78 protein-coding genes (1 of these 78 only partly in view) are annotated in these 83,167 nt (G+C 60.2%); 61 read left to right on the top strand and 17 right to left on the bottom strand.

What is annotated here, in order from left to right; genetic code table 11:
* Nucleotides 1-379 precede the first annotated feature (379 nt).
* The 4 genes from recQ to J4E42_RS13105 all read left to right on the top strand — a co-directional run bounded on the left by recQ (nucleotide 380) and on the right by J4E42_RS13105 (nucleotide 5,221).
* Nucleotides 380-2,506, top strand: a complete 2,127-nt coding sequence (gene recQ / locus J4E42_RS13120) for a DNA helicase RecQ (protein WP_207285393.1) — start codon at nucleotides 380-382, stop codon at nucleotides 2,504-2,506.
* 130 nt (nucleotides 2,507-2,636) lie between these two features.
* On the top strand, nucleotides 2,637-3,071 hold the full coding sequence (locus J4E42_RS13115) for a MarR family transcriptional regulator (RefSeq protein WP_008030423.1): 435 nt from the start codon (nucleotides 2,637-2,639) through the stop codon (nucleotides 3,069-3,071).
* Between the two features lie 128 nt (nucleotides 3,072-3,199).
* The gene (locus J4E42_RS13110) at nucleotides 3,200-4,888 is read left to right on the top strand and encodes a FimV/HubP family polar landmark protein (protein WP_207285392.1); all 1,689 of its coding nucleotides are present in this window, start codon (nucleotides 3,200-3,202) and stop codon (nucleotides 4,886-4,888) included.
* A gap of 45 nt (nucleotides 4,889-4,933) precedes the next feature.
* The gene (locus J4E42_RS13105) at nucleotides 4,934-5,221 is read left to right on the top strand and encodes a SelT/SelW/SelH family protein (protein WP_207285391.1); all 288 of its coding nucleotides are present in this window, start codon (nucleotides 4,934-4,936) and stop codon (nucleotides 5,219-5,221) included.
* Here J4E42_RS13105 and J4E42_RS13100 read toward each other — a convergent pair.
* Together J4E42_RS13100 and J4E42_RS13095 are read right to left on the bottom strand one after the other, a co-directional pair.
* Complete coding sequence (locus J4E42_RS13100; RefSeq protein WP_207285390.1) at nucleotides 5,215-6,108, bottom strand: DMT family transporter; 894 nt, start codon at nucleotides 6,106-6,108, stop codon at nucleotides 5,215-5,217. The genes J4E42_RS13105 and J4E42_RS13100 overlap by 7 nt on opposite strands.
* Before the next feature lie 78 nt (nucleotides 6,109-6,186).
* Nucleotides 6,187-6,945: an AraC family transcriptional regulator gene (locus J4E42_RS13095; protein WP_207285389.1), complete on the bottom strand. Its 759-nt coding sequence runs from the start codon at nucleotides 6,943-6,945 to the stop codon at nucleotides 6,187-6,189.
* Nucleotides 6,946-7,080: 135 nt separating this feature from the next.
* Here J4E42_RS13095 and J4E42_RS13090 point away from each other — a divergent pair, with 135 nt between their 5' ends.
* Nucleotides 7,081-7,896: a UDP-2,3-diacylglucosamine diphosphatase gene (locus J4E42_RS13090; RefSeq protein ID WP_008030433.1), complete on the top strand. Its 816-nt coding sequence runs from the start codon at nucleotides 7,081-7,083 to the stop codon at nucleotides 7,894-7,896.
* A 106-nt stretch (nucleotides 7,897-8,002) separates the two neighbouring features.
* Here J4E42_RS13090 and J4E42_RS13085 read toward each other — a convergent pair whose 3' ends face one another.
* Together J4E42_RS13085 and J4E42_RS13080 are read right to left on the bottom strand one after the other, a co-directional pair.
* Entirely contained in the window at nucleotides 8,003-8,593 is a 591-nt protein-coding gene (locus tag J4E42_RS13085; protein ID WP_008030435.1) for an HD domain-containing protein, read from the bottom strand.
* A 37-nt stretch (nucleotides 8,594-8,630) separates the two neighbouring features.
* Nucleotides 8,631-8,942, bottom strand: coding sequence for a DUF962 domain-containing protein (locus tag J4E42_RS13080; RefSeq protein ID WP_207285395.1), 312 nt, complete (start codon nucleotides 8,940-8,942; stop codon nucleotides 8,631-8,633).
* A 160-nt stretch (nucleotides 8,943-9,102) separates the two neighbouring features.
* Between J4E42_RS13080 and J4E42_RS13075 the strand changes: the two genes are divergently transcribed.
* Complete coding sequence (locus J4E42_RS13075) at nucleotides 9,103-10,164, top strand: AraC family transcriptional regulator (RefSeq protein WP_202949139.1); 1,062 nt, start codon at nucleotides 9,103-9,105, stop codon at nucleotides 10,162-10,164.
* Here the strand turns inward: J4E42_RS13075 and J4E42_RS13070 are convergent.
* Nucleotides 10,121-11,575, bottom strand: coding sequence for a TrkH family potassium uptake protein (locus tag J4E42_RS13070; protein ID WP_008030441.1), 1,455 nt, complete (start codon nucleotides 11,573-11,575; stop codon nucleotides 10,121-10,123). The two genes, J4E42_RS13075 and J4E42_RS13070, sit on opposite strands and share 44 nt — an antisense overlap.
* A gap of 122 nt (nucleotides 11,576-11,697) precedes the next feature.
* Here J4E42_RS13070 and J4E42_RS13065 point away from each other — a divergent pair, with 122 nt between their 5' ends.
* Nucleotides 11,698-12,264: an NAD(P)H nitroreductase gene (locus J4E42_RS13065; RefSeq protein WP_207285388.1), complete on the top strand. Its 567-nt coding sequence runs from the start codon at nucleotides 11,698-11,700 to the stop codon at nucleotides 12,262-12,264.
* A gap of 109 nt (nucleotides 12,265-12,373) precedes the next feature.
* On the opposite strand, the gene J4E42_RS13060 is transcribed toward J4E42_RS13065, so the two are convergent.
* The 6 genes from J4E42_RS13060 to J4E42_RS13035 all read right to left on the bottom strand — a co-directional run bounded on the left by J4E42_RS13060 (nucleotide 12,374) and on the right by J4E42_RS13035 (nucleotide 16,728).
* Nucleotides 12,374-13,714 (bottom strand): cell wall metabolism sensor histidine kinase WalK, encoded by a 1,341-nt coding sequence (locus J4E42_RS13060; protein ID WP_207285387.1) that lies wholly within the window; start codon nucleotides 13,712-13,714, stop codon nucleotides 12,374-12,376.
* Nucleotides 13,715-13,889: 175 nt separating this feature from the next.
* Complete coding sequence (locus J4E42_RS13055) at nucleotides 13,890-14,339, bottom strand: hypothetical protein (protein ID WP_008030449.1); 450 nt, start codon at nucleotides 14,337-14,339, stop codon at nucleotides 13,890-13,892.
* 283 nt (nucleotides 14,340-14,622) lie between these two features.
* Nucleotides 14,623-15,300: a response regulator transcription factor gene (locus tag J4E42_RS13050; RefSeq protein ID WP_008030451.1), complete on the bottom strand. Its 678-nt coding sequence runs from the start codon at nucleotides 15,298-15,300 to the stop codon at nucleotides 14,623-14,625.
* Between the two features lie 7 nt (nucleotides 15,301-15,307).
* A complete protein-coding gene (locus tag J4E42_RS13045) occupies nucleotides 15,308-15,721 on the bottom strand; it encodes a hypothetical protein (protein WP_008042694.1) in 414 nt (137 codons plus the stop codon).
* 109 nt (nucleotides 15,722-15,830) lie between these two features.
* Nucleotides 15,831-16,130, bottom strand: a complete 300-nt coding sequence (locus tag J4E42_RS13040) for a YciI family protein (protein ID WP_007984134.1) — start codon at nucleotides 16,128-16,130, stop codon at nucleotides 15,831-15,833.
* 1 nt (nucleotide 16,131) lies between these two features.
* Nucleotides 16,132-16,728 carry a septation protein A gene (locus J4E42_RS13035; RefSeq protein WP_008042693.1) on the bottom strand — a complete coding sequence of 199 codons (597 nt, stop codon included), beginning with the start codon at nucleotides 16,726-16,728 and terminating at the stop codon, nucleotides 16,132-16,134.
* A gap of 87 nt (nucleotides 16,729-16,815) precedes the next feature.
* Between J4E42_RS13035 and J4E42_RS13030 the strand changes: the two genes are divergently transcribed.
* The 7 genes from J4E42_RS13030 (at nucleotide 16,816) to arfB (ending at nucleotide 24,632) form a co-directional block, all read left to right on the top strand.
* Nucleotides 16,816-17,679, top strand: a complete 864-nt coding sequence (locus tag J4E42_RS13030) for a PHP domain-containing protein (protein ID WP_008030458.1) — start codon at nucleotides 16,816-16,818, stop codon at nucleotides 17,677-17,679.
* Nucleotides 17,680-17,692: 13 nt separating this feature from the next.
* Nucleotides 17,693-18,322 carry an L-threonylcarbamoyladenylate synthase gene (locus tag J4E42_RS13025; RefSeq protein WP_032832737.1) on the top strand — a complete coding sequence of 210 codons (630 nt, stop codon included), beginning with the start codon at nucleotides 17,693-17,695 and terminating at the stop codon, nucleotides 18,320-18,322.
* A 63-nt stretch (nucleotides 18,323-18,385) separates the two neighbouring features.
* Complete coding sequence (locus J4E42_RS13020; RefSeq protein ID WP_404943248.1) at nucleotides 18,386-19,144, top strand: segregation and condensation protein A; 759 nt, start codon at nucleotides 18,386-18,388, stop codon at nucleotides 19,142-19,144.
* An 11-nt stretch (nucleotides 19,145-19,155) separates the two neighbouring features.
* Complete coding sequence (gene scpB / locus J4E42_RS13015) at nucleotides 19,156-20,136, top strand: SMC-Scp complex subunit ScpB (RefSeq protein WP_207285386.1); 981 nt, start codon at nucleotides 19,156-19,158, stop codon at nucleotides 20,134-20,136.
* A 350-nt stretch (nucleotides 20,137-20,486) separates the two neighbouring features.
* Nucleotides 20,487-21,740 carry a 23S rRNA pseudouridine(2605) synthase RluB gene (gene rluB / locus J4E42_RS13010; protein WP_008030465.1) on the top strand — a complete coding sequence of 418 codons (1,254 nt, stop codon included), beginning with the start codon at nucleotides 20,487-20,489 and terminating at the stop codon, nucleotides 21,738-21,740.
* An 853-nt stretch (nucleotides 21,741-22,593) separates the two neighbouring features.
* Nucleotides 22,594-24,006 carry an amino acid permease gene (locus tag J4E42_RS13005; protein ID WP_207285385.1) on the top strand — a complete coding sequence of 471 codons (1,413 nt, stop codon included), beginning with the start codon at nucleotides 22,594-22,596 and terminating at the stop codon, nucleotides 24,004-24,006.
* A gap of 212 nt (nucleotides 24,007-24,218) precedes the next feature.
* Entirely contained in the window at nucleotides 24,219-24,632 is a 414-nt protein-coding gene (gene arfB / locus J4E42_RS13000; RefSeq protein ID WP_003222786.1) for an alternative ribosome rescue aminoacyl-tRNA hydrolase ArfB, read from the top strand.
* Here arfB and J4E42_RS12995 read toward each other — a convergent pair.
* The 6 genes from J4E42_RS12995 to phhA form a co-directional block, all read right to left on the bottom strand.
* The gene (locus tag J4E42_RS12995; RefSeq protein WP_207285384.1) at nucleotides 24,629-25,828 is read right to left on the bottom strand and encodes an MFS transporter; all 1,200 of its coding nucleotides are present in this window, start codon (nucleotides 25,826-25,828) and stop codon (nucleotides 24,629-24,631) included. The genes arfB and J4E42_RS12995 overlap by 4 nt on opposite strands.
* 104 nt (nucleotides 25,829-25,932) lie before the next feature.
* Nucleotides 25,933-26,115 (bottom strand): hypothetical protein, encoded by a 183-nt coding sequence (locus tag J4E42_RS12990; RefSeq protein ID WP_207285383.1) that lies wholly within the window; start codon nucleotides 26,113-26,115, stop codon nucleotides 25,933-25,935.
* A gap of 77 nt (nucleotides 26,116-26,192) precedes the next feature.
* The gene (locus tag J4E42_RS29460) at nucleotides 26,193-26,324 is read right to left on the bottom strand and encodes a hypothetical protein (protein WP_008030474.1); all 132 of its coding nucleotides are present in this window, start codon (nucleotides 26,322-26,324) and stop codon (nucleotides 26,193-26,195) included.
* A gap of 279 nt (nucleotides 26,325-26,603) precedes the next feature.
* A complete protein-coding gene (locus J4E42_RS12985; protein WP_008042685.1) occupies nucleotides 26,604-27,797 on the bottom strand; it encodes an amino acid aminotransferase in 1,194 nt (397 codons plus the stop codon).
* The gene (locus J4E42_RS12980; RefSeq protein ID WP_008030478.1) at nucleotides 27,797-28,153 is read right to left on the bottom strand and encodes a 4a-hydroxytetrahydrobiopterin dehydratase; all 357 of its coding nucleotides are present in this window, start codon (nucleotides 28,151-28,153) and stop codon (nucleotides 27,797-27,799) included. The genes J4E42_RS12985 and J4E42_RS12980 overlap by 1 nt, the downstream gene beginning before the upstream one ends.
* A 104-nt stretch (nucleotides 28,154-28,257) precedes the next feature.
* Complete coding sequence (gene phhA, locus J4E42_RS12975; RefSeq protein ID WP_207285382.1) at nucleotides 28,258-29,043, bottom strand: phenylalanine 4-monooxygenase; 786 nt, start codon at nucleotides 29,041-29,043, stop codon at nucleotides 28,258-28,260.
* Between the two features lie 381 nt (nucleotides 29,044-29,424).
* On the opposite strand from phhA, the gene J4E42_RS12970 reads away from it, so the two are divergent.
* The 47 genes from J4E42_RS12970 to fliO all read left to right on the top strand — a co-directional run.
* Nucleotides 29,425-30,984 (top strand): sigma-54-dependent phenylalanine hydroxylase transcriptional regulator PhhR, encoded by a 1,560-nt coding sequence (locus J4E42_RS12970; protein WP_008030481.1) that lies wholly within the window; start codon nucleotides 29,425-29,427, stop codon nucleotides 30,982-30,984.
* A gap of 313 nt (nucleotides 30,985-31,297) precedes the next feature.
* On the top strand, nucleotides 31,298-32,038 hold the full coding sequence (locus J4E42_RS12965) for a flagellar basal body rod protein FlgF (RefSeq protein ID WP_008030482.1): 741 nt from the start codon (nucleotides 31,298-31,300) through the stop codon (nucleotides 32,036-32,038).
* Between the two features lie 45 nt (nucleotides 32,039-32,083).
* A complete protein-coding gene (flgG, locus tag J4E42_RS12960; RefSeq protein WP_008042682.1) occupies nucleotides 32,084-32,869 on the top strand; it encodes a flagellar basal-body rod protein FlgG in 786 nt (261 codons plus the stop codon).
* Between the two features lie 52 nt (nucleotides 32,870-32,921).
* Nucleotides 32,922-33,617, top strand: a complete 696-nt coding sequence (gene flgH / locus J4E42_RS12955; RefSeq protein WP_008042681.1) for a flagellar basal body L-ring protein FlgH — start codon at nucleotides 32,922-32,924, stop codon at nucleotides 33,615-33,617.
* A gap of 27 nt (nucleotides 33,618-33,644) precedes the next feature.
* A complete protein-coding gene (locus tag J4E42_RS12950) occupies nucleotides 33,645-34,733 on the top strand; it encodes a flagellar basal body P-ring protein FlgI (protein WP_032832736.1) in 1,089 nt (362 codons plus the stop codon).
* An 11-nt stretch (nucleotides 34,734-34,744) separates the two neighbouring features.
* Entirely contained in the window at nucleotides 34,745-36,031 is a 1,287-nt protein-coding gene (gene flgJ / locus J4E42_RS12945; RefSeq protein WP_207285381.1) for a flagellar assembly peptidoglycan hydrolase FlgJ, read from the top strand.
* Nucleotides 36,032-36,053: 22 nt separating this feature from the next.
* Entirely contained in the window at nucleotides 36,054-38,120 is a 2,067-nt protein-coding gene (flgK, locus tag J4E42_RS12940) for a flagellar hook-associated protein FlgK (protein WP_008042677.1), read from the top strand.
* A gap of 13 nt (nucleotides 38,121-38,133) precedes the next feature.
* Nucleotides 38,134-39,732 carry a flagellar hook-associated protein 3 gene (locus tag J4E42_RS12935; protein ID WP_207285380.1) on the top strand — a complete coding sequence of 533 codons (1,599 nt, stop codon included), beginning with the start codon at nucleotides 38,134-38,136 and terminating at the stop codon, nucleotides 39,730-39,732.
* 126 nt (nucleotides 39,733-39,858) lie between these two features.
* Nucleotides 39,859-43,434: a glycosyltransferase gene (locus J4E42_RS12930; protein WP_207285379.1), complete on the top strand. Its 3,576-nt coding sequence runs from the start codon at nucleotides 39,859-39,861 to the stop codon at nucleotides 43,432-43,434.
* Between the two features lie 1,389 nt (nucleotides 43,435-44,823).
* Nucleotides 44,824-45,597 carry a glucose-1-phosphate cytidylyltransferase gene (gene rfbF / locus J4E42_RS12925; protein ID WP_008044636.1) on the top strand — a complete coding sequence of 258 codons (774 nt, stop codon included), beginning with the start codon at nucleotides 44,824-44,826 and terminating at the stop codon, nucleotides 45,595-45,597.
* On the top strand, nucleotides 45,579-46,661 hold the full coding sequence (gene rfbG / locus J4E42_RS12920) for a CDP-glucose 4,6-dehydratase (protein WP_207285378.1): 1,083 nt from the start codon (nucleotides 45,579-45,581) through the stop codon (nucleotides 46,659-46,661). Before rfbF ends, rfbG begins: the two co-directional genes overlap by 19 nt.
* A complete protein-coding gene (locus tag J4E42_RS12915) occupies nucleotides 46,658-47,218 on the top strand; it encodes a dTDP-4-dehydrorhamnose 3,5-epimerase family protein (protein ID WP_192226012.1) in 561 nt (186 codons plus the stop codon). Before rfbG ends, J4E42_RS12915 begins: the two co-directional genes overlap by 4 nt.
* Nucleotides 47,215-48,441 carry a class I SAM-dependent methyltransferase gene (locus J4E42_RS12910; RefSeq protein WP_207285377.1) on the top strand — a complete coding sequence of 409 codons (1,227 nt, stop codon included), beginning with the start codon at nucleotides 47,215-47,217 and terminating at the stop codon, nucleotides 48,439-48,441. The genes J4E42_RS12915 and J4E42_RS12910 overlap by 4 nt, the downstream gene beginning before the upstream one ends.
* Nucleotides 48,438-49,559: a DegT/DnrJ/EryC1/StrS aminotransferase family protein gene (locus J4E42_RS12905; RefSeq protein ID WP_192419585.1), complete on the top strand. Its 1,122-nt coding sequence runs from the start codon at nucleotides 48,438-48,440 to the stop codon at nucleotides 49,557-49,559. Before J4E42_RS12910 ends, J4E42_RS12905 begins: the two co-directional genes overlap by 4 nt.
* Entirely contained in the window at nucleotides 49,556-50,221 is a 666-nt protein-coding gene (locus J4E42_RS12900; RefSeq protein ID WP_192226018.1) for an acetyltransferase, read from the top strand. The genes J4E42_RS12905 and J4E42_RS12900 overlap by 4 nt, the downstream gene beginning before the upstream one ends.
* Before the next feature lie 31 nt (nucleotides 50,222-50,252).
* Entirely contained in the window at nucleotides 50,253-50,981 is a 729-nt protein-coding gene (locus tag J4E42_RS12895) for a cephalosporin hydroxylase family protein (RefSeq protein WP_008044623.1), read from the top strand.
* Nucleotides 50,982-51,035: 54 nt separating this feature from the next.
* Nucleotides 51,036-53,969, top strand: a complete 2,934-nt coding sequence (locus tag J4E42_RS12890; protein ID WP_207285376.1) for a TIGR00180 family glycosyltransferase — start codon at nucleotides 51,036-51,038, stop codon at nucleotides 53,967-53,969.
* Nucleotides 53,970-53,999: 30 nt separating this feature from the next.
* Entirely contained in the window at nucleotides 54,000-55,001 is a 1,002-nt protein-coding gene (pseB, locus tag J4E42_RS12885; RefSeq protein ID WP_207285375.1) for a UDP-N-acetylglucosamine 4,6-dehydratase (inverting), read from the top strand.
* Nucleotides 54,998-56,161 (top strand): UDP-4-amino-4,6-dideoxy-N-acetyl-beta-L-altrosamine transaminase, encoded by a 1,164-nt coding sequence (pseC, locus tag J4E42_RS12880; RefSeq protein ID WP_008044617.1) that lies wholly within the window; start codon nucleotides 54,998-55,000, stop codon nucleotides 56,159-56,161. Before pseB ends, pseC begins: the two co-directional genes overlap by 4 nt.
* Before the next feature lie 4 nt (nucleotides 56,162-56,165).
* Nucleotides 56,166-56,861, top strand: a complete 696-nt coding sequence (pseF, locus tag J4E42_RS12875) for a pseudaminic acid cytidylyltransferase (protein ID WP_207285374.1) — start codon at nucleotides 56,166-56,168, stop codon at nucleotides 56,859-56,861.
* Nucleotides 56,858-58,363 carry a UDP-2,4-diacetamido-2,4,6-trideoxy-beta-L-altropyranose hydrolase gene (gene pseG / locus J4E42_RS12870; protein WP_207285373.1) on the top strand — a complete coding sequence of 502 codons (1,506 nt, stop codon included), beginning with the start codon at nucleotides 56,858-56,860 and terminating at the stop codon, nucleotides 58,361-58,363. Before pseF ends, pseG begins: the two co-directional genes overlap by 4 nt.
* Nucleotides 58,356-59,408 (top strand): pseudaminic acid synthase, encoded by a 1,053-nt coding sequence (gene pseI / locus J4E42_RS12865; protein WP_008044612.1) that lies wholly within the window; start codon nucleotides 58,356-58,358, stop codon nucleotides 59,406-59,408. Before pseG ends, pseI begins: the two co-directional genes overlap by 8 nt.
* Nucleotides 59,409-59,636: 228 nt before the next feature.
* On the top strand, nucleotides 59,637-60,563 hold the full coding sequence (locus J4E42_RS12860; RefSeq protein ID WP_008035244.1) for a ketoacyl-ACP synthase III: 927 nt from the start codon (nucleotides 59,637-59,639) through the stop codon (nucleotides 60,561-60,563).
* 86 nt (nucleotides 60,564-60,649) lie between these two features.
* Entirely contained in the window at nucleotides 60,650-61,942 is a 1,293-nt protein-coding gene (locus J4E42_RS12855; protein WP_008044609.1) for a motility associated factor glycosyltransferase family protein, read from the top strand.
* A complete protein-coding gene (locus J4E42_RS12850) occupies nucleotides 61,939-62,214 on the top strand; it encodes a hypothetical protein (RefSeq protein WP_207285372.1) in 276 nt (91 codons plus the stop codon). Before J4E42_RS12855 ends, J4E42_RS12850 begins: the two co-directional genes overlap by 4 nt.
* 244 nt (nucleotides 62,215-62,458) lie before the next feature.
* On the top strand, nucleotides 62,459-63,304 hold the full coding sequence (locus J4E42_RS12845; protein ID WP_008044606.1) for a flagellin domain-containing protein: 846 nt from the start codon (nucleotides 62,459-62,461) through the stop codon (nucleotides 63,302-63,304).
* Between the two features lie 72 nt (nucleotides 63,305-63,376).
* Nucleotides 63,377-63,742 carry a flagellar protein FlaG gene (locus J4E42_RS12840; RefSeq protein WP_008044605.1) on the top strand — a complete coding sequence of 122 codons (366 nt, stop codon included), beginning with the start codon at nucleotides 63,377-63,379 and terminating at the stop codon, nucleotides 63,740-63,742.
* A gap of 82 nt (nucleotides 63,743-63,824) precedes the next feature.
* Entirely contained in the window at nucleotides 63,825-65,258 is a 1,434-nt protein-coding gene (gene fliD / locus J4E42_RS12835; protein WP_207285371.1) for a flagellar filament capping protein FliD, read from the top strand.
* Nucleotides 65,259-65,387: 129 nt separating this feature from the next.
* Complete coding sequence (gene fliS, locus J4E42_RS12830) at nucleotides 65,388-65,783, top strand: flagellar export chaperone FliS (protein WP_008044602.1); 396 nt, start codon at nucleotides 65,388-65,390, stop codon at nucleotides 65,781-65,783.
* A gap of 10 nt (nucleotides 65,784-65,793) precedes the next feature.
* Nucleotides 65,794-66,090: a hypothetical protein gene (locus J4E42_RS12825; RefSeq protein ID WP_008044601.1), complete on the top strand. Its 297-nt coding sequence runs from the start codon at nucleotides 65,794-65,796 to the stop codon at nucleotides 66,088-66,090.
* A 173-nt stretch (nucleotides 66,091-66,263) separates the two neighbouring features.
* Nucleotides 66,264-67,739: a sigma-54 dependent transcriptional regulator gene (locus tag J4E42_RS12820; protein WP_008044600.1), complete on the top strand. Its 1,476-nt coding sequence runs from the start codon at nucleotides 66,264-66,266 to the stop codon at nucleotides 67,737-67,739.
* Between the two features lie 110 nt (nucleotides 67,740-67,849).
* Nucleotides 67,850-69,073, top strand: a complete 1,224-nt coding sequence (locus J4E42_RS12815) for a sensor histidine kinase (RefSeq protein WP_404943246.1) — start codon at nucleotides 67,850-67,852, stop codon at nucleotides 69,071-69,073.
* Between the two features lie 5 nt (nucleotides 69,074-69,078).
* A complete protein-coding gene (locus tag J4E42_RS12810; RefSeq protein ID WP_207285370.1) occupies nucleotides 69,079-70,464 on the top strand; it encodes a sigma-54 dependent transcriptional regulator in 1,386 nt (461 codons plus the stop codon).
* A gap of 214 nt (nucleotides 70,465-70,678) precedes the next feature.
* Nucleotides 70,679-71,008, top strand: a complete 330-nt coding sequence (gene fliE, locus J4E42_RS12805; RefSeq protein WP_008044594.1) for a flagellar hook-basal body complex protein FliE — start codon at nucleotides 70,679-70,681, stop codon at nucleotides 71,006-71,008.
* A 15-nt stretch (nucleotides 71,009-71,023) separates the two neighbouring features.
* Nucleotides 71,024-72,811: a flagellar basal-body MS-ring/collar protein FliF gene (gene fliF / locus J4E42_RS12800; protein WP_008044586.1), complete on the top strand. Its 1,788-nt coding sequence runs from the start codon at nucleotides 71,024-71,026 to the stop codon at nucleotides 72,809-72,811.
* On the top strand, nucleotides 72,804-73,823 hold the full coding sequence (fliG, locus tag J4E42_RS12795; protein ID WP_003184041.1) for a flagellar motor switch protein FliG: 1,020 nt from the start codon (nucleotides 72,804-72,806) through the stop codon (nucleotides 73,821-73,823). The genes fliF and fliG overlap by 8 nt, the downstream gene beginning before the upstream one ends.
* Nucleotides 73,824-73,830: 7 nt before the next feature.
* Nucleotides 73,831-74,631: a flagellar assembly protein FliH gene (gene fliH, locus J4E42_RS12790; protein WP_192226040.1), complete on the top strand. Its 801-nt coding sequence runs from the start codon at nucleotides 73,831-73,833 to the stop codon at nucleotides 74,629-74,631.
* Entirely contained in the window at nucleotides 74,621-75,979 is a 1,359-nt protein-coding gene (gene fliI, locus J4E42_RS12785; protein WP_192226042.1) for a flagellar protein export ATPase FliI, read from the top strand. Before fliH ends, fliI begins: the two co-directional genes overlap by 11 nt.
* A 6-nt stretch (nucleotides 75,980-75,985) precedes the next feature.
* Nucleotides 75,986-76,435: a flagellar export protein FliJ gene (gene fliJ, locus J4E42_RS12780; protein ID WP_008024572.1), complete on the top strand. Its 450-nt coding sequence runs from the start codon at nucleotides 75,986-75,988 to the stop codon at nucleotides 76,433-76,435.
* A gap of 214 nt (nucleotides 76,436-76,649) precedes the next feature.
* On the top strand, nucleotides 76,650-76,949 hold the full coding sequence (locus J4E42_RS12775) for an STAS domain-containing protein (RefSeq protein ID WP_008024574.1): 300 nt from the start codon (nucleotides 76,650-76,652) through the stop codon (nucleotides 76,947-76,949).
* 5 nt (nucleotides 76,950-76,954) lie between these two features.
* Nucleotides 76,955-78,658, top strand: coding sequence for a fused response regulator/phosphatase (locus J4E42_RS12770; RefSeq protein ID WP_032828562.1), 1,704 nt, complete (start codon nucleotides 76,955-76,957; stop codon nucleotides 78,656-78,658).
* Nucleotides 78,659-78,688: 30 nt separating this feature from the next.
* Entirely contained in the window at nucleotides 78,689-79,057 is a 369-nt protein-coding gene (locus J4E42_RS12765) for an Hpt domain-containing protein (protein WP_008039803.1), read from the top strand.
* 82 nt (nucleotides 79,058-79,139) lie between these two features.
* A complete protein-coding gene (locus J4E42_RS12760) occupies nucleotides 79,140-80,519 on the top strand; it encodes a flagellar hook-length control protein FliK (RefSeq protein WP_008024581.1) in 1,380 nt (459 codons plus the stop codon).
* A gap of 232 nt (nucleotides 80,520-80,751) precedes the next feature.
* Nucleotides 80,752-81,252: a flagellar basal body-associated protein FliL gene (gene fliL, locus J4E42_RS12755; RefSeq protein ID WP_207285369.1), complete on the top strand. Its 501-nt coding sequence runs from the start codon at nucleotides 80,752-80,754 to the stop codon at nucleotides 81,250-81,252.
* A 9-nt stretch (nucleotides 81,253-81,261) separates the two neighbouring features.
* On the top strand, nucleotides 81,262-82,230 hold the full coding sequence (gene fliM / locus J4E42_RS12750; protein ID WP_008024584.1) for a flagellar motor switch protein FliM: 969 nt from the start codon (nucleotides 81,262-81,264) through the stop codon (nucleotides 82,228-82,230).
* Nucleotides 82,231-82,299: 69 nt separating this feature from the next.
* Entirely contained in the window at nucleotides 82,300-82,758 is a 459-nt protein-coding gene (gene fliN, locus J4E42_RS12745) for a flagellar motor switch protein FliN (protein ID WP_008039811.1), read from the top strand.
* Nucleotides 82,759-83,167, top strand: partial view of a flagellar biosynthetic protein FliO gene (gene fliO, locus J4E42_RS12740; protein ID WP_008039812.1) — the 5' portion only. The gene runs 35 nt beyond the window's last position; the window shows 409 of its 444 coding nt (coding positions 1-409); the start codon lies at nucleotides 82,759-82,761; its stop codon lies off the right edge, out of view.

The raw sequence follows: 83,167 nt of genomic DNA, 5'->3' as shown, positions 1-83,167 counted from the left end.
TAGCCGCCCCCGGCCATGGATGGCCGATGGCGGCGGGCCCACGGAGCAGGACCGGAGCGAGGGGACCCTGAGCCTTGGCGAAGGGCCGAACGAAAGGGGCAAGAGCGCTTGGTTACTTGGCGCTTTTCCAAGTAACTCGCCGTAAGGGCGAAACCAATAGCAGCCGTTACCGCAGAAACGGATATGTACACAGCATCCTCTTCTAAGCGGCGCCCTTTGCAAGGAAACCCTCGGGTATACTCCCGCGCTTTGTGATGCCCTGCTGGCGTCACGGCTGAAATGTGAAGCGTCATGCAATGCGCACTTACGATTTGTCAGTGCAGCCCGCGTGGTTCTGAACCAGCCTTGCAGGGATGTTTCGGTGATTTTTGGAGTTTTTATGCTCGAACAGGCTCAACGCGTCCTCAAGGACATCTTCGGCTACGACAGTTTCCGTGGCCGTCAGGGTGCAATCATTGAGCGCGTGGCCAGTGGCGGCGACGCCCTGGTGCTGATGCCTACCGGTGGCGGTAAATCCCTGTGCTTCCAGGTGCCGGCGCTGCTGCGCGAAGGGCTGGCGGTGGTGGTGTCGCCGCTGATCGCGCTGATGGACGACCAGGTCGCGACCCTCGAAGAATTGGGCGTCGCTGCCGCTGCGTTGAACTCCACGCTGAGCGCCGAGCAGCAGCGCGATCTCGCCGCGCGAATCAAGCGCGGTGAAGTGAAGATGCTCTACCTCGCGCCGGAACGTCTGGTCCAGCCACGCATGCTGGCCTTCCTGCAAAGCCTTGAAATTGCCCTGTTCGCCATCGACGAAGCCCACTGCGTGTCCCAATGGGGCCACGACTTCCGCCGCGAGTATCTGCAACTGGGCCAGTTGGCGGAACTGTTTCCCAATGTTCCACGCATCGCCCTGACCGCGACGGCGGACAAGCGGACTCGCGAAGAAATCGTCGATCGTTTGCACCTGCAGGATGCCGAGCGCTTCCTCTCCAGTTTCGACCGCCCGAACATTTTTTACCGCATCGTGCCCAAGGAGCAGCCGCGCAAACAGTTGTTGGCGTTCCTCGCGGAGCGGCGCAGCGATGCCGGCATTGTCTACTGCCTGTCGCGCAAGAAAGTCGATGAAGTGGCGGTGTTCCTCAGCGAGCAGGGTTTCCCGGCGCTGCCGTACCACGCCGGCCTGCCCAACGAAACACGAGCGCTGCACCAGAAGCGCTTCCTCAACGAGGAAGGCCTGATCATGGTTGCCACCGTGGCGTTCGGCATGGGCATCGACAAACCCAACGTACGTTTTGTTGCTCACCTCGATTTGCCGAAATCCCTCGAGGCTTACTACCAGGAAACCGGTCGCGGCGGCCGTGATGGTCTGCCGGCGGATGCCTGGATGGCTTACGGCCTGCAAGACGTGGTGATGCTCAAGCAGATGTTGCAGAACTCCGAAGGTGACGAGCGCCACAAGCGTCTGGAGCATCACAAGCTCGACGCCATGCTCTCGCTCTGCGAAGAAACCCGCTGCCGTCGTCAAACCTTGCTGGCCTACTTCGACGAAGACATGCCCGAGCCGTGCGGTCACTGCGACAACTGCGTTGACGGCGTGCAGACCTGGGACGCTACCGAACCGGCCCGTCAGGCGCTCTCGGCGATTTATCGCACCGGCCAGCGTTATGGCGTCGGGCATCTGGTGGATGTGTTGCTGGGCAAGGACAACGAAAAGGTCCGCAGCTTTGGCCATCAGCACCTGTCGGTATACGGTGTCGGCAAGTCGATGGGCGAGAGTGAGTGGCGCTCGCTGTTTCGCCAATTGGTGGCGCGCGGTCTGGCCGACATCGATCTCGAAGGCTATGGCGGCCTGCGCCTGAGTGACACCTGCCGACCGCTGCTCAAGGGTGAAGTGACCCTGGAACTGCGTCGCGACCTCAAGCCGCAAACCACGGCGAAAAGCAGCAAGAGCCAGGCAAGCCAACTGGTTCGCGGCGAAGAACGCGAACAGTGGGAAGCCTTGCGCGTCTTGCGCCGCAAGCTCGCCGAGGAACATGGGGTGCCGCCGTACGTCATCTTCCCCGACTCGACCTTGCTGGAAATGCTCCGCAGCCAGCCGACCTCTCTATCGGAAATGGCCACGGTCAGCGGTGTCGGTGCGCGCAAACTGGAGCGTTACGGCGAGGCCTTCCTCGAAGTCCTCGGCGGTCAGGTCGAGGCACCAAAAGTGGTGGCCGACGTGCGCCACGAATTGATAACGCTCGCGCGGGCCGGCATGACGCCGCTGCAAATCGCCGGTCAGCTGCAATGTTCGGAAAAGAATGTCTACACCATGCTCGCCGAGGCCATTGGCAAGCAGCAGTTGTCGCTGGAACAGGCGCTTGATCTGCCCGAAGACTTGATGGGGGAAGTGCAGGACGCGTTCCTCGACGGCGAGGGTGAGTTGCCGCCGGTGGCGGAGATTGCTGCGCTGTTCGCCGGTCGTGTGCCGGAAGGTGTTTTGTACTGCGTACGTGCCGCACTGCAATCGGAATTCGAGATCTGACGCTCAAATCCTGAAACGGTTGTATTGATGTAACGATTCAGTACAGAGCAAACCTTGCCTCAAGCCAAGGGTCATGCTTAGCTGACTAATAATTAGTTTTTCTCTATTTCAGTCTAACCATGAGTGTTTTATGCCGTTAACCGATCAACACCGCTTTGGCATGCAACTGGCCCAGATGTCGCGCGGCTGGCGTGCCGAACTGGACCGCCGTCTGGCCGGCCTGGGTTTGTCTCAGGCGCGCTGGCTGGTGCTGCTGCACCTCGCGCGTTTTGACGACGCCCCGACCCAACGTGAATTGGCGCAAAGCGTCGGCGTCGAAGGGCCCACCCTGGCACGACTGCTCGACAGCCTGGAAAGCCAGGGCCTGGTTCAGCGCCAGGCAGTACTGGAAGATCGCCGGGCGAAAAAAATCGTCCTCTGTGCGCCGGCCCTTCCCCTGATCGAACAAATTGAAACCATTGCCACTCAACTGCGCCACGAGCTGTTCGACGGCGTCGATGAGGCGGATTTGAAGGTCTGCATGCGAGTCCACGGGCACATACTGGCCAACCTGGAAAAATCTTGAGGCATAAGCAAGCGCCGGCTTTTTGAGATACCCCGTTGAGCAGACTATAAAGAACTACCAGGCAATATCGTGTTCGTAACGGATGTGCGAACACGCACTGGTTGGTTCTGGTTATCTAAGGGATGCTCATGCTCGAGAGTTGGCACGTTGTATTGCGGTGTTGCGCCAGGCTGCTGCTGGCCGGTGGGTTTGTCAGCTACTCGGCATTGGCGCCTGCACTGGGCCTGGGTGAAATCACCCTGCATTCGGCACTCAATCAACCGTTGCGTGCCGACATCGCCCTGGTGGATGCCGCCGGTCTGGAGGAGGGCGAGTTGTCGGTCAGCCTGGCGACGGCAGACGAGTTCAGCCGTGCTGGTGTCGAACGGCTTTTCTTTCTCAATGACCTGAAGTTCACACCGATCCTGCGGGGCAATCGCAGCCTGATCCGGGTGAGCTCCAACAAAGCGGTCAACGAACCCTTCCTGAATTTTCTCGTGCAACTGAATCAGCCGAACGGCCGTGTACTGCGCGAGTACACCGTGCTGATCGATCCTCCGGGAACGCCGGGCATTACTCCGGTCACTGACGAACCCGCCGCCAGTTCACCGAACTCTCCATTCCCGAGCGTTACACCTGCCGTTGCGCCTCCACCCGTGGCGAAGAAAACCGCCCAGGCGAAGGTTGAGCCACCGGCCGCTGTACCGGTGATTGATCCCGTCGCAGAACAGCTGGCTGCCAGCGTGCTGCAAAATCAGCAACTGCAAAAAACCGTCGATGAGTTGAATGCGAAACTGCAGGCTCAAGACGAACAGATCGCCGGCCAGAAAAAACAGATCATCGAATTGCAAACCCGCCTGGCGGAGGTCCAGCAAGCACCGCCGGTCACGCCGCAAGCCGTGGAGCCCGCCCCGGTCGTGGCACAAGAGCCCGAGGCGTTCAACTGGCCGTTGATTATCGGGTTGCTGGTGCTGCTGGGGCTGGTGGTGGGGCTGATTGTTCGTCGGCAACGACAGCAGATTCAGGCATTGCCCGAAGATCTCCCGGTTTTACCGTCGCGGCATGAACCGGTGCTTGATCGACCCGTAGCGCCGGTTGTGAAGGCCGCCCCTGTCCATCACGAGGAGACGCCGTCTGGCGATGTACTGGAGGGTGTGGGCATCTACCTGACGTATGGGCGTTTTTCCGAAGCGGCGGCATTGTTGCGAGAAGCCCTGGTCAAGGAACCACAGCGCACGGATCTGGCGGTGCAACTGCTGGAAGTCCTCGGTAAACAAGGGGATGTGCCAGCCTATGATGCGCAGGAGAGCAGCTTGCGAGGCGCCGGGTTCGATTCCCGGCAACTTCAGGAAATCCGTGCCCGCTACCCGAAGCTGACCAGCGCGGTGCCCGAGGCTGCGACCACCGTTATCACGACACCGGTAAAATCCGAAGCAGCGCCGGGCGATGAGTTCCAGTTGAACCTGGAGGACCTGTCGATGGATTCGAGTTGGGACCTGGTCAGTCCATTCGAAAACCCTAAACCCTCGGACGAATCGCCCAAACCCGAAGAACCGACCCTGGGCGAGCCCGAGCTGGAATGGATCGCCGAGCCGGACTCACAGTCTCTGGACGACGATTTTCTCAACGAATTCGCCGATGCAGGTCAATCGCTTGAGCTTGAACCGCTGAGACCGGAACCGGTGGAACCGACCAACGCAGGCAAACTGGAACAGGCTCAGACCTGCATCGATGACGGCGATCTGGACAGCGCCATCGAACTGCTGAACGAGTTGCTCAAGGACGGTGATGAGCCACTCAAACAGACTGCGCGGACGTTGTTGGCCGGTATCCGCTGACGCTCTATCATGGCGGTGCCCCTTGGCTCAGGAGTTTCACCCGTCATGACCGCGCATAAACCGGAAATCGTCATCACTTACTGCACGCAATGCCAATGGCTGTTGCGTGCGGCGTGGTTGGCGCAAGAACTGCTCAGTACCTTTGGCGACGATTTGGGCAAGGTGTCGCTGGTGCCTGGCACCGGTGGCGTGTTTCACATTTTCTGTAACGATGTGCAGATCTGGGAGCGCAAGGCTGACGGCGGTTTTCCGGAGGCCAAGGTACTCAAGCAGCGGGTCCGCGATCAGATTGATCCGGACCGCGACCTGGGACACAACGACCGCATTCAGTGAGACGCGGCTTCGGCAGCGACCACTTTCTTGCTTGAACCGCCGGAGAGCCTGCTGGACACGACAATCGCGACGATGATCAATGCGCCGCCGATCAGCATGCGCAGCGTCGGATTTTCATCGAACAGCAACCACGCCATGGTGATGCCGTACACCGGCTCCAGCGCAAACACCACGGCGGCGGTTCGTGCCTTGATCACCGCGAGGCTGGCGACGAACAGACTGTGAGCGACGCCGGTACAGAAAATTCCCAGCAGGCCGATCCACAGCCAGTCAATGGTGCGTACTTCGCTCAGTTGCGGTGCCGCCACCGGCAGCAAACACAACGCGACCACTACGTTCTGACACAGCGCAGCCTGTACCGGCGGAATTCTCCCGGAACTGGCGCGGTTGGTCAGCGACAGCAACGCGAACAGCAAGCCAGAACCTACCGCCCACAACAGGCCTGTGGTGGCGCCGCTGGCCAGATCGAAGTCTGGCGTGACCAACACCAGCCCGACACTCACCAGTACCACCAGCAGGATCTCGTTGGCGCGAATCCGCTCGCGGAAGATCAACCCTTCCAGGATCACGGTGAACGCCGGGAAACTGGCGAAACCGAGGGTCGCGATCGCCACGCCCGCCACCTTTACCGCAATGAAGAAACTCACCCAGTGTCCGGCCAGCAACAAACCGCTGAGCAGCAATCGGCGCCAGTCCACGGCGTCGAGTTTTTGCCAGCGGGTGTGGCTGGCGAACCGTGCGAAAAGGGCCAGGGCGAGTACGGCAAAGGCCGCGCGACCGAAGACAATAACGGCGGGGGAGGCGGCGGCGAGTTTGCCGAACACACCGGTCAGGCCAAACATCAATGCGCCGATATGCAGTGCGCCCAGGGCGGTACGGGGAGTCATTGCGATCCTTGATAAACATAACCAACAGAGGTGCAGTCTAGAGGGCTGTCGGTATGCCTGTCTGTCGTCAGGCTCGCATCATTTGTCGCCAGCCTCGCGCCGCAATTTGCCGGGTGAGACACCAAACTCCCGCAGCACCGCCGCTGAAAATGCACTTTGAGAGCTGTAGCCGACCCGACTCGCAATCTCGCCAACGGGCAATGCTGAATCGCGCAACATACTCACGGCCATGTGCAAGCGACGGCTGCGGATGTAGTCCATCGGCGTCTGTCCGCATTCAGCGACAAATCGCGCATGCAGCCGAGCACTGGACAGCCCGGCAATGCGCGCCAGATCGGCCACTTGCAACGGATAGGCCGCGTATTGATCGATGTGCGCATTCAATGCGGCGTACGGCAGACGCCGACCGCCCACCCCTTCGCTTTTGGCGTTGTTGAGGCTGGCCAGCAACAGCACCGCGCCTTGTTGCGCGATCAGCGGGTCGCTGACCTGACTGCCCGCCAACCAACTGACCAATTGGCTTTGCCCGGTATCCAGCGGCAGGCGCCCGGCGTTGTCGAGCAAGCGGCGGCTGGCATCGGCGTGCTCGCCAAGGGACTGAACCACCCATTGATCGCTCGGCACATCCAGCACCAGGCAGCGGCTGCCATTGGCGCTGCCGCACGCATGATGGAAGCCGGACGGGACGACCACGAAACTCTGCTGAACCACCTGGCTGCCATGCCCGTCGACCTCGAAATCCAGCGCACCCGACAACCCGAACACCAGTTGCGCGTGGTCGTGGCTGTGGACGATCAGGTCGTGAGTGTATTGGCGCAGCGTGAGGATCGGTCTCATCGCAGGTCTCCCGATTAAGGCCGTCAGTCTACACCGCGGGCACTCATGTGCGTTGTCACAGGACTGACTTGTCCCTGTCATGGGCAATTAACCCGACCGGCGCAAGCTTGCGCAAACAATCGCAGAGGGTTGCCCATGACCAGCGCCGAGCTCGCCAAACCCAGTCGTAAGCAACGTGTGCGGACCTTGTGGATTTCCGATGTGCATCTGGGCACCCGGGATTGCCAGGCCGAGCACTTGTCGCAGTTTCTCAAGGGCTACCACGCGGACAAGATCTACCTGGTCGGCGACATCATCGATGGCTGGAAGCTGCGCGGCGGCATGTACTGGCCCCAGGCGCACACCAACGTGATCCGTCGTCTGTTGACCATGAGCAAGCGCGGCACCGAGGTGATTTATGTCACTGGCAACCACGACGAATTCCTGCGCCGTTACTCGAAGCTGATTCTGGGCAACATCCAGTTGGTGGATGAGGCCGTGCACGTGACCGCCGACGGCCGTCATTTGCTGGTGATTCACGGCGACCAGTTTGACGTGATTACCCGCTATCACCGCTGGCTGGCGTTCCTCGGCGACTCGGCTTACGAATTCACCCTGACCCTCAACCGCTGGCTCAACCATTGGCGTGCCCGGTATGGCTACGGTTACTGGTCGCTGTCGGCGTACCTCAAGCACAAAGTGAAAACCGCGGTCAGCTTCATCAGCGACTTCGAAGAAGCCATCGCCCACGAATGCGTCAAACGCGAATTGCACGGCGTGGTGTGCGGGCACATTCACCATGCCGAGATTCGCAAGGTCGGCGAGGTGGATTACCTCAATTGCGGGGATTGGGTGGAGTCGTGTACGGCGCTGATCGAGCATTGGGATGGATCGATCGAGTTGTACCGGTTGGCGGATGCCCAGGCGCGGGAGGCGGAGTTGAAGGCCATCAAAGTCGCCGAACCGGCGTAGTCAGGTCAGACGCCTTCGCGGGCAAGCCTCGCTCCTACAGGGCCAGCGCAAGCCTGTAGGAGCGAGGCTTGCCCGCGATGAGGCCAGTCCTGACACCGCAAATCTGTCAGGCCGGCGCGTGTTCTTGCATCGCCGCCCTGTAAATCGAGTTCTTCGGATGAGCAAACAACCGCTCCATCATCGGCTCGAAGAAGCTCAGCGGTAACGTTTCATACTCGGGATCAAACGCCGCCGCATCATACTTCGCGCAAAACTCGATGGTCGCCTGATACTGCGGATGCCCGCTGAATTGCTCGCGTAAATGCCGGTCCATCCCCAAGTGATGGAAAAAGTAGTACCCCTGGAAAATCCCGTGTTTCTCCACCATCCACACATTCTCGGCGCTGACAAATGGCTTGAGGATCGCCGCCGCGATGTCCGGGTGGTTGTAGGAGCCCAACGTGTCACCGATGTCGTGAAGCAGGGCGCACACCACGTACTCTTCGTCGCGGCCATCGCGCCAGGCGCGGCTGGCGGTTTGCAGGGAGTGGGTCAGACGATCCACCGGGAACCCGCCAAAATCACCCTCCAGCAGTTTCAGGTGCGCCATGATCCGTTGTGGTAATTGCCTCGCGTAGGCACTGAAGTCGGCGGCGATGATCGCCCAGTCTTCCTGCGTGCCGTCCTGCATGTGGGTGAAGCGGGCATTGGCATTCATCGGCTAGTCTCTCTTTGCTTTTCTATAGCGGCTGCGCCTAGAACGGTACGCGGCCCAGAATCATGTCGCGAAACATCACAAAATCGCCGAGCAGGCTGTAAAACGGATGTTGAAAGGTTGCAGGACGATTCTTTTCAAAGAAGAAATGCCCGACCCAGGCGAAGCTGTATCCCGCCAGCGGAACGGCCAGCAGCATCGACCAGGCACCTTTGCCGATGGTCAGCGCCAGAATGCAAATAACCAGCGTCGTGCCAATAAAGTGCAATCGTCGGCAGGTACTGTTGCTGTGTTCGCTGAGGTAATACGGGTAAAACTCAGCGAAGCTGTTGAAACGTCTGATGTTTTCCACGACTGCGATCTCTGTGGTTATTGTTCTGACTGCAAGTTGTTCTGCGGGTAGCTTATTTGAGTCTAGAGTGATCATTGGCATCAGCCAGTGACAATGGGCGCCACTTTAGTATCCTTCGGAAATTGGCCGTAGCATGCGGCTCATCATGTAAGTAAACGCCATGAGCGAACGAACGACTTCTGCAAGCTGGGCGATGGGGATTGTCAAAGCACTGGAGATGGACGGCCTGGATTGCCGGGTTCTGTTCAAGCAGCTGGGGCTCGACTATGCGTCACTGGACGATCCGGATGCGCGCTTCCCGCAAGATTCCATGACACGTCTGTGGCAGCGCGCGGTCGAGCTGTCCGGTAACCCGGCGATTGGCCTGAACATGGGCAAGGTCGTGCGACCGGCGTCATTCCACGTGGCTGGGTACGCCTTGATGTCCAGTCAGACCCTGGCCGAAGGCTTTCAGCGCCTGGTGCGTTATCAGCGGATCATCGCCGAAAGTGCCGACCTGAGTTTCCGTCTGCTGGATGAGGGGTATGCCCTGATTCTGACGGTCCACGGCGACCATCTGCCGCCGACCCGACAAAGTGCCGAAGCCTCGCTGGCCTGCGCGCTGGCGCTGTGCGGCTGGCTGACCGGGCGCACCCTGCAACCGCGCAAGGTGTTGGTGCAGGGCGAACAGCCCGTCGATCTCGAACCGTATAAACAAGCCTTCCATGCGCCGCTGGTGTTCAACGCGCCTTATGACGCGCTGATTTTCGAGCGCGCCGACATGGAAGCACCGCTGCCAACCGCCAACGAGGCCATGGCGCTGCTGCATGACCGCTTTGCTGGGGAATACCTGGCGCGCTTTTCCGAAAGCCGCGTGACCCACAAGGCCCGTCAGGTGTTGTGCCGTTTACTGCCTCAGGGCGAGCCCAAGCGCGATACCGTGGCGCAGACGCTGCACTTGTCGCAACGGACGTTGCAGCGACGCTTGCAGGAAGAGGGCACGAGTTTTCAGACGCTGCTCGATGACACCCGGCGCGAACTGGCCGAGCAGTATTTGGCGCAACCGAGCATGACCCTGCTGGAAATTGCCTACCTGTTGGGGTTCGCCGATCCGAGCAATTTCTTCCGCGCCTTCCGACGCTGGTTCGATGCCACCCCCGGCGAGTACCGGGTGCGGCTGATGGATGCGCCGAACCAGGTCAGTGACGCCAGAACGCCGGAATACACAGAACAAACACCGTAATGATCTCCAGTCGGCCGAGCAGCATGCCGAACGACAGAATCCACTTGGCGGCATCCGGAAGGGTGGCGAAGTTGCCCGCCGGGCCAATGGTTTCGCCCAGCCCCGGGCCGACCCCGGAAACGGTACTGGCGGCGCCGGTCAGCGCGGTCATCCAGTCGACGCCGAGCAGCGACAACAGCAGGGCGATCACACAGATGGTAATGGTGAAGAAGAACGAAAAGGTCAGGATCGAACGCACGATCTCTTCATCGAGGCGATGGCCGTTGTACTTCTGCTTGATCACCGCGCGCGGGTGAATCAACTGGTTAAGGTTGGCCTTGAGCAGAATGTAGGCGACCTGGAAACGGAAAATCTTGATCCCGCCTGCAGTCGATCCCGAGCAGCCGCCGACAAAGCCCAGATAAAAGAACAGCATTAGCGAGAAATTACCCCACAGGCTGTAGTCCCCGAGTGCGAAACCCGTGGTGGTCACCACCGACGTCACGTTCAGCGCCACATGCCGTAGCGCGTCCAGCCAATGCAACTGAGTGGTCCACCAGTACCAGGTGGTGAGCACCAGCCACGTCACCAGCAACATGCCGAGCAAACCTTGAACCTGTTCATCCTTGATCAGCGCTTTGCGATTGCCACGCAACGTTGCCACGTACAGGGTGAACGGCAAGCTGCCGAGAATCATGATGACGATCGCCACCCAGTGCACCGCCGGTTGCGTCCACTTGGCCAGTGACTGGTCAGAGGTGGAGAAACCGCCGGTGGAAATGGCCGACATCGCGTGGTTGATCGCATCGAACGGGCTCATCCCGGCCCACCAGAACGCCAGGCTGCCGAAAATGGTGATGCCGACGTAGGCTGCTACGATCAAACGCGCCACCATGTGCGAACGGGGCATGACTTTTTCGGAACGGTCCGACGACTCGGTCTGAAACAGCCGCATGCCACCGATACGCAGCAACGGCAGAATCGCGACGGCCATGCCGATAAAGCCGATGCCACCGATCCAGTGCAGCAACGAGCGCCACATCAGGATGCCGGGGGACATGTCATCGAGGTGATTGAGCACCGTTGAACCGGTGGCCGTAATCCCGGACATGCTTTCGAAGAATGAGTCGGTGTAGCTGATGTGCTGGGTCAACAGGAATGGCAGCGCCGCAAAGATGCACACCACCAGCCAGCTGCTGACGGTCAGCAGGTACATGTCCCGCGGGCGCAAGTGCACGTGCTCGGGGCGGCCGGGGATCACCAGCGCCAGGCCGGCGACAAAGGTGATCATGCTGGCCCAGAGGAACGACGGCAGATCGCCGGTGCGATCGAAAATCAACAGGGTGGCCATGGGCACGACCATGGCGATCGCCAGCGTGATCAGGAAGAGGCCGATGATGAAACCAATGAGACGTAAGGTCGGCAACGCCATGAAGTCCGCTCGGGCTGAAAGTAGGAAGGGCGCCATTCTACCCGTGGGGCAGGGCATGTAAACCGGCATCCCCGTGGCACTTGCAGCTAGAATAGCCGGACATTTTTTTCAGGAGGTGGCCGATGCAGGCTCTCGACGCTTTGCTCAACCGTGTTTCCGTTCCACGACTGATCGACCCGGCCCCTACCGCCGAGCAGCGCGAAGTGCTGTTTAACGCCGCGATGCGTGCGCCGGATCACGGCCACTTGCAGCCTTGGCGCTTCCTGACAGTCGAAGGCGCAGCGCGCGAGCAAATGGGCGAGTTGCTGGCCGAAGCCGCGAAACTGCAGGACAGCGAAGCGTCCGAAGCGGTGCTGGACAAGGCCCGCAATGGTCCGCTGCGCGCACCGTTGGTGGTCGTGGTGATCGCGCGGTTGCAGGATCACGTCAAGTATCCGAAGTCCGAGCAGTTGCTGGCGGCCGGCTGTGCGGCGCACGGGATTCTGCTGGCAGCCTATGCGCAAGGGATCGGCGCGGTCTGGCGCACCGGTGAGCTGGCGTATTCGGCGCATGTGGCCAAAGGGTTGGGGTTGGCTGAAGGGGAAGAGGTGATTGCTTTCCTGTACCTGGGCACGCCGCTGAAAGAACCGCGTGTTGCAGAGAAAGTCGATCTGGCTGAATTCGTCAGCGCGTGGCCCGGCAAAGCCTGACACCACCAATCAAATGTGGGAGCGAGCCTGCTCGCGATAGCGGTGTGTCAGAAACACATTTGTTAACTGACACACCGCTATCGCGAGCAGGCTCGCTCCTACAGGGGGATTACGGTTGGACCAGGGCTCCGGGTACCAACGGTAATTCCAGACTGGCGATGAATCCGCCCTGTGGATGATTGGCCAACACCAGACTCCCGCCATGCCGCTCCGCCGCCCGGCGTGCAATGGCCAATCCCAATCCATGCCCGGCGGCTGTTTGCCCCGGCGCCCGATAAAACGGCTCACCCAACTGGCTCAAATGCTCGGCGTCGACCCCCGGCCCATGGTCACGCACGCTCACCACAATCCGCTCACCCTGACGCACTGCCTGCATTTCAATCGATTGCCCCACCGGGTTGAAGCGCTGGGCGTTGCGCAGCAGGTTGTCCACGGCGCGCTCGATCATCGTCGGCCAGCCTTTGAGATTCAGTTGCGGTTCCGCGTCGAGGCGAACGTTCTGCTCCGGCGAACCCAGTTGCGCATCCTTTTGCAGCGAGTTGAGCAGCGCATTCAGATCAACGTCTTCTGCGCTGGCGTTGTCGGCATCGACCCGCGCCAGTACCAGGATCTCGCTGATCAGCGCTTCGAGGCGGTCGCACTCGCGGGTCAGGCGCGGCCAGAGTTTTTCCCGTTCTTCGGGGTTGGCCCGTTCGGCCAGTGCCAGCGCTATGCGCAACCGGGCAAGCGGTGAGCGCAATTCGTGGGACACATCGCGCAGCAATTGGCGCTGACTGCCGATCAGGCTTTGCAGCCGTGAGCCCATGCGGTTGAAATCGTTGGCGAGCACGCCGAACTCATCGCGACGGTTGGCCAGTTTCACCAGGCTGTTCTGTTGATAGGTGGTTTGCCCCAGATCATGTACCGCGCCGCGCAAGCGGCTTAGCGGGCGGGTGATGGACAGGGTCACGAACAGGCTGAACAGGGTCAGCACCACGAGCGCGATGCCCAGCGCACTCAGTGGCCAGAGCAGGCTTTCGCGGTGCCATGAGTCCAGCTCCGGGTGCGGAATACGATAAATCAGCAGGTAGGTGTCGCCGGTTTTTTCACTGGTGTACTCGGCGGTCAGACGCCGCCACGGCAGGCGTCGGTCATCGTTGTTCTGCCGTGCTTCGAAGGCGGCGGCGCGGCGCGGAAAGGTACCGCGAACGAGCGGGTCACCGCTTTCGTTGAGCACCTGAACGTCGATGTGATACTGGCGTTTGCGCTGTTCGAGAATGTCCTGGGCGGCTTCTTCGCCCTGGGCTTCGTAGGTTTGCGTCCATTCTTCGGGCAGGGTGTTGAGGCCCGGGTGGCGACTGAGAATCCACGCGTCCTGGTTGAGCATGTGCCCGAGCAGAATGGACAACCCTGCCACCAGAGCGATGGCCAGCCAGAAGCTGGCCAGGATACGCCAGAACAATGAGCGCACAGAAAATCCTCAAGCTGACTGAATTCCATGTGGGAGCGAGCCTGCTCGCGATGGCGGTGTGTCAGTCAAAGTAACTTGGTCTGATACACCGCCATCGCGAGCAGGCTCGCTCCCACATTGAACAGGGTGGTATCAGACCCAACGGTGTTCAGCCGTTGGGTCCGGGGTCAGCGCATTATTGCGCTTTTTGCGGTTGTTGCGCTTTCCAGGCCTTGAACTCGGCCCATTCGGCGCGGCGCTCAGCCTGTTTTTTCTGGATCTCGTCGAATTGCTTCTGTTGATCCGGTTTCAGCAGGGCGCGCACATCGGCCTCGGCTTTCTTGTGGTTGGCGGCCATTTCATCTTTCATGGCTTTCTGGTCGGCTGGCGAGAGTTTTTCCAGGTATTTGTCGACCACTTGCTTACGCTCGTGCATCTGCTCGCCCATGATCTTGCGGATCTGCTCGCGCTGTTCGCGGCTCAGGTCCAGTTGGCTGTACGGGCCCTTGCCGTGCATGCCGTGCATCTGACCGCCGTGGCGCGAGCCGTCCATCGAACCACCCATCGGGCCGGCGCCTTCAGGCATGGCCATGGCAACGGTTGGCAGGGCGGCAGCGAACATCAGAGCGATAAGAGTCTTGCGCATGGTGAATCTCCTTGTCTCGTTCCCGGTACGTTCCGGATGAGTACAGATTACGCAGATCAAGGTCAGCGGCGGTCAGCGGAGCGTAAAGCTTGGGTAAAGACGGTTTGGCATCCACCTGACACAACACCAAACCTGTAGGAGCCGGCTTGCCGGCGATTCAGACAACGCGGTGTGTCAGGTAAGCCGCCATCGCCGGCAAGCCAGCTCCTACAGGAGGTTGTATTCACCGAACCTGTAGGAGCCGGCTTGCCGGCGATGCAGACGACGCGGTCATCGCTGGGGATCAGAGGCTGTAGTAATAGCCACGGCTGCGCAGGGCGACGATGCGCGGGCGGCCGTCGGGGTGGGGGCCGATCTTTTTGCGCAGGTTACTGACGTGCATGTCCAGGCTGCGGTCGTACAGGGTGAGCTTGCGACCGAGGGCGATCTGCGCCAGTTCCTGTTTGTCCAGCGGCTCGCCCGGCTGCTTGAGCAAGGCTTCGAGCAAGCGGCTTTCGGAGACGGTGAGGGTGAATTCCTGTTCATCGATGCTGACCACGCCGCGCACCGGGCTGAAACACAGATCGCCCAGTTCAAGCTGGCTGGACACCGCCGCCGGATGACTGCGGCGCAAGACGGCGCGCAGGCGGGCGGTCAGTTCCCGTGGGTCGCACGGTTTGGCCAGGTAATCGTCGGCGCCGAGTTCCAGGCCCAGGATGCGGTCCAGAGGTTCGCCGCGGGCCGAGAGCATCAGCACCGGCAATTCCGGATGGTCGCTGCGCAATTGCTTGAGCAGTTCCAGGCCGCTGCCGTCCGGCAGCATCACATCCAGCACCACCGCCGCCGGGGACGTTTCGGCCAGCGCGCGACGAGCACTCTGGCCGTCGTGGCAAGCCCGGACATGAAAGCCTTCCTGGCTCAGCCAACTGACCAGAAGCTCACACAGCTCCTGATCGTCATCAATTAATAACAGCTCGCTCATGACTCACTCAATTTAGCCATTGTCGACGTTTTCGACTTGCACCACTGGCGAAGATACCGCAGAGCAGGGCCAATAGCGCAACTCCAGCGCCGATCACGAACCATTGCTGCTGGTCTGTCAAAAAGCGCGGCAGCGGACTGCTGGCCTGGGCTTCCTTGAGTTGCAGCTTCAGGCGCTGATTCTCCTGGCGCAACCGGCTCAGCTGAGGGCTTTCGCGTTCGGCATCTGCACTTTGCAGTTGTTTGCTCAGTTCTTCTCGTTGCTGTTCGCTCACCTTCAAGCGTTGCTGCAACTCGCTGATCTGGCTCCCGGCGCTCAAGGACAGAGGCGTCGAACTACCACCGGCGGCACTTTCTTCACCGTGGGCGGGCGCCACGATCGACAACGTGACCAACATCAGACACAACGGACCTTTGCGCATCGGAGCTCCTGAATCCAATCGATTATTGGGCAGGTTGTCGGCAGGCAAACGAGAATAATGAGCGATTGAGAGCGCGATGAACCGACAAGGTTCATCGCGAGGGAGAGATTTACGGCAGGACTTGCTTGAACGGCTTGACCAAAACGTTGGCGTAGACGCCTGCAGCGATGTACGGGTCGGCGTCGGCCCAGGCCTGGGCGGCGCTCAGGGAATCGAATTCGGCGACGATCAGGCTGCCGGTGAAACCCGCAGCGCCCGGGTCATTGCTGTCGACTGCCGGGTGTGGGCCGGCCAATACGATACGACCTTCACCTTTGAGCACTTGCAGGCGCTCAAGGTGTGCAGGCCGTGCGGCCAGGCGGGCTTCCAGGGAATTGGCGACGTCTGTGGCAATGATTGCGTAAAGCATGTCAGTCCTCGGTTTTTGGCGTAGTGGTATCGGCGTCGTGCAGGTGGCGGGACAGGTAAATACCCTGGGCGACCAGGAACAACAGCGTCATGCCCAGGCTGCCGAAGACTTTGAAGTCGACCCAGTATTCCTGAAACGTGAACGCGACAAACAGGTTGGCGGCACCGCAGAACAGGAAAAATGCGATCCAGGCGATGTTCAGGCGAGTCCAGACCTGGTCCGGCAGGGTCAGTGCGTGGCCCATGATGCGCTTGATCAGCAGCTGGTCACCGATGAAGTGGCTGCCGATGAACGCCAGGGCAAACAGCCAGTTGACCACCGGGGCTTTCCATTTCAGGAAGGTCTCGCTGTGGAACGCCAGTGTCAGGCTACCGAAGACCAGGCACGCGATGAGCGTCAGCCATTGGCTTTTTTCCAGCTTGCGCTGCTTGATGAAGAGCGTGCCGTACACCACCAGGGAGCTGATGATCAGCATTGCCGTGGCGCTGTAAATACCGCCTACAGTCACTGGATGACCGGCGATGTCGACGACCCGTGGATCGATTTTGAATACGATGAAAAACAGCAGGAGCGGGATGAAATCGATGAATTGTTTCACAGTGGCAGCCAGAAGCAGGATGTGGCGGCATAATAACAAACATATGGGCGCGCGATAGCGCCGGCTGATTTGAGGTTACACATCCCTGTGAATGTTGATTTGCACTGCCATAGCACGGCCTCCGATGGCGCCCTGGCGCCTGCGGTTCTGGTTGCGCGTGCGTTCGAGAAAGGCGTGCGAGTCCTGGCCTTGACCGATCACGACACCCTTGAAGGCCTCGATGAGGCCCGTAGCGCCGCAACGGCGCTGGGGATGCAACTGGTCAACGGCGTCGAGTTGTCCTGCACCTGGGGCGGCGCAACCATTCATGTGCTGGGCTACGGATTTGATGTCAATGCCGCGCCGTTGGTCGATGCCATCGCCAAGTTGCACGATGGCCGTTGGCTACGTTCCGAAGAAATAAGCCGCAAACTGGCGTTGAAGGGCATGCCGGGTGCGCTGGAGGGCGCCCGGGCGATTCAACAGGAACTGGGCGACAGCGGCAACGCGCCGGCCCGCCCGCACTTCGCTGACTGGATGGTGCGCGAAGGTTTCGTCAAGGATCGCGCCGAAGCGTTCCGCAAATGGCTGGGCGCCGGCAAGCTGGGGGACGTCAAGCAACACTGGCCGACCCTGGAAGAGACCGTCGAAACCCTGCGCGCCGCAAAAGCCTGGGTGAGCCTGGCGCATCCCTGGCACTACGATTTCACTCGCAGCAAGCGTCGCCGCCTGATTTCTGACTATATTCAAGCTGGGGGCCACGCTATCGAAGTGGTCAATGGCCATCAGCCCGCCGAGCAAGTGGGCAGCCTGGCGATTCTCGCCCGCGAGTTCGGTCTGCTGGTCAGCGCTGGCAGTGATTTTCATGGCCCTGGAGGCTGGTCCGAGATCGGTGAATACCGCCCGCTCCCGGAGGATCTGCCACCACTGTGGTGTCGATTCAAACATGACCCAATTATTGCCGCCGTCTGAACAGGTAGAGAATGTGAGTCAATTTTTCCAGATACATCCGGAAAACCCGCAAGCGCGCCTGATCAAACAGGCTGTCGAGATCATCCGCAACGGCGGGGTGGTGATTTATCCCACAGACTCTTCCTACGCCATTGGTTGCCAGATCGGCGACAAGAATGCCGTGGAGCGCGTGCGCCGGTTGCGTCAACTGGACGAGAAGCACAACTTCGCGCTGATTTGCTGCGACCTGTCGCAACTCGGGCTGTTCGCCAAGATCGACACCGGCACCTTCCGCGTGCTCAAGGCGCACCTGCCGGGGCCTTACACCTTCATTCTCAACGCCACCCGTGAAGTCCCGCGGCTGTTGTTGCACCCGAAAAAGCGCACCATCGGCCTGCGTGTGCCAAGCCATCCGATTGCCCTGGCGCTGCTGGAAGAACTCGGCGAACCGCTGATGAGCGTGACGCTGATCATGCCGGGCGACACCGACCCGCTGAGCGATCCTTACGAAATGCGCCAATTGCTCGAGCATCAAGTGGACCTGATCATCGACGGAGGTTTCGGTGGGATCAAGGCGTCCACAGTGATCAACCTCGCCGATGGCGAGCCGGAAGTGATCCGCGTCGGTTGCGGCGACCCGACGCCGTTCATGGCCGAGGCGTAAATGTCTGCAGTAGAGCCCGTTATCGACAGTCAGGCCGGCGCCCAGCAAGAACTGCCTTTCGCCATGGTCTATGGCCAGGCGGTGCTGGAAATGCCGCTGGACCTGTACATTCCGCCGGATGCGCTCGAGGTTTTTCTCGAAGCCTTCGAAGGCCCCCTCGACCTGCTGCTGTACCTGATCCGCAAACAGAACATCAACATCCTCGACATCCCGGTGGCGGAAATCACCCGCCAGTACATGGGCTATGTCGAATTGATGCAGTCGGTGCGCCTGGAACTGGCCGCCGAGTACCTGGTGATGGCCGCGATGCTGGCCGAAATCAAATCGCGGATGCTGTTGCCTCGCGCCGAAACCATCGAAGACGAAGAAGACGATCCGCGCGCCGAACTGATCCGTCGCTTGCAGGAATACGAGCGCTTCAAGGCAGCCGCCGAAGGCATCGACGGCCTGAGCCGCGTCGGTCGTGATGTGGTGGTGCCCAAGCTGGATGCCCCGGAAGCACGGGCGCGCAAGTTGTTGCCGGATGTGAGTCTGTCCGAGTTGTTGATGTCCATGGCCGAGGTGCTGCGCCGTGGCGACATGTTCGAAAGCCACCAGGTCAGCCGCGAGGCGCTGTCCACGCGCGAACGCATGAGCGACGTGCTGGAGCGGCTCAAGGGGGGCGGTTTCGTGCCCTTTGTCGAGCTGTTCACCGCTGAAGAAGGACGCCTGGGGGTGGTGGTGACCTTTATGGCGATCCTCGAACTGGTCAAGGAATCCTTGGTCGAGCTGGTGCAGAATGAGCCGTTCGCGGCGATCCACGTGCGAGCCCGAGCCGAATAACGAGTTGAATCATGAACCTGACTGAACCCCGCGAGCTGGCGCCACTGCTTGAAGCCTTTCTGTTGGCCTCGGGAAAACCGCAATCGCTTGAACGCCTGTTCGAACTCTTTGAGGAGGGCGAGCGGCCGGAACCGCCGGTCTTCAAGAAAGCCTTGGCGATCCTGGCCAAGTCCTGCGAGGGCCGTGCGTTCGAGCTGAAGGAAGTCGCCTCCGGCTATCGCCTGCAGATCCGCGAAAAATTCTCGCCATGGGTCGGGCGTTTGTGGGAAGAGCGCCCGCAGCGGTATTCCCGTGCCATGCTCGAAACCATGGCCCTGATTGCCTATCGCCAGCCGATCACCCGGGGCGAGATCGAAGACGTGCGGGGCGTGGCGGTCAACAGTCACATCGTCAAGACGTTGCTGGAACGGGAGTGGATTCGCATCGTCGGTTATCGCGACGTGCCCGGTAAACCGGCGATGTTTGCGACGACGAAGGCGTTTCTCGATCATTTCAACCTGAAGAATCTTGACGATCTGCCGCCGCTCGCAGAACTGCGCGAGCTGGAGCCTGACCCAGTGCTCGACTTCGACGATGCGCCCGTGCCAGCCGGTTTGCAGGAACTGGCGGACGCCAGCGCCGAGCCGGAAGAGCCGAAGGAAGAAACCAGCTTCCATACGTTGTTGCTGGAGCTGGACACCATGGAGGAGGGGCTCAAGACCGACTTCGATGACATTTTGCGTGATGGCGAGATGAGCGTGACCGAAGAGGTTTTGGCGCAGCCGGAAGCGGTCATTGAGGCTGAACTTCAAGTCGAACCAGAAGCCACCGTCGAAGAAGAACGGGAAGATGATGTGCTCGGTGTGGCTGAGGCGCGCGAAAAGCTCCTGGCCGCCGTCGCCGCGCTCGAACAGCCGAAACCCGAGCCTGAACCCGAGTTGTCCGACGAAGAAGCCGAAGCCCGGGCCCTCGCCGAAGCCATCGAAGCCGAACGCCGCGAGTTCGAAGACTGACCTCCGACCTCACAGGCGATGAAATCCCTGTAGGAGCCGGCTTGCCGGCGATAGCGGTGGGTCAGTCGACACATTTAGTGCCTGACAGGACGCCATCGCCGGCAAGCCGGCTCCTACAGGGTTTGTGTTGGCTGGAGGTTTGATGAGTTCAACCAACGATCAGCGTCTGATCAAACTCGGTACCACCGGTCGGCGGAAATCCGGGTAACTGGCCATTCATCAGCTAGTCTCTGATGCGCAAACGCCGACATGCGCGTATGATTCGCGACCCTTCGGCGATCCCTTCGCCCGAGTACAAGCTTTCAACTCTTCAGGCAAAGCCTGAACAGACCACACCGGGAGGTGCCCAGATGAGTATCAACGACCAGAAAGACGACCAGGAAATCGGCCCAGCAGGCGAGAAACTGCAGAAAGTCCTCGCCCGTATCGGCGTCGGCTCGCGCCGTGACGTAGAAGCCTGGATCAGCCACGGCCGCATCAAGGTCAACGGCAAAGACGCCACCCTCGGGCAGCGCGTCGACATGCACGACGCCATCACCATCGATGGCAAGGTGATCAAGCGCGAAGAAGCCGCCGAGTCGGTACGCCGCGTGATCATGTACAACAAGCCCGACGGTGAAATCTGCACCCGCCTTGACCCGGAAGGCCGCCCAACCGTTTTCGACAAGATGCCACGGCCCAAAGAAGGTCGCTGGATCAACATCGGCCGTCTGGACATCAACACCACCGGCCTGCTGATGTTCACCACCGACGGTGAACTGGCCAACCGCCTGATGCACCCTTCCTACGAAATGGACCGTGAATACGCGGTACGTGTGCGTGGCGAAGTCGATGACGAGATGATCGAGCGTCTGAAGGCAGGCGTCGTCCTTGAAGACGGCCCGGCCAAGTTCACCGACATCAAGCAAGCGCCCGGTGGCGAAGGTTTCAACCACTGGTACCACTGCGTGGTGATGGAAGGTCGCAACCGCGAAGTTCGTCGTCTGTGGGAATCCCAGGGCCTGGTGGTCAGCCGTCTGAAGCGCGTGCGTTTCGGTCCGGTGTTCCTCAACTCCGACCTGCCGATGGGTCGCTGGCGCGAAATGAGCCAGTACGAAGTCGACATTCTGAGTGCGGAAGTGGGTCTGACGCCTGTGGCCATGCCGCAGATGAATGCCAAGAGCAAAGACAAGCTCGACCGTATGCAGCGTAAATCGTCGCGTCCGATGGGCAAGACCGAGCGCGTGCGTTCGCTGCGTCCTGCCATCGGTAACCAGTCCGCTGCTACACCGCGCGATACCCGTGAACCGCATATCGAAGGCGAGCGTCCAGCCCGCAAGCCAGCAGCGCCACGCGCCGACGGCGAGCGTGGTCCACGCACGCCGCGTCCGGCCAACGGTCGCACTGAGCGTGGCGAAGGCCGCGGTGCCCCTGCGGGTCGTGGAGAGTCTGGTCGCGGTACGCCAGTGGCGGATCGTCCATCGGACACCAAGCGCCCGGCCAAGCCAGCGCCAAAACGTCCGGGGATCAAGCTGGTCGAGGGTGACAAACCATCGGGCAAGCGCCGCGGCGCGCCAGCCGGTTCGGGCCAGCGTCCGGGCTTCGGTCGTCGCAAGCCTGAGTAAGGGCTGAGCGGCAGATGAAAAACGCCAACCTTCGGGTTGGCGTTTTTTTTTGCCCTGGTTTCGGATCTGCATTGTTCTTGAGGGCCTCTTCGCGGGCAAGCCTCGCTCCTACAGGTTCGGTGCCGTTTCCGCGAGCCGCGATACCTGTAGGAGCGAGGCTTGCCCGCGAAGGCGTCAGTGGGAGCACTGCCAAAGTCAGGGTGGAAAATAGGTGTTACGCCTCGTAAAGAAAACCTGACGATTTCTGCCGATTGGCCTCGCGAAACCACCCTCCGGCGATAACCGTAAGAAATTTCTTCCGCTCTATGAGCCTTTAGACCTTTTTCAGCTCTCTGGCCCGCTTGTTTCAGCGGCTCCAGAAGGGTGTCATGCGCCCCATGCCTGTCGTGCAGGTGCATAACAAAAAGGAGGCGCAATGTACGCCGTGACTCATCTCCACCTCTCCCCGTGGGGCGGTTTTCCTATCGCTCACGCCGACGACCCGCAAAGGTCTGACTCTCTTTTTGCAGCCGCCCGAAACCCTCGGGGCGGACACAGGCAATCCCGGCAACCGACGCGCTGATCCAGCGGTGTCTGGCAGCAGGGGGGTAGCGGTGTACAATGCGCCGCGTTTTACCTGTGACCTCCTGCGCACCTGCGCAAACCTCAAGGCTATCCGCCTTGTTCACTCCGCCGCGTCACGAGCGTGTCGGGTTCGATTTCGTCACAGATAAAAACAAACAGGTGACGCATGACCGTTGTAAATACGCTGAACTCCTGGTGCCTGCGCTGGGGTTTGATCGGCGCTGCTTAAAGTCGCAACCGAGCAGCAACGTCTATTGAACATCATCAAACCTTGCGTGAGACCCTTTTCATGAGTGGACAAAACTCGCATTCAGGCGAGCTGAAACGCGGCCTGAAGAATCGTCATATTCAACTGATCGCCCTTGGTGGCGCGATTGGTACCGGCCTGTTCCTCGGTTCGGCCGGTGTACTGAAATCCGCTGGCCCGTCGATGATCCTCGGCTACGCCATCTGCGGCTTCATTGCCTTCATGATCATGCGCCAGCTCGGCGAAATGATCGTCGAAGAGCCGGTGGCCGGTTCCTTCAGCCACTTCGCGCACAAATACTGGGGCGGTTTCGCCGGTTTCCTGTCGGGCTGGAACTGCTGGATCCTGTACATTCTGGTGGGCATGTCGGAGCTGACCGCCGTCGGCAAATACATCCACTACTGGGCACCGGACATCCCGACCTGGGTCTCGGCAGCCGGGTTCTTCGTGCTGATCAACCTCATTAACCTGGCCAACGTCAAAGTCTTTGGCGAGGCGGAGTTCTGGTTCGCGATCATCAAGGTCGTCGCGATCGTCGGCATGATTGCCCTGGGCAGCTATCTGCTGGTCAGCGGGCACGGCGGACCGGAAGCGTCGGTGACCAACCTGTGGTCCCACGGTGGTTTCTTCCCGAATGGCGTCAGTGGTCTGGTGATGGCCATGGCGATCATCATGTTCAGCTTCGGCGGCCTGGAAATGCTCGGCTTCACCGCAGCAGAAGCGGACAAACCGAAAACCGTGATCCCGAAAGCGATCAACCAGGTGATCTACCGGATCCTGATTTTCTACATCGGCGCACTGGTCATCCTGCTGTCGCTGACGCCATGGGACAGCCTGCTGGCGACCCTGAACGCCTCCGGCGATTCCTATAGCGGCAGCCCGTTCGTGCAAGTGTTCTCGATGCTCGGCAGCAACACCGCCGCGCACATCCTCAACTTCGTGGTGCTGACCGCGGCGTTGTCGGTGTACAACAGCGGCACCTACTGCAACAGCCGCATGCTGTTGGGCATGGCCGAGCAGGGCGATGCGCCGAAAGCCCTGGCGAAGATCGACAAGCGCGGCGTGCCGGTGCGTTCGATCCTCGCTTCGGCGGCGGTGACGCTGATTGCGGTGCTGTTGAACTACCTGATCCCGCAAAACGCGCTGGAACTGTTGATGTCGCTGGTGGTGGCCACGTTGGTGATCAACTGGGCGATGATCAGCTATTCGCACTTCAAGTTCCGCCAGCACATGAACAAGACCAAGCAGACGCCGCTGTTCAAGGCCCTGTGGTATCCGTACGGAAACTACATCTGCCTGGCGTTCGTGGTGTTCATCCTTGGCGTGATGCTGTTGATCCCGGGCATTCAGGTTTCGGTGTACGCGATTCCGGTGTGGGTCGTGTTCATGTGGATTTGCTACGGCATCAAGAACAAGCGCAGTGCTCAACAAACGTTGCAGGCTGCAATGAAATAACGCAGCGCGCAGACACAACAAACCCGGCCATGTGCCGGGTTTGTTGTTTCTGGGGTACACACAAAACACCTGTGGGAGCGAGCCTGCTCGCGATAGCGGCAGGTCAGGCAATGATGATGTCGACTGACACGGCCTCATCGCCAGCAGGCTGGCTCCCACAGGGACGGTGCTAATCAAGGTATCCTGCGCACTCTGAATACGGACGCTTTTCCATGCTGGTGATTTCCAACAATGTGCATCTGCCGGATGCCGAGATCGAATTGACGGCCATCCGCGCCCAGGGCGCCGGTGGGCAGAACGTCAACAAGGTCTCCAGCGCCGTGCACCTGCGCTTCGACATTCCGGCCTCGTCCTTGCCCGAGTTCTACAAGGAGCGGCTGCTGGCGCTGCGTGACAGCCGCATCACCAGCGACGGCGTGTTGATCATCAAGGCCCAGCAATACCGCACGCAGGAGGCCAATCGCGCCGATGCGCTGGAGCGGCTGACCGAGTTGATCCTCAGCGCCACCAAGGTTGAAAAGAAACGCCGTCCGACCAAACCGACCCTCGGCTCGAAGAAGCGTCGGCTCGAATCCAAGACCAAGCGCGGCAGCATCAAGGCCGGGCGCGGCAAGGTCGATTTCTAGCGGGCGTCTCGCTCTTCACGATACTTGGGCGCTTGCCTGTACAGGTAAACGCTCAGTGCCAAACCGCTCAAAGCGGCGAGGGCGGCGAACAGGAAGATTGAAGCAAAACCAAATCCGGCGGCAATCGCGCCCGCCAACGGTCCGGTAATCCCCAGCGACAGATCGATGAACAGCGAATACGCGCCAACCGCAGCGCCACGGCTGGACGCTGGCACCAGATTGACCGCTTCCACGCCCAGTGCCGGGAACACCAGGGAAAAACCGAAACCGCTCAGCGCAGCACCGGCCAAGGCCCAATGAGCATCCGGTGCCAGCCACAGCAGCAACAGCCCGAGGGTTTCCACCGACAGACAGGCAATCGCCACGCGAAAACCACCGAGGCGGTTGATCAGGTTGCCGAACAACAGCCGCGCGCCGATGAAGCTTGCGCCAAACAGGCTCAGGCACAACACCGCGTTGTCCCAGTGTTGCGTGGCGTAATACAGGGTGATGAAGGTGGCGATGGTGCCAAAGCCGATCGAACCCAGCGCCAGGCCGCAACCGTGCGGCAGCACTCGACCCAGCACATGCATGAACGGCAATCGTTCCCCGGCCACGATGGGCGCGGCGGTTTTCGGCCAGGCCAGCGCCAGGCCCAGCACGGCCAGCAACACGATGCTCACGCCCATGCTCCACAAGCCCAACTGACTGACCAGCAACACGCCAAGCGGTGCGCCGACGGCGAGTGCGCCATAACTGGCGATGCCGTTCCACGAGATCACTTTGGCGGTGTTCGCCGCGCCGACCCGGCCGATGCCCCAGCCGATCGAGCCCGAGCCCACCAGGCTTTCTGCGCTGCCAAGTACCAGGCGACCGATCAACAGGCTGATCAGGCTCAGCATCGGCAGGCTTTGGGTCCAGGCCGAAATCAGCATGAATACGCCGCTCAGACCGCAACCGGCGAGGCCATACATGACCGCCAGTTTGCTGCCCTTGTTATCAATGATTTTCCCGGCGTATGGACGGCTGAGCAGGGTGGCCAGGTATTGCACGCTGATCACCAGGCCGGCGACTACGGCACCGAAACCCAGATCGCTGTGGACGTAGCCGGGCAATACGGCCAGGGGAATGCCGATGTTGAGGTAGCCGATAAAAGTGAACAGGACGATGGAAACGACTTGCAGCGTGACCGCCAGGGGGCGCTGGTTTTCAGACATGGGTAAAGGTCCACGGGAAAGCAGGATAGATAGGCTGCTTATGATAGCGGCGTGAGAGGCCGCGGGCGTGGAAAAGTAAAACTATTTGCCGGGTGGGGGGTGAATCAGGGTTTGGCGGGGGCGACCAGTTGTGTCGTGACCAGGGCGGCCAGGGCATTTTCTTCGCTGCCGAAACGGGCGAGCAATGCCGCTTGTTTCTCGGGGGGGAGGCGATTCCAGATCTCGATCATCTTCTCGGCGGTGCCGATCAGAACGCTGGCCTGGGTCTCGCTAAAGTCATCGGTCATGGTGTGCAACTCAAGGGTTCAGGCGGTGTGGAAAGCGCATGTTAGCGCTTTCCACACGGTCTGGCATTGCGGGTGTTTCAGTCTTCGCTGTCGGCCTGGCGGCGTTCAGTGGCTTCTTTCGGCTCGGGCTGTTGGGCGCCGGCTTGCTGCGTGGGTGTCTGCTCAGTTTCGTGCAGGCTTGGGAAGGGGAGATTAGGGATCTCGTGCATGTTTCGCGCTCCTCGCAAAGTCTGTTGATAGATCTGGTAGATCCGCGCTTTTACAAAGCCTGGGCAGGATACAGCAGGAGAAATGACAATCAGACTTTTATATCCAATTGTTACGACGGATGGGCTTGTCTAGACAGGTGTGGAAGAGGGCGCACCGCAAAACAAATGTGGGAGCGAGCCTGCTCGCGATAGCGGAGTGTCAGTCAACGTCTATGTCGACTGATACACCGCTATCGCGAGCAGGCTCGCTCCCACAAGGGAACTACAGAGTTCTTGAGATTACTTGCAGACTTTGGCGATGGCTTCGGCCAGCAGATCAAGACGCGTCGCATCAATCCCCGCCACGTTCGCCCGGCCGGTACCGACCATGTAAACGCTGTGATGATCACGCAGCTGTTTAACCTGGTCAGGCGTCAATCCGGTGTAGGAAAACATGCCGCGTTGCACACCAATGTGCGCAAAGCGCTCGCGCAAACCATGAGGCTCCAGCGCCTCGACCAGGCCGCTGCGCAGTTGGGCGATACGCAAGCGCATGGCTTCCACTTCGTCGGCCCAGAGGCTTTTCAGCTCTGGATCGCCGAGGATCGTTGCCACGACGGCAGCGCCGTGATCCGGTGGAGTCGACCACAGGTTACGGGCGATGTTGGCCAGTTGGCTGCGGATATCCACCAGTTTGTCAGCCGTCTTCGCGCAGACAATCAGCGCCCCCGTGCGGTCGCGGTACAGGCCGAAGTTCTTCGAGCAGGAGCTGGTAATCAACACTTCCGGCAGTTCGGCAGCGAACAACCGGGTCGACCACGCATCCTGCTCCAGTCCGTCGCCGAAACCCTGATAGGCGAAGTCGATCAGCGGCACCAGATTACGACTGCGCACCACTTCCAGTACCCGGCGCCAGTCGTCATGGGACAGATCGAAACCGGTCGGGTTGTGGCAACAAGCGTGCAGCAAAACCACATCGCCCTCAGGGGCTTCGTTGAGTGCTGCCAGCATCGCTTCAACATCGAGGCGGTTGTCGCTGCCGACATAAGGGTAGTGATTAACCTTGACCCCGGCCGTGGCGAAAATGGTTTCGTGAATCGGCCAGGTCGGGTTGCTCAGCCACACGCCACGGCCCGGCAGGCACTGGGCGATGAAGTCCGCGCTCAAGCGCAGCGCACCGGTGCCGCCTGGCGTCTGGGTGGCGCCGGCCCGTTGTTCGGCGATCAGCGCAGAATCGGCGCCGAGCACCAACTCGTTGATGGCTTTGCCGAACGCCGGTTCGCCGTGACCGCCGATGTAGGTCTTGGTGGTCTGGCGATCCACCAGGCGCTGCTCCGCAAGCTTCACGGCCTGTGGAATCGGCGTCAGGCCAAAGGCGTCTTTATAGACGCCCACGCCAAGGTCGAATTTGCGCGGGTTGGGGTCCTGCGCATAGGCCTCCATCAGGCCGAGAATCGGGTCGCCGGGTACTCGACCTATGGCGTCGAAATGCATTATTTGCGGCCCTCGGCGTCCTTGGCCACTTCGTCAGTGCGCGCGGCCATGATGAAATCGTTGCGGTGCAGGCCTTTGATGGAGTGGCTCCACCAGGTCACGGTGACTTTGCCCCATTCGGTCAGCAGGCCCGGGTGGTGACCTTCAGCCTCGGAGATTTCACCGACGGCGTTGGTGAACGCCAGCGCGTGCTTGAAGTTCTTGAACAGGAAAACCTTTTCCAGCTGCATGACGCTGTCGCGGACTTCGATGTTCCAGTCCGGGATCTGCTTGATCAGTACCGGCAACTCTTCGTCGCTGACCTGAGGGGCGTCGGCGCGGCAGGCTTCGCAATGGGCTTGGTTCAATGTGGACATGATGTGTTCCTGAATTCGAATGATTGGAAATCGGCCGTCAGTGCAACCACGCTAAACCAAAGCGTCGATTCCTGACAGGCTCACTTGATTCTAAAAGCTGCGGATCACGCGGCTTTCGGCGGAAATTTCGGTGCGTGCAAGCCCAGCTGCATGCCTTGCTTGACCATGCCCATGATGTCTTCGTGGGCGAGGTCGAACAGACGCTTGAGGTTCGGCAAGACGAAATACAGCGGTTGCAGGATGTCGATGCGGTAAGGCGTGCGCATGCATTCCAATGGGTCGAAGGCCTGATGCTCAGGTTCGTTCGACAGGCTGTAAACGGTTTCTTTCGGCGAGGAAAGAATGCCGCCGCCGTAAATGCGCTGGCCTTGGGGTGTATCGACCAGGCCGAACTCGATGGTCATCCAGTACAGGCGCGCCAGGTACACGCGTTCTTCCTTGGAAGCCTTCAGGCCGAGTTTGCCGTAGGTGTGGGTGAATTCGGCGAACCAAGGGTTGGTCAGCAGCGGGCAGTGACCAAAGATCTCGTGGAAAATGTCCGGCTCTTGCAGGTAATCCAGCTCTTCGCGGGTACGAATAAACGTCGCCACCGGAAACTGCTTGTTGGCCAGTAATTCAAAGAAGGTCTGGAAAGGAATCAGTGCGGGTACTCGGGCAACCTGCCAGCCGGTGGTTTCACCGAGGACTTTGTTGATTTCGCCGAGTTGCGGAATGCGGTCGTGGGGCAGACCGAGTTTTTCGATACCGTCCAGGTATTCCTGGCACGCACGCCCTTCGATCACTTTCAGTTGGCGAGTGATCAGCGTGTTCCACACCGCGTGTTCTTCGGCGGGGTAGTCGATAAAACCTTGCGCATCGGGCTCGCGAGCCACGTACTGCGTCTGCTTCATGCTGCTCTCCTGCTAGGGGATTTCGTTCTTGTTATGTCCTGCTATGGACTTAGAAATACCTCAGGAATTGCGATGTTGCAGCACGTGTAAGCCGTCGCATGTAGGAAAATTCGTTGGTTTTCGTAAACTTTTCGTTACGGATTGGCGACTGTGGCGCTGCGCATGAGTTTTTCGGGTTTGAAATGGCTCACAGGTGTCACATAATCTTGACGACTATCTGAGGGCGCCAACAGAAAATTTCCCCTGCGGCCCTCGATTGATTGGTAAACCGCTGTAGGTAGGAGCCGGCTTGCCGGCGATAGCGTTCTCAAGGACGCCATCGCCGGCAAGCCAGCTCCTGCAGGGAGCGATCCATCGCCTTAATTTATCTTCGGGCCTTATATGCGTATCAAAGTCCACTGCCAGAACCGCATCGGCATCCTGCGCGACATTCTCAATTTACTGGTCGAGTACGGAATCAACGTCGCTCGAGGTGAAGTGGGTGGCGAGCATGGCAACGCGATCTACCTGCATTGCCCGAACCTGATCAATATTCAGTTCCAGGCATTGCGTCCGAAATTCGAGTCGATTGCCGGGGTCTTTGGCGTCAAGCGTGTAGGCCTGATGCCGAGCGAGCGTCGGCACATGGAACTCAATGCTTTGCTCGGTGCTCTGGAATTTCCGGTGTTGTCGATCGACATGGGCGGCTCGATTGTCGCGGCTAACCGCGCGGCGGCGCAGTTGCTCGGCGTGCGTGTCGATGAGGTGCCGGGGATCCCCTTGTCGCGTTACGCCGAGGATTTCGATTTGCCGGAACTGGTGCGCGCCAACAAGTCGCGGATCAACGGGCTGCGAGTCAAGGTCAAGGGTGACGTGTTTCTGGCCGACATCGCGCCGCTGCAATCGGAACATGACGACAGCGAGGCCATGGCCGGCGCGGTGCTGACGCTGCACCGTGCCGACCGGGTAGGGGAGCGCATTTACAACGTGCGCAAACAGGAGCTGCGCGGGTTCGATAGCATCTTCCAGAGCTCGAAAGTGATGGCGGCGGTGGTGCGTGAAGCCCGGCGCATGGCGCCGCTGGATGCGCCGCTATTGATAGAAGGCGAAACCGGCACCGGCAAGGAGTTGCTGGCACGCGCCTGCCACCTGGCGAGCCCGCGCGGTCAGTCGCCGCTGATGGCGCTCAATTGCGCCGGCCTGCCGGAGTCCATGGCCGAGACTGAGTTGTTCGGCTACGGCCCCGGCGCGTTCGAAGGCGCCCGTGCCGAAGGCAAGCTAGGGCTGTTGGAGCTGACGGCGGGCGGTACGCTGTTTCTCGATGGCGTGGGGGAAATGAGCCCGCGCCTGCAGGTGAAACTACTCAGATTCTTGCAGGACGGTTGCTTCCGTCGTGTAGGCAGTGATGAAGAGGTTTACCTCGATGTGCGAGTGATCTGTGCCACGCAGGTCGACCTGTCGGAATTGTGCGCTCGTGGCGAGTTTCGCCAGGATTTGTATCACCGTTTGAACGTGCTTTCGCTGCATATCCCGCCGCTGCGCGAATGCCTGGATGGTTTGACGCCGTTGGTGGAGCACTTCCTTGATCAGGCCAGTCGGCAGATCGGTTGTGCGCTGCCGAAACTGGCGCCGGCGGCCATGGAGCGGCTCAGTCACTACCATTGGCCGGGCAACGTCCGGCAGTTGGAAAACGTGTTGTTCCAGGCGGTTTCGTTATGTGAGGGCGGGACGGTCAAGGCTGAACATATTCGCCTGCCGGATTATGGCGTGCGTCAGCCGCTTGGCGATTTTTCGCTTGAAGGCGGGCTGGATGAGATTGTCGGGCGTTTTGAAAAAGCGGTGCTGGAGCGTTTGTATTCCGAACATCCGAGCAGTCGCCAACTGGGCAAGCGGTTGGGGGTTTCGCATACCACCATTGCCAACAAGTTGCGTGAGTATGAGGTTGGCAAGACTGAGTCCTAGCTGGCGTTTGCTGTGTTTGTTTTGGCCCCATCGCGAGCAGGGCTCGCTCCTACAGGGGATTGCATTCCAAATGTAGGAGCGAGCCCTGCTCGCGATAGCGGTATCCTGTTCAGCCTCAAGGCCAAGCGTTGCCACTTACCGGCATAACACCGCCGGTTTTTCGTCTTTGACACATTCCCCCATTTCCCCCTGAACGCCCCAAGTCCTTTGTTTGCCGGGCTCCGCGCCGCCAGAAAAAAGTTGGTCTGCAAATTGCTTATCGCTCAGCAGTACAGCGGTGGGCGGCAAACGTCCGGCATGCAGAGGAAAGAGTGTGGACAAGTACCTTTATGTGGCAATGACCGGCGCCAGCCAGAATGCACTGGCGCAGAAGGCTCATGCGAACAACCTGGCGAACATCTCCACCAACGGCTTCCAGAAAGACCTGGAGCAGGCGCGTTCGATGCCGGTGTTCGGTGACAGCTTTCCGGCGCGTGCGTTTGCGATGTCCGAACGTCCGGCCACCGACTTCTCCGCGGGCTCTCTGGTACAAACCGGTCGCGACCTCGACGTCGCGGTGCAGGGCAACGGCTGGATCGCGGTGCAGAACCCCGACGGCGGTGAAAGCTACGTGCGCACCGGCAGTCTGAACGTTGACGCTCTGGGCGTGTTGCGGGCCGGCAACGGCATGCCGGTGATGGGCAATGGCGGGCCGATTTCCGTGCCGCCCGAGCAGCAAATCGAAGTGGGTGAAGACGGCACCGTCAGCATTCGTGCGATGGGCGAAGGCCCTCGCGTGATGGCTGAAGTCGACCGCATCAAGCTGGTCAACCCGGATTTCAAGAACATGACCAAAGGCCTGGACGGTTCGATCCACACCAAGGATGGCAAGCCGGCGCAAGCCGATGCCAACGTCAAACTGGTGTCCGGGTTCCTGGAGTCGAGCAACGTCAATGCCGTGGAAGAGATGACTTCGGTACTGGCGCTGGCCAAGCAGTTCGAACTGCACATCAAGATGATGAACACCGCCAAAGACGATGACCAGGCCATGGCTCGGGTCTTGCAGATCAGCTAATTATCAGAACGTCGCGCCGTAAAACAGGCGCACGAGGAGAATCGAATGCTTCCGGCTCTATGGGTTGCCAAAACAGGTCTGTCCGCCCAGGACACCAACCTGACCACCATTTCCAACAACCTGGCGAACGTGTCGACCACGGGTTTCAAACGTGACCGCGCCGAGTTCCAGGACCTGCTGTACCAGATCAAACGCCAGCCAGGCGCCCAGTCGACCCAGGACAGCGAACTGCCGTCGGGTCTGCAATTGGGTACCGGTGTGCGCATTGTCGGCACCCAGAAAAACTTCAACGCCGGTAGCCTGCAAACTACCGAGCAGCCGTTGGACATGGCCATCGACGGTCGCGGTTTCTTCCAGATCCTGCAACCGGACGGCACCACGTCCTACACCCGTGACGGTACGTTCCACCTCGACTCCAACGGCCAGATCGTGAACGCCAACGGCTTCGCCCTCGAGCCGGCCATTGTCATTCCGAACGACGCGCAGACCTTCACGGTCGGTCGCGACGGCACCGTGTCCATCACCATTGCCGGCAACCCGGCATCCCAGGTGATCGGCAACCTGCAAACCGCCGACTTCATCAACCCGGCCGGCCTGCAAGCCGTGGGTAACAACCTGTTCCTGGAAACCGCTGCCAGCGGCGCGCCGCAAGTCGGCACGCCAGGCCTGGCCGGTTTCGGTACCACGCTGCAGAACACCCTGGAAACTTCCAACGTCAGCACCGTTGAAGAGATGGTCAACATGATCACCACTCAGCGCGCCTACGAGATGAACTCCAAGGTGATCTCCACCGCCGACCAGATGCTCTCGTTCGTAACGCAGAATCTGTAATCAAGTCTATGAGGCGGTCATGAGGCCGCCTGCAACACCGTGAGGTAGGGTCATGAATCGCTTTGTATCTGTCCTGGCACTGAGTGGCGTCGTCGCGCTGGCGGGTTGCGTCGGTCCGACGCCCAAGCCCAATGACCCTTACTACGCCCCGGTGTTGCCGCGTACGCCATTGCCGGCTGCCGCGAACAACGGCTCGATCTACCAGGCTGGCTTCGAACAGAACCTGTACAGCGACCGCAAGGCGTTCCGGGTCGGTGACATCATTACCATCACCCTGAACGAAAAAACCCAGGCCAGTAAAAACGCCAACTCGCAAGTGGCCAAGAACAGCAAGGCCGGCATTGGCCTGACGTCGTTGTTCGGTGTGGTGCCCAACACTAACAACCCATTCAATGAGAATGATCTGACACTGAATGCGAGTTACAGCGGCGACCGCGCGACCAAGGGCGACAGCAAGGCCGGGCAGGGCAACAGCCTGACCGGTTCGATCACCGTGACCGTCGCCGACGTCTTGCCCAACGGCATCATTGCCGTGCGCGGCGAGAAGTGGATGACCCTCAATACCGGTGATGAACTGGTACGGATCGCCGGCCTGGTCCGGGCCGATGACATCGCGACCGACAACACGGTTTCGTCAACGCGCATCGCCGATGCACGCATCACCTATTCGGGCACCGGTTCGTTTGCCGATGCGAGTCAGCCAGGCTGGTTCGACCGTTTCTTCCTCAGCCCGCTGTTCCCTTTCTAGGTGGTCACGTTGAATTTCAAACACCTGATGGTGGCTGCGTTCCTGATGTCCGCAGCCTTCGGTGCTCAGGCCGAGCGGCTGAAGGACATCGCCAGTATTTCCGGCGTACGTTCCAACCAATTGATCGGCTACGGCCTGGTGGTCGGGCTCAACGGTACCGGCGACCAGACGACGCAGACGCCGTTTACCCTGCAAACCTTCAACAACATGCTCTCGCAGTTCGGCATCAAGGTGCCGCCCGGTTCGGGCAACGTGCAGTTGAAGAACGTCGCGGCGGTATCGATCAGTGCCGACTTGCCGGCCTTCGCCAAACCGGGTCAGCAGGTGGACATTACCGTGTCCTCCATCGGTAACTCCAAGAGCCTGCGCGGCGGCACCTTGCTGCTGACGCCGCTCAAGGGTATCGACGGCAACGTTTACGCGGTCGCCCAGGGCAACCTGGTCGTCGGCGGTTTTGATGCTGAAGGTCGCGACGGTTCGAAGATCACCGTCAACGTTCCGTCGGCTGGTCGCATCCCTGGTGGTGCGTCGGTCGAGCGTTCGGTGCCGAGCGGTTTCAACCAGGGCAACAGCCTGACGTTGAACCTCAACCGTTCCGACTTCACCACCGCCAAGCGCATCGTCGACAAGATCAACGACATGCTCGGCCCTGGCGTTGCCCAGGCCATCGACGGCGGTTCGATTCGCGTCAGTGCGCCGCTGGATCCGGGCCAGCGCGTCGACTATCTGTCGATCATCGAGAACCTTGAAGTCGATCCGGGTCAGGCGGTGGCGAAAGTCATCATCAACTCCCGCACCGGCACTATCGTGATCGGTCAGAACGTCAAGGTGTCCCCGGCCGCCGTGACTCACGGCAGCCTGACCGTGACCATCACCGAAGACCCGATCGTCAGCCAGCCCGGCCCTCTGTCCAATGGTCAGACCGCTGTTGTGCCGCGCTCGCGGGTCAACGCCCAGCAGGAAGCCAAGCCGATGTTCAAGTTCGGCCCGGGCACCACCCTCGACGAGATCGTGCGTGCGGTGAACCAGGTCGGCGCGGCGCCAGGCGACTTGATGGCAATCCTTGAAGCACTGAAGCAGGCCGGCGCGTTGCAAGCCGACCTGATCGTGATCTGAGGCCGGCGACCATGGATATGCACAAGAGTGGTCTGGTCAGCAGCGCCGATTCGGGGTCCTATTCGGACCTCAATCGTCTGAATCAGCTCAAGGTCGGCGACAAGAACAGTGACGAAAACCTACGCAAAGTGGCGCAGGAATTCGAGTCGCTGTTCCTCGGTGAAATGCTCAAGTCCATGCGCAAGGCGACCGACACGCTGGCCGAGGGCAATCCGCTCAACACGCCGGCGGCCAAGCAGTACCAGGAAATGTACGACCAGCAGTTGGCCGTTTCCATGTCCCGCGAGGGCGGTGGTATTGGTCTGGCGGACGTGCTGATGCGCCAGATGTCGAAGAACAAACCATTGGCGCCGGGCGAAGCGGCAACGCTGTCGGCGGCCAAGCAGGAAGCGGCAAAAGCGGCGGTGCAGACGCCGGTGGCGGCGGGCACGGTCGGGACCAACGGGCCGCTGTCGCGAGTCAATGGCCAGCGTCCGTTGTGGGCTTCGCGCTCGATCAGCGCTCCACAGGCGGCAGGCGAGGGCGCACATCGCAACGACATGGCGCTGATCAATCAGCGGCGCCTGGCGTTGCCACCGAAACTGGCTGACCGCTTGCTGGCGGGCCTGGTGCCTTCGGCGACGACGGCCGCCGCGCCGCTCAATAACACTCGATTGGCAGAGCGCGCCACGCCGACCGGTTCGGGGCCTTTGTTCAACGGAGACTGGCTGGCGACTGCGCAAGCATCAGCGAATGGCAGCTTGCAGATTCATGGTCGTGCCATCGCTCAGATACCGTTGGCACCGGCGAAAAAAGCCTTCAGTTCTGCCGACCAGTTCGTCAACACCATGTTGCCGATGGCCAAGGAAGCCGCCGAGCGCATCGGCGTCGATCCGCGTTACCTGGTGGCTCAAGCGGCGCTGGAAACCGGCTGGGGCAAATCGGTCATGCGCGCACAGGATGGCAGCAGCAGCCACAACCTGTTCGGCATCAAGGCCAGCAGCAGCTGGAAGGGCGATTCGGCGCGAGCGATCACCAGCGAATTCAGAAATGGCGCGATGGTCAAGGAGACGGCCGAGTTCCGTTCCTATGGCTCTTACAAGGACAGCTTCCATGACCTTGTGACTTTGTTGCAAACCAACAATCGCTATCAAGATGTCGTGAAGTCGGCCGATAACCCAGAACAGTTTGTACGCGAGTTGCAAAAGGCCGGTTACGCAACCGACCCGGACTACGCGAGCAAGATTTCGCAGATAGCCAAGCAGATGACGAGTTACCAGAACTACGCTGCGGCGGGCGTTTCCACCACGCCTTTATAGGCACAAGGATTAAGGTCGAACCATGAGTTTGCTCAATATCGGGATGTCGGGTCTGGCCGCTGGCCAATCCTCGTTGATGACCACCGGCAACAACATTGCCAACGTCGACACCGCCGGGTACTCGCGCCAGCAAACAGTGCAGGGCACCAAGGCCTCGCAGCAGTTCGGCAATGTCTACATCGGCACCGGCACGACCCTGGCCGATGTGCGTCGCGTGTACAACAGCTACCTCGATGCACAGTTGCAGACCACCACCTCGCTCAACAGCGATTCGGCCGCCTACCTGAATCAGGTCACGCCGCTGGACAAATTGCTCTCCGACACCAGCACCGGCCTGAACGGCGCACTGACCAAGTTTTTTGCCTCGGTGCAGAACGTCAACGCCAAACCCGGTGACGACGCGTCCCGCCAGTTGCTGCTCAGCGATGCCCAGGCCTTGAGCAACCGTTTCAACTCGGTCTCCGCGCAGTTGACCCAGCAGAATGCCAATATCAACGGCAACCTGACGAACATGGCGGATCAGGTCAACAAGCTGGCCGCTACCGTGGCGCAGTTGAACCAGAAGATCTCCGAGGTTTCCAGTTCCGGCGGCATGCCGAACGAGCTGCTCGACGCCCGTAACGAAACCGTGCGCCAGCTGGCGACCTTCACCGGTGCGCAGGTGGTGGAGCGTGAAGGCAATCTCGACATTTACCTGGGCAGCGGTCAGCCGCTGGTCATGGGTAATACGGTCAACAAACTTGAAGTGGTGCCGGGCAAAGACGATCCGGGCCGCTTGTCGCTGCAACTCAATCGCGGTTCGAGCACCATTGATATCACCGCGATCATGACCGGCGGCGAAATCGGCGGGTTGCTGCGTTATCGCAGCACCGTGCTGGACCCGGCCATGAACGAATTGGGTCGTGTGGCCCTGGTCGTCGCCGACCAGATGAACAGCCTTCAGGCCCAGGGCATCGACAAGAACGGCGCCTTCGGTTCGAACCTGTTCAACAACATCAACTCGGCCAAGCTGGTCTCTGAACGCAGCGTCGCCAGCCTGAACAACGTGGGCACCGGTAACTTTGATGTGAGCATCAAGGACACTGGCAAGCTGACCATCAACGATTACAAGGTCACGTTCACCACCGCGACCGATTACACCGTTCAGCGCCTGCCGGACAACACGCCGATGGGCTCCTTCAGCACGGTAGCGCCGGCAACGGCACCGGTCATCGACGGCGTCGAGATGAAGTTCAACGCGGCTTCTGCCACGGCGGGCGACACCTTCAGGATCACCCCGACCCGCGATGCTGCGGCGAACATCAAGACCGAGATGACCGACTCCAAGCGTCTGGCCATCGCGGCACCGCTGGGCGCGGCGATTGCAGCGAGCGGCAGTGGCAGCGGCACCCTGACGATCCCGGCCAGCGGTCAACCGACCCTGACCACCAAGTTCGACATCTACGACGCGGCGACCACCACCGCGATGCAGAACGGCCTGAAAAACTCCACGCCGACCAAGGTGGTATTTGGTGCGGTGTCCGCCGATGGCACCAGCCAGACCTACCAGTTCCTGGATGCCAAGGGCGCGCTGATCAGCGGCGGTACCATCAAGCCAGGTGAGACCAATACCCTGAACCTGAGCATTCCGCTCACGGATGCCGCGGGTGCACCGATCCCGGCTCCGCCCGCGACTCAGTACGCCGCGGCCTTCAGCATGACCATCGCCGGTGCCCCAAGCAGCGGCGCGGCGATCAACGTCTCGCTCACTCAGCCGGGCAGCCTGGACAACCGTAACGGCACCGCACTGGCTGGCTTGCAGACCGCGAAGACCGTGGACACCGGTTCGGCCAGCAAAGGCATTTCCCTGAACGACGCCTACGGCAAACTGGTCGAGGGTGTGGGTTCCAAGGCTGCACAGGGCAAGCTCGACAGCGCGGCGACCGAAGCCATCCTGGCGAACGCCAAGGGCGCGCGCGACTCGCTCTCGGGTGTCGACCTCGATGAGGAAACCGGCAACCTGGTCAAGTATCAGCAGTACTACACCGCGTCTTCGCAGATCATCAAGGCTGCGCAGGAAATCTTCAGCACACTGATCAACAGTCTTTAAGGAGTCGTAGCCCATGCGCATTTCTACCGCCCAGTTTTACGAGTCCTCGGCTGCCAACTATTCGAAGAACTTCGCCAACGTGGTCAAGAGCAGCGAAGAGGCGAGCAGCCTGGTTCGCGTCAACACCGCCGCCGATGATCCGGTCGGCGCCTCGCGCCTGCTGCAATTGGGCCAGCAGGCTTCGATGCTCGATCAGTTCAACAACAACATGACGACGATCAAAGCCACGCTCGGCCAGACTGAAGCCGTCATGACCAGTATCGGCAACGTGCTGCAACGCGCCAAGGAACTGGCCCTGGGTGCCGGCAACGCCGGTTATACCGATTCCGATCGCCAGGCCAACGCTTCGGAGCTCAGCCAGATCGAAGAACAGCTGTTGAGCCTGATGAACACCAAGGACGAAAACGGCAAATACATTTTCTCCGGCTCCAAGGGCGATACCGTTCCGTTCTCGCGTAATACCGACGGCACCTACAGCTATAACGGTGATCAGGTCACGCTGGACCTGCCGATTGGCGATACCCAGTCGATGGCCACCAACAGCACCGGTTGGGCTGTGTTCCAGCAAGCCATCAACACCAGTCGCACACAGTCCACCATGACCACGCCGACGCCGGCCGTCGATGGCGGTCGTGTGGTGCTGTCCAATGGTCAGGTGAATTCGGACGTGACCTACAACGCCAAATTCCGTGGCGGCGAGCCCTACACCGTGAATTTCCTCAGCCCTACGCAGCTGGAAATCCGCGATTCGCTGGGTAATGACGTCACGGCCGAAGCTTCTGGCAATGGCGTGTTCAGCTCCTCCGGTGGTGCCGCCACACAGACAATCAACTTCCGTGGCGTTGACCTGAAGTTGAACATCAACATGAAGACTGGCGACGTTCCGGCAACCGTGTTCCCGGCGCCTCCGTCCCCCAATGCCTACAGCTTCACCCTGGCGGCCAAGCCGGACAGCTTCAATGCGACCCGTGCCCCAGGCAACCTGTCCAGCGACGTCGTCACCAATACAAGCATCTCCAACAGTGCCGCCTACCACGCCAGCTTTCCGGAAGGCGGGGCCGTTCTCAAGTTCACCAGCGCCACGGCTTTCGACTTGTATGCAGCGCCTCTGACCGCGAGCAGCAAGCCGGTTTCCAGCGGTGTTCTGGCGGGCAACGTCGCCACCGCATCGGGTGTCGACTTTACGCTGAGCGGCGCACCTTCGATGCAGGCTGGTGACCAGTTCTCCGTCACGGTCAACACTCACCAGACGCAGAACGTTCTGGACACGGTCGCCCAGCTGAAAACCGCGCTGTCGACGCCGACCAACAACAATCCGCAGGCCATTCAAGCACTCAACGCGGCCATTGGTTCCGGTATCGGTAACCTGACCAGCGGCATTGACCAGTTGACCTCGGGCCTCAGCTCCGTGGGTGGTCGCGGTGCGTCGCTGACGACTCAGACCGATATCAACCAGAGCCTGGTGCTGGCCAACACGCAGACCCAGGGCGCGATCCGTGATTCGGACCCGGCCACGGTGATGACCCGCCTGACCTTGCAGCAAACCATGCTGCAAGCCTCGCAACTGGCGTTCAGCAAAATCGCTCAGTTGGGGTTGTTCAACAAAGTCTGAGTCAAGGCCTTCGCGCCATAGGCGCGAAGGTTCAATACACCCGAGTGCAAACCGTCATTTTTCAGCGGTTCAGGGCTGCTCCACTCGTTCCAGAGTGAGCGCCCACCGCTCGCGAGTTCCCCTGCCGTGAAACCAGCTCCTCTTGTCAGCATCGCCATTCCCGCCTACAACCCGCTGTACTTTAAGGCAGCGCTGCAAAGTGCGCTGAACCAGACCTACGCGTCGCTTGAAGTGATCGTGTGTGACGACAGCGACAGCGACGAAATCCATGAGCTGGTCCAGGCCTGCACAGTGCCGCCAACCGTGACATTGCGTTATGTGCGCAATGAACAACGCCTGGGGTTCAAGGGGAATCTGATGGCCTGCGCCGAGCAGGCAACCGGGGAGTACCTCAAGCTTCTCTGTGATGACGATCAACTGCTGCCTGAGAGCATTGCCCGTCAGGTGCAGGGTTTCATTGATCATGACGATGTGAATCTGGTGATTGCCCTGCGTCAGTATTGCGACGGTGATTACCTTCTGCTTCCCGAGCGCCTGGAGAACTCCAGCTTTGTCTCGGGGGATACGCTGTTCAAGGGTGAAGACCTGCTGGATGTGCTGGAAAGCTCGGCCCTGAACTTTCTCAGCAATTTGAGTGGCGCGCTGATGCGCACTCATCAGGTGCTGGAGTATCTGCCCGCGTTGACCCAGGTCGGCGAAGGGTTTGTCGCCCGTCTCGATTTCGCCTTGTTTGTCTGCCTGTTGCGTCGTGGCAATCTGGCGGTTATCGCACAGGTGCTCAGCTTTGAACGCTTGCACCCGGCGCGCCTGAGCAATCAACTGGAGGTCGAGCAGGCCGTGGCGGTCGAGCTCGGTTGGCTGACCCAAATGCTGTCGGTGCGCAGCGGCGAGCCGGCACCTGCGCCGGGGCATGTTCGCTTTATCGATCTGGCCAGCGCCGCCCTCGGTGAGCCGTATGACTGGGAAGAAATGGCGCTGGGTCGTTCCCTGGGCTTTACCTCGACGTTGCTCCGTTCGCGGGTGGGTGAAAACTGTGACTGCTTTGCTGATGTGTACCTGCAATGGCTGGCGTGTCGCACCCTGAACCCGGCCCAGCAGCGCCTGTTGCCTGCGCGCCTTGCCTCGTGGGCATGGCAGCCGCGAATTGTGCCGGTGGTGATGGATGCCGACGCTGACGATGCGGCACTGGGCGTCACACTGGAGAGCATCGAACGGCAGGTCTATGGCGCCGAAAGGGTGTTGGTGCTCTCGGGTGAAAATCGCACCAGTGCCCTTGCGGGCAACGTGATTCGTGTGGCCTTGCAAGGCGACGGGCTTGAGCAACTCAATGGCCTGATGCAGGCCGACAGTGCGGACTGGTTCTATCTGCTGCGGGCCGGTGATCGCCTGAATGAACTGGCCTTGCTGCTTTTGGCCGAGCGGATGGTCGAGAGTGCCGACGCGCTGTGTATCTATACCGATGAAGGCGGCTTGCGCAATGACGTGTCGGTCGAGCCGATCCTCAAGCCCGATTTCAATCTGGACCTGCTGCGCAGTTATCCCTATGTCGGGCGGACACTGGCCATCCAGCGTCAAGGCTTTGTAGCCGCAGGTGGTTTTACCCCGGACTTCGCTGAGCTCAGCCCTCATGACCTGGTCTGGCGCCTCGTCGAAAACCACGGCCCGCATGTCGTGGAGCATGTCGCTCAAGTGTTGGTCGAATCCTCGTTCGGCCTGTCGCAATGGCTCGCTCTGCCGCAGGTTATCGAGCAGAACTCCCGCGTACTGACTGCGCACCTTGATCGTATCGGTGCGGCACACGAGGTGCGGCCGGGCAGCGTGCCGCTCATCAATCGAATTGACTACCAGCATGGCGTTCAGCCGCTGGTGTCCATTGTGGTGGTGGCCCAGGATCAGCTCGGTCGGCTTGAGCGTTGCATCGAAAGTGTGCTGGAGCACACGGCTTATGCTCACTACGAATTGTTGATCGTCGACAACGCAAGCACCTCGATCGAGGCGCGTGACTGGCTGGCCGCCATGTCGCAAATGGGCGGTGAAAAACTGCGCGTGCTGCATTGCGATTACCCCGATAACCCGGCAGCGGCGCAGAACTTCGCCGTTGCTCAGGCACGTGGCGAGTATGTGGTGTTACTCAGCCCGGACAGCCTGATCGTCAATCGTGACTGGCTTGGGGAGCTGCTGAATCACGGCTTGCGTCCGGAGGTGGGCGTCGTCGGTGGCCGAATGGTCAGCCCTCAGGGGCGTATCGAAGGTTCGGCCCTGGTGCTGGGGATGCGCGGCCCTGTCGGCGTACCTTGGCGCGGGGAGGTGATGACCGCTCCAGGGTATATGCAGCGCCAGCAGGCGGTGCAGAATTTGAGTGCTGTGAGAACCGAGTGCCTGCTGGTCCGCAAGCAGGTGTTCGATGAACTTCAGGGGTTTGACGAGCAGGCCTTTTCCCAAAGACTCGGTGGTCCTGATTTCTGTCTGCGTGTGAGGCAGAAGGGCTATCTGGTGGTCTGGACGCCGTATGCCGAGTCGGTCCACGTGGCTGCCGAGGCGGAGAGCGGGCCGGTGGTGTCAGATCTGCTGGCTGAGCAGAAGCGGTTTTATCAGCGCTGGCTGCCGATCATCGCAAGAGATCCGGCGTACAACGTCAACCTGAGCCTGAGCACCAATAATTTCAGCCTTGAACCGGGTTACAAGAGCGACTGGAATCCGTTCGCCCGTCACATGCTGCCACGGGTGCTGGCGATCCCGATCAACGAGACCGCCGTAGGCCATTACCGTGTCACCCAGCCGTTTCTGGAGCTGGAAGCCGCGGGTCAAGTGCTTGGTAATCTTTCTTACCATACGCCTTCGGACATTGAGCTGGAGCGCCAGTCGCCGGACGTCATCATCCTGCAAGGGCGCTACAGTGAGGGCGCGGTGAATGAAGTGGAGCGGGTCAAAAACAGCTCCAAGGCTTTCCGGATCTTCGAGCTCGACGATTATGTCATCGACGTTCCGAAGAAAAACGCCCACGTGCGCAAGGCCATGGTTGGCGTTGAGCAAATCGTGCGGCGTGCAGTTGGGTTGTGCGATCGGGTGGTGGTGTCGACCCAACCGCTGGCCGATACCCTCAAAGGCATGCATGACGATATTCGCGTGGTGCCGAACATGCTCGCTCCGTATCTGTGGACCGGTCTGAGCAGCCAGCGGCGTACGTCGCGCAAGCCGAGGGTCGGTTGGGGCGGAGGCACCAGTCACGATGGGGATCTGGCGATCATTGCCGATGTCGTTCGCCTGCTGGCGGATGAAGTGGAATGGGTGTTCTTCGGCATGTGCCCGCCGGCACTCAAGCCTTTCGTGCATGAGTTCCATCCCGCCGTTGGCCTGCAGGCTTACCCTGCCAAACTGGCGAGCCTGAACCTTGATCTGGCTTTGGCGCCGCTGGAGTTTCATATCTTCAACGACTGCAAGAGCAACTTGCGCCTGTTGGAATATGGCGCGTGCGGTTATCCGGTGATCTGTACGGACACTGAGGCTTATCGCGGTTATCTGCCGTGTACCAAGGTGGTGAGTAACAGTACCGAGGAATGGCTTGAGGCAATTCGTATGCACCTGGCTGACCCGGATGCGAGTTACCGCATGGGTGATGCGCTGCGTGAGGAAGTGCTGCGTGACTATATGTTGCAGGGTAGTAATCTGAATTATTGGGCTGAGGCTTGGTTGCCGGGTTGATCTCGGGGTTCTGTTGCGATTGGGGGGCATATCCGTTGCTGCGGTTATGGCGGCTATTGGTTTCGCCCTTACGGCGAGTCACTTTCGAAAAGCGCGAAAGTAACCAAAGCGCTCTTGCCCCTTTCGTTCGGTGCCTCGCCTAGGCTCGGCATCCCCTCGCTCCGGTTCTGCTCCGTGGGCCCGCCGCCATCGGCCATCCATGGCCGGGGGCGGCTAACCCGGCATCCATGCCGGGTTGCCCACTGCGCAGAACCTGCGCTCAGCCTCTCGAGGGGGCGACTACCGCCACAGCCGCCGAGGCGGCCTGAAAGCCGACCTGGCTCTTTGGTGCGTGCGTTCCCTCATTCCGGATATGTACACCTATCCCCTGTAGGAGCCGGCTTGCTGGCGATGGCGTCCCTCCAGCCAATACATACGTTGACTGATCCACCGCTATCGTCGGAACGCCGCCCGCAGCAAGCCGGCTCCTACAAGGGATTGGGTTCACACGTTTCAAAATTGTAGGAGCCAGCTTGCTGGCGATGGACGTCAACGATAACGCGGGCTGTCTGAATGAACGCGTCGCCCAGACGCTTTTCGCCGGCAAGCCGGCTCCTACAGGGAATCCCATACGCTTTTGATTTCCACCACTCATCAGGTCGAGCGTTAGCTCGCCTTGCTGCGTTCAGTCATTCCGGATATGTACACCGCTCCCCTGTAGGAGCCGGCTTGCTGCGGGCGGCGTTCCGACGATGGCATCCATCCAGTCAATAAATGCGTCGACTGACCCACCGCCATCGTCGGAACGCCGCCCGCAGCAAGCCGGCTCCTACACGGTGATTGGGTTCGCACAATTCAAAATTGTAGGAGCCAGCTTGCTGGCGATGGACGCCAACGATAACGCGGGTTGTCTGGATGAACGCATCGCCTAGACGCTTTTCGCCGGCAAGCCGGCTCCTACAGGGATCAGCGTTTGCTTTTGCTTCCCACCACTCATCAGGCCGAGCGTTAGCTCGCCTTCCGCTTTTGATCTGAGCGCCCCCTCGGCATGCCCTCGCTCCGGGCCCACGGAGCAGGACCGGAGCGAGGGCATGCCGAGCCACAGCGAGGCACCTAACGAAAGGGGCAAGAGCCCTTTGGTTACTTTGGGGCTTTTCGAAAGTGACTCGCCGTAAGGGCGAAACCAATAGCCGCCATGACCACAAAAACGGATATACACCCAAGGCCAGAGCCCACCCACCACAGCGAAAGAGCTGGCGCGTTTCCTGCAAGCCCCCCCGATATCGCCATAAAACGAGCACTTCCGGTGAATCCAGAAGCGCCCTGAGCGGCATTGAAGGTTTTATCCAGAAGGCCTGCAAAAGCTTGATACAGCTTGGCTGAGCCCTGTGACGAACAAGAGGGGAGACGATGAAGGCAGTTATTTTGGCGGGCGGCCTGGGCACGCGCATCAGTGAGGAGTCGCACCTCAAACCCAAGCCGATGATTGAAATCGGCGGCAAGCCAATTCTCTGGCACATCATGAAGCAGTACTCCGCTCACGGGATCCATGACTTCGTGATTTGCCTGGGCTACAAGGGCTACGCGATCAAGGACTTCTTCGCCAACTACTTCCTGCACACCTCTGACGTCACGTTCGACATGTGCAACAACCGCATGGACGTTCACCAGAACTACAGCGAGCCATGGCGCGTCACGCTCATCGATACCGGTGAAGACACCATGACCGGCGGGCGCTTGCGTCGGGCCAGCCGCTACCTGGAAAACGAAGACGCGTTCTGCTTCACCTACGGCGACGGCGTGTCCGATTTGAACATCGGTGCCCTGGTGGACTTCCATCTGTCCCACGGCAAGCTCGCCACGGTCACGGCGGTTCAGCCGCCTGGCCGTTACGGCGCACTGGAACGCGACGGTCACCTGGTCCGCGGTTTTACTGAAAAGCCGCGCGGTGACGGAGGCTGGATCAATGGTGGCTTCTTTGTGCTGTCGCCCAAGGTCCTGCCGCTGATTACCGCCGACGAGACGGTTTGGGAATCCGAGCCTTTGGTCGGCCTGGCCAGCAGCGGTCAACTGGCTGCCTACCAGCACGATGGTTTCTGGCACCCGATGGACACCCTGCGCGATAAAAACCATCTGGAGCATTTGTGGCAGAGCGGGGAGGCCCCATGGAAGCAATGGGACTGAGCCCGGAATTCTGGCGCGGCAAGCGAGTTCTGCTGACGGGCCACACCGGTTTCAAAGGCAGTTGGCTGACGTTGTGGCTGCAAAGCCTCGGCGCGAAAGTCAGCGGGTTTTCCCTCGATCCGTCCACCGAGCCGAGCCTGTTCGAATTGGCACGTGTTCATGAAGGCATCAACGATCAGCGCGGCGACCTGCGTGATCTGGGGGCCCTGCTTGAACTGATCGCCGACACCCAACCGGAAATCGTCCTGCACCTGGCGGCCCAGCCGCTGGTGCGCGAGGGTTATCGCGATCCGCTGGGGACTTACTCCAGCAACGTCATGGGCACCCTGAACCTGCTTGAAGCGATCCGTCAGGTCGGCGGCGTGCGCGCCTGCGTGCTGGTGACCACCGACAAGGTCTACGCCAATCAGGAATGGTTGTGGCCGTACCGTGAAAACGAAGCCCTCGGCGGCCACGATCCTTACAGCAGCAGCAAAGCCTGCTGCGAGTTGCTGGCGCAGTCGTATGCGGCATCGTTTTTCCCGGCCGAGAAGTATGCCGAACACGGTCTGGCCCTGGCCACGGCCCGAGCCGGCAACGTGTTGGGTGGCGGTGATTTTGCCCCTGAACGTCTGATTCCCGATGTCCTGAAAGCCTGGTCTGCCGACGAGCCGGTAACCCTGCGCTACCCGCAAGCCGTCCGCCCGTGGCAACACGCGCTGGAGCCGCTGGCCGGTTACCTGCAACTGGCCGCCGGTCTTTACGAGCGAGGCCCCGAGTTCGCCGGTGCGTGGAACTTCGGCCCGAGCGAAGCGGACATGTGCAGCGTCGGCGAAGTGGTCGAGCTGCTCGCCAACCGTTGGCCACAAGCGCGCGGATTGCGTATCGAACCGAGTGAACTGCATGAAGCAGGCCTGTTGCGCCTGGACAGCAGCCGCGCCCGCCAACTGTTGGCCTGGCAGCCGCGCTGGTCGCTGCAACAATGCCTGACCCAGACCCTCGACTGGCATCTGGCCTGGCAAAACGGCGACGACATGCGTGGCATCACGTTGGGTCAGTTGAACCTGTACCGAGGCGCGCTGTGAGCGAGTTTTCGTTGAAGGCGCTGCCGCTGACGGGCTTGTTCAGCGTGCAGCACAAACGCTTCGAAGACGATCGCGGGCACTTCGCCAGGTTGTTCTGCGAGGGCAGCCTGAGCGCCTTCGGCCAAGCGTTTTCCATTCGCCAGATCAACCATTCCTGCACCCGCGCACGCGCGAGTGTGCGTGGCCTGCATTACCAGAATGCCAACGCGCCGGAAGCCAAGCTGATCACCTGCCTGCGCGGTGAAGTCTGGGATGTGGCGGTGGACTTGCGGCCCGACTCCGCAACGTTCCTGCACTGGCACGCCGAACACCTGCGCGCCGGCGACGGTCGCAGCCTGCTCATTCCTGCCGGTTTTGCCCACGGCTTCCAGACCCTGACCGACGACGCCGAATTGCTTTACCTGCACAGCGCCGATTACGCGCCGGAGCATGAAGGCGGCTTGTCGGTGAACGATCCACGGCTGGCGATTGCCTGGCCGTTGCCTGTCAATAATCTGTCAGCCAGGGACGCCAGCCATCCCTTGCTCGATGAACGTTTCGCTGGAGTGCGTCTATGAACTGCCGTGGTTGCGGTACTCCTTTGGCCTTGCCGCTGATCGATCTCGGCACCTCGCCGCCGTCGAACGCCTACGTTCGTGCCGATCAGCTGGAACAGGCCGAACAGTGGGTGCCACTCAAGGTTGCGGTGTGTCAGCAGTGCTGGTTGGTGCAAACCGAGGATTACACCAGCGCCGACAGCCTGTTCGACGCTGAGTATGCGTATTTCAGTTCGTTCTCCAGCACCTGGCTGGCGCATGCCGATCGCTACGTCGCCGAGATGGTCGAGCGCTTCGGCCTGACCGCCGACAGTCGTGTAGTGGAAATCGCTGCCAACGACGGTTACCTGTTGCAGTACGTCGCCGGTCGCGGCATTCCTTGCCTGGGCGTTGAGCCAACCCGCAGCACCGCGCAAGCGGCGCGGGAAAAAGGCCTGGAGATCCGCGAGTTGTTCTTCGGCCGTCACACCGCTGCGCAATTGGTCAGCGAAGGCTGGTCCGCGGACCTGATGGCTGCCAACAACGTGTTGGCCCACGTGCCGGACATCAATGATTTCCTCGGCGGCTTTGCGACCCTGCTCAAGCCGACCGGCGTGGCGACGTTCGAGTTTCCGCAACTGCTGACACTGATGGCCGGGCAACAGTTCGACACGCTGTATCACGAGCACTATTCCTACCTGTCCCTGACCGCCGTGCAGACATTGTGCGAACGCAACGGCCTGGAAGTGTTCGACGTCAGTCAGCTGTCGACCCACGGCGGTTCGCTGCGGGTTTTCGTCCAGCGTGTCGATGGCGTTCGTCGTGACGTGCAGCCTGCGGTTGCTCAGCAACTGCAAGCCGAAATCACCGCCGGTGTGAAAACCCCCGAGTACTACGCGACCCTCGCGCCAGCCGCCGAGGGCATCAAGCACCAATTGCTGCGCTTCTTGTTGCAGGCGAAAGCCGATGGCAAACGAGTGGTCGGTTACGGCGCCGCCGCCAAGGGCAACACGTTGCTCAACTACGCCGGGGTCAAGCCTGATCTGTTGGCCTGGGTCGCCGACGCCAATCCGCACAAACAGGGCAAGTTCTTGCCTGGCAGCCGGATTCCGGTGGTGTCGCCCGAGCGTATCGCCCTCGAACAACCCGACTACATCTTGGTTCTGCCATGGAACCTGTTGCCTGAAATCACCCAGCAATTCGCCTCGGTCAAAGAGTGGGGCGCACAGTTTGTCGTTGCCGTTCCGGAGTTGAGTATTCAATGAGCAGAATTCACTACACCAAACCGAGTGTCGGCGAACTGGAAGCCCGGTATGCCCTGGATGCCGTGCAGAACGGTTGGGGCGCGCGTTGCTACGAATACCTGACGCGTTTCGAGCACGGGTTTGCCGAGCACCTTGGTGCGACCTATGCCATCGCGACGTCGAGCTGCACCGGCGCGCTGCACATGGGGATGGCGGCGCTGGGCATCGGCGCGGGTGATGAAGTGATCCTGGGCAACACCAACTGGATCGCTTCGGCGGCACCGATCACCTATCTGGGCGCTACGCCGGTGTTTGTCGATGTTCTGCCGGATAGCTGGTGCCTGGATCCGGAGCTCGTCAGGCAGGCAATTACCCCGAAGACCAAAGCCATTCTCGCGGTCCATCTTTACGGCAACCTGTGTGACATGGACGCATTGCTGGCGATCGGTCGCGAACACGGTATCCCGGTCATCGAAGACGCCGCCGAAGCCATCGGCTCGCAGTGGCGCGGCAAGGCTGCCGGCTCGATGGGGGCGTTCGGTGCGTTTTCATTCCATGGCACCAAAACCATGACCACCGGCGAGGGCGGCATTTTCGTCACCTCGGATAAAGCCTTGTATGAGCGCGTCCTGACGTTGTCCAACCATGGTCGTGTCGCGGGCAGCACCAAACAATTCTGGCCAGAGTTCATTGGCTTCAAATACAAGATGAGCAACTTGCAGGCGGCCGTCGGCTGCGCCCAGGTTGAGCGGATCGAAGAGCTGATCGAACGCAAACGGACGATATTCGCCAATTACGCCCGCGCGCTGTCATCGCTGCCGGGGGTTTCGCTGAACCCCGAACCTGCCCATGCGCGCAACGGTTACTGGATGCCCACGGTGGTATTCGATGCCGGGACCGGGATCCATCGCGACGAGATGATCGCCGCGTTCCAGGCCGCCGATATCGACGCCCGGGTGTTCTTCTGGCCACTGTCTTCGTTGCCCATGTTCAGTGAGCACGTGGTCGACACACCGGTTTCGTTTGCCTTGCCGGAGCGTGCATTCAACCTGCCGAGTTATCACGACATGACTGACGCCGATCAGGCACGGGTGGTGGATGTGGTGCGTACACTGCTGGCAAAAAGGCAATCACTGTGAAGATGTACTTGCTGGGCGCGGCCAACCCGGAAGCGGTGCGCATGCTGCACGCGGTGAAGCGCAGCACACCGAATGTCGAGTTTGCGTTTCTGGACAATGACCCGAACAAACACGGGACACCGTTTTTTGGTGTGCCGGTCATTGGCGGTTCGGCGTTGGTCAGTGAGCTCAAGGGGCCGGACGTACGTTTCGTCAACCTGATCACCGGCAGCACCCGACTGCGCTACGAGACCACCCGCCAGCTGGTCGAGGCCGGTGCAACGCTGGGCCAGTTCATCCACCCCGGCATTGACCTGACCATGATTCGCATGGGGCAGGGCAGTTATCTGCAGGAAGGCGTAATCATGCAGGCCGAGGTGACGCTGGGCGACAACACCAGCATCAGCGCCGGCAGCGTGGTGGGGCATGAAGGGCAAATCGGCCACTCGGTGTTCATGGCGCCCGGCGTATGCATCGCCGGTTGCGTGGAGATCGGCGACGGCACGTTCATCGGCACCAACGCCACCATTCTTCCGCGCTTGCGTATCGGACGCTGGGTGACCATCGGCGCCGGCGCCGTCGTCACCAAAGATGTCCCGGATTATTCAGTCGTGGCGGGCAATCCCGCCAGGATCATCAAGACCAACGTGGTGCCTTACCCCGACGGTAAGGTCTTCAACTAACCCGTTTGCCTATTTTTTTTGGAGCGTTTCAATGAATCCCCATGAGCAGTTTCGCGAAGAAGTAAAAGACAACATCGAAGGCCTGAAGAAGGACAAGGCGCTGCAAGCCGAGTCGCTGGACTGGGTCGGCACCACGGCCAAACACAAGTACACCTACAACTTCAGCTGGATGGGCCGGCCGATCATTCAGTTCCCGCAGGACATGGTCGCCATGCAGGAAATCATCTGGAACCTGCGTCCGGACGTGATCGTTGAAACCGGCATCGCCCACGGCGGCTCGCTGGTGTTTTACGCCTCGATCCTGGAACTGATGGGCCATGGCGAAGTGCTGGGTGTCGACATCGATATCCGCCAGCACAACCGCGAAGCGATCGAAGCTCACCCGATGAGCAAACGCATCCAGATGATCCAGGGTTCGAGCATCGACACCGCCATCGTCGACCAGGTGCGCGAGCGCATCCAGGGCAAGAAAGTGCTGGTGGTCCTGGACTCCAATCACACCCACGAACACGTGCTCGAAGAGCTGCGCCTGTATGCACCGATGGTCTCGGTGGGCAGCTATTGCGTGGTCATGGACACCGTGGTCGAAGACATGCCGGAAGATGCGTTCCCGGACCGTCCATGGGGCAAGGGTGACAACCCGAAAACCGCGGTCTGGGCCTACCTGGAAGAGAACCGTGATTTCGAGATCGACCAGGCCATTCACAGCAAGCTGCTGATCACTGTCGCGCCGGATGGCTACCTGCGCCGAGTACGTTAAGCGACACCTCTATTCAAGCGTTAATCAGGCAATCGGTCTGTGGTGGGGAAGGATATGCAAGGCATTTACGGTTCTGAAAACATGCAGCCCTTGAGTGAACTGTTCACTCTGGTGCTGATTACACACAATCGCCCGACGTTCCTGCGCAGGGCATTGCAGTACTACAGCACGTTGCCTTGCAAGATCCTGGTTCTCGATTCGTCGGCCATCGCGCTCGAGGGCGCGGCGACGGTTGCGGACACCATCGACTATCGGCATTTGCCGCAATTCGGCTACTGGGGAATCCAGGCCAAACTGGTGTACGGCGTCGAGCAGGTCACCACGCCTTACATGGTCTTCGCTTCCGACGATGATTTCCTGATGCACGGTGGCCTCACCGAGTCGGTGAACTTCCTCGAAGCCAACCCCGACTACGGTCTGTGCCATGGCTATTGCCTGATGTACCTGACCCACTCCAACTATGTGCAGTACTACCTTCGTGACAAGAAAGTAAACGAGGACTACAACGCCGAGCTCGGTCAGGATCGTGTACTCGATTACGTGAGCCAGTACATTCCGCCGTTCTATGCGGTCCATCGGACTTCGCTGCTGCGTGACTGGTATGCCGCGATGCCTGAAGGAACGATCTTCCAGTGGCAGGAGATCGGGCATGTCTACTACATGCTCGCCCGGGCCAAGGCGCGGATTCTTCCAATTCCTTACGTGGTGCGTGAGGTCAACTATGGCCGTTCGGATCACAACACCGAGATCATGACGACCCTGGCCCTCAAGGACGCCCGGTCTGTCGCCGACCGTGAGCGTTTTGCCGGCTTCCTGGCATCGCTGCCGACCGGCATCAAAGGTCTGGATGAACACCAGACCGCGCAGGTCGCGCTGCAAAGTTTTGCCGCCCTCGCCGAGAGCCTGACGAAACGCAACGCGCTGACCATCGAGCCGATTTTCGAGTCTTACTGGACGGATCCGACGATAGGGCCGAAGCGGGTCTTCGGCCCTCAGCAATACGTTGAAATGCCGTTCTATAACAGTGCCTTCTTCGACCAACTGACGCAGTGCGAATTCCTGCTTCATTCGATGCCGGCGGGACGCCTGCAACTCGAAGAAATGGAAGGCGCGTTGCTCAAGCAGGAAGCGTTGCAGCGCACCTATTCCAATGACACTCCGGCGACCATCCAGACCCGTCTGATTGAAGCCGTTGGCCTGGGAGCGTTCAACCGTCGGGTGATGCAGAAACTGGCGCAGCAGCTGTTGGATATGGATGAAGCCGCTGATGCCCGGATACTGACCGACTGGGTTGAACGTCTGGACAGCGTGCCAACCTTCGACAGCCGTCAGTTGCTCGACACAATGCCGTCGGGACGTTTGCAAAACTGGCTGCAGGCCCGGCAACCGAACGATACCGCGGTGCGCAAAATCAACCAGCACCTGGCGGCCAACGAAGGGGGCCCTCAGTTCGGCATTCTGCTGCTCGATCTGGACGCAGACATGGACAAGCTTCAGGTCACCCTGGACAGCCTCATGGAAAGTGCGTTCCGGGCGTTCAAGGTGGTGATCTTCACCACGGGCGACTTGCCGGCAGTCACCACGGCACAAAACACCCTGCATTTCGTCAAGGTCACGGCGGCCAATTACGTCGACAAGCTGAACCAGATCGCTCGTCAGTCGACTTCGGACTGGTTGCTGCTGGCCGAGGCGGGTGACGAGTTCACCACTGCCGGCTTCCTGCGTGCCAGCCTCGAGTTGCAAGACGCCGAGGGTTGCCGTGCGGTGGCGATGGACGAAATTCATCGCCAGGAGAATGGCACACTGGTCGATGTGTTCCGGCCAGCCTTCAACCTCGACCTGTTGCAGAGCCTGCCGTCACTCATCGCGCGGCACTGGCTGATTCGCCGCGAAGCGCTGGTGGAAGTCGGTGGTTTTGCCCGCGAGTTCGCCTCGGCGCTCGAGTTCGACCTGCTGCTGCGCCTGATCGAAACCGGTGGCCTGGCCGGCCTTGCCCATTTGGCCGAGCCGTTGCTGATCACCGCCGCTCCTGAGCCGACAGCCAACGAGCACGAGCGTCAGACGTTGGTCCGTCATCTGGTGACCCGCGGTTATCAAGCCCAGGTCAGTGCCGAAGCATCGGCTGGTTTGCGTATCGAATACCGCCATGCGGGGCGTCCGAAGGTATCGGTCATCATCCACAGCCAGGACAACCTGGAGCACTTGCAGCGCTGCCTGGTCAGTGTCTTGCAGCGCACGCGCTATCAAAACAACGAAGTTATCATTGCCGATAACCACAGCCAGTCCGCCGAGCTTCACACCTGGCTGGACAGCCTGGAACGAAACGGACGGGGCCGAATTCGTCTGGTCAAGGCTGAACAGCGTCTCAGCACGTCGGCCCTGATCAACCTCGCAGCCGGCGAGGCTCAAGGCGAATACCTGGTGCTGCTGGCGGCGGACGCCGAAGTGGTCAACGCCAACTGGATCGAGGCGCTACTCAATCAGGCCCAGCGTCCCGAAGTCGGCGTGGTCGGTGCCAAGCTGGTGGACCGCGAAGGCAGCGTGACCGGTGCCGGGTTGATTCTGGGGCTCAACGGCGGGATTGCTTCGCCCTTCATCGGTGAGAAAAAAGACGCGTCGGGCTACATGCGCAGACTGCTCGTCGAGCAGAATTACGCGGCCGTCAGCGGTGCATGCCTGATGATTCGCAAGGAAGTATTCGACGCACTCGGCGGTCTGGATCGGGAGCATTTCGATGACGTGTACGCCGATGTCGATCTGTGCCTGAAAGTCGCCGACGCCGGGTTGCTCACGGTGTGGACGCCGCAAGTGCAAGTTACCCACCCGGGCACCTTGCCGGACGCTCCCCAGGCAGTGGCGGCCCTGCGCGACAAGTGGCAGGCGCGCTTCGCGCACGACGAGGCTTACAACAACAACCTGGCCTTGACCGGCAAGGGCTTTGCCCTGAGTGAACCGGCCCCGGTGAACTGGGCGCAGTTGCTCGCATAAGCCTGACTGACAGGTACAAGGACTCAAGGCATGTTCAACGGCAAATCGATTTTCATCTCTGGCGGTACCGGCTCGTTCGGGCGCAATTTCATCCGCCGGCTGCTGGAGCAATATCAGCCGAAGCGGGTGGTGGTGTTCTCGCGCGATGAGCTCAAACAGTACGAGATGCAGCAGACGTTCAACGCGCCGTGCATGCGTTACTTCCTCGGTGATGTGCGCGATGCTGATCGTCTGCGCCAGGCCATGCGTGGCATCGATTACGTGGTGCATGCCGCGGCACTGAAACAAGTGCCGGCGGCGGAGTACAACCCGACCGAATGCATCCGCACCAACGTCAACGGCGCGGAAAATATCATTGCCGCGGCCATCGACAACGGCGTGAAGAAAGTCGTCGCGCTGTCCACCGACAAGGCCGCCAGCCCGATCAACCTGTACGGCGCGACCAAGCTGCTGTCGGACAAATTGTTCGTCGCCGCGAACAATATCGCCGGCGACCAGAACACCCGTTTTTCGGTGGTCCGTTACGGTAACGTTGCCGGTTCGCGTGGCTCGGTGGTGCCGTTTTTCAGCAAGCTGATCGCCGAGGGCACCACGGAGCTGCCGATCACCGATGAGCGCATGACGCGTTTCTGGATCACCCTCGATCACGGTGTGCAGTTTGTGCTCGACAGCTTCGCCCGCATGCACGGTGGTGAAGTGTTTGTGCCCAAGATCCCGTCGATTCGTATCGTCGATCTGGCACTGGGCATGGCTGAACATTTGCCGCACAAGAACGTCGGCATTCGTCCGGGAGAAAAACTCCATGAGTTGATGGTGCCGCTGGACGACGCGCGGATGACCCTGGAGTTTGCCGATCACTACACCATTCAACCTTCGATTCGTTTCACCAGCGTCGACGTGGATTTTGCCGTCGACAAACTGGGCGAGCAGGGCAGGCCTGTCAGTGAAGACTTCGAGTACCGGTCCGACACCAATCCGCACTACCTGTCGGTCGGACAGATTGCTGATCTGCACGCGAAACTGCCGGCATGATTCCCTACGGTCGGCAGAGCCTCGATCAGGCAGATATCGATGCGGTGGTCGCCGTGTTGCAGTCGGACTGGCTCACTCAAGGGCCGACCATCGAACGCTTCGAACAGGCATTGGCGCAACGTTGCCAGGCTGATTTCGCCGTGGCGGTGTGCAATGCCACGGCGGCGTTGCACATTGCCTGCCTCGCGGCCGGACTCGGCCCGGGCGATCGGCTATGGACTACGCCGAATACGTTTCTGGCTTCGGCCAACTGTGGTCGCTATTGCGGCGCCGAGGTGGATTTTGTCGACATCGATCCACTGACGTGGAATCTCGACGCTTACGCACTGGCATCGAAGCTTGAGGCCGCCGAGCGCGCTGGCACGCTGCCGAAGGTGCTGGTGGCCGTGGCGTTTTCCGGGCAGAGCTGCGACATGCGCATGATCGCCGGGCTGGCCGAACGTTATGGTTTTACGGTGATCGAGGATGCGTCCCACGCGGTCGGTGCTTCCTATGCCGGGCGTCCGGTGGGCTGCGGCGAATTTGCGGCGATGACGGTGTTCAGTTTTCACCCGGTGAAAATCATCACCAGCGCCGAAGGGGGCATGGTGTTGACCAACCGCCCTGAACTGGCCGAGCGCTTGCAGCGCCTGCGCAGCCACGGCATGACCCGCGATCCGCAACAGATGACCGAAGCCAGTCACGGCCCCTGGTACTACCAGCAGGTGGAGCTGGGCTTCAATTACCGGATCACCGATCTGCAGGCGGCACTCGGTCTGTCGCAGCTGGACAAGCTCGATGGCTTCATCGCGCGTCGCCGTGAACTGGCCGCGCGTTATGAGCGGTCGCTGGCGTACTTGCCGCTGACCTTGCCCGGCGCGCAGCCGGAGGCCGAATCGGCGTGGCATCTGTACGTGGTGCGGTTGCACACCGACCGGATCAACCTCAGTCATCGCCAGGTGTTCGAAGGCTTGCGAGCGGCGGGTGTCGGTGTGAACCTGCACTACATACCGGTGCATTTGCAGCCGTACTATCGTGACCTGGGGTTTGCCGAAGGTGACTTCCCGCAGGCCGAACGTTATTACGCCGAGGCCATCAGCCTGCCGATGTTTCCTTTGCTGAGCGATGAGCAGCAGGACTATGTGGTGGCGCAACTGCGACGCCTGGTTCTTGAGGAGTAGTGTTGTGAGCAGCGTTGCGATCATTCCGGCCCGCGGCGGCAGCAAGCGAATCCCGCGCAAGAACCTCAAGCCGTTCGACGGCGTGCCGATGATCGTTCGTTCGATTCGCACGGCGCTGGAGTCGCAACTGTTCGACCAGGTGATCGTCAGCACCGACGATGAAGAAATCGCCGAGGTCGCGCGGGCTCACGGGGCTCAGGTGCCGTTCTTGCGTCCGGCGTCGTTGGCCGACGACTTCACCGGCACCGCCGCGGTGATCGTTCATGCCTTGAATCAATTACCAGCGTTCGACTATGCCTGCTGCATCTACGCAACCGCACCGCTGTTGCAGGTACGGTTTCTGCGTCAGGGACTTGAACTGCTGGAGCAGCATCCGGAAAAATCCTTCGCGTTTTCCGTGACCGATTTCGGCTTTCCCGTGCAGCGCGCCTTGACCCTCGACGAGCAGGGCGCGCTGACATCGTTGTACCCCGAGTTCCGCAACACCCGGTCGCAGGATCTGCCCGCAGCCTTTCAGGACGCCGGCCAGTTCTACTGGGGACGCAGCGAGGCCTGGTTGCGCGGCGACGTGTTGTTTTCCCCGGTGAGCCTGCCGGTGATCCTGCCGCGGCATCTGGTGCAGGACATCGACACCCTCGAAGACTGGACGCGCGCCGAATACTTGTACGCTGCGCTGAAGGCTGGTGGTGAGTTGCAATGAGAGTGCTGATTCGCTCCGACGCGTCGCCCACCATTGGCAGCGGGCACATCGCTCGTTTGTTGCCGTTGGCCAGGGTTTTGCGCAAACAGGGCTCGCATGTTGCTTTTGCATGCCGCCAACTGCCGGGGCATCGGCTGGACATGCTGGCAGCCGAAGGTTTCGAAACCTTTGCGCTGCCCGATCGTTATCCCGACGAAGACCCGCAACAAGCCATCGAATCCATGCTGCCGTGGCAGGCGGACATCGACGCGCTGGCGCACGCCTTGGAAAACCATCCGGCATTCGACTGGATCATCGTCGACCACTATGGGCTCGATCATCACTGGCAGACGGCGGCCCGGCGCTGGGCGCCACGGATCGCTGCGGTGGACGACCTCGCCACTCGCCGGTACGCCGTCGACCTGCTGCTCAACCAGAATCTGTCGGGTACACCAGAGGCTTATGGTTCGCTGCTTGAGCCCGGTTGCCAGACGTTGTTCGGCCCGCGATTCGCGATGCTGCGCGATGAGTTCTGCTGCCCGGCAATTGCGATCAAGCCCCAGGTGAAACGGGTGTTGGTCAATTTCGGCGGTTTCGATGCGGCGATGCAGACTTATCACGCGATGTTGGCGATGGCCGATTTCCATGCGCTGGAAGTTGATTTCGTGGCCGGTGCCGATAACCCGGCATGGGACAAGATGATGGCCATGGCGGCGAGTCATCCCAACTGGCGCTTGCACAGTTTTGTCAGCGACTTCTACCGCCTGATGATCGAGGCCGACCTGTTCGTCGGCGCCGGTGGGGGAACCAGTTGGGAGCGGGCGGCCCTGGGGTTGCCGACGATTTGCATTGCGGTCTCGAATAATCAGCAGGCCAACGGCGAGGTCATGGCGGCCTCGGGCGCCCATGTGTACCTGGGCGCCCGTGAGCAGGTGAGCGTCGAACAATTGCGTCAGGCCATCGGTTTTGTCGCGGGCAATCCTGGGATACGCCAGAGTCTGGCCGAGCATTCGCGCCAGTTGGTGGATGGTCGGGGCGCACAGCGGGTGGCGGCCGCCCTGGCCGGCGCGGTGTTGCTGATCCGCCCCGCGACCACCGACGATGCGCAGCTTCTGTTCGACGGGCGTAATGCCGAAGCGGTACGGCGCTGGTCGCGGGAGACCGGGCTGATCGAATGGTCGTCGCATCAAAACTGGCTGGCCGCCAGTTTGAACAATGCACAGCGTCTGCTGTTGATCGCCGAGGCCGATGACGGCCCGGTGGGCGTGTTGCGTTATGACTTGAGCGAATTTGAAGCTGAAGTCTCGATTTATCTGTTTGAAGATCGCATCGGCCTGGGCTGGGGCAGGGCGCTGTTGGCTCGGGGCGAGGCTTTCGTGACCACCCATTGGCCGCAACTGCGGACTATCACCGCTCAAGTCGTGCCAGATAACCAGCCGTCGCTGAAGGTTTTTCGCGAAGCCGGTTTCACTCAGAATGCTTGCGCGTTCACGCGCGTATTAAAGGATCACTGCAATGACTAGCTTCAAAATTGGCGACCGCTTGATCGGGGCCGATGCGCCGCCGTTCATCATCGCCGAGATGAGTGGCAACCATAACCAGTCATTGGACATGGCCCTGCAAATCGTCGATGCCGCAGCCAAGGCGGGTGCGCACGCCTTGAAGCTGCAAACCTACACAGCCGACACCATGACCCTGGACCTGTCCGAGGGCGAGTTCTTCATCAAGGACCCGAACAGTCTGTGGGCCGGATCGTCCTTGTACGCGCTCTACGAAAAAGCGCATACGCCGTGGGAGTGGCACGCGCCGATTTTCGCCCGCGCCAAGGCGCTGGGGATGCTCGCGTTTTCCACGCCGTTTGATGACACCGCAGTGGACTTCCTCGAAAGTCTCGACGTGCCGGCCTACAAGATCGCCAGTTTCGAGAATACGGACCTGCCGTTGATTCGTCGGGTCGCTGCGACCGGCAAGCCATTGATTATTTCTACCGGCATGGCCAGCATCGCCGAACTCGACGAAACCGTACGTGCCGCCCGCGAAGCCGGTTGCAAGGATCTGGTGTTGCTCAAGTGCACCAGCACCTACCCGGCGACGCCCGCCAACAGCAACGTGCGGACGATTCCTCATTTGCGCGAATTGTTTGGCTGTGAAGTCGGGCTGTCTGACCACTCGATGGGCGTCGGTGTGTCTGTGGCCGCGGTGGCTCTCGGGGCGACGGTGGTGGAAAAGCACTTCACCCTCGACCGCAGCGCCGGTGGCGTGGACGCCAGTTTTTCGCTGGAGCCGGCGGAGCTCGCCAGCCTGGTGATAGAAACCGAGCGCGCGTGGCAGGCCATGGGGCATGTGCATTACGGTGTGACGGACGCCGAGCGCAAGTCTCTGATGTACCGCCGCTCGCTCTATGTGACTCAGGACATGGCTGCCGGCGAGCCCTTTTCTGTCGCTAATCTGCGAGCCATTCGTCCGGGGCTGGGGTTGGCTCCAAAACACGCGGAAACCCTTCTGGGCCGCCGTGCCCGTAAGGCTATCCCGCGCGGAACGCCGCTGGACTGGTCGTTGGTCGAATAACCCCTTATGGTGCCGATTCGGCAAAATAGAGTGACCTGCGAGTCATAACGCGCATCTTCACTGTATTGTATTAATCGGGAAGGTGGCGCCTGGCCTGTTTTTGGCCCAGTGATAGCCTTTTATTCTTCCCGCTGTCGCCTCAATGAGGCGGCGTTTTTCTCCGTTTGTCGGCGCCCCTCGAATCATTACGAGCGGTGGTATTGGGCTGTTTATTATTGGGAAGCCGTAATGATTGGCATAAAAAGCATTGCGAGCTACGTTCCTGTAGCCGGCGTGGACAATTACGCACAAGGTGCAAAATTCGAAAAGGATGAAGAATTCATCCTGGGCAAGATCGGTTCGGCCTTCCTGCCGCGCAAAGACGCTGGTCAGGAAACCTCGGACCTGTGTGTCGAAGCAGCCAATGCGCTGTTCGCCAACAATCCGGACTTGAAACGTGAAGACATCGACGTACTGATCGTCGTCACGCAGAACGGCGACGAAGAAGGCCTGCCGCACACCGCCGCCATCGTTCAGGACAAACTGGGCCTGCCGACCACCGTCGCCGCGTTCGATATTTCCCTGGGCTGCTCGGGCTACGTCTACGGCATCTACGCCATCAAGGGCTTCATGGAAGCCGCAGGCTTGAAGAATGGCCTGCTGATCACCGCAGATCCGTACTCGAAGATCGTCGACCCGGAAGACCGCAACACCACCATGCTGTTTGGCGATGCCGCCACTGCAACCTGGATGGGCGAAAACGCACCATGGCAACTGGGCAAGGCCAAGTTCGGCACCGACGGTTCCGGTGCGCCGCACCTGAAGGTGACCGACGGGGTGTTCTTCATGAACGGCCGTCAGGTGTTCAACTTCGCGCTGCTGAAAGTCCCGGCGCACTTGCACGAACTGCTGACCGATTCGCAGCTGACCGCTGATGATATCGATGCGTTCTGCATTCACCAGGGCAGTGCCGCGATTGTCGACGCTGTGGCTCGACGCTTCGAAGGCGAGCCGGAGAAGTTCATCAAGGACATGGTCGAGACCGGCAACACCGTTTCGTCGAGTATCCCGTTGCTGCTGGAGAAACACGTACTGGACTCCACCTGGAAACGTGTGGCGTTGAGCGGTTTCGGCGTTGGTTTGTCATGGGGCTCGGCGATTATCTATCGCCCTTGATCCTTCAAAAGCCAGGCATAAAAATAGCGTTCAAGGTGTAACCTTGAGCGCTATTTTTTTTTTGCCCGAATGAAAAGCGAGGCTCCATGAGCGAGTTGTTTGAGCGCAACGGCGAGTTGATTCAGCGGCGTTGGCCCAAGGTCTGGCATCGACTGTCGGTGGAGAACAGCACCGAGTTGCGCGCTGATCTGGTGGATGGCCAGGGCTCGACATTGAGCATCAATGGCATTCAGTTGACCAGTCGCCATGACCGCACTCGCGAAGCGTTGCTTCAGGCCGGCAGCCTGCCCGTCGACAGTCCGGTGGTGCATGTCTATGGCACCGGGCTGGGGGATTTACAGCTGCAATTGCTGGAGCGAACCGGGCTTGAACGGTTGTACGTGCACATTCTGAACGGCGCGGTGTTTTCCCTGGTGCTGCAACTGCTCGATCAACAGTCGTGGCTCGCCGATTCACGAGTGGTGCTGCTGTATGCCGGCGATCTGGCGGAAATCCAGTTGCCGTACTTCGCGCTGCCTTCGGAGCTGGTGCTGGCGGACGACTACAACGCCAAGATCCGCGACCGGCTGATCAGCGAAACCCATTTGACCTTCAACAATCGCGAATTCAATGCCGACAATCCGGAGATTGCCGAGCGTTTGCAGGCGAGTGTCGAGCGTGTTCGCGCCGATGCCGATGCTGCGGAGCTGTTTGCCACCTGTTCCGGCAGGGAAGTGTTTGTCATTGCCACCGGACCCAGCCTGGAACAGCACTTCGACACGCTGCGCGCGGTACGCGAACAGGCGCAGCGGCCGTTGTTCATTTGCGTCGATACGGCCTACCGACCGCTTATCGAGCATGGGATCAAGCCGGATGTGGTGGTCACGATTGATCAGCGCATCTCGACGCGACATTTGCCGTGCGATGCCTCGCGCGATATCACGCTGGTCTACATGCCCATGGTTGATCCTGAGGTCTTGGGAGGTTGGCAGGGCAAGCGTTACGTGGCCTATTCCGCCAGCCCTGTCTATAGGGACATGCGCGAGCAGTTGCCCAAGGCCCAACTGTTTGTCGGTGGCAGTGTGATTCACCCGGCGGTGGACCTGGCGGTACACATGGGGGCCAGCCAGATCACGCTGTTCGGCGCCGATTTTGCTTTTCCGAACAACAAGACCCACGCCGGCTGGAATGACGGTGACCTTGGGCCGAACGTGGGCGCCGCCCGGCACTGGGTGCTCGATGGCCACGGTCAGCGAGTCAAGACGCAGCTCAATTTCCGCAGTTACTTGTGCGAGCTGGAACGGTACATCGCCGGGCATCCTCAGATGGCTTTCTATAACAGCAGTCGGGCAGGGGCGATGATCGTCGGCACGACGTTTCACCCGGAGCTCACGCGATGACTGAATCCTCCCTGATTGCCCAGGCGCTGCAGTGTTCTGTTTTGTTCCGTCTGGGGCGAGATGTCGAAGCGGCGCTGCTCATGGTCCAGATTTGCAGTGATGTGCAATCCGCAATGGGGCACGAGACTGTCGAGGTCCAATCCCGCTGGACGGCGTTGCTCTCCGACATGCAGGCCTGTCAGGAGGCGCAGGATTGGTTGGCGCTGGCCGATTATCTTGATTATGAGTTGCCCCAATTGCTGGAAGCGGCCACGGCCGGTCAAGGCTTTTGACAATGTGCCGGTACAGGCGAGTCCTCGCTGTCCCGTTACCGGCATTTCCCTGACGTCACTTTTTTGGATTGGCTTGCCGCCAAGCCCTTGTTTTATGGGGGGTGGCAGTGTGATGGCAAATTTTTTTCAAAATGGCCTAAAGCAACCTGCATTCGCGACGATAACTATTACGAAGGTTCTCTAGGCCATACCCGGCGGTTGCCAGGGCCGGAAGCCGCAGTACCCAACCAACGAGGAATTCGTCATGGCTTTGACAGTAAACACCAACACTACGTCGCTGAACGTTCAGAAGAACCTGAACCGTGCTTCCGACGCGCTTTCGACTTCGATGACTCGCCTGTCTTCCGGCCTGAAAATCAACAGCGCCAAAGACGACGCCGCCGGCCTGCAAATCGCTAACCGTATGACCTCGCAGATCCGTGGTCAGACCATGGCTATCAAAAACGCCAACGACGGTGTTTCGATCGCTCAGACCGCTGAAGGCGCTCTGCAAGAGTCGACCAACATTCTGCAACGTATGCGTGAAATTGCACTGCAATCGCGAAACGACTCCAACGGCACTGCTGACCGTACCGCTCTGGACAAAGAATACCAACAGTCGGTTGCAGAACTGACCCGTATTGCTCAGTCCACCAACCTGAACGGCAAAGCGCTGATCGACGGTACTGCTGGCGCGATGGAATTCCAGGTAGGTTCGAACACTACTTCCGACAACCAGATCACTCTGACCCTGTCGACCAGCTTCGACGCCAGCGCCCTGGGCATGACCGGTACTACCATCTCCGGTACTTCCAACTCGGGTAACCACAACTCTGTATTGTCCGCGATCTCGGCCATCAACATTGCCCTGGACAAAATCAACTCCACTCGTGCTGACCTCGGTGCTGCTCAGAACCGTTTCTCCACCACGATCTCCAACCTGCAGAACATCAACGAAAACGCCAGTGCTGCACTGAGCCGCGTACAAGATACCGACTTCGCTGCTGAAACTGCACAGCTGACCAAGCAAAACACCCTGCAACAAGCTTCCACTTCGGTTCTGGCCCAGGCCAACCAACTGCCATCCGCTGTACTGAAACTGCTTCAGTAATAGCTGGGTAAGTTTTGGCGGGGGAGTGCGCACGCGCGCTCTCTCGCTTTTTCAATTTAAGAGGTGATGGACATGGATATGAGCGTGAAGCTGAACTTGTCTTATCCTGCCGCGAAGCCGGCGACGACTGTTGCTGAACAATCGGTGGAAAAGCCTCGAGCCGATGCTGCCACCGTGGCAACGGTCAAGGATGAATCAAAAGACGCGCAAAGCGAGCAGGACAAACTGAAGATGGCCGTTCAGGAAATCGAAAAGTTCGTTCAATCGATCAAGCGCAATCTGGAGTTCTCGATCGATGAACCTTCAGGCAAGGTTATCGTTAAAGTGATCGCCAGCGAGTCGGGTGAAGTGGTTCGCCAGATCCCCAACGAAGAAGTGCTCAAACTGGCCAATAGTTTGAATGATGCAAGCAGCCTGTTGTTCAGCGCTAAAGTCTGACAGCTGGCACGAATTTTGTTGCTATGTTCTTTTGGGCGTTGTAATGGTCAAAAGGCCGGCGACACACTGAAGGGAGTCCCACATGGCAAGTCCAATTCTACCGGGTCTGGGGTTAGGCTCCGGCCTTGACACCACGGCTATCGTCAAAGCTTTGGTTGATGCTGATAAATCGGCCAAGCAAACCCAGATCAACCGGCAGACGAACACCAATACATCGCAGATTTCCGGTGTCGGGACCCTCAAGAGTGTGTTGGCGAATTTCCAGGCCGCGATCAAAAACCTTGGTGATACCAAGACCCCTCAGTTCCTGGGTTACAACGCCACGAGTTCCGATCCCAAAGTGCTGACCTCTGTCGCCAGCAACTCGGCGGTCAACGGCACGTATGTCATCAAGGTCAACTCCCTTGCGACTTCATCCAAGGTGGCGACCGCTGCGTTTCCCCTTGGCCCTACCAGTGCCATTCAGGACGGTACGCTCAATATCACTCAAAATGGCATTGCCCGACCGGTCACCATTCCTCCTGGTGCTACGTTGCAGACGGTGCGGGATGCGATCAACACCCAGCAAGGCGCCAATGGCTTCAGTGCCAACATTGTCACTGACTCCTTCGGTTCGCGTCTGGTCCTGGGGTCTACCGCGACCGGTTTGAATTCCGATATCACGCTCAGTGGTATTCCGGGCCTGGAAATTACCGCGGGCCAGAAAATGGGTCCCACGCCTGATGGGGCTTCGGCGGGTGCCATCGGCGAACTCGCTGCGAATGCCAGCTTTACGGTTGACGGGCTGGCTATCTCCAGCAAATCCAACACTGTGGATAGCGCCATTTCCGGCCTGACACTGAATCTGGTGACGACGGGTACTTCCACTGTGACGGTCGGGCCGAACAGTGACGGTTTGAAAAAATCGATCCAGGCCTTTGTCGACGCTTTCAACCAGGTGGTCAGCACCGTCAGTACGCTGAGCAAGCCTTCCCTGGATAAAGATGGCAAGCCAACCATTCCCGCGGCATTGACCGGTGACTCGCTGGGTCGCAGTGTTCTGGCGTCGATCCGTGAGCCGTTGGCAAGTACCGGTGCTGGCGACAAACTGACCGTGCTTTCGCAGTTGGGTATTACCACTAACCAGAAAACCGGTGCGCTCGATTTTGACAGCACCAAGTTCTCTGCGGCGATGGATACGCAGAAACTGGGTGGTGAAATTCAGAAGCTGTTCCTGGGTGATCCAGCGGCGACCGGCGATGCGGCCAAGGGGCTGCTGGAGCGAATGAATTCGGCGATTACGCCTTATACCGTTACTGGCAACGAAGGCATCCTTGATGCGCGTTCGGCCAGCCTGGCGAAGGTTAAAACCAACCTGGCCAGCCAGCAGGAAGCACTGGATCGTCGGGTCGCGACTCTGACAACCGTGCTGACCAAGAAGTACAACGACATGGACACTCTTGTCGGCAAGCTCAAGGCAACGGCGAGCAACATTACCTCGATGTTTGAGGCGATGAACGCACAGAAAAAAGGCTGATAGCGCGTAGGCGCCAAAAGCCCGGCAGCGAATTCCGCTTGTCGGGCTTTTTTTGTTTCGATCTAAAGATTTTTGACGCGGTGTCGATACACTGGCTATACGAATCACAAAGTTTTGATGAGGTACAGCATGAACCCGATGTTAGCCCTTCGGCAGTACCAGAAGATTGGTGCTCAGGCCCAGACTTCCGAAGCCAGCCCCCATCGCCTGGTGCAAATGCTCATGGAAGGTGGGCTGGATCGCATCGCTCAGGCCAAGGGTGCCATGGAGCGCAAGGATATTCCCAACAAAGGCATTTTCATCGGCAAGGCGATCGCGATCGTCGGTGGCTTGCGTGAAGGCCTGGACCTGGAAAATTCGATTGAGTCTGTGGGTGAGCTGGACAAGCTGTACACCTACATGATGAAGCGCCTGGCAGAAGCCAACGTCAAAACCGATCCAAAGATTCTCGACGAAGTCGCCGATTTGCTTCGCACAGTCAAAGAAGGCTGGGATGCTATCGCCGCGCCGGGTCCGCAGTTTTAAGGAGATCACCATGAGTCTTGTATTGCAGCGTATCGAACACACCCGTGATGCCCTCGTCGGTGCCTTGGCCGAGCGCAATTGGGAAGCCATCGGTGAGTTGGATCTGGCTTGTCGTTCCTGCATGGAAGACGTCTTGAGTGAAGCTTCGGTAGACGAGGCCGCCTTGCGTGACAATCTTGAAGAGTTGCTGGGGGTGTATAAGCAGCTTCTGGAGGCGGCGACAGGGGAGCGACAAGCAATAGTTGATGAGATGTCGCAGATCCATCAAGCACAGAACGCTGCAAAGGTTTACCATCTGTTTGGTTAATTAATCCTCAGTTAATCCAAACATAGTGCGCCATAAATTTGACTGTGCACGGTTTTTTGACTTAACTAGTGGCTGGTTCCAGATTTCAGGCGTCTACAGGCATAACGTGTCTGCAAGCGTCTAGCTTGCCCCATCATTTCGGGCATTGAGTTGACTAGGGAAGTTGCTATTGCATGTGGCGTGAAACCAAAATTCTGCTGATTGATGACGATAGCGTCCGCCGCCGCGACCTGGCGGTGATTTTAAATTTTCTTGGCGAAGAAAATTTACCCTGCGGTAGCCATGACTGGCAGCAGGCTGTCGGCTCTTTGTCATCAAGTCGTGAAGTGATCTGTGTCCTCATCGGGACGGTCAATGCTCCTGGTGCACTTCCGGGCTTGTTAAAGACACTCTCTACCTGGGATGAGTTCCTTCCGGTTTTGTTAATGGGCGATAATTCTTCCGTTGACTTGCCAGAAGACCAGCGTCGCCGAGTGCTTTCGACCCTCGAAATGCCACCCAGCTACAGCAAACTGCTCGATTCGCTGCACCGTGCCCAGGTCTATCGAGAGATGTACGACCAGGCCCGCGAGCGCGGTCGTCATCGCGAGCCCAACCTTTTCCGCAGTCTTGTCGGCACCAGCCGGGCGATTCAACACGTCCGTCAGATGATGCAGCAAGTTGCCGACACCGACGCCAGCGTGCTGATCCTTGGCGAGTCGGGGACTGGCAAGGAAGTGGTCGCGCGCAACCTGCACTACCATTCCAAGCGTCGTGACGCGCCGTTCGTCCCGGTCAACTGCGGGGCGATCCCGGCCGAGTTGCTGGAAAGCGAATTGTTCGGTCATGAGAAAGGCGCCTTCACCGGGGCGATTACCAGTCGCGCCGGGCGTTTTGAGCTGGCCAACGGCGGCACGCTGTTCCTCGACGAAATCGGCGACATGCCGCTGCCGATGCAGGTCAAGCTGCTGCGCGTGCTGCAGGAGCGCACTTTCGAGCGCGTGGGCAGCAACAAGACCCAAAGCGTCGATGTGCGCATCATCGCGGCGACTCACAAGAATCTCGAAAGCATGATCGAGATCGGCACTTTCCGCGAAGATTTGTACTACCGCCTGAACGTGTTCCCGATCGAGATGGCACCGCTGCGCGAACGTGTCGAAGACATTCCGCTGCTGATGAACGAGTTGATCTCGCGCATGGAGCACGAGAAGCGCGGTTCGATCCGTTTCAACTCCGCAGCGATCATGTCGCTGTGCCGTCACGGCTGGCCGGGCAACGTTCGCGAACTGGCCAACCTGGTGGAGCGCATGGCGATCATGCACCCGTACGGGGTGATCGGTGTGGTCGAGTTGCCGAAGAAATTCCGCTACGTCGATGACGAAGACGAGCAACTGGTCGATAGCCTGCGCAGCGATCTTGAAGAGCGCGTGGCCATCAACGGTCACACTCCGGACTTCACCGCCAACGCCATGCTGCCGCCGGAAGGCCTGGACCTGAAAGACTACCTCGGTGGTCTGGAACAGGGCCTGATCCAGCAGGCGCTGGATGATGCCAATGGCATCGTGGCGCGCGCTGCCGAGCGGTTGCGGATCCGTCGTACCACGCTGGTAGAGAAGATGCGCAAGTACGGCATGAGCCGTCGCGATGGTGATGAACAGGCGGATGATTGACGCCTGTTTTTCAAGTCGTTCATTTGTAGGCGGTTTTTTTTAGGCACGGGTATTGCTACATCCCTCGCAACGTTCCGTTTAACTGACGGTCAGCCAAGCGAGAGAGCCCGATGCCCCAAGCCGCCCAGATGTCTCCTGTCCCTGATGCTTCGGGACAAACGTCGTCCGTAGAGCAGGCAAGCCGGCTTGGCCTTGAGCAGGCTTTCGCGTTGTTCAACCAGATGTCCAGCCAGTTGACCGACTCCTACAGCATGCTCGAAGCCCGGGTCACCGAGCTCAAGGGCGAGCTGGCGGTGGTCAGCGCTCAGCGCATGCAGGAACTGGCGGAAAAAGAACGCCTGGCCAACCGCCTGCAAAACCTCCTCGATCTATTGCCCGGCGGCGTTATCGTCATCGACGCCCAGGGCATCGTGCGTGAAGCCAACCCCGCTGCATGTGAATTGCTCGGCCTGCCTCTCGAAGGCGAGCTGTGGCGTCATGTCATTGCCCGATGCTTTGCGCCGCGCGAAGACGACGGCCACGAAATCTCGCTCAAGGACGGTCGGCGTCTGTCGATCGCCACCCGCTCGCTGGATGCCGAGCCCGGCCAGTTGGTGTTGCTCAATGACCTGACCGAAACCCGTCATCTGCAAGATCAACTGGCTCGCCACGAACGCCTGTCTTCCCTCGGTCGAATGGTTGCCTCGCTGGCTCACCAGATTCGTACGCCGTTGTCCGCCGCATTGCTTTACGCCAGTCATTTGACCGAGCAAGAACTGCCGGTTGCCACGCAGCAGCGTTTTGCCGGGCGGCTTAAAGAGCGTTTGCATGAGCTGGAGCATCAAGTGCGCGACATGCTGGTGTTCGCTCGTGGCGAGCTGCCGCTGACCGATCGCGTTACGCCGAAAATGCTGATGCAATCCTTGCAGGCAGCGGCGCTGACCCATGTGCAGGATTTGCCGGTTCGCTGGCAGTGCGACAGCCATGCGGGTGAGTTGCTGTGCAATCGCGACACGTTGGTCGGGGCGATTCTCAATCTGATCGAGAACGCGATCCAGGCCAGTGCCGGCGACGTTCGCTTGAAAGTCCATCTCTACACCCGCGACAACAACCTGCGTGTCTGCGTCAGTGACAGCGGCAGCGGCATCGATACGAAAGTGCTGGCGCGTTTGGGTGAGCCATTTTTTACCACTAAAACCACCGGGACCGGCCTTGGCCTGACCGTGGTCAAGGCCGTGGCTCGTGCCCATCAGGGAGAATTGCAGCTGCACTCGCGGTTGGGTCGCGGCACCTGCGCGCAGGTGATTCTGCCGCTGTTTTCTGATGAAAAGCGCAGTGCTCAGGGAGTGGAGTGAACGACATGGGGATCAAGGTTTTACTGGTCGAGGATGACCGCGCATTACGCGAAGCACTGACCGATACGCTGTTGCTCGCAGGGCATGACTACACAGCCGTGGGGTCGGCCGAAGAAGCGCTGGACGCCGTCGGAGCCGAGGCGTTCAACCTGGTGCTCAGTGACGTCAACATGCCGGGCATGGACGGCCATCAACTGCTCGGATTGCTGCGCGCTCGCCAACCGCAGTTGCCGGTGCTCCTGATGACGGCGCACGGCGCCGTAGAGCGCGCGGTCGATGCGATGCGTCAGGGCGCGGCGGATTATCTGGTCAAGCCGTTCGAGCCCAAGGCTTTGCTGGATCTGGTTGCGCGGCATGCGCTGGGCAGCCTCGGCGCTGGCGACAGCGAGGGGCCTGTAGCGTTCGAGCCGGCCAGTGCGCAGCTGCTGGAATTGGCCGCGCGGGTGGCGCGCAGTGATTCGACGGTGTTGATCTCCGGTGAGTCCGGGACGGGTAAAGAAGTGCTGGCGCGTTACATTCATCAGCATTCTCATCGCGCCAGCCAGCCGTTCATTGCAATCAATTGCGCGGCGATTCCCGACAACATGCTCGAGGCAACGCTGTTCGGTCACGAAAAGGGTTCGTTCACTGGCGCCATCGCGGCGCAGGCCGGCAAGTTCGAGCAGGCCGACGGCGGAACCATTCTGCTCGACGAAATTTCCGAAATGCCCCTGGGTCTTCAAGCCAAGTTGCTGCGCGTGTTACAGGAGCGCGAAGTTGAGCGGGTCGGCGCGCGCAAACCGATCACGCTGGATATTCGGGTCGTCGCCACCACCAACCGCGACCTTGCCGGTGAAGTGGCGGCAGGGCGTTTCCGCGAAGACCTTTACTATCGCCTGTCCGTATTTCCTTTGGCCTGGCGTCCGTTGCGCGAACGCACCGCCGACATCCTGCCGCTGGCCGAGCGGCTGCTGACCAAGCACGTCAATAAAATGAAGCATGCGGCGGCGCGACTGTCGCCCGAGGCGCAGGCGTGCCTGATCGGCTATCCGTGGCCGGGCAATGTGCGGGAGCTGGATAACGCGATTCAGCGTGCATTGATCCTGCAGCAGGGCGGTGTGATCCAGCCGCAGGATTTCTGCCTGGCCGGGCCGGTTGCCTGTGCGCCGTTGCCGGCATTGGCCGCCGTGCCGGTGCGGGGCGTGGAAGTCGAGTCCGAGTCTGCCGGTGCATTGGGTGACGACCTGCGTCGCCGCGAATTCCAGATGATCATCGATACCTTGCGCTCTGAGCGGGGTCGTCGCAAGGAAGCGGCAGAGCGTCTGGGCATCAGCCCTCGCACCCTGCGCTACAAACTGGCGCAAATGCGTGATGCCGGAATGGATGTTGAAGCTTACCTGTTCGCCACCTGATTTTGCTTTGTGGGAGCGAGCCTGCTCGCGATGGAGTCAGGAGCGACGCGTTATCGTTCACGACCATCGCGAGCAGGCTCGCTCCTGCAGAAGTTTGTGAGCTGATAAAGGGCTTTTGTTCTGGGCGGCCACGGAGATGGCACCCTTGTTGCTAACACCTCACTACCCGCCGAGTGAGTGTCAAAAAATTGCGGGTCGTCAATGAGAGTAGACCATGAGCCAAGGTATTGAATTCAATCGGTTGATGCTGGACATGCGTTCCATGCAAATGGATGCCATGTCTGCGCCGAAATCGACTGCCGCCGTCCCTGAATTGAGCGGCAGCAGCTTTTCCGACATGCTCGGTCAGGCCGTCAATAAAGTGAGCGACACCCAGCAGGCTTCCAGTCAGTTGGCCAGTGCCTTCGAGATTGGCAAGAGTGGTGTTGACCTGACGGACGTGATGATTTCCTCGCAGAAGGCCAGCGTGTCTTTCCAGGCGTTGACCCAAGTGCGTAACAAGCTGGTTCAGGCATACCAAGACATCATGCAGATGCCGGTTTAAGGACGAGATTGAGTCATGGCAGAAGCAGTCGCCGATAATGTTCCGGCCAAGGCCACTCCGATAGACGGCAAACCGCCGCTGTTCGGCTTGTCCTTCCTGGAAAACCTCTCCGAGATGACCATGTTGCGTCAGGTGGGCCTGTTGGTCGGCCTGGCTGCGAGCGTGGCGATTGGCTTCGCCGTGGTGTTGTGGTCCCAACAGCCGGACTACCGGCCTCTGTACGGCAGCCTTGCCGGTATGGACGCCAAGCAAGTCATGGATACCCTGGCTGCCGCAGACATTCCCTATACCGTTGAACCGAACTCCGGTGCCTTGCTGGTCAAGGCCGATGACCTGTCCCGTGCGCGACTGAAGCTCGCGGGCGCTGGTGTCACTCCCAGCGACGGCAACATCGGTTTCGAGATCCTCGACAAGGACCAGGGGCTCGGCACCAGCCAGTTCATGGAAGCGACCCGTTATCGTCGCGGCCTCGAAGGCGAACTGGCCCGGACCATCTCCAGCCTGAACAACGTCAAGGGTGCCCGCGTGCACCTGGCGATTCCGAAAAGCTCGGTGTTCGTACGTGACGAGCGCAAGCCGAGCGCTTCGGTGCTGGTAGAACTGTATTCCGGTCGCTCGCTTGAGCCGGGTCAGGTGGTGGCGATCATCAACCTGGTCGCGACCAGCGTTCCAGAACTCAGCAAGTCGCAGATCACCGTCGTCGATCAGAAGGGCAACCTGCTCTCGGATCAGGCGGAGAACTCCGAACTGACCATGGCCGGCAAGCAATTCGACTACAGCCGTCGCATGGAAAGCATGCTCACTCAGCGCGTGCACAACATCCTGCAACCGGTGCTGGGCAACGACCGCTATAAAGCCGAAGTCTCGGCGGACGTGGATTTCAGTGCTGTCGAGTCGACCTCCGAGCAGTTCAACCCGGATCAGCCGGCGTTGCGCAGCGAGCAGTCGGTCAACGAGCAACGCACCGCCAGCAATGGCCCGCAAGGCGTGCCGGGTGCCCTGAGCAACCAGCCGCCATCGCCGGCCTCGGCGCCGCAAACCACCGGTGGCGCTACCGCGTCGGCCGGCATGGTGCAGCCAGGCCAGCCACTGCTGGATGCCAACGGTCAGCAAATCATGGACCCGGCCACCGGCCAACCGATGCTGGCACCGTACCCGGCGGACAAGCGTCAACAATCCACCAAGAACTTCGAGCTCGACCGTTCCATCAGCCACACCAAACAACAGCAAGGGCGTTTGAATCGCCTGTCGGTGTCGGTAGTGGTGGACGATCAGGTCAAGATCAACGCAGCCAACGGCGAAACCACCCGTGCGCCGTGGAGCGCCGACGAATTGGCGCGCTTCACTCGTCTGGTACAGGACGCCGTCGGTTTCGACGCCAGTCGTGGTGACAGCGTCAGCGTGATCAACATGCCGTTCTCCGCCGAGCGCGGTGAAGTGATTGCCGATATTCCGTTCTACTCCCAGCCGTGGTTCTGGGACATCGTCAAGCAAGTGCTGGGTGTCTTGTTCATCCTGATACTGGTGTTCGGTGTGCTGCGTCCGGTGCTCAACAACATCACCAATGGCGGCAAAGGCAAACAGCTGGCCGGCTTTGGCGGCGACGTGGAACTCGGTGGCATGGGCGGCCTGGACGGCGAACTGGCCAACGACCGCGTCAGCCTCGGCGGCCCGACCAGCATCCTGCTGCCAAGCCCGAGCGAAGGCTATGACGCACAGTTGAACGCAATCAAGAGTCTGGTGGCAGAAGATCCGGGTCGCGTGGCCCAGGTCGTGAAAGAGTGGATTAACGCAGATGAGTGATAACCGAGCCGCCGTCGCCAAACTGTCCCGGGTCGATAAAGCCGCAATCCTGCTGCTGTCTCTCGGTTCTACCGATGCCGCCCAGGTGCTGCGCCACATGGGGCCCAAAGAGGTCCAGCGTGTGGGTGTGGCCATGGCGCAGATGGGTAACGTGCACCGCGAGCAGGTCGAGCAGGTGATGAGCGAGTTCGTCGACATTGTCGGCGATCAGACCAGCCTGGGCGTCGGCTCCGACGACTACGTGCGCAAAATGCTGACTCAGGCGCTGGGCGAGGACAAGGCCAACGGCCTGATCGACCGGATCCTGCTGGGCGGCAACACCAGTGGCCTCGACAGCCTGAAGTGGATGGAACCGCGCGCCGTCGCCGACGTGATCCGTTACGAGCACCCGCAGATCCAGGCGATCGTCGTGGCGTATCTCGACCCGGACCAGGCCGGCGAAGTGCTGGGCAACTTCGACCACAAGGTGCGACTGGACATCATTCTGCGGGTTTCCTCGCTGAATACCGTGCAGCCAGCCGCCCTGAAAGAACTCAACCAGATTCTCGAGAAGCAGTTCTCCGGCAACTCGAATGCCTCGCGCACCACCCTGGGTGGCATCAAGCGTGCGGCCGACATCATGAACTTCCTCGACAGCTCGATCGAAGGTCAGCTGATGGACTCGATCCGCGAAGTCGACGAAGACCTGTCCGGTCAGATCGAAGACCTCATGTTCGTGTTCAACAACCTGTCCGATGTCGACGACCGCGGGATTCAGGCGTTGCTGCGCGAAGTCTCCTCCGATGTACTGGTACTGGCCCTCAAAGGCTCGGACGAAGGCGTCAAGGAAAAGATCTTCAAGAACATGTCCAAACGGGCGGCCGAACTGTTGCGCGACGACCTCGAGGCCAAAGGCCCGGTGCGTGTCAGCGACGTGGAAACCGCACAGAAAGAAATCCTCACCATTGCTCGCCGTATGGCCGAAGCCGGAGAAATCGTTCTCGGCGGGAAGGGCGGCGAAGAGATGATCTAAGGTCACTATGTCGTCCAAACATGATGAGTCCCAGACCGACCTGATCCGCGCCAAGGACGTCGCGGGTTTCGACACCTGGTCGCTGCCCAGTTTCGACCCGCCTGCACCGGAGCCCGAGCCGGAACCAGAGCCCGAGCCGCCGGAAATGGAGGAAGTGCCGCTGGAAGAAGTCCAGCCACTGACCCTCGAAGAACTCGAAAGCATTCGCCAGGAGGCCTACAACGAAGGCTTCGCCACGGGCGAGAAAGAAGGTTTTCACAGCACCACGCTCAAGGTCCGTCAGGAAGCAGAGGCGGTCCTGGCGCCGAAAGTCGCCGCGCTTGAGCAACTGATGGCCAACCTGTTCGAGCCTATCGCCGAGCAAGACACCCAGATCGAAAAGTCGCTGGTCGATCTCGTTCAGCACATCACCAAACAGGTGATTCAGCGCGAACTGGCCATCGACTCGACGCAGATCGAACACGTCATGCGCGACGCCCTCAAGCTGTTGCCGCTGGGCGTGGGCAATGTGCGGCTGTACATCAATCCGCAGGATTTCGAACAGGTCAAAGCCCTGCGCGAACGCCATGAAGAAACCTGGCGCATCGTCGAGGACGAAGCCTTGTTGCCTGGTGGTTGCCGGGTCGAGACGGAGCACAGTCGCATCGACGCCACCGTTGAAACGCGCATCGCCCGGGTCATGGACAAGCTGTTCGATCAATTGCACGAGCAGGCCCTGCACCCAGCCGCGCCGGACCTGAGCCTGGAGCTGCCGATCGAGGCCAAACCTGCCGTCGAAGCCGAGCCGGACGTTCCCGATGCGCCTTGATCGCACCAGCTTCGCCAAGCGCCTGGGCAGTTACGCCGAGGCCACGGAGCTGGCCGGCGCACCGATCCTTGAAGGCCGCTTGCTGCGCATGGTCGGCCTGACCCTCGAAGCTGAAGGCTTGCGCGCCGCCATGGGCAGCCGCTGCATGGTCATCAACGACGACAGTTACCATCCGGTGCAGGTCGAAGCCGAAGTCATGGGCTTCTCCGGCAGCAAAGTCTTTCTGATGCCGGTCGGCAGCGTCGCCGGCATCGCGCCCGGCGCCCGTGTGGTGCCGTTGGCCGATACCGGTCGTCTGCCGATGGGCATGAGCATGCTCGGACGGGTGCTTGATGGCGCCGGTCGTGCGCTGGACGGCAAGGGCGGCATGAAGGCGGAAGACTGGGTGCCGATGGACGGCCCGACGATCAACCCACTCAAGCGTCACCCGATCAGCGAGCCGCTGGACGTGGGCATTCGCTCCATCAACGGTTTGTTGACGGTCGGTCGCGGTCAGCGGCTCGGGCTGTTCGCCGGTACCGGCGTCGGCAAGAGTGTGCTGCTGGGCATGATGACCCGCTTCACCGAGGCCGACATTATCGTCGTCGGGCTGATCGGTGAGCGGGGTCGCGAAGTTAAGGAATTCATCGAGCATATTCTCGGTGAAGAAGGGCTCAAGCGCTCGGTGGTCGTGGCGTCCCCGGCGGACGATGCACCGCTGATGCGTCTGCGCGCTGCGATGTATTGCACGCGGATCGCCGAGTATTTCCGCGACAAGGGCAAGAATGTCCTGTTGCTGATGGACTCGCTGACTCGTTTCGCCCAGGCCCAGCGGGAAATCGCCCTGGCCATTGGCGAGCCGCCGGCGACCAAGGGTTATCCGCCATCGGTGTTCGCCAAGTTGCCGAAACTGGTGGAGCGAGCTGGTAACGCTGAAAAGGGCGGCGGCTCGATCACCGCGTTTTATACCGTGTTGTCCGAAGGCGATGACCAGCAGGATCCGATCGCCGACTCGGCGCGGGGTGTGCTTGACGGGCACATCGTCCTGTCCCGACGTCTGGCTGAGGAAGGGCATTACCCGGCCATCGACATCGAAGCGTCGATCAGCCGGGTCATGCCGTCGGTGGTGTCGCCGGAACACATGGCCCGCGCCCAGTATTTCAAGCAGTTGTGGTCGCGCTATCAGCAGAGCCGCGACCTGATCAGTGTCGGCGCCTACGTCGCTGGCGGAGATCGCGAGACCGACCTGGCGATTTCCCTGCAGCCGCAGCTGGCCAAATACCTGCGCCAAGGGTTGAACGACAGCATCAGCCTGGGCGAAAGCGAATCCTATCTGGGCTCGATCTTCGCGCCTGCGGCTGGCGGTTAATCGATCATGGCCCAGAGTCGGGCAGGGCGTCTGGCGCCGGTGGTCGAAATGGCCGAAAAGGCCGAGAAAACCGCCGCTCAGCGGTTAGGCCATTTTCAGGGCCAGGTTCGCGTGGCAGAAAGCAAGCTCGCCGACCTTGAAGCCTTTCGACTCGACTATCAGGAGCAATGGATCGTGCGCGGCAGCAGCGGCGTCTCGGGCCAGTGGCTGCTGGGTTATCAGGGCTTCCTCGCGCAACTGGGCACCGCCATCGATCAGCAGCGACAAAGCCTGGCGTGGCATCAGAACAATCTGAACAAGGCACGGGAAACCTGGCAGCAGGCATTTGCCCGGGTCGAAGGCTTGCGCAAACTGGTTCAGCGTTACGCAGACGAGGCGCGACAGCTGGAAGACAGGCGCGAACAGAAGCTGATGGACGAGTTGTCCCAGCGGTTGCCGCGTGAGAGTCCGTACTGAATCAGTCAGGCCGCGTTATCGTTCTTCGCGGGCAAGCCTCGCTCCTACAGGTTTCGCATCGTCCATGATTTCGTGAACGGCACAAATCCCGCAGGAGCGAGGCTTGCCCGCGAAGGCGTCCTCAAAAACTCCGCCCCTTTCCAGCCTTGCCCCCATCTCCGTCAAGTGCTAAACCTTGTACAAGTATGTTCACCAATGACAAGGATGCCGTTCAATGTCAGTCGTTACAGAAGTCTCTCCGGATGGGCAAAAACTGACGATATCGATCAGAGGACGATTCGACTTCGCCAAACATCAGGAATTTCGGGAGTCCTACGAGAACAAGGAACTCTCTGCAGTGGTCGTCGATTTGAAAGAAGCGACCTACCTCGACAGTTCTGCACTGGGCATGCTGCTTCTGCTGCGTGATCACGCTGGTGGCGACGATTCCGACATTCGCGTCGTCAACAGCAGTTCTGACGTGAAGAAGATTCTCGCCATCTCCAACTTCGACAAACTGTTCGACATCAGTTGACCAACGTGCAGCCGCTCGAGCCGCTGACGATCCTGATTGCCGAAGACAGCGCGGCCGACCGCATGCTGCTGTCGAGTATCGTCCGTCGCCAGGGTCATGAAGTCCTGACGGCGGCCAACGGTGCCGAAGCGGTCGAAGCGTTTCGCTTACAACGACCGCAACTGGTCTTGATGGACGCCATGATGCCGGTGATGGACGGTTTCGAGGCAGCACGGCAGATCAAGGCACTGGCCGGGGAAACCCTGGTGCCGATCATCTTCCTGACGTCGCTGAGCGAAAGCGAAGCCTTGGCGCGCTGTCTGGAGGCTGGCGGTGACGACTTTCTGGCAAAACCCTATAACCAGGTGATCCTCGCCGCCAAAATCAAGGCAATGGACCGTTTGCGCCGATTGCAGGCCACCGTGCTGGAGCAGCGCGACCAAATTGCCAGGCACCACGATTACCTGCTCAACGAGCAGCGTGTGGCCAAGGCCGTGTTCGACAAGGTCGCCCATTCCGGCTGCCTGAACGCCCCCAACATCCGCTACCTGCAATCGCCTTATGCGCTGTTCAATGGTGATTTGCTGCTCGCGGCGTTCACGCCGGCCGGCGACATGCACGTGCTGCTCGGCGATTTTACCGGCCATGGCTTGCCGGCCGCCGTCGGGGCGATGCCGCTGGCCGAGGTCTTCTACGGCATGACCGCCAAGGGTTATGGCCTGTCGGAAACCCTGCGCGAGATGAACGCCAAGCTCAAGCGCATCCTGCCGGTGGACATGTTCTGTTGTGCGACGCTGCTGTGCCTGAGTTTTCAGCGGCGCTCGGTGGAGGTCTGGAACGGCGGGATGCCGGACGGTTACCTGCACAGTATTGCCAGCGGCGAGCGCACACAGCTGACCGCTCGGCATTTGCCGCTGGGCGTGCTGAGCCCGCAGACGTTCGACGACCGCACCGAAGTGTTTCCGATGGCGGTCGGGGATCGGGTGTTCCTGTTGTCTGACGGGGTGATTGATACGTGCGATGCCAATGAGCAGTTGTTCGGCGTCGAGCGATTGCAGCGGGTGTTTGCGGCCAATCGTCGGCCGGATCAGCTGTTCGAGGAGATCGAACAGGCGCTGCGGGATTTTCGCGGTGAGGCTCGCGACGATGTCAGCATGGTCGAAGTCAGCCTGTTGGAGGCTGCACAGCTGAGTCCGCCGGCCCTGGTGTATTCCGATAGCGGTCAGTCCTGCCCGCTGGACTGGTCGGTGAGTTTCGAGTTTCGTGCGGCCACCCTCAAGCGCTTCAATCCATTGCCGTATCTTTTGCAGTTGCTGCTGGAAGTGCATGGTTTGCGCGCCCAGAGCGGTGCGCTTTACAGTGTGCTCGCGGAGTTGTACTCCAATGCACTGGAGCACGGCGTGCTGGGGCTGGACTCAAGCCTGAAACGCGATGCCTCGGGTTTTGCCCGCTATTATCAACAACGCAATGCACGTCTGGACGAGCTGCAGGACGGCTATGTGCGGCTGCATTTGCAGGTCGCGCCCAAAGGCGAGGGTGGTTGCCTGACGATTCGTGTCGAAGACAGTGGCAAGGGTTTTGATGTCGACAGGGTGATGGCGCGCCCCCTCGATGGTGCCCGTCTGTCGGGACGCGGGGTCAGTCTGATCCGCCAGTTGAGCCGTAACGCCAACTGGTCCGACGATGGTCGTAGTGCCCGCGTGGAATTTTTCTGGGAGGCTCTGGCATAATCCGCGCATTCTTGATCAAGGAGTGAGCAAGTGGCTGACACACATCTGGATCGCGACGTGCTGAGCGCGTTGCAAGAAGTCATGGAGGATGAGTATCCGATGTTGCTGGGTACTTTTCTTGCCGATTCCATAGAGCGCTTGAGTCAGCTGCACAAGGCTGACGATGCAGAGACGCTCGGTGCCACTGCGCACAGTTTCAAGGGCAGTTGCAGCAACATGGGCGCCATTCGCCTTGCGCAGTTGTGCAATGAGCTTGAGCAGCGAAGCAAGCAGGAGTCGCTGGAAGGCATCGAGAAACTGATCAGCGAAATCGATAGTGAATTCGCGATTATCCGCACCCTCTACGAAGCAGAGCGCCAGCGCTCTCTCGCTGGCAGTGCGACCGTCCGGCGTTTTTAGCACCGTTCGAACAAAACTGGCGCAACCCTTGCAGCAATCTCCGCAACTGTACCTACGATCCCAGTGCAGCGGAGACCGTTTCATGCCCGTTACCCCCAATATTCTTCTTCAGGCCGCCGCTCAGGCCAAGACTCAAGCCGCCTCCGCCAATCCACCGGCGCTGTCCGCTGAGCCCGGGGACAAAGCCTCCAGCTTCGCTCAGGTCTACGCCAATCAAGCCCAGAACAAGCCCTCGGCGGCCACCGATGGATCGCCGAAGCCGGTGCGCGATAAAGCCCCGGACAGCCCCGATAAAAAGAGCGTCGGCAACGACAATGCTGCCGCCCCGGAACCGACGGTTGCCGATAGCGGCAAAACCTTGCCCGCCGATAAACCGGCACCGGCCGACGACAAGGCTGCCAGCGATGATGCCGCAGCTGCCGCGGATACCGCAGAAACCCCGGTAGTCGTCGACACGGCGCCGGTTGATCCGGCTCTCGATCCGTCATTGCTGCCAGCGTTGCAAGCCGTGGTGGCAGCTCCGGTTCCGCAAGCACCGCCAGTGGTGGTCACTGAGCAGCCGCAAGTGCAGGCGCCTCCTGTTGCTGCGCCAGTGGCGGCGGTACAGGTTGCCGCACCGGCGGATGACGCGTTCGATCCTGAAGCCGATCCGCTGGATGCGCTGCCGGCCGTGCGCATGGCCATGGAACAGGGCGGTCATATTTCCGCTGCCAGTCAGGCGCAACCCAAGGCAGCGCCGACGGCTGCTCAGGCCCAGGCTGATGGCGAACCCACCTCGGCGCAGAACTTTGCCGCCGGCATGGCGGGCATGCTCGATGTGCAGGCGGACAAGGACAGTACCAGCCAGGGCGGTGAGAAAACCTTCAGTGGGTTGATCGATGACGGCCTCAAGGACTTGAAGTCGGCGAGCAGCGATACCCGCGTCGACGACTTCGCCAACCGTCTGGCGGCGCTGACTCAGGCAGCTACACCGAAAACCGCCAACGCGGTACCGGTGAATCAGCCGATCACGATGAATCAAAGCGGCTGGACCGAAGAAATCGTGAACCGGGTCATGTACCTGTCCAGCGCCAATCTCAAGGCGGCCGATATCCAGTTGCAACCGGCCGAACTGGGTCGTCTCGACATTCGGGTGAACATGGTGCCGGACCAGCAGACCCAAGTGACCTTCATGAGCGCGCATCCAAGCGTTCGCGAAGCGCTCGATGGCCAGATGCACCGCTTGCGTGACATGTTCGCGCAGCAGGGCATGGGGCAGGTTGATGTCAACGTGTCCGACCAGTCGCGTGGTTGGCAGGGGCAGGGTCAGGAACAACAGGCTCAGCAGGGGCAGGGCGGGCGCAGCAACGCCAGCGGTGGTCGCCTCGATGGCGTGGATGAAGAACTCGCGCCGACCGTTGCCGAAGTCGCGGCCAGCACCACCAGTGTCATCGGCTCCAGCGCCGTCGACTACTACGCCTGAATTAGTCAGGCACCAAACCCTGTGGGAGCGAGACCGGCTTGCCGGCGAATGAGGCACTGACAGTCAATATCTTCATCGACTGTTGCACCGCAATCGCGAGCAGGCTCGCTCCCACATTTGTTTTGTGGTGAATCGTCATCCGCCGTCCCCTGTCTCCCGACACTTCTGGCATAACACTTGCTCTTGCCTTGCCGTGCGACTGTGAAAACCCGAATAGTGACGGATTATTGGCATGGCGAAGAGCGAAGCAGTAGTAAAAGACCCCGCAACCAAAGGCAAAATCAAGCTGATCATTGTGATCGTGGTGGCCCTGCTGCTGGCGATCGGCTTGTCCGTGGGAGCGACCTGGTTCTTCATGCACAGCGCTCAGAGCAAGCCTGTCGCCGTGGTTGAAACTGCCCCGGCCGGCAAGCAACCAGCGGTTTTCGAGCAAATGGCGCCGGCCTTCGTGGCCAACTACAACCAGAACGGCCGCCAGCGCTTCATGCAGGTGAGCATCACCATGCAGGGCCGCAATCAGGCTGACCTGGAAGCCCTGAAAGTCCACATGCCGGTCATCCGCAACAACCTTGTCATGCTGTTCTCCGGGCAGGATTTCGCGACCCTGGCGTCGCCGGTCGGTCAGGAAATGCTGCGCCAGAAAGCCACGGCCAGCGTCCAGGAAGTGGCGCAGAAAGAGCTCGGCAAAGTGGTCATCGAACAGTTGCTTTTCACTAATTTCGTACTGCAGTAGGAACACGACATGGCCGTGCAGGACCTGCTGTCCCAGGATGAGATCGATGCGCTGTTGCATGGTGTCGACGATGGTCTGGTACAGACCGATACCGCTGCCGAACCCGGCAGTGTCAAAAGCTACGACCTGACCAGCCAGGATCGCATCGTCCGTGGACGCATGCCGACCCTGGAAATGATCAACGAGCGTTTCGCCCGCTACACCCGCATCAGCATGTTCAACATGCTGCGCCGCTCGGCGGACGTTGCCGTCGGTGGTGTGCAGGTGATGAAGTTTGGCGAATACGTGCACTCGCTGTACGTGCCGACCAGCCTCAACCTGGTCAAGATCAAACCGTTGCGCGGCACGGCGCTGTTCATCCTCGACGCCAAACTGGTGTTCAAACTGGTGGACAACTTCTTCGGCGGCGACGGCCGCCACGCGAAGATCGAAGGGCGTGAATTCACCCCGACCGAACTGCGTGTGGTGCGCATGGTGCTGGAGCAGGCCTTCGTCGATCTGAAGGAAGCCTGGCAGGCGATCATGGAAGTGAACTTCGAGTACATCAACTCGGAAGTGAACCCGGCCATGGCCAACATCGTCGGCCCGAGCGAAGCCATTGTGGTGTCGACCTTCCACATCGAACTCGATGGCGGTGGCGGCGACCTGCACGTGACCATGCCGTACTCGATGATCGAGCCGGTACGCGAAATGCTCGACGCCGGCTTCCAGTCGGACCTCGACGATCAGGACGAGCGTTGGGTCAATGCCCTGCGCCAGGACGTGCTCGACGTCGACGTGCCGATCGGCGCCACGGTTGCCCGTCGCCAGTTGCGCCTGCGCGACATTCTGCACATGCAGCCGGGGGACATTATCCCGGTCGAAATGCCGGAAGAAATGATCATGCGCGCCAACGGCGTGCCTGCGTTCAAGGTCAAGATGGGCTCGCACAAAGGCAACCTTGCGTTGCAAGTGATCGAGCCGATCGAGCGCCGTTGACCGGCGCCTCTACATATTCGCTTTTAACTGACGGCTGCCCTCTGATGGGTTGCCCGCCGAGGACACATGATGGCTGACGATATGAATACCCAGGACGACCAGGCGCTGGCTGACGAATGGGCTGCGGCCCTGGAAGAAACCGGCGATGCCGGGCAGGACGACATTGACGCCTTGCTGGCGGCTGACGCTGCTGGTTCGTCGTCGAACCGTCTGCCGATGGAAGAATTCGGCAGCGTGCCGAAAAACAACGATCCGGTAACCCTGGACGGTCCGAACCTGGACGTGATCCTCGACATCCCGGTGTCGATTTCCATGGAAGTCGGCAGCACCGACATCAACATCCGTAACCTGCTGCAGCTCAACCAGGGTTCGGTGATCGAGCTCGATCGCCTGGCCGGTGAGCCGCTGGACGTGCTGGTCAACGGTACGTTGATCGCTCACGGTGAAGTGGTGGTGGTCAACGAGAAGTTCGGCATCCGCCTGACTGACGTGATCAGCCCAAGCGAACGCATCAAGAAGCTGCGCTGAGTGAAAAAGCTTTTGGGGTTGTTACTGGCCTTGCCGTTCAGTGCGTTGGCGGCCGAACCGGTTGCTAATGCTGCGGTGGCTGCCGCACCTGCTGTCAGTAGCGGTGTGGCGGGCCAGTTGACGCAGTTGGTGCTCGGTCTGCTGTTGGTGCTGGGGTTGATCTTCTTCCTCGCCTGGCTGCTGCGCCGGGTCCAGCAGGCCGGACCGGCGGGCAAGGCGCAGGTGATCGAGTTGATCGGTTCCCGGGCGCTGGGTCCGCGTGACCGATTGATGCTGGTGCAGGTCGGCAATGAGCAGATCCTGCTCGGTTTGAGCCCCGGCACCATCACCGCGCTGCATGTGCTCAAGGAGCCGGTGCACGTACCGGTCACCGAGAAAGCGACCCCGGAATTTGCCCTGCGCCTGATGG

Origin of the sequence: Pseudomonas sp. FW300-N2A2, from assembly GCF_017351735.1 — a bacterium.
Taxonomy (GTDB): domain Bacteria; phylum Pseudomonadota; class Gammaproteobacteria; order Pseudomonadales; family Pseudomonadaceae; genus Aquipseudomonas; species Aquipseudomonas migulae.
This window is presented reverse-complemented; position numbering and strand designations above follow the sequence as displayed.

Bases quoted from the DNA above. Each gene is read 5' to 3' on its own strand.
- recQ (WP_207285393.1), top strand. From the start codon at position 380: ATGCTCGAACAGGCTCAACGCGTCCTCAAGGACATCTTCGGCTACGAC.
- J4E42_RS13115 (WP_008030423.1), top strand. From the start codon at position 2,637: ATGCCGTTAACCGATCAACACCGCTTTGGCATGCAACTGGCCCAGATG.
- J4E42_RS13110 (WP_207285392.1), top strand. From the start codon at position 3,200: ATGCTCGAGAGTTGGCACGTTGTATTGCGGTGTTGCGCCAGGCTGCTG.
- J4E42_RS13105 (WP_207285391.1), top strand. From the start codon at position 4,934: ATGACCGCGCATAAACCGGAAATCGTCATCACTTACTGCACGCAATGC.
- J4E42_RS13100 (WP_207285390.1), bottom strand. From the start codon at position 6,108: ATGACTCCCCGTACCGCCCTGGGCGCACTGCATATCGGCGCATTGATG.
- J4E42_RS13095 (WP_207285389.1), bottom strand. From the start codon at position 6,945: ATGAGACCGATCCTCACGCTGCGCCAATACACTCACGACCTGATCGTC.
- J4E42_RS13090 (WP_008030433.1), top strand. From the start codon at position 7,081: ATGACCAGCGCCGAGCTCGCCAAACCCAGTCGTAAGCAACGTGTGCGG.
- J4E42_RS13085 (WP_008030435.1), bottom strand. From the start codon at position 8,593: ATGAATGCCAATGCCCGCTTCACCCACATGCAGGACGGCACGCAGGAA.
- J4E42_RS13075 (WP_202949139.1), top strand. From the start codon at position 9,103: ATGAGCGAACGAACGACTTCTGCAAGCTGGGCGATGGGGATTGTCAAA.
- J4E42_RS13070 (WP_008030441.1), bottom strand. From the start codon at position 11,575: ATGGCGTTGCCGACCTTACGTCTCATTGGTTTCATCATCGGCCTCTTC.
- J4E42_RS13065 (WP_207285388.1), top strand. From the start codon at position 11,698: ATGCAGGCTCTCGACGCTTTGCTCAACCGTGTTTCCGTTCCACGACTG.
- J4E42_RS13055 (WP_008030449.1), bottom strand. From the start codon at position 14,339: ATGCGCAAGACTCTTATCGCTCTGATGTTCGCTGCCGCCCTGCCAACC.
- J4E42_RS13050 (WP_008030451.1), bottom strand. From the start codon at position 15,300: ATGAGCGAGCTGTTATTAATTGATGACGATCAGGAGCTGTGTGAGCTT.
- J4E42_RS13045 (WP_008042694.1), bottom strand. From the start codon at position 15,721: ATGCGCAAAGGTCCGTTGTGTCTGATGTTGGTCACGTTGTCGATCGTG.
- J4E42_RS13040 (WP_007984134.1), bottom strand. From the start codon at position 16,130: ATGCTTTACGCAATCATTGCCACAGACGTCGCCAATTCCCTGGAAGCC.
- J4E42_RS13020 (WP_404943248.1), top strand. From the start codon at position 18,386: ATGGTCTATGGCCAGGCGGTGCTGGAAATGCCGCTGGACCTGTACATT.
- scpB (WP_207285386.1), top strand. From the start codon at position 19,156: ATGAACCTGACTGAACCCCGCGAGCTGGCGCCACTGCTTGAAGCCTTT.
- rluB (WP_008030465.1), top strand. From the start codon at position 20,487: ATGAGTATCAACGACCAGAAAGACGACCAGGAAATCGGCCCAGCAGGC.
- J4E42_RS13005 (WP_207285385.1), top strand. From the start codon at position 22,594: ATGAGTGGACAAAACTCGCATTCAGGCGAGCTGAAACGCGGCCTGAAG.
- arfB (WP_003222786.1), top strand. From the start codon at position 24,219: ATGCTGGTGATTTCCAACAATGTGCATCTGCCGGATGCCGAGATCGAA.
- J4E42_RS12995 (WP_207285384.1), bottom strand. From the start codon at position 25,828: ATGTCTGAAAACCAGCGCCCCCTGGCGGTCACGCTGCAAGTCGTTTCC.
- J4E42_RS12990 (WP_207285383.1), bottom strand. From the start codon at position 26,115: ATGACCGATGACTTTAGCGAGACCCAGGCCAGCGTTCTGATCGGCACC.
- J4E42_RS29460 (WP_008030474.1), bottom strand. From the start codon at position 26,324: ATGCACGAGATCCCTAATCTCCCCTTCCCAAGCCTGCACGAAACTGAG.
- J4E42_RS12985 (WP_008042685.1), bottom strand. From the start codon at position 27,797: ATGCATTTCGACGCCATAGGTCGAGTACCCGGCGACCCGATTCTCGGC.
- J4E42_RS12980 (WP_008030478.1), bottom strand. From the start codon at position 28,153: ATGTCCACATTGAACCAAGCCCATTGCGAAGCCTGCCGCGCCGACGCC.
- phhA (WP_207285382.1), bottom strand. From the start codon at position 29,043: ATGAAGCAGACGCAGTACGTGGCTCGCGAGCCCGATGCGCAAGGTTTT.
- J4E42_RS12970 (WP_008030481.1), top strand. From the start codon at position 29,425: ATGCGTATCAAAGTCCACTGCCAGAACCGCATCGGCATCCTGCGCGAC.
- flgG (WP_008042682.1), top strand. From the start codon at position 32,084: ATGCTTCCGGCTCTATGGGTTGCCAAAACAGGTCTGTCCGCCCAGGAC.
- flgH (WP_008042681.1), top strand. From the start codon at position 32,922: ATGAATCGCTTTGTATCTGTCCTGGCACTGAGTGGCGTCGTCGCGCTG.
- J4E42_RS12950 (WP_032832736.1), top strand. From the start codon at position 33,645: ATGGTGGCTGCGTTCCTGATGTCCGCAGCCTTCGGTGCTCAGGCCGAG.
- flgJ (WP_207285381.1), top strand. From the start codon at position 34,745: ATGGATATGCACAAGAGTGGTCTGGTCAGCAGCGCCGATTCGGGGTCC.
- flgK (WP_008042677.1), top strand. From the start codon at position 36,054: ATGAGTTTGCTCAATATCGGGATGTCGGGTCTGGCCGCTGGCCAATCC.
- J4E42_RS12935 (WP_207285380.1), top strand. From the start codon at position 38,134: ATGCGCATTTCTACCGCCCAGTTTTACGAGTCCTCGGCTGCCAACTAT.
- rfbF (WP_008044636.1), top strand. From the start codon at position 44,824: ATGAAGGCAGTTATTTTGGCGGGCGGCCTGGGCACGCGCATCAGTGAG.
- rfbG (WP_207285378.1), top strand. From the start codon at position 45,579: ATGGAAGCAATGGGACTGAGCCCGGAATTCTGGCGCGGCAAGCGAGTT.
- J4E42_RS12910 (WP_207285377.1), top strand. From the start codon at position 47,215: ATGAACTGCCGTGGTTGCGGTACTCCTTTGGCCTTGCCGCTGATCGAT.
- J4E42_RS12905 (WP_192419585.1), top strand. From the start codon at position 48,438: ATGAGCAGAATTCACTACACCAAACCGAGTGTCGGCGAACTGGAAGCC.
- J4E42_RS12895 (WP_008044623.1), top strand. From the start codon at position 50,253: ATGAATCCCCATGAGCAGTTTCGCGAAGAAGTAAAAGACAACATCGAA.
- J4E42_RS12890 (WP_207285376.1), top strand. From the start codon at position 51,036: ATGCAAGGCATTTACGGTTCTGAAAACATGCAGCCCTTGAGTGAACTG.
- pseB (WP_207285375.1), top strand. From the start codon at position 54,000: ATGTTCAACGGCAAATCGATTTTCATCTCTGGCGGTACCGGCTCGTTC.
- pseC (WP_008044617.1), top strand. From the start codon at position 54,998: ATGATTCCCTACGGTCGGCAGAGCCTCGATCAGGCAGATATCGATGCG.
- pseG (WP_207285373.1), top strand. From the start codon at position 56,858: ATGAGAGTGCTGATTCGCTCCGACGCGTCGCCCACCATTGGCAGCGGG.
- pseI (WP_008044612.1), top strand. From the start codon at position 58,356: ATGACTAGCTTCAAAATTGGCGACCGCTTGATCGGGGCCGATGCGCCG.
- J4E42_RS12860 (WP_008035244.1), top strand. From the start codon at position 59,637: ATGATTGGCATAAAAAGCATTGCGAGCTACGTTCCTGTAGCCGGCGTG.
- J4E42_RS12855 (WP_008044609.1), top strand. From the start codon at position 60,650: ATGAGCGAGTTGTTTGAGCGCAACGGCGAGTTGATTCAGCGGCGTTGG.
- J4E42_RS12850 (WP_207285372.1), top strand. From the start codon at position 61,939: ATGACTGAATCCTCCCTGATTGCCCAGGCGCTGCAGTGTTCTGTTTTG.
- J4E42_RS12845 (WP_008044606.1), top strand. From the start codon at position 62,459: ATGGCTTTGACAGTAAACACCAACACTACGTCGCTGAACGTTCAGAAG.
- J4E42_RS12840 (WP_008044605.1), top strand. From the start codon at position 63,377: ATGGATATGAGCGTGAAGCTGAACTTGTCTTATCCTGCCGCGAAGCCG.
- fliD (WP_207285371.1), top strand. From the start codon at position 63,825: ATGGCAAGTCCAATTCTACCGGGTCTGGGGTTAGGCTCCGGCCTTGAC.
- fliS (WP_008044602.1), top strand. From the start codon at position 65,388: ATGAACCCGATGTTAGCCCTTCGGCAGTACCAGAAGATTGGTGCTCAG.
- J4E42_RS12825 (WP_008044601.1), top strand. From the start codon at position 65,794: ATGAGTCTTGTATTGCAGCGTATCGAACACACCCGTGATGCCCTCGTC.
- J4E42_RS12820 (WP_008044600.1), top strand. From the start codon at position 66,264: ATGTGGCGTGAAACCAAAATTCTGCTGATTGATGACGATAGCGTCCGC.
- J4E42_RS12815 (WP_404943246.1), top strand. From the start codon at position 67,850: ATGCCCCAAGCCGCCCAGATGTCTCCTGTCCCTGATGCTTCGGGACAA.
- J4E42_RS12810 (WP_207285370.1), top strand. From the start codon at position 69,079: ATGGGGATCAAGGTTTTACTGGTCGAGGATGACCGCGCATTACGCGAA.
- fliE (WP_008044594.1), top strand. From the start codon at position 70,679: ATGAGCCAAGGTATTGAATTCAATCGGTTGATGCTGGACATGCGTTCC.
- fliF (WP_008044586.1), top strand. From the start codon at position 71,024: ATGGCAGAAGCAGTCGCCGATAATGTTCCGGCCAAGGCCACTCCGATA.
- fliG (WP_003184041.1), top strand. From the start codon at position 72,804: ATGAGTGATAACCGAGCCGCCGTCGCCAAACTGTCCCGGGTCGATAAA.
- fliH (WP_192226040.1), top strand. From the start codon at position 73,831: ATGTCGTCCAAACATGATGAGTCCCAGACCGACCTGATCCGCGCCAAG.
- fliI (WP_192226042.1), top strand. From the start codon at position 74,621: ATGCGCCTTGATCGCACCAGCTTCGCCAAGCGCCTGGGCAGTTACGCC.
- fliJ (WP_008024572.1), top strand. From the start codon at position 75,986: ATGGCCCAGAGTCGGGCAGGGCGTCTGGCGCCGGTGGTCGAAATGGCC.
- J4E42_RS12775 (WP_008024574.1), top strand. From the start codon at position 76,650: ATGTCAGTCGTTACAGAAGTCTCTCCGGATGGGCAAAAACTGACGATA.
- J4E42_RS12760 (WP_008024581.1), top strand. From the start codon at position 79,140: ATGCCCGTTACCCCCAATATTCTTCTTCAGGCCGCCGCTCAGGCCAAG.
- fliL (WP_207285369.1), top strand. From the start codon at position 80,752: ATGGCGAAGAGCGAAGCAGTAGTAAAAGACCCCGCAACCAAAGGCAAA.
- fliM (WP_008024584.1), top strand. From the start codon at position 81,262: ATGGCCGTGCAGGACCTGCTGTCCCAGGATGAGATCGATGCGCTGTTG.
- fliN (WP_008039811.1), top strand. From the start codon at position 82,300: ATGGCTGACGATATGAATACCCAGGACGACCAGGCGCTGGCTGACGAA.